Source organism: Billgrantia montanilacus (assembly GCF_003336675.1).
Taxonomy (GTDB): Bacteria; Pseudomonadota; Gammaproteobacteria; order Pseudomonadales; family Halomonadaceae; genus Halomonas; species Halomonas montanilacus.
Genome location: NZ_QPII01000011.1, coordinates 1 through 112,028, shown reverse-complemented (window position 1 = coordinate 112,028; position 112,028 = coordinate 1). Strand labels below are relative to the sequence as shown.

Genomic DNA, 112,028 nt, shown 5'->3' with positions numbered 1-112,028 from the left:
CCAGGCGCAGTTGGCGAAACAGCTCGCCGAGGCTCAGCACCGGATCGGCCTCGACCCAGCCGGCATCAACCAGCGCATCGAGCGCCACCGCGGCATCATCGATCTCGGCATAGACCAGCTTCGTGGTACGGAAGTGCTCGCCCTTGCGCATGACCATACGCACCAGCAGCGCCTGGGAAGCTCGCGGCAGCGCATCGAGGTCGGCGATGAAGCGCCGCTCGCCGTCATCCAGGAGATCATCGTGGCGCTCGCTCACCCAGCCGAGAACGAAACGAAAGTTCGCCAGGTAGTAGAAGGGATCGTCGAGTGAGGCCGTGACCGGCGCGACAGGCGCGACAGGCGAAATACTGTTCATGCATCCATGATATCAGCCATAAGCCGGATGAGGCAGGTCCAAGATGCCACTCTCCGCATTTGACACTCATCAATAGGCGAACGTACGTTGAAACTTCGGTGTAGCAAAATCTTGTAACAATAATTCCAATACGAGGTCGTGCAAACAATGAACCAATCCTTTCCTCTCAAACTGCTTATCGCCTCGCTTATCGCTAGCGGTTCCCTATCCCTGAGCGCCGCGCAGGCCCAGACACTGGTCGCCGGCATAGAGGCTGCCTTTCCTCCCTGGGCCTATGCCGAAGGGGGGGAATACAAGGGCATCGCCGTCGATGCCATGCGAGCCATCGCGGAAAACCAGGGAATGGAGGTCGAGTTTCGCGACATGCCATGGCCCTCGCTGATTCCTGCATTGGCAAACGAGCGAATCGATCTGCTGGTGACCGGCCTGAACGTGACAGAAGAGCGTAACGAAGTACTGGATTTCACTATCCCTTGGTGGGAAAACGATGACGAGGTAATGGTAAATATCGACTCCGAGCTGAATGTCGTGACCGCACTCTGCTGCGGCGCCACCATTGGCGCTCAGGGTGGATCCACACAGAACAGCTGGGTCGAGGCCAATCTGGTCGAGAACGATGCCATCGATGTAACGCTGAGGAGCTACGAAAATTATGTCACCGCTATCGAAGACATGCGGGTAGGACGAATCGATTCGGTGATTGTGAGTACCGACACCGCCGAAGACTTCATCGACAAGGGTCGCGAGGTACGCATTGCCGGTACCATCACCCAGGGTCAGCCTCAGGCACTGGCCGTGTCCCGCGGCGATCCCAACAATATTCTCGCGGCGCTCAACCGCGGCATCATGGAACTGTATGAATCCGGCCAATGGCAGGAGATCGTTCATTCCTACGCCCCCTATGCAACGATTCGGCAGATCCCCGCCACCATGCCTGACTATGTCAGGACCTACCAGGCACCCATCGCTGGCCTCGACGACTAGCAGGCTCCGCATCACCCCGCCTCAAGCCAGGCGGGGTTCTAGTCAACGCAACCGGAGTCTCTCTGATGGTCTTCGACACGTTGGTGGCCGAATTCCCCTTTCTGTTGAGAGGACTGTGGATCGGGCTACAACTGCTGGCCGCCCTGCTAACGCTTGGCTTCGTACTCGGACTCACGCTGTCGGTGATGAGCGTCTACGGCCACTGGACTCTGCGGCTATTCACGCTGCTTTTCGAGCGAGTCTTCCGTGGCATACCCGAAATCGTGTTACTCCTGCTGTTCTTTTACGGCATCGGCGAGCTGATACCGATGTCCCCGTTCATAGCAGCGGTAATCGCCCTGGGGCTTCGCTCCACGGCTTATCAGGCGCAGATTTTTCGCGGTGCCATGCAGTCGGTTGACGACGGTGAGGTAATGGCGGCGCGCGCACTTGGCTTGTCACGCCTGGCGACCATTCGCCACATCGTGCTGCCCCAGGCATTACGGCGCTCGATCGGGCCCTGGACCAACGAGTACTCCTCTGAGCTGAAGGCGACTTCGCTGGCCTATGTGATCGGGGTGGTCGAGCTGACTCGCCAGGCCAGCTATATCGTATCCAATCTCCAGGGCAATACGCTGACGGTATTTGCCGTAGTCGCGGCAATGTATTTCGTTGTCAACCGCCTGGGTAATGCAGGGCTTTACGCCCTGGAACGCAAGATGGCGATCCCGGGATTTGAAGGCCGTGGGAGGGAGACATGAGCGACACTCCGATTCTCAGCGTTCGCAATATACGCAAGACCTATGGCGGCATCGAGGTGCTCAAGGGTGTGAGCTTCGACCTGGAGCGCGGCCAGTCGAAGATCGTAATCGGCCCTTCAGGAACTGGCAAATCGACCTTATTGCGCTGCATAAATCTACTGAGCCCACCCGATGACGGCAGCGTCATACTCGATGGTGTCACGGTGGAACAAAAGGGCATCAATCAACTCCGGGCCCAGATCGGTTTTGTCTTCCAGGAGTTCAACCTCTTTACCCACCTGTGCGTGCTCGACAATGTCCGCCTGGCACAGCGCAACGTGCTGGGACGCTCTAGACATGAGGCGACCCGTCGAGCGATGGAGGAACTGGAACGGGTTGGTCTTGCCGACAAGCTCGACGCCTACCCGGCCGAACTCTCCGGTGGACAGAAACAGCGCGCCTCCATCGCCCGGGCGTTGGCCATGGACCCCAAGCTGATTCTGTTCGACGAGCCCACCTCGGCGCTCGATCCTGAGCTCACCGGCGAGGTCGTCCAGGTGATGAAGGAGCTGGCCAATGCCGGAATGACCATGCTGGTGGTCAGCCACGAAATGGGTTTTGCCAAGGCCGCCGCTGATGAGGTGATCTTCATGGAGGGCGGGGTAATCGTCGAACAGGGCCCACCTTCGACACTGTTTACCCAGCCTGAGCACGCGCGAACGTCCCAGTTCCTGCAGATGCTGACTCACGAGCACCACGAAACCTGAGGGGAGCCGGACATGACGGATTTCATTGAGTTCGGAAGGACATGGATGCCTTTCCTTCTTGAGGGAGTGGGCGTCACGGTAGGGCTGTGGGCAGTGGCTATGGTATTGGGCTTTTGTCTGGCGCTGGTGTTGGTATGGGCTCGGGTCTACGCCTCCAAGCCGCTCTACCTGCTGGCCACCCTCTACGTCGAAGTCTTTCGCGGCACACCGATGTTGGTTCAGCTGTTCTTCATCTACCTTGGGCTGCCGGAAATTGGCATCGTGCTCGACCCATTCACTGCCGCGGCGGTGGCCATTGGATTGAACAGCGCGGCCTATCAAGCGGAGTACTTCCGCGGTGCGATACAGTCGCTGCCATCGGGTCAGATGATCGCCGCCCGCGCCATGGGCATGAGCCGTTTCCAGGCACTGCGCGACATCATCCTTCCACAGGCAGGTCGACGTGTTATCCCTCAGTGGTCCAATGAAGCCATCGTCGAGCTCAAGTACACATCGATTGCCTACGCCATCGGCCTTACCGAGCTAACCTCCCGCGCCGAGCAGGTTGGTTACCAGACCTTTCAGTTTCTGGAGGCTTTCACCCTGGTGGCAATTATCTACCTCGTATTGACCGGCATCGTCGCCCAGACACTGGACTTCGTGGAAAAGCGAACCCGCGTACCCGGACTGACCAATAGCGGCGGCAAGATGAGCTAGCCACTGCTGACAGGGCTCTCACTACGCGAGCGCTAGCGGAAAGGGCCCGCCATTTCGAACACTCACAGACCAGCCGCCAGCTCCCGCAGCAGTTCGGCGGCCGGTATCTCGCGGCAACCACTGGCGTTCTGGCCGGCCCACAGCGGCGAGAAATCGCCGCTTCCCAGCGCCTCGGCGGCGCTGCGCAGCGGCCCGATGGCCGCCGTGGCCAGCGGGAAAGCCGGCGCCACGGCACTGATCGGGCCAAGCTCGCGCATCAGTCGCGTGACGATGCCACGCGCCGGCCGCCCGCTGTAGAGGTTGGTCAACGCCGTGTGGCGGGCCGCTTCACTCTGCAGCGCCCGGCGATGCAGCGACGAGGTGGTCGCCTCGGGGCAGCAAAGGAACGCGGTACCGACCTGCACCGCATCCGCCCCCAGGGCAAGCGCCGCCGCCACACCACGCGCGTCGGCGATACCCCCGGCGGCGATTACCGGCAGCGTGACGGCTGCCTTCACCTGGGGCAGCAGCGCCAGGGTGCCGACCTGTGTAGTGAGGTCCTCGGTGAGAAACATGCCGCGATGGCCGCCCGCCTCGAGCCCCTGGGCGATCACCGCATCGGCACCATTCGCCTCGAGCCACAGGGCCTCCTCCACCGTGGTGGCCGAGGAGAGTACCGTCGCCCCCCAGGCCTTGACCCGGTCAAGCAATGCCGGCGACGGCAGGCCGAAGTGAAAACTCACCACCTCGGGACGGAACCTCTCCAGCACATCGCAGGCCTCGGCGTCGAAGGGTCGCCTGCCGGCCCTCGACGATACGCTGTCGATGTCGAGGCCCAGCTCCGCATAATAGGGTGCCAGTGCCTGATGCCAGCGCGCATCGCGGGCGGAATCTGGCTCTGGCGGCAGATGGCAGAAGAAATTGACGTTGAGCGGGCTTGTGGTCTGCGCTCGAATCCTCTCGAGCTCATCGCTCATGGCCTGGGGAGTCAGCATGGCACAGGGCAACGCCCCGAGCCCTCCGCCATTGGACACCGCGACGGCCAGTGCCGAGCCCTGGACGCCGGCCATGGGTGCCTGAAGGATGGGAAGGTCAATGCCGAGTCGCTGGGTCAGGCTCATGATTCGTCTCCATGCTGCGTTGGATTGGATTGCCGCCAGGGCTGTTTGGGACCCAGGGTGTCGGCGGCATGGGCACCACGCTCGCCCATGGGCCGGGGTTCGCCGGTTGTGGTGTCCTTGCGGGTCTGTCGCTCCATTTCAGCGTTGATTTCGGCGCCCAGCAATACGACGAAGGCGGAGAGCCAGAACCAGAGCATCAATACCACGACGGTACCCAGCGAACCGTACAATTTGGCCATGTCGACCACGAGGCTGACATAGAGCGAGAGCCCGCCGGAGCCCAGCAGCCACAGCAGCGTCGCGGTGACGGTGCCGACACTGACCCACTCCCAGCGCGGCGCGCTGCGGTAGGGGCCGAAGCGGTATAGCACGGCGATGACCAGCATCATCAGCAGCAGGAGCGCCGGCCAGCGCAGCCAGCCGATCACCCTGACCGTCGTGCTGTCCAGGCCCAGCATCCCGATCACCAGGGGAAAGAATGCCACGAAGAGGGTGGCGGCCAGGGAGATCAGGATCAGCCCCAGGGTAAGAATGGTAACGATCAACGCACGCTGGAAAAAGGGGCGTTGCTCGGCCTCCCCGTAGACGATATTCAGCCCGACCAGCAGCCCACGCACGCCCTTTGAGGCCAGGAACAGCGCCACCGCAAGGCTGAAGATAGCGGTCAGACTGAGCCCGGTATCGGTGCTGTCGCTGACCTCCCGCGCCTGCTCATTGATCAGGCTCGCCCCACCCGGCGGCATGAAGCGGCTTATTTCACCGATCTGGCTAACGATCTCATGGGGGTCGAAGGCCAGCGCCCAGAGGGAAATGACGGCGGCAATGGCGGGAAACAGCGACAACAGGGCGTAGAAGGCGATGCCGGCCGCCAGTATGTTGACGCGGTCGTCGGCCAGCTCCTGCTTGACCCGCCAGATGACGTCGAGCCAGCCCGGGCCCGGTATGTGCTTGGGTCTTTCGGCACGGCGGCCTCTCGGTTGGTCGGTCATGAACGCCTCAAGGTTGCTGGGCTGGGCGAAGGATCATCCGGGCATCGCGAATCTCGATATCGAAGCGATTGAGGAAGCTCATGCCCAGCAGGGCTACCTCGCCGTCCAGTCCCGGGCTGATGGAGCCTCGCACCTGATCCGCCGTGTACCCTCCCAGGCTCACCTCACCGAGCGTCGTCAGGTCCCCACGCACGCGGCCGTTGGCGGTATTAAACCAGGCCGACCCCGTGCGCTCGAGGCCGAGTCGCTCTGCCAGATCCGCGGGTACCGCGACATAGGTGGCACCGGTATCGAGCAGAAACTCCACCGGCTCCCCGTTGATGCGCCCGGTGGCCATGAAATGGCCCGAACGGTTGCGCTCGAGGACAACCGGATCACTGTCCCCGGCCACGGCGTTGACCAGATGGGCATTGGGATTGCGCTGCTGCTCGAGAAAACCGTGGAACCACCAGGAACCGGCACCGATGAACAGTACCCAGAACAGCAGCATCATACCCAGCCCGGTCCGTCGGGCAGCCCCGTCACCACGGCTCATAGCACGTCCCCCTTGGCCATTTCCGAGGCCAATCCCGTTGGCATTGACACCCCTGTGCCTTCCGTCTGTACTCTAGATCGCTCGCCTTGAGGCCATGTAAGGCCTCAGAGCTCGCAGACGACTATCGCGCGAACGACTACAACAAGGATAGCCCCATGCATGACAGCATCGAGTATTCGACACTCACCTCGGTAAAGTATTCCTTTGCCTCGCGGCGCCTTGCCGCCACGGCCCTTTGCGCCGGTGCCCTGCTGCTGGGTAGCACGACGGCCCTGGCCTGGGATGGACTGGTGGAAAAGCAGCACTTCGAAATGGATGAGTACACCACCGTCAGCGGTGCGACCATCGCCCCGGTGAGGATCGGATGGGAGGCGTACGGCACCCTCAACGAGGCGAAGGACAACGTCATTCTGGTCACGCATTTCTTCTCGGGCACCAGCCATGCCGCAGGCCGCTATGCCGAAGACGATGCCGCACCGGGCTATTGGGATGCGATCATCGGCCCAGGCAAGCCGCTGGATACCGACGAGTATTACATCATCTCCTCGGATACCCTGGTCAACCTCAATGCCCATGACCCCAATGTCACCACCACTGGGCCCGCCTCGATCAACCCGGAAACCGACGAACCCTGGGGGCTGGACTTTCCGCTGGTGACCATCCGCGACTTCGTCGAGGTGCAGAAGGCGCTGCTGGAGAGCCAGGGCATCGAACAGCTGCATGCGGTCATAGGCCCCTCCATGGGGGCACTCCAGGCCTATGAGTGGGCCAGCGCCTACCCGGATCGGGTCGAACGGCTGATCCCGGTCATCGGCGGAGGCCAGAGCGACCCCTGGCTGCTCGCCACCCTGAGTGCCTGGGCGGCCCCCATCCGGATCGATGCCAACTGGAACGACGGTGACTACTACGACGGCGAGCCGCCGCTGGACGGCCTGCGTGAAGCGCTCAAGCTGGTGACCCTCAACGCCAACCACTGGCAGTGGGCCAACGAGACCTTCGATCGCAGCTGGGCTGACGAAGACGCCGACCCGACCCGCGATATCCACGCCCGTTACGCCATCGAGCAGACCCTCGACGACATCGCCGCAGCCCGGGCCGAGATCGCCGACGCCAACCACCTGCTCTACCTGGTCAAGGCCAACCAGGCCTTCGTCACCGGCCACGGCGACAGCCTGGAAGCGGGGCTGGCCGACATCGACGCGCCGACACTCATTCTCTACAGCGAGAATGACCTGGTCTTCGCTCCCGAAGGCGTCCGCGATACCGCCGATATGATCGGTGCCGACGGCACCTCGGTGGAACTGGTCACCCTGGACGGCAACCGCGGCCACCTCGACGGCGTCGTCGGTATCGACCAGGCCGGCGACAGGATCCGTGCCTTCCTCGCCGAGTGAGACGCCCGCTCCCTGGCGGCTCAGCCCGCCAGGGAGCGCAGCAGCAGATAACCGCCCATGACCAGCAGGCCGGTGAGAAAGACACGCCGGAAGGTCACCTCAGAGAGTCGCTGGCGCAACCGCTGGCCAAGCTGCATGCCCAGAATCGCCGGTATCACCGCCCCCAGCGACAGTAGCGCCAGCTCGACGCTGAGCAGCCGCTGTTCGCCCATGGAGAAGCCCAGCGCCATTGTCGTGACCACGAACAGCACGCCCATGGCCTGGATCAGCATGTCCCGCGGCAGGCCGAGGGACTGCAGATAGGCCACCCCCGGGAAGACCGACGAGCCTGTCATGCCGGTGATCAACCCGGTCAGCGCGCCATTGACCGGCGCCGCATGTCGACCACGGCTGACCAGCTTGCCGAGGCCGAGGTTGAACAGCCCCGAAAGCGCATAGAAGGCGATCAACACGCCAAGCAGGCCGGAGAGCCAGCGCACGTCGACCCTGGCCAACACGCCGACGCCCAGCCATACAGTAACCACCGAGGCCAGCAGGAAGGGCCACAGTCGCCGCAGGATCTGCTGCAGATAGCCTCCCACCAGTGCCTGCCAGATGTTGGTGATGATGGTCGGCGCCAGCAGCAGGGCCATGGCCGAGGGCAGCCCTACCGTGGCGGTGAGCAAGGCCAGCGACACCGTGGGCATGCCCATGCCGATCACTCCCTTGACGGTGCCGGCCACCAGGAAGACCAGGGCTACCGACACCAGCAGCAGAGGATCGAGCAGCAGCGGCACTAGCCTGTCCCTCCCTGGATCGGGTTGCGCGTCTCCCAGTCGCGTGCCGCCTGCTGGCCACGCGCCTGATTGACCGCAAGGCAGATCAGGATCGCGATGATGAACAGCGCGGCGCATAGCAGGATGGAGGCCTGAAGGCCGACCACCGTCTGCAGCAGCCCCAGGCCGATGATGCCGAAGACGCCGGCGAGCTTGTTGGCCAGCCCCCAGAAGCCGAAGAATTCGGCCGCCTTGCGTGTGGGCGAGAAGAGCCCCACCAGGGCGCGACTGGCCGACTGGCTCGACCCCAGGCTCAGGCCGGCCAGGCAGCCCACCACCAGGAATAGATGTTGCGCCTCCCAGTCCAGTCCCAGGCTTTCATTGAGGAAGGCCGTGACTTCCGGCGTGGCCCAGATGGCGAAGATCGCCGCCACCCATAGCGTCAGGGTGAGCAGGTAGGTGAACTTGGTACCGATGCGGTCCTGAATGAAGCCGAAGCCCAGCGCCCCCGCCGCCGCGGTGATCTGGACGATGATGAACATGATGTTGCGGATCGATTCGTCCCAGCCGATCACCTGGGCCCCGTAGATGAAGGCGAAGGCGATGATGATGTAGACCCCCGCCATGGAGAACAGCAGCGAGACCAGGAAGATGCCCAGATCGCGGAAGCGCCGGAGCTCATGCAGGGTGGTGGCGACCCGTTCCCAGGCGATCTGGTGGTAGGACTTGCCCGGCGGCTGCGGCGTACCCCGCTCCTTGACCCAGAGAAAGGTTGGGATGGCCGTCACCAGGAAGAAGCCCGCCGCGAAGGGACCCACCCAGCGGATACGCTCGAAGTTGTCGGCGGTGGCCTCGCCCAGTACCAGCAGGGTGAAGCCGGCAGCGAAGAGCCCGCCCACATAGCCCAGCGACCAGCCGAAGCCGGAGATCTTGCCCATGTCCTCCGGCGGACCCAGGTCGGGCAGGAAGGCGGCGATGAATGACTCGCCCATGGAGTAGGCGTAGTTGGAAAGCACGATCAGCAGCAAGCCCAGCACCACATAGCCGGGCTCCACGAAATAGAGCATCGCGGTGGCACCCACCGTTGCCAGGTAGCTGACGAACAGGAACCGCTTCTTGGCGGCATGGTAATCCATGACTGCGCCGCACAGCGGCCCCGTGATCACCACCATGAGGTAGCTCACCGCCAGGGCGAGGCTCCACAGCAGGTTGGCCAGCCGATAGCCGTCACCCCGGTCACCGACGATCACCGTGGTGAAGAGCTCACCGAAGACCACGGTAATGATCAGCAGGGTAAAGGCCTGGTTGGCGAAGTCGAACATCGCCCAGCCGAAGATCTCCTTCCTCGACGCCCGCCGCCGGGGCGTGTCACCGACAGCCGCTGGTACCGCGTTCATAGTGTCCATTCCTTGCCGGGGGCGGGGCCCGTTCGGCTCATAGCCTACCAGCTAATGGCACAGCGGTAGCAGTCACTACGCGCCTGACGTTCGACACCCGGCGAGCATGACAGGCTCTACGAGAGGCAACGCTTGCGTTGGCGGCCTGAAGGTGACTTTCCGGGAGGCATCAGCTAGGTTGATGTCGCACAATAACCCCAAGAACACAGGAGGCATCAACAGGCGCATGAAAAAATGGCTACTGTTTGGGGTCTGCCTGCTGTTGCCTGCTCCGGCGTCTGCCAGCCTGGACGGCCTTACCTTCATTACCGAAGAGTATCCGCCCTATAACTTCCAGCGCGGGGAACGACTGGAAGGCATCTCCATCGAGATCCTCGAGCGCATCTTCGAAGAGACCGAGACCCCGCTGTCCCGGGACGACGTCCTCTACTACCCCTGGGCTCGCGGCTACGACACCGCCCTGGCCGACCCCGGCACGGTACTCTTCTCCACCACCCGCACCGAGCAGCGCGAATCGTTGTTCCAGTGGGTCGGGCCCATCGCCACCGACCGGGTTACCCTGATCGCCCGGCGCGACAGCGGCATCCAGCTCGACAGCCTCGACGAGCTGGCAAATGGCAACTATCGAGTCGCCGTCATCCGTGAGGACATCGGCGCCCAGCGCCTGGAAGAGGCCGGGGTGCCCTCCGACCAGCTCCGCCTGGCCATGTCCAATGTCAGCGCCCTGAAGATGCTCGACCGCGGGCGGGTCGACCTGTGGGCCTACAGCGAGGATGTGGCGTTCTGGTTGATGCAGGAGCACGACCTGCCCATCGCCGATTTCATGTCGGTACTGACGATCAGCGAGTCGGACCTCTACTATGCCCTGCATCGCGATACCGACCCGGCACTGGTCGAGCGCATGCAGGCCGCGGTGGACGCTCTCCGCCACCGGGGTGAGCTGGGCGACATCTATAGCGCCGAGATGATCTTCAACACCGAGGAGTACCCGCCCTACAACTACCTGACGGATGATGGTGACATCGACGGCGAGTCGACCCGGCTGCTGCGGGCCGCCCTGGAAGAGGCGGGGCTTTCAGCCAGGTTCCGGCTGCTTCCCTGGGCGCGCGCCTATACCGAAGCCCAGATGAGGGACAACCACTGCGTCTATTCGACGGCGCTCACTCCCGAGCGCGAGCCCCACTTCACCTGGATCGGCCCGATCGCAGCAAACGAGTGGGCAGCCTACAGCCTTGCCGACGCTGACGTGGAGGCTGGATCACTGGATGAGCTGGCATCACTGCGCGTAGGGAGCTTCCGCGGGGACGCGGCGGGTGAGCTCGTGGAACAGCAGGGGATCCCCATCGTCACGGCCTCCGCCGATCACGAAAATATTGCGCGGCTGACGGCCGGCCTGATCGATGCCTGGGTCTCCAATGTAGAGACCGCAACATATCTCGCGAGCGAGGCGGAAGTCGAGCTTCGCCAATTGTTCATCTTCCATGCCGCTCAACTCTATCTCGCCTGTCATCCCTCGGTACCCGTGACCTTTGCGACCCGCCTGCAAACTGCGATCGAGCGGCTACGCACTGCCGAGAGCGGTACGCTCGAGCCCAACGGTGAAGCGGAAGCCGCGCGATGACAGCGCCCACCCCAGCGCGTCCCCGCCGCAGCAGCCTGACCGCCAAGCAGGCTGTCTTGACGCTCTCCATCGCGCTGCTGCTGAGCATCATTGCCGGTGCCATCGAACTCGCTCTTGACGCCCGCAAGATGCGCCATGAAGTCCAGAACCAGACCCAGCATCGGCTGGATCTGGTACACGGTACGGCCGCAGAAGCCGCCTTTCAGCTCAACCCCGAACTGGCGACGCAAGTCGTAGAGGGCCTGTTCAGCGGCGACAGAGTCGCCAATGTCGTCATTCGGGATGACTTCGGACGCAGCATGGCCTCACGCGAAAGGAGCGTGCCGCACGATAACAGCTGGCTGGCCCACGCGCTTTTCGGCGACATCCTTCACTATCAGGAAGTCCTGATATACGACCTGGGGGGCGCCTCACCGACCGAACCAGTCGGCGATATCGAAATGACGCTGGCACTCGACAGCCTGGCCCGGGACTTCCTGGATCGCAGTCTGCTCATCTTCTCGCTGGGCGTCTTCAAGGCACTGGCCATCGCCGCTCTGTTGGTGGTTGTCTTCCACGCCTTCATTACCCGGCCGCTGCTGAAGGTCCACGCGGCCATCATCGATACCGACCCGAGCCAGCCCGGGCGATGGCACAAGCCCGATCTGTCACAGCATGCCGATGATGAGCTGGGGCATCTGGTCGAGAGTCTCGACGAACTGCTCCATGCCTTCCAGCGCGGGCTCGACCAGCGCGATCAGCTGCACCAGATCTCCACCATCGATGGCCTGACCGGCATCGCCAATCGGCGCCATTTCGATAGTTTCCTGGCCGACTCCTGGCAGCGGGCCCGGCGCTCCGGCAAGCCGCTTTCCGTGATCTTCATCGATATCGATCGCTTCAAGGATTTCAACGATCACTATGGCCATGTCGCCGGCGACGACACCCTGCGCGCGGTCGCCGATGCCCTGGCCCGGGTGGTCACACGCTCCACCGATCTGGTGGCGCGCTATGGGGGAGAGGAGTTCGTCTGCGTCCTGCCCGATACCGACCTCCCGGGTGCCCGCAAGGTCGCCCACCTCATCCGGAATGCCATTCGCGCCCTGGCGATTCCCCATGCCTACTCGGACCATGCCGATCAGGTCACTGCCAGCCTGGGTGTCGCCAGCGCCGTTCCGGCCAGTAGCATGCTCACCTCCGAGCAGCTCCTGGAGCAGGCGGACAGCCAGCTCTACCGGGCCAAGCACCAGGGCCGCGACCGGGTGGCATGGGAGGTTTGAACGTCGCGGCTCGCTTGTGGGAAGCCGACTTCTATCTCATGCTCATATCTCGTACTCAAGCGATGAGCGTCTTGCGATAGAGGGATAGGACGAGGGATAGACCATGAGCAAACGCGACGAATTCGTCGAGCAGATGAAGGCCCGGCTGGATGAGTGGAATGCCGAGATCGATGAGCTAACCGCCAGGGCCCGTCAAGCCAGCGACGAGGCACAGGTCAAGTACGAAGAGGATATCGAGCGGCTGAAGCAGCGCCGCGACGAGACGCGTCGCCGGCTCGATGAACTGCAGCACGCCAGCGAAGCGGCCTGGGATTCGCTACGCCAAGGCATGGAGGAGTCCTGGGAGCTGATGCGCAAGGCCTTCCGGGATGCCTGGCGCAATGAGGTCCCACCGGGCAGTCCGCCCGATACTCCCCCCGGCACTCCTCCCGATACCACTCCCGAGGACGACCACGACGAGCGCCCCGACAGGCGATAGTCTCGCCTTCGGGGTGTTGACTAGCTGTCGCCGCGCCGCTCCGAAGGTGTCTTCTTCTCTTCGACCGACTCGGGCTGGGCCTCACTGCCACGCTGGAGTCGGTCGATCGCCTCCCCTCCCTGGCGCGATAGCTTCGCCAACCGACTGATTTGCTCGTCCAGGCGAGGCAAGGCCTCCTGGCGATAGCGGGAGAGGTCGTCGATGGCACCCATGACGTCACCGAACGCCTGTTCCAGGGACGCCATGTCCAACTGAGCCGAGGCCGCCCGGGTCTGGATCTCCACCCCCTGGTGGCGCAGCGCCCTGGCGGTGCCGGCGATCATGTCCGAGGTGGTGGTGTTGAGCGATTCGACACGGTCGAGCACCAGCCGCTGATTGGCCAGCGCCATGGCCACCGCAACCGCTACGGTCAGCGCCGAGACGGTGACGTGGATAGCCCGATCCACCCCCCGGATCAGCTCACGGTTGTTGCGGATGATGACCTCAAGCGCCAGCACCCCTTGCTGGCTGACCGCCAGTTGCTGCTGCAGGTCGACGATGCGCTGGCGCAGTGGAAAGAGCAGCTCCTCCTCGATGAAGGGACGCTGAGGATGATCGGCGACCAGGCCAGACACGGCTTGCTGCAGCCGGCGGTCGATCAAGCGCCCGAGGCTGATCTGACGATGCAGCCGGCCCATCAGCTGACGCAAAGCCTCCTGGTCGTCATTCAGGGTCAGATTGTCGCGGTGCAGCATGTCACGCCCCGACTCCAGGTCGGCGATGATCGCGTCGAGCGCCTGCTGAGCATTCTCGAACTTGCGAAAGTAGCGCTGTACCCGGCTGCCAGCCCCGGGGATACGTGCCAGCAACCGGTCGAGCCGATTGGGCGAGAGCCGATGCTGCTGCGGGTCCAGCTCCTCCATCCTGCCACGCAGGTCGACCAGGGCCCGGGCCACCGGCCCGCCGTCATCGCCCTGATGCGCCAGTTTTTTCAACGGCGTCTGCAGCATCTCGCTCTTGTGCGCCGCCTGTTGCTGCAGTTCCAGACCCATCTCGTCCACCGCACGACGTTGGCGTTCCAACGTCGTGCCGTCGTCACTGCCGGCAAGCACCTCCTCGACGAAGGCATCGGCCATCTCGCTGAGCTCGGGGTCATCTGCTCCGGGGGCAGCCTCCTCATCGACCTCGGGCAGGGTTTCCACCAGCTCGCTGGCGATCTCCTCCACCGGCGGCAAGGAGAGGCGGGATCCACGTTCGGACGGCTCATTCATAGGTCGCTTCCCTTGTCTCAGATGCCTTGTATCTCATCCCTTGTCTCAAATGCCCGGCCGCTTGGCTATAGCCATAAGCTAGCATCCTGCCGAAATCAGCGCTGGCTTCCGCGTCCATAGCGCTCGGCCCTGCCAATGAAGCGCCGCAGCTCCTCCAGGGCCTGGTCGGTGGCCACCGATGCCTGGGGGCGCCCCGTCTCGACCCGGGCCAGGGCGACGGCGGCATCGTCGAGCAGCGTCAACGCCGATTCGTTACGTGCCACCAGGCGACGCAGGCGCAGCTCGGTGTCATCAATCAACTCCAGGCGACGCTTCAGCGCTATCCGCTCCTCCACCGACAGCTTGGCGCCGTCCTTCTCCAGGCGGCGACGCACAAAGTTCCCGTCGAGCCCCATCACCCCACGCGCCTGAGCGGCCATGGAAGTAAAGTTGTCCACCGCACCCAGGCAGACCTCGGTAACCAGCCCCCGGGAGCGCTCAAAGGCCAGCTCGCTCCTGTCGAAGCGGGCCACCAGCACATCCATTACGTTGCAATAGCGGCTATAGAATCGGTCCACCTGGATGGCGAAATCGGGTCGCCGGGTATCGAGCAGGCCTTGCTTGGCACGGCACAGGGACATGATCAATTCATCGGCATCGGCCGGGGGGTGGGACGGGTCGAGTACCGCCACGCCGGCCTCGCGGGCCTCACGCTCCTGTTCTGCGCGCCGGTGGGCCGCCTCGGCTTCGAGGCGCGACTCCAGCCGGCGGCGATGACGCCTGGCCCGCCAGCGGCGCCAGGCCCGTTCCAGGGGGAGCGCCACGGGGACGGCGACCAGGCCCGCCAACCAGCCGCCCAGGCTAGGTCCAAAACCGCCCCACAGCGATGTCAGCCACAGCAGCATGCTGATGAACGGAATCAAGAGGCAGTAGCGAAAGACAACCTGCAGGCGGCTGGGGGCATCGGTGGATACCGCCAGGCGCGGATTGGCCAGCCCGATCAGCAGCCACGGCAGGCAGGTGACGAAGAGTCCATAAGCAAAGCCCTGCAGAAATCCCAGCATAGGTCTCCTTACTCAGCGACCTTGGACAACGCTGTTCCAGTGCCTGCACGAGCGCATCGCTCGACGAGCCGTTCAGCGCCTCCTTGGAGGATGCTACAAGTGTACGGGGGCTTGAGGCCCCGTGCGAACGGAAGCCCGAGGCCGACATCAACGACACAGCCGGTAGCCCCGCATGCCGAAGTGGAAGTGATCGGCGTGGGCAGCGTTATAGTCGGGGCCCAGGACGTTGCCGAACAGGTCACAGCCGCCGTCGCGAATCTCACGCAGGAAGTCGCCTCGCTCGTCCTCCTCGTCCCAGTGCTCCTGAAGGGAGATCCGCTGGCCGTCCGCCAGCCGGAATGCCGCCACATCCAGCGCCTCGGCCGTTGCATGCTCGCTCATGCGGCCATCCTCCCGGCCATAGACCCGTCGACAGGAATAGCTGCCGTAGTGTTCGACGTGAGCCACCCGGCTGCCGAAATGGGTCTCGGCGGCCGGCTGCAGGCGCTGCCGCTCGAAGATCACCCAGGCCAGCGCCAGTGGGCAGGCGGCGACGAAGCTGGCGTTGAAATCGACACCGCTGCCATGCACACGCACCACGTTTTCCAATGGGCAGCCCTCTGCCGGCTCGTGATCCTCCAGCGGCGTCATCCGCAGCGCGCCATCGGGCGCGGTAGCCAGTGCCGCCAGGCAGTCGTCACGGCGGTTGTCGAGTCGATGCAGCTTCCACTTGGTTACCGGGGTCAGGGGGTCGTCCACCGACAGCGGCTTCCAGGGGTGCCACTGGCCAGGGACCTGCTCCTCGAACTGCCACCAGGCAAGGGCCGCTGCCATGCCCAGCAGGACAAGGAACAACAGAAAACGCATGCCACCTCACATCACTGCAACCATCACAGCAAACATCACAACAAAAGGTTCAATAACAGGGCCACACCGCCTACCAGCAGCGCGGTGATCACGGCAACGTCGACTGCACGATCGAGCCAGCGGTCGAACCCGGCGCGACGATGCCGGGTGGGGCTTCGTCGACGGGTAGCGCCACGGCGAGATCTGCCGTGGTTCGATCCGATGAGAGACATGGCTGAAGTCCGGTTTCGCCCTTTTCCTGAGCTTAAGGCCTGGGCCGTCGCCTGACTACTGTATTGCAACAAACAGTGCGGAGTTCGGGCGGCCTGGGGCACCGTCAGACTGGCCTGCCAAGGTAACCGACACGGTTTTCGCGCATCAGGCATTGCATATTCTCGACACAACCCCGATGTTGGTGGAAATAGACAGCAGGCTAACCAATTAGCGGATGAACCCGACCATGCCCCGACTTGCCGATACTCCTCTCTCCGTGCTCGACCTGGCGCCGATTCGCCAGGGCGGCACCATTGCCGACAGCTTTCGGGAAAGCGTGAGCCTTGCACAGCTGACCGAACGGCTCGGCTTCACCCGCTACTGGCTGGCCGAGCACCATAGCCTCGACGGCATCGCCAGTGCCGCCACTGCCGTGCTGATCGGCCATATCGCCGGCGCCACCTCGCATATCCGTGTCGGCAGCGGCGGCATCATGCTGCCCAACCACCCGCCGCTGGTGGTGGCCGAGCAGTTCGGCACCCTGGCGACGCTCTATCCCGGCCGCATCGACCTGGGCCTGGGCCGCGCCCCGGGCTCCGACGCTGCCACCATGCAGGCCATGCGTCGCGACCCCCACGCCGGTGTCGAGGACTTCCCCCAGCGGCTGGCCGAGCTGCAAGGGTTTCTCGGCGAAGTCCAGCCCGGACAGCGGGTCCGAGCGGTACCGGGCCAGGGCACCCACGTGCCACTCTGGCTGCTCGGCTCCAGCGGCTACAGCGCTCAGCTGGCGGCCCGGGAAGGGCTGCCGTTCGCCTTCGCCGCCCAGTTCGCCCCGGGATACCTGCATGAGGCGCTGCACCTGTATCGGGACAATTTCCGCCCCTCCGACACACTCGACAAGCCCCACGCCATGGTCGGCCTGCCGGTGATCGCCGCCGAAAGCGATGAGCGGGCGGAGTACCTGGCCACCACCGCACAGCAGAAGTTCCTCAACCTGGTTCGCGGCGGGCGCACCCGTTCATTGCCACCGGTGGAAGCCCTCGACTGGTCCACCATGGAGCGGGCCCAGGTCCAGCAGTTCCTGGGCGCCGCGATCATCGGCGGGCCCGAAACGGTAAAGGCCGGGCTCGAGCGATTCCTCGAGCAGACCGGCGCCGACGAGCTGATGCTCAATACCGACGTCTTCGAAGCCGAGGATCGGTTGAGAAGCTATGAGATCGTCGCCGAGGCGTGGCGAGGATGAGCCAAGGCCCGAAGGGCGCGCAGCTCGACCTGGCCGGCATTCTCGTCGGTATTCGGCGCATGGCGCCGCTGTCGCTGTTCGTTGTCGTCTTCGGCCTGGCCTTCGGCGTGGCCGCCCTATCCCGCGGACTTTCCGGCCTCGAGGCGATGCTGATGAGCGCCCTGGTCTTTGCCGGCGCCTCGCAGTTCGCCGCCCTGGAGCTGTGGGGGCCGGAGATCCCGCTGCTGCCGCTGATGGCCACTACCTTCGCCATCAATGCCCGCCACCTGCTGATGGGAGCCGCCATCCAGCCCTGGCTCGCCCACCTGCCAACGGCCCAGCGCTACGGCAGCGTGGTCATCATGAGCGACTCCAACTGGGCCATGGCCGCCGCCGATTACCAGAAGGGCGAGACCAATGTGGGCATGCTGGTGGGCGGGGGCATCGCGCTGTGGGTGACCTGGCTGTTTGGCACCCTGCTCGGTGTGCTGTTCGGGAGCGGCATCGAGGAGCCGCAGCGCTTCGGCCTGGACGTGATCATGGGCTGCTTTCTGCTCGCCATGCTGGTGGGCGGCCGCCGCGACCTGTCGATGCTGCTTCCCTGGGCCGCCGCCGCCCTCGCGGCACTGGCGGCCATGGCATGGCTACCCGACCACGCCCATGTCATCATCGGGGCACTGGCAGGCGGGCTCGTGGGTCTCCTGCTGCCGGTGCGCAAGGGAGAGAAACCATGACCCTTCCCGCCTCGCTGGCCGGTGCCATTGCCGCCATCGTCATCATGGCCCTCGTCACCTACCTTACCCGCGCCGGCGGTGTCTTCATCATGTCGCGGGTACCGATCGGCCCCAGGGTGGAGCGCTTCATCAATGCCATGGCCGGCTCCGTGCTGGTGGCGGTGATCACTCCCATGGCCGTGCATGGCGACTGGGGCGCCAGGCTGGCACTGGTCGCTACCCTGGCGGTCATGCTGCTCCTGCAGAAGCCACTGCCCGCGATCACTGCCGGCATCGTTACCGCTGCCCTATGGCGGCTGCTGTAGCGCGTCTGCGTGAGACGTGCCCTGGCAGAAGCGACCGTGGTAGCGTGTCGCACCCCAGGAACGTTTACCCCGTCGTGGCCTCCAAGAGAGAGCCATTCACCTCGTCGTCCCCTTCATGGCGACGCCATGCTCTCGCTGGAGATGTCCATGACCGATCCCAACGACCCACGCCGCAACGCCGCCTGGCAAGCCGCACAGCAGTGGCGTGCCCGCGCTCGCCAGACACCGCGCGGGCCTCTCGGCGGGCTGAAGCTGATCCTGACCTGGCTACTGTTCGGCATGCTGCTGATCGTCGGCACGGTGCTCGGCCTGTTCTTCCTGCTGATCGGCTGGGCCATGCTGCCCATCATGCGCTATCGCATGAAGAAGCGCCTCGAGCAGATGCGCGCCGAGCAGGCGGACGATGTCGGCTCCGGCTTTCACTACCGGGAGACGCACTATCGCACCCGCACTGGCGGTGAGCCCCACCGCGAACAGCAGGTGCTGGAAGGCGACTACGAGGTGAAGCCGGGAGACCGGGACGACCGGTGATCCCGTCAGGTATGTGCCCGAAGTCATGGCCAGGAAGGTGATGATCGAGGCTTCCCGGTGACCTCGGAGAAAAAAGGCCCGTCCTGCGCGAGTCAGGCGGGCCAAGGAGGAAACGGGTAGCGTGGAGGGTGCCGGCGTTACGCTACCGCCTGCTTGCCCTTGGCGAACTCGAAGTCCTTGGTCTCAAAGACGAGCGAGATCATCACGCCGAGCACCAGGGCCCAGAAGGAGGAACCGATCTCCAGTATCTGGATGCCCGAGGCGGCGATCAGGAAGGCGAACAGCGCCCCCATCTCGTGCTTCCTGCCCGAGAAGGCGATGGCCAGCGACGAGGTGATGACGCGAATCAGCGCCAGGCCGGCGATGATGGCGATGAAGTAGCCCGGCGTGGCCTCGATCAGGCTGACCACATAGCCGTAGAAGGGGGCGCAGACCACGAAGATCGCCCCAGCGATCACCGCCGCCACCCACCGCTTGTCGCGCTCGCCAGCCTCCGGTGCGCGCCCTTTTCGATATGCTTCATGGTGGCTCCAGGGGGTTGTTATCGTTGGTATTGTGTTGAGTCATTCGCCAAGTGCTGGTCAGTCCTAGCCCTGATCTCCTCCCGCCACCGGAACCACGGTGCCGGTGCCGCCGGGTACAGCGGGACGGCATCGTCTACGTCTACCTCGCCGACAAGACGCTTACCTCACCGGTGATCTGCAGCCGCCGCAAGGGCGAGCTCCCCTCGCCGGCCATGCAGGACGCCAACGCCATCCTCGAGGTACTGGTGGAGAATCGCCGCAGCGGGCGCTATCCGTGAGTTATCGTGCGCGGGACGAGACGGGGCTCTGTCGGCAGGGCCGGGGCACAGAAAAGGATTTATCGAACAGGCGCTTTTCGCCGGACTCGCTGCCATCCCGGTGTTACCGTGTGCGGGTTGTGTGAGGATGTTCAGCCGCTTACCGTGTCAGCCACTGAACCCAAGGAACGCCGCTCAGGCTCAGCACAGAGTTGCCAAACGAAAGGCATCTGAATGGACTTCATCAATACCCTTTTCCTGCTCAGTGGCTCACTTCTGGCATTGAGCATCCTGGCAAGCCGACTCTCTTCGCTGTTCGGTCTCCCCCTTCTTATCATCTTCCTGGGCCTGGGCATGCTGGCAGGCGAGGAGGGCCTGCTCGGCATCAAGTTCGATAACTACTCCGTGGCGTTCCTGATCGGGCACCTTGCCCTGGCCTTGATCCTGCTTGACGGTGGCCTGCGCACCCGCCTCAAGACGTTTCGCGCTGGTTTTCGCCCGGCGCTTTCACTTGCCACGCTGGGTGTCTTCCTGACCAGCGGCATCACAGGGCTGGTCGCGATGTGGGCCTTCGACCTGACCCTGGTCCAGGGCTTGCTGGTCGGTGCCATCGTCGGCTCCACCGATGCCGCGGCGGTGTTCTCGATGCTGAGCGGTCGTGGCATCAATCTCAACGAGCGGGTTGGTGCCACCCTCGAGATCGAGTCCGGCACCAACGATCCGATGGCGATCTTCCTGACCATCATGTTCATCGAGATCCTGGTGGGCGATATCGGAAGCATCGCCGAGACGGCGCTGTTCCTGATTCAGCAGTTCGGGGTGGGTATCGCTATCGGCCTCGGGGGCGGTTGGCTGACCGGCAAGTTCCTGCGCTGGGTCGACCTGGCGCCCGGTCTCTACTCGCTGCTGGCCCTGGCAATGGGCTTCTGCATCTTCGGTGCCACCAGCGCGCTGGGCGGGAGTGGCTTCCTGGCCATCTATCTGTGCGGCCTGATGATCGGCAACCAGCCCGGGCGACATCTCAACTTCATACTTCCCGTGCATGACGGCCTGGCCTGGCTGAGCCAGATCGGGCTGTTCCTCGTGCTGGGGCTGCTGGTCACCCCGAGCGACCTGCTGGACTACACCCTTCCCGCCTTCCTGGTGGGGCTTGCCTTGATCTTCGTGGCCCGACCACTCGCCGTACTTATTTCCATCAAGCCCTTCTTCAAGTTCCGCTGGCATGAAATCGGCTTCATTTCATGGGTGGGACTGCGCGGGGCGGTTCCCATCGTATTGGCCATCTTTCCCTTGATCAGCGGTGTGGAGAATGCCTCTCTCTATTTCAACGTCGCCTTCGGCGTGGTGTTGCTGTCGCTGCTCCTGCAGGGTGGCACCATCTCACTGATGGCACGCTGGATGAAGGTGCAACTGCCCCGGGCCACGGCACCCAACCATCGCGGGCCGCTAGGCATCCTGCCGGAGAATGACTATGAAATGTTCGTATACCGGGTCGAGAACTCGAGCCTGAATGACGTGCCCATCCGACTGCTTCGCTTTCCTTCCGGTGCGCTGATTTCCGCCCTGTTCCGCGAGCATGCCATGCTGCATCCGAAAGGCAGCACCCACCTCAAGATAGGCGACGTCATCTGTGTCATCGGTCGCAATGAAGACCTGGCCTCCCTCAACAGATTGTTCAACGGCGATGCCAAGCTGAAGAAAGAGAAGGAATTCTTCGGCCCTTTCACGTTGGATGCCGATGCCCGACTTGGGGAAATTGCCAAGGCGTATGGCATCTCCGTCACCCCCGGCGAGGAAGAAATAACACTTGGCGAGTTCATTTCGATGCGGGTTGGCGGCCATCCCGTCATCGGCGATGACGTGGCGTGGCACGGCATTCATTGGGTGGTGAGTGAAGTGAAAGGTGACAAGATCATCAGGGTCGGCATGCGCTTCTACTGACGCCCTGTCGGACCGAGAACCGAAAGCCCAGCGACTTGCCACTTTGCAGCCGCGCAAGGCTGAATGGCGCAGCCCGAGCCGTGAGCACACACAACCACCGTCACCCCACTCTCAGGCCGAGAATGTCTCGCGCCTGCTGCCAGGTGGCCACGGGGCGCTCGTACTGCTCGCAAAGCGCCACGGTGCGCTCGACAAGAGCCGCATTCGAGGGAGCGAGGGTATCGCGGTCGAGGCGCACGTTGTCCTCGAGGCCGGTGCGAGTGTGGCCGCCTGCGGCGATGGACCACTCGTTCAGCAGGTACTGGTTGGGGCCGATGCCAGCACCGCACCACTGAGCGTCCGGTGCCAGGCGCTTCAGCGTTTCAATGTAGATGTTGAACGTCGCCTTGTCCGCCAGCATGGCGTTCTTCACGCCCATCACGAACTGAACATAGAGCGGCGCCCTGAGCTTGCCCTGCTGCGACAGATTCACCGCCTGGTGGATGTGCGACAGGTCGAACGCCTCGATCTCGGGCTTGATGTCGTACTTCAGCATCTCGTCGGCAAGCCATTCCACCAGCTGCGGTGGGTTCTCGTAGACCCGGTTGGGGAAGTTGTTGGAGCCCACCGAGAGGCTCGCCATGTCGGGCTTGAGCGGCAGCATGCCACCGCGCTCCTCCCCCGCCCCGGAGCGCCCGCCGGTGGAGAGCTGGGTGATCATGCCCGGGCAGTGCCTCTTCAGGCCTTCCATCAGTCTGGCGAATTTCTCCGGATCGGAGCTGGGCGTCTGGTCGTCGTTGCGCACGTGGCAGTGGGCAATGGTCGCCCCGGCCTCGAAGGCCGCCTGGGTGCTCTCGACCTGCTCCTCGATGGTGATGGGAACAGCGGGGTTGTTTTCCTTGCGCGGCAGGCTGCCGGTGATGGCAACGCAGATGATGCAGGGGTGGGACATGGATTCTCTCTTCGTACCGAAACGATACGCGGGCTCTTCGACGGACAGGGTTATCTTTACATTGTTCGCAAAGCGCACAATATTTTGTATTGCGAACAAAATGCTGTGCCACGCGCTTTAGGTCAAATCCTTCGAACCTGCCTGGTTTGCCCCTCGCTCGAAGAGGTAATGAAAACTATTTTTGGGATCAATTGGTTGCATCAGCGATGGCAAAGCAAGCGGTGCGACTAAGGTCTAATCAATGCCGCAATCTTCAATAGCGATAGGATTGCCTGGTCAACAACGTGGGGATCGTCGCGCCGGCGCTGCTCGACGAGACGCGAGTGGAGGACTTCGATCGCCTGATGCACCTCAACGTGCGCTCGGCGCTGGTGTGCACCCAAGCGCCGCTGCCGGGAATGCGCGAAAGGCGCCACGGCCGTATCGTGATCAATGCCAGCCGCGTGGTGCTCGGCAAGGAGGCTCGCAGCCTCTACAGCGCGACCAAGGGTGCGCTGCAGTCCATGGCCCGAACCTGGGCGCTGGAGCTGGCCGGCGATGGCATCACGGTCAACTGCGTCGCCCCCGGCCCCATCGCCACTACGGCCTTCTGGGAGAACAACCCGCCGGACTCCGAGCGTGCGCGGCGCATCATCGACAACATCCCGGCGCAGCGCATGGGTCGGCCCGAGGACGTGGCCCAGGCGGTGAGCTTCTTTTGCGACGCGCGCAGCGGTTTCGTCACCGGCCAGACCCTGTTCGTCTGCGGCGGCGTCAGCGTCGGCTGATTCGCGGTCAGTTGTTACATGATGCCTAGACGATGCCGCGCTGGTGCAGCTCTTCGATCTGCTCCGGCGCCTTGCCGAGCAGTCGTGACAGCACGGCTTCGGTGTCCTCGCCCAGCAAGGGCGGCGCCTTGCGATACTCGATCTGCGTTCGCGAGTACTTGATCGGGTTGGCCACGCCGGGTATCGACCCGCGCCGGGACTCAAGTTCGATCTTCATCTCCCGAGCCTTGACCTGAGGGTCGTCGAATACCTGGGCGATGTTCTGGATCGGCCCGCAGGGCACGGCGATCTCGCTGAGCAGCGTTATCCATTCGTTGCAGGTACGGGTCCGTGTAATCTCGACCATGATCGGCACCAGATCGAGGCGATGCCGGACCCGCTCGGGGGTGGTGGCAAAGCGCGGATCCTGGGCAAGCTCGGGTCGCCCCACCGCCTGGCAGAAGCGCTGGAACTGGCCATCGTTGCCGATGGCGATGATCACCTTCTCGCCGTCGGCGGTGGGGAACGGCTGGTAGGGCACCAGGTTAGGGTGGTACTCGCCGGTGCGGGTGGGCGGCGTGCCGCTGCAGAAGTAGTTCTGCTCCTGGTTGGCCAGCCAGCTCACCTGCACGTCGAGCAGAACCATGTCGATGTACTGTCCTTCGCCGGTCAGGTGGCGATGGTGCAGCGCGCCGAGGATGGCGATGGTCGCGTTCATGCCGGTGGTCAGGTCCGCCACCGCCATGCCGACCCGCTGCGGGCCGGCGCCGGGCTCGCCGTCGGCCGCGCCGGTAATGCTCATCAGGCCGCCCTGGGCCTGGATCAGGTAGTCGTAGCCAGCCATGGCGGCCATCGGCCCGGTCTGGCCGAAACCGGTAATGGAGCAGTAGATCAGCTCCGGATTGATGGCTTCCAGGGTTTCGTAGTCGAGCCCCTTGCGCGCGAGGCCGCCGATCTTGAAGTTCTCAACCAGGATATCGCTCTCGGCGGCGAGTTCACGGATCAGCGCCTGGTCCTCGGGCTTTCCCATGTCCACGGTAACCGAGTGCTTGCCGCGGTTGGCCGAAAGGTAATAGGCCGACTCGGGGGTCTTGTTGCCGTCACGATCCTCGAGCCAGGGCGGCCCCCAGTGGCGCGTGTCGTCGCCGCTCACCGGGCGTTCGATCTTGATCACTTCGGCGCCCATGTCAGCGAGTATCTGGGTGCACCAGGGGCCGGCCATCACGCGGCTCAGGTCGAGCACACGCAGGCCTGTCAGCGGTCCCGCCATGTCATCGTCTCCGCTCGCTTTGGTTCCGCTCTCATGGATTACGCCCGCCATGCATGGTGATCACAGCGTCTCCTGGGTCGTGTCGCTGCGCGCGGACTGATGGCGCGCAACGAAATAGCGGTAGAGCGCCAGCAGGATCGAACCCACTGTCAGGGCGATGAAGAACCAAGTGATCGGGCCGCGCACGAAAATCGCGAGATCGTTGTGGCCAATCAGCAGCGAGCGGCGCAGGTTGTCCTCGAACATCGGCCCGAGGATGAAGCCGATCAGAAACGGCGCCGCCGGAATCGCCGCCCGGTTGAAGATGTAGCCCAGCACGCCGAAGCCCAGCATCAGCCACACGTCGAAGGTGTCGTTGTTCACGGCATAGGCGCCGTAGACGCAGAACATCAGCACGATGGGGAAGAGGATCTCCTTGGGAATGTCGGCGATCAGCGAGAAGTATTTGATGGCGCCCGTGCCCACCACCAGCAACACCAGCGAGCTGAACATGATGCCGACGAACAGCGCGTAGATCAGCGTCAGGTTCTCCTGGAAAATGATCGGGCCCGGTGTCAGGCCGTGGACCATGAAGGCGCCGAGAATGATGGCGGTGATCACGTCGCCGGGGATGCCCAGCGACAGCAGCGGGATCAGGGTCGCCCCCGCCACGCCGTTGTTGCCCGCCTCGGAGGCAGCCACACCTTCCACCTCGCCCTTGCCGAAGTTGTCGCGGTTGGGCGAGCGGCGGCGGGCGTCGCTGTAGGAGATAAAGGCAGCAGCGGTCGCCCCGGTACCGGGAATGGCGCCGATGATCACGCCGATCAGGCTGCCGCGGATGATGCTCTTCATGCAGCGCTTGAGCTCGACGAGGGTCATGCCCACCCCGCTGGCCTTGGCCTTGAGGTGGGGCAGCGCCTTCTTGCGATAGAACTCGATGATCTCGGGAATCGCGAACAGCCCGATCAGCAGCGGGATGAACGAGATCGAGTCCATCAGGTTGTAGTTGCCGAAGGTCAACCGCTGGGAGCCGTAGACCTCGTCCAGCCCCACCAGCGACAGCAGAATGCCCATCAGCGCGGCGAGCAGGCCCTTGATCATCGAGCCGCTGGCCAGCGAGATGATGATGGTCAGAGAGAAACAGATCAGCCAGAAGAATTCCGGGGCACCGAAGTTCAGCGCGATCTTGGCCAGGTAGGCGGCAAAGAAGATCAGTGCGATATTGGAGATGAAGTCCGCTATCACCGACGAATAGAGCGCCGTCTTGAGCGCCTTCTTGGCATGCCCCTGCTGGGCCATGGGGTAGCCGTCGAGCAGGGTGCAGGACGACGCCGGAGAGCCCGGCGTGCGGATCAGGATGGCGGTGATGGAGCCGCCGTACATGCCACCCTTGTAGATCCCCACCAGCAGCAGGATGGCCGCCACCGGCTGCATGGTGAAGGTGAACGGCAGCGCCAGGGCTACCGCCATGGTAGCGGTCAGGCCCGGAATCGAGCCCACCACGACGCCGATGACGACGCCCAGCGCAATGGCGATGAAGTTGTCCAGGCTGAGGAAGAGATGCAGGACTTCCGACAACATTTCCATAGGTCACCGAGGGCGGGGGTGAGAGCGAGCGCCTGCCATCAGAACGGCATCAGCGGCAGCGGCACGTTCATGACCTTCACGAAGAGGAAGGTGACGGCAGCGGGAAACACGAACGCCAGGCCATAGACCCACCAGGTCCTGACCGGATGCGCGGCAAACAGGATCAGCGTGGCCAAGATGCCGCTGATCACCGCACCCATCGCCTCGAACAGGCCCACATAGACGATCAGGGCCACCGCCATCATGGCGAAGCGCAGCCGAGGCCCCTTCTCGATGCGCCTACCGTCCTCCTCGCCGGTATTGTCGACCAGCAGCCCCTGCACGATCAGCAGGCAGGAGAAGCCGAGCATCAGCCCGCCCACGATGCGTGGCAGCCAGCGCGGCGACATCATCGGGCTCTGCATGATCGGCGGCTCGCTGATGTAGTTGGGTATCAGAAAGAACAGCAGAAAGACGGAAGCGGCCAGCAGCACGCATCCCGAAAGAACGTCTCCGGGGTCACGAAGTGCCAGGACACGCTTGGGCAACGAGGTCGACATGACACCCTCCAGGAACGGGCAGGTGAGGCGAGGACGCTGCCCTCGCCTCAACGATCGATGGAGCCGGCCCTCTCGCTTACTGGCTGATACCCGCCTGCTCGGCCACTTCCTGCCAGCGCTCGAGCTCCTGCGCGATGAACTGCTTGAACTCCTCGCCGGCCACCTGCCCCGGCTCGGCGCCCAGCTGATCGGCAAAGTTCACGAACTCCTCACGCTGCATCACGGCACCGAGCGCCTCGCGCATGGTGGCCTGCGCCTCCTCGGAGAAGGACTCGTGGGCAATCAGGCCGAACCAGGCGGTGGTCACGAACTGGTCGAGGTTGTAATCGCCAACTTCCGTCAGGGTTGGGACGTCCGGCAGGTGCTCGGAGCGCTCGGCGGAGGTCACCGCCAGCGCCTTGAGGTCACCGGAACGGATATGCGACAGCACGGTCGGCATGTTCTCGAAGGAGACGTCGACGTCACCGCCCAGCAGTGCGGGCAGCGCCGCGCCGCTGCCGGCAAACGGCACGGCGGTCATGTTGGTCTCGGTCAGCGTCTTGAACAGCTCGCCCGACATGTGGATGGAGCTGCCCACGCCGCTGTGGCTGAAGGTCATGTTCTGCTCGCGCGCCGCTTCGACGAACGCCTCGACGCTGTCATAGGGGCTGTCGGCCGGCACCACCATTACGTTGGGAATATCGATCAGGTTCTGCAGGAAGACGAAGTCCTCGATCGGGTCGTAGGTCAAGTCGGGGTAAATGGCCGCGCCGATGGTGTGGCCAGGCGACGCCATCAGGATGGTATGGCCGGCCTCGCGACCGCCACGCGCCAGGCGACCGGTGGCCACGGTGGAGCCCGCACCGGGACGGTTCTCGACCACCACGTTGGCGCCCAGCTCGTCCTGCAGCAGGTCGGCGACGCGGCGCGACAGCACGTCGGTAGTACCACCCGGCGCATAGGGAACGACGAGACGGACATCATCGGTCGGCCACTCGTTGGCGTGGGCCGTCGAGACAGACACTGCGAAAGCCAGGCCGCCGCCGCATACCGCCAGGCATGCCTTCTTGAATAAGCTTGTCATCACGCCACCTTCCTATCGTTGATTAGCATTGTTCGCTAGGCGTACACTTATTCGTCAGGCAATCGAGGTTACTGCGTTACGACTTTGATCCAAAACCCGACCTTAGTCTTATCCGGTACGCCTCCGCGTCCATGAAAAAACCCGGGCCAATCGCTTGGGCCCGGGTCAAGGAGGAAATGCTGGAGGGGGTCGTTATTCGAGGGCTTCGTAAGGCAGGCCCACGTAGTTCTCGGCGATGGTTTTCAGGCCGGCCTCGGATGAAGTGAGGTAGTCGAGCTCGGCCTGCTGCATGCGGGTTTCGAAGCCCTCCTCCTCGGAGAACTTGTGCAGCAGCGAGGTCATCCACCAGGAGAAGCGCTCGGCCTTCCAGATACGCTTCAGGCAGGTCACGGAGTAGCGCGGAAGCAGGTCGGTGCGGCCTTCCTGGTAGACCTTGACCAGCAGACGATAGAGCGTATTGACGTCGCTGGCGGCGAGATTGAGCCCCTTGGCCCCGGTGGGTGGCACGATATGTGCGGCGTCGCCCACCAGGAACAGCTTGCCGTACTGCATGGGCTCGACCACGAAGCTGCGCAGCGGCGCGATGCTTTTCTCGATGGAAGGTCCGGTGACCAGCTGGGCCGCGACCTCCTCGGGCAGGCGGCGCTTGAGCTCTTCCCAGAAGCGCTCGTCGGACCAGTTCTCGACCTTCTCGTCGAGGGGCACCTGCACGTAGTAGCGACTGCGAGTCTCGGAACGCATGCTGCACAGCGCGAAACCACGCTCGTGGCGGGCATAGATCAGCTCATCGGACACTGGTGGTGTGTCGGAGAGGACCCCCAGCCAGCCGAATGGGTAGACCTTCTCGAATTCCTTGATGCGATCCTTGGGAATCGACTGGCGCGAGATGCCATGAAAGCCATCGCAGCCGGCCACGTAGTCGCAGTCGAGCCGCACCGTTTCACCGTTCTTCTCGAAGGTGATGTAGGGCGCTTCGCTTTCGAGGTCATGGGGCTGGACGTTGTCGGCCTCGTAGATCGTCGTGCCGCCGGCGGCCTCGCGAGCCTCCATCAGGTCGCGGGTCACCTCGGTCTGGCCGTAGACCATGACCGTCTTGCCATCGGTCAGCCCGGCCAGGTCGATGCGCACCCGGCGATTGTCGAAGGCCAGCTCGACACCGTCGTGGGGCAGCCCCTCTTCATCCATGCGCGCATCGACGCCTGCTTCACGCAGCAGGTCGACCATGCCCTGCTCCAGCACGCCGGCACGGATGCGGCTGAGCACATAGTCGCCACTCTTGCGCTCGAGAATGACGTTGTCGATGCCTTGGCGGCTCAGCAGTTGGCCGAGCAGCAGCCCGGAGGGACCGGCACCGACGATGGCTACCTGGGTCTTCATGAATAAGCCTCTTGTTGTCAGGGGCATGACACATGAGTTGTATTTTTCAATGAATTCGACCGGCAAATAAGGCATGATCGACACCAATACTTGGACTTTTTACGCATCCGGTGTCGACTTTGGTCGAGCCTGACCCAGGAGGCGCCCATGTCACGCTCAGCGCAGGCTTCCGTCCCCGTTTTCAAGCTCTATGGCGAGACCCACCCCTGGCCAACGCCGGACCTGCTGCACTGCGAGTCGATTCCCGAACGCAGCCGGCTGCACGACTGGTACATACGCCCCCACCGGCATGCCGACCTGGTGCACGTGCTGCATGTCGCCAGCGGGCAGGTCGAGCTGGAACTGGAGGGCTCCCAGCACGCCCTCCAAGGCCCGCTGGTGATCGTGGTACCGGCCATGACGATTCATGGATTTCGCTTCTCTCAGGATATCGAGGGGCACATCGTCACCCTGGCCCAGCCGTTGGCCGAGCAACTTGGCCAACGGCTCGAGGAGCAGGCCAAGGTGCTCAAACACCCTGACTACCACCTGCTGGGGCAAGCGCAGAAGGCGCGGCGCCTGGCCACCCTGGTGTCGCAGATCGATGCCGAGTATCGCCAGCCGGCGCCGGGGCGCGATCGCATGCTGGATGCCCTGATCCAGGCCCTGGCAGTGGAGCTCGCCCGGCTGGCCGAACCGCACGGCCTGGCCGGCAGCGCCCCCGGGCTACGTCAGCGCGACCGTGGGCATGAGCATCTGGCGAGCTTCCAGGCGCTCATCGAGGCGCAATACCGCCAACAACCCAGCGTCGAACGCTTTGCCGAACAGCTCGGCATGAGCAGCGCCCACCTCAACGCCCTGTGCCGCCGCCTGGCAGACCGCAGCGCGCTGCAACTGCTCCACGAACGCCTGCTGCTGGAGGCCAAGCGCCAGCTCACCTACACAAATATGACCATCAGCCAAGTCGCCGACAGCCTCGGCTTCTCCGAACCGGCCTATTTCACTCGCTTCTTCAAGCGCAACACCGGCCTTTCGCCGCGGGATTTCCGGCTACGCCAGCACGCAACCGATGTCCCGAAAAGGGACGCCCCCGATCAGGCAAGCTGACCGGGGGCGCAGCCCTGCCGAAGCAGGGCACTCACATGGGCAAAGGCCTCCTGCTACAGCATCCATAGCGACAGCACGGGGAAGGCGATCAGCAGTGCCAGGCGCAGCAGGTCCGCCACGATGAACGGCGCCACACCGCGGTAGATCTCGCCCAGCCCCACGTGGGGCGCCATCGCCTTTATGACGAAGACATTCATCCCCACCGGTGGCGTCACCAGCCCCAACTCCACGGTCAGCACGGTGAGGATGCCGAACCACACCGGATCAATACCCAGCATCGTGATGATCGGGAACACCACCGGCACCGTTATCACCAGCATGGCGATGGAATCCATGAACATGCCGAGCACGAAGTAGAGCAGCAGGATCAGCAGCAGGACCACCATGGTCGGCACGTCCAGGCCACCGAGGAAGGTACTGATGGTGAAGGAGATCCGCGACACCGAGATGAAGTATCCCAGCGTCTCGGCCCCCACCAGCATGAAGAATACCACCGCCGAGAGCGCCAGGGTCTCCCGCACGCTTTGCCACAATCCAGCCAGCCGCATGCCCTTGTAGAAGGCATAGAGCAGGGTGGCGAAGGCGCCCACGCTGGCCCCCTCGGTGGGTGTGAAGAAGCCTTGGTAGATGCCCGCAATGATGATCACGAACACGGTGAAGAAGGGCAGCAGTCCGGCCAGCGAACGGAACTTCTCAGCGAAGCTGGTGGCTTCGCCGGGCACCGCCAAATGGGGCCAGATTCGCATCACCACGCTCACCGTCAGAGCATAGAACACCAGGCCTATCAGGCCGGGAATGATGCCCGCGGCGAACATGTCGCCCACCGACTGTTCGGTGATAATGGCGTAGATCAACAGTGCGATGCTGGGCGGGATCATGATGCCCAGAGTGCCACCCGCCGCCAGCGTGCCGGTGGCCAGCGAGCGCGCATAGCCGTGCTTCTCCATTTCCGGCAGCGCCACGCGTGTCATCGTACTGGCGGTGGCCAGTGACGAACCGGAGATCGCCGAGAACACCCCGCAGGAGCCTACCGTGGCGATCGCCATGCCACCCTTCCAGCCACCGCAGATGGTGCGCGTCGAGTTGAACAGCATACCGGCCATGCCCGAGTGGGCGGCCAGCACCCCCATCAGGATGAACATCGGTATCGCACTGAAGCTGTAGCTCGAGAGCACATCCACCGGCACCGACTTGACCATGGCGAGCGCGGCATCCAGGGAGATCACCTGGGCAAAGCCCAGCACGCCGACGATCAGCATCGACAGCGCCACCGGCACACGCAGCACCAGCAATACCAGCAGGCCGACCAGGCCAATGCCACCGATCATTTCGCTACTCATGATGGACACCCCCGCCAGCGGTGGCGAAGAAGGCTCCCAGGAGCGCATGCACCAGGCTACGCAGCGCCAGCAGCGCGCACAGCACGGCACCGAACTGGTAGATGGGCGCCATGGGAATCCTCAGGTCCTGAGTCACCTGGCCGCGCTGGGAGGCAATGCCCGCCTCCTGCCACAGGCCGACGGCCATCACCGTACCCAGCACCACGAAACCGATCAGAAAGATGCCCCCCAGGCGCTCCTTGAGCGTTGGCGAAAGGCCATGCGAAAAGGCCTCCACCACCACCTGGCTACGCTCCACGCTGGCGGCCATGGCGGCAAGCAACGAGAACATCAGCAGGTAGCGCACCAGCTCGACGCTGCCGATCACGCTCCAGTTCAGCGCTCCACCTGAGAGGCGAAACACCAGGCGCAGCAATACATCGAGAATGGTCACGCTCATCAGCGCCAGCAGCGCTAGACCTGCCACCAACAGGCACAGGCGAGCCAATTGGCGGCTGACGAACAACAAGGCTTGCATCAGCAGCTCCTGGGTCAGCTCTGTTCGACCGGGCAGGCGTCGCGTGCCGCCATGGCGGCTTCGTACACGTCACGAGCGTTGTCCAGACCACGAGCCTCGAGTTCGCTGAGGTAGTTTTCGATACCCGCCTCGAGTGGGCCTGCCCACTCGTCGTGTTCCAGCGGATTGTCGATAACGCGAATGGTGTGCCCGGCCTCCTCGGCTTCCTGCTTGCCCGCCTCATCCAGGCCGTCGAACACCCGTCCGGCCACTTCGCTCCACTGCATGCCCATGTTGGCCTCGATGGCCGCCTGCTGCTCGTCGCTCAAGCGGTCGAAGCTGCGCTGGTTCATGGTGGCGACGAAGATCAGCGAGTAGAACGGCACCTGGGTGTGGTAGTTGGCCAGCTCGTTCAAGCGGAAGACCTTCATGCCCTCCCAAGGAAAGCTCAGGCCATCGATCACGCCGCGCTGCAAAGAGGTATAGATGTCCGGCGCCGGCATGCCGACCGGCTGGGCGCCGAGCTGTTCGAGCATCTCGCCGGCCACGGCGGTGGGGCGACGGATGCGCATGCCCGAGAGATCAGAGGGTGACTGAATGTCATTGTCCACGGTGTGCAGGTAGCCCGGCCCGGTGGTGAACATGAACAGCACCTTGGTGTCGTCATATTCATCGGCGATATGGCCATCGTCATAGAGGGTCTGCAGGATGCACGCACCCTGACTGGCGGTATCGGCTACGCCCGGCAGCTCGACGATCTGCGACAGCGGAAAGCGCCCGGCGGTGTACCCCTGGGCAGTGATGGCGATGTCGGAAATGCCGCTAACCGCCCCCTGGTAGGCTTGGTCGGCACGGGTCAGGGTCTGCGAGGGGTAGTTCTCGACCTGCAGCTCACCGCCGGCGGCTTCTTGTACCGTGTCGGCCCAGGCTTGGAAGATCTCCTGATTGATACCTGAGCCATCCGGCCAGAAGTGGGACATGCGCAGGGTGTTTGAAGCCTGGGCGGCGGACGCCGCAGTGAAACCAGCGATGGAAGCGGCCAGCAGGCATTGCGTCAGGATACGGTTCATGGGGGTGCCTCCAAGGATCGTTATAATGATCAGCGCATTTTGTTCGCCATCCGAATATACGTTCGGATCTATGGGTAAGCTACCCCACCAATACGCATTCCGATAATCGACATTAGTCTAGGATGCTTGGATTTTTCACTACTCAACTAGTTGATTCAAACCACAATGTTTGCCTCAACAAGGATTATTGCCGACCTTTTCTTGGACTTTTCCTGCACCACCTCGACGGGAAGAGTTTACCCACCCAGGCCCAACAGCTCCCCATAGCGCAAACCAATGAAGGCGTGCTCGCGCATCAGCATCTCGGCCCGGGCGCCCTCGCCATGGCGGAGCGCCTGTACCACCAGCTCGTGCTGTACCTGGGCCAGCTGCAGCTTGCGGTACTCGCGGTCCAGCGCCTCGCTATCGATGACGATGGAGTCGGCGGCGGCAAAGGGCAGGTGGTTGTTGCGGGCGATGGCGTCGCCGATCACCGGGCTGCCGGACGAACCGACGATGGTCTGATGGAAATGGCGGTTGAGCTCGCTCCAGACATCGACGTCGCGCTCCTCGAGATACCCCTTGGCCAGCAGCTCCCGCCCCCTTTGGATCCAAACCTCCAGTTCGCCATCAAGCTCTCGCGAGATTCCCTGCTCGGCCAGGCGCCGGGCTGCCAGTCCCTCCAGCACCCCGCGAACCTCCACGGCACAGAGCACATCGGCCTCGGTAAATTCCCGCACCATGAAGCCCCGCTTCCCCGCCCGCTGTAGCAGCCCTTCCTGCTCCAGGGTACGGAAGGCCAGGCGTACCGGGGTCCGCGAGACGCCCAGTTGTTCCGACACCGCCACCTCACCGAGGCGCTCACCCGGCCGATAGGTTCCCTCACCGATCAGCTTGCGCAGCCGGCTCACAACACTCTTGTCGCTGTTAGTCACTCGATCTCCTTGATGCTTTTACACATTTTCGACACCTCACGACTGGATCCAACTAAAGCATAAGTTGACCAATTATACCTCCTGCAGCTCTACTTTGGATCCAAACATAATTTTTTGACCGAGACAGAGCGCTGCTGCACGCAATGAACAAGCGCAGACGCAGCCAAGGAGAGAACCATGCCGCATCAGGCCCCCTTCCCCAAAAACACCTGGTACGTCGCCTGCACCCCGGACGAGCTGGCAGACAAACCGCTGGGGCGCACCATCTGCAACGAACCGATCGTCTTCTTCCGCGGCGACGAGGGCCGCGTGGCTGCGGTGGAGGACTTCTGTCCCCACCGCGGTGCCCCGCTGTCGCTGGGCTTCGTGCGCGACGGCAAGCTGGTCTGCGGTTACCACGGCCTGGAGATGGGCTGTAACGGCAAGTGCGCCAGCATGCCCGGCCAACGGGTGCGCGGCTTCCCCAGCATTCGCGCCTACCCGGTGGAGGAGCGCCATGGCTTCGTGTGGCTCTGGCCGGGCGATCCGGAGAAGGCCGACCCGAGCCTGATCCCCGAACTGCACTGGGCCGACAATCCCGACTGGGCCTACGGCGGCGGGCTCTATCATGTCCGCTGCGAATATCGCCTGATGATAGACAACCTCATGGACCTGACCCATGAGACCTACGTGCACGCCTCCAGCATCGGCCAGCCGGAGATCGAGGAAGCCCCTCCCGAGACCACCGTAAACGGCGACGAAGTGATCACCAGCCGGCACATGGAAAACATCCCGGCCCCGCCCTTCTGGCAGGCCGCTCTTCGCGGCTGCGGCCTGGCCGACGACGTGCCGGTGGACCGCTGGCAGATCTGCCGTTTCACGCCGCCGAGCCATGTGCACATCGAAGTGGGCGTGGCCCATGCCGGGAACGACGGCTACGACGCCCCTGCCGAGGTCAAGGCCGCTAGCATCGTGGTCGATTTCATCACCCCCGAAACCGACACCTCGATCTGGTACTTCTGGGGCATGGCGCGCAACTTCAAGCCGGAGGACGCCGAACTCACCGCAAAGATCCGCGAAGGCCAGGGCAAGATCTTCTCCGAGGATCTGGAGATGCTCGAGGCCCAGCAGCGCAATCTGCTGCGCTACCCGGAGCGCCAGCTACTCAAGCTCAACATCGACGGCGGCGGCGTCCAGGCACGGCGTATCATCGACCGGCTCCTCACCGAAGAACAGGAAGCCATCCGAGAGGGGGCCACGGCATGAGCGGCACGCCCCTCTCGCTGTTCGTCGAGGTCAAGGCGCGTCACGATGAAGCGCAAGATATCGTCACCTTCGAGCTGGCCGATCCCCACGGTCGGCCGCTACCGGCATTCAGCGCCGGGGCGCATATCGACGTGAGGGTGAAGGACGGGGTCATCCGTCAGTACTCGCTGTGCAACCACCCCGAGGAGCGTGACCGCTACCTGATCGGGGTGCTGCGCGACCCCACCTCCCGGGGCGGCTCGGTGTACATGCACGAGGAGATCAAGGTGGGCGATCTGGTTCAGGTCAGCGCGCCCAAGAACCACTTCCCGCTCAAGCCGGCCGGCCGCACCCTGCTACTGGCCGGCGGCATCGGTATCACACCGCTGCTGTGCATGGCCGAACGCCTGGCCCACACCGACGCCGACTTCGCGCTGCACTACTGCACCCGCTCCGCCGAACGCACCGCCTTTCGCCAGCGCATCGCTGACTCCGGCTTCGCCGAGCGGGTGCACTTCCACTTCGACGACGGCGCAGCGGAACAGAAGCTGGACCTGGAAGCCCTGCTGGCCACAGCGGACCCAGACGCCCGGGTCTACGTATGCGGCCCGACCGGCTTCATCGAAGCGGTGCTGTCGACCGCCAAGGCCAGCGGCTGGCCCAGCGAGCGGCTGCACAGCGAGTATTTTGCCGGCGCCGTGGCCGATACCAGCGACGACGGCAGCTTCGAGGTCAAGATCGCCAGCAGTGGAGCCCGCTTCACCGTGCCGGCCGACAAGACGGTGTACCAGGTGCTGGCCGAGAACGGCATCGAGATCATGGTTTCCTGCGAGCAAGGAGTTTGCGGCACCTGCCTGACCCGCGTACTGGAGGGCGAGCCCGATCACCGCGACCTCTACCTCGACGACGACGAGCATGCCGCCAACGACCAGTTCACGCCCTGCTGCTCTCGGGCCAAGAGCAAGGTCCTGGTGCTGGATCTGTAAGCGCAACACCCCATAACGACAAGAGGAATATCCCCATGACACCCAGCAAGACCGTGAACCCCATCACCTCCAGCAACACCTTGAAAAGCACCCTGACCGGCGCCTTGGCCGCCGTCCTGCTGGCCACGCCGGCCCTGGCCGAGGCCACCACCCTGCGCATCGCCCACGTCTGGCCCGGCGGTTCGCTGATCGACCGCGAGCTGTTCCAGGCCTGGGCGGAGAGCGTCGAGGAAGCCTCCGATGGGCGACTCCAGGTACAGATCTTCCCCGGCGCCACCCTGACCGGGGCCGACAGTGCCTACCAGGGCGTGGTCAACGGCATCGCCGATATCGGCGCCACCGCACAGGGCTACAACGCCGGGCGCTTCCCACTGACCCAGGTGGTCGAGCTGCCCGGTGTCTCGGCCAGCAGCCGCCAGGGCTCCTGCATCCTGCAGTCGCTCTACGATCAGGGGCACTTCGAGGAGGAGTACTCCGATACCCGGCCGCTGTTCATGTTCACCACCGGCCCCGGCTACCTGCACACCAAGGAGCGCCTGATCGAGACGCCGGCGGATCTTGAAGGCCTGCGCCTGCGTCGCCCCACGCCGGTGGTCGGCGACATGTTCACCCGGCTCGGCGCCCAGGCCGTGGGGATGCCGGCACCGGAGGTCTTCACCTCCATGCAGCGCGGCGTGGTCGATGGGCTGAGCTTCAACTGGGAGGGCATGAAGACCTTCCGCCTCAACGAGCTGGCCAGCTATCACACCGAAGTACCGCTCTACGACCTGTCGCTGTTTGCCACCATGAACCAGCGCACTTACGACAGCCTGCCCGATGACCTGCAGCAAGTGATCGACGATCACAGCGGCATGGAGTGGTCGCTGCGCGCGGCAGAGGTCTACGACGAACTGATCCGCCAGGGCCGCCAGGATGCCGAGGAGGCCGGCCACGAATTCCTGGTCATCGAGGACGCCCTCGACCATACCGACTGGGGCCCCGTGCTGCAGGAAACCATCGACCGCTACCTGGAGGAGATCGGCGAGGAAGGCAGGACGGTCTACGAGGCAGCGACTGCTCTGCAGGCCGAATGTCCCGACTGATCATTCTCTCCTTCCTTCCGTACGGCAGCCTTTGGGCTGCCGTTTTCGTTTCTCGTCCGAACGCACCCACAGCCGATACAAGACTAAAGTCGTGGGCCAGTAAGAATGACCCGGCAGGAGAACTGTTGTAGCCTCTATATTGTTTATGTTTACAACAGTATTTTCTCGCAACAAGCGCTCAGCCTGACGAACCACTGCCGAGGCCCACATGACCGAAACTCTCGTCAAGACGACTCTGGACGACAGCATCTACACCATCACGCTGGCACGACCGGAGAAGCGCAATGCCGTCAGTGATCGCCTGCTCAGCGCTCTGGAAGAGGCACTCGTTGCCACACCGGAAGACACTCGGGTCATTATTCTTGCTGCCGAAGGCAAGCATTTCTGTTCCGGCTTGGACCTGGCCGAACACCAGCATCGCGAGCCCTTCGGCGTGGTGCAGCATTCTCGCGGCTGGCACCGGATCTTCGATCGCCTGCAGAACGGCGGCATCCCGGTGGTCAGCGCCATGCAGGGAGCCGTGATCGGCGGCGGCCTGGAAATGGCCACCGCCACCCACGTGCGGGTGGCCGAATCCAGCACCCTCTACCAGTTGCCGGAAGGGCGCCACGGCATTTTCGTCGGCGGCGGCGCCTCGGTGCGGGTAGCCAATATCATCGGCCCCGGCCGCATGTGCGAAATGATGCTCACCGGCCGCGTCATGGATGCCGACGAGGGGCATCGTTTGGGCCTCTCCCACTATGTGGTCGGTGAAGGGGAGAGCCTCGACAAGGCCCGCCAGTTGGCCTCCCGCATTGCCGAGAATGCGCCCATGGCCAACTGGGCCATGGTGTCCGCCATCTCGCGTATCGACAACATGTCCAGCGACGACGGTCTGTTCGTCGAGTCACTCACCGCCGCCCTGACCCAGACCAGCCCCGAGGTTGCCGAGCGCATCGGGGATTTCTTCAAGAGCAAGGGCCAGGGCCCGCGCACCTGAGGAAAGGCTGATTTATTGCTGCGCTCGATAGCTTGGCCGCCGGCGGTGCTCACAATCCTCATTGAGCACCCAGTCAACTCCGGTTGCTGCGCGCTGGCGGCAGCCAACCTCTCATCGCTCGCGACATAAATCAGCGCTTTCCTAAAAACTCAGAGCTTCGGAGAATAGCCATGAAGTTTCAGGACAATACGTTCATCGTTTCCGGTGGGGCCTCAGGGCTTGGCGAAGCCACCGCGCGTGCCCTGCACGAGGCGGGCGGCAATGTCGTGATCGCCGATCTCAATGCCGAGCGCGGCGAGGCGCTGGTAGCCGAGCTGAACGCCAGGAGCGCCACCGACCGTGCCCTCTTCCAGCGTACCGACGTGACCAGCGAAACCGATGCCCAGGCCGTGGTTGACCTGGCCGTTGGGACCTTCGGCAGCCTGCAGGGGCTGATCAACTGCGCCGGGGTCGGCGACCCCGCCAAAGTGGTCGATCGCCACGGCGAGCCCCTGCCCCTGGAAGCCTTCTCGCGCATCGTCAATATCAACCTGCTGGGCAGCTTCAACATGCTGCGCCTGGCCGCTGCAGCCATGGCCAAGGGCGAGCCTCAGGCCGACGGCGAGCGCGGGGTGATCATCAACACCGCCTCGGTGGCCGCCTTCGACGGCCAGATCGGCCAGCCCGCCTATGCGGCCTCCAAGGGAGGCATCGTCGCCATGACCCTGCCCATCGCCCGGGAGCTGGCCCGCCACGGCATTCGCGTCATGACCATCGCCCCGGGGCTGTTCAAGACCCCGCTGATGGATGCCCTGCCTGAGGAAGCCCAGCAGTCGCTGGCGGCGTCCATCCCTTTCCCCAACCGTTTGGGCGACCCGAACGAATTCGCACGCCTGGCCTGTCACATCGTCGACAACGCCATGCTCAACGGCGAGACGATTCGCCTGGATGGTTCAATACGCATGGCCCCACGGTAAGGAAACCTGATTTATTGCTGCGCTCGATATCCTGGCCGCTAGCGGTGCTCGCAATCCTCATTGAGCAGCCAGTCAACTCCGGATGCTGCGCTCCGGCAGCGGCCAGCCTCTCTTCGCTCGCGACATAAATCAGCGTTCCCTTTTTGACAAAGCAAGATACGGAAGCGCCGCATTGATCGACTACCAAGCGCCGCTGCGCGATATGCAGTTCATCCTCGAGGAGCTGGCCGGTCTCGAGCGGATCGGCGAGTTGCCCGGCTGCGAAGACGCCTCGCAGGATCTGGTCAGCGCCGTGCTGGAAGAAGCCGGCAAGTTCGCCGCCGGCGTGCTCGCCCCGCTCAACCCGGTCGGCGACCGCCAGGGCTGCCGCCTGGAGGGCGGGCGGGTGATCGTTCCCGACGGCTGGCAGGCGGCCTACGACCAGTTCCGCGATGCCGGCTGGATCGGCCTGTCGCTGCCCCCGGAACATGGCGGCCAGGGCCTGCCCAAGCTGGTTTCCACACCCGTGTGGGAGATGTGGTTCTCGGCCAATATGGCCTTCGCCATGCTGCCGCAGCTCAACGTGGGCCAGACCGAGGCGCTGACGATCGCCGCCAGCGAGGCGCAGAAAGCCACCTGGCTTGCAAAGATCGTCAGCGGCGAGTGGGCCGCCACCATGAACCTCACCGAGCCCCAGGCAGGCTCCGACCTGGCCGCCACCCGCATGCGCGCCGAGCCCACGGGCGACGGGGCCTACCGCCTGTTCGGCCAGAAGATCTTCATCTCCTACGGCGAGCACGAACTCACCCCCAATATCGTGCACCTGGTGCTGGCTCGGCTGCCCGACGCCCCGCCCGGGGTCAAGGGGCTGTCACTGTTCCTGGTGCCCAAGTGCCTGCTCGATGAACGGGGCGAGCCGGGGCAGCAGAACGACATCCGCTGCATCGCCATCGAGCACAAGATGGGCATCCACGGCAGCCCCACCTGCACCCTGAGCTACGGCGACGATGGCGGCGCCCTGGGCTATCGGGTCGGCGAGCCGCACACCGGCCTGGCCACCATGTTCATAATGATGAACGAGGCCCGCTTCAACGTGGGGGTACAGGGCGTGGCGCTCGGCGAGCGCGCCTACCAGGCCGCCCTCGCCTACGTCCGGGAGCGGGTTCAGGGGCGCGACATTGTCACTGGTACAAGCGGCAAAGCCATCCTCGCCCACCCCGACGTCAAGCGCATGCTGGTGTCGATGCGTTCCCGGCTGATGGCCATGCGCGGCTTGCTCTACACCGCCGCCGGCTGGTTCGATCTCGCCCGCCATCACCCCGATGCCGAGGTCGCCGACAAGTACCGCCGCTACGTCGACCTGCTAATGCCGGTGGCCAAGGGCTGGTGCACCGAGGTGGGTAACGACCTCTGCGACGAGGCCATCCAGGTGTTCGGCGGCATGGGGTTCGTCGAGGAGACAGGGGTCGCCCAGCTGTTCCGCGATGCCCGCGTCATCACCATCTACGAGGGCACCACCGGCATCCAGGCCAACGACCTGCTGGGCCGCAAGATCTTGCGCGAGGACGGCGTCACCCTGCGCGAGCTGGTCGCCGATTTCCGTGAGACCGCCTCTCAGCTCGGCAACCAGACAACGCTCGGCGACCTGGCAGAGGCGCTGCACGGACAGGCCAACCTGCTCGACGACACCATCGACTGGCTTCTCGCCCATAAGGCCGACACCGCCGAGCTCTACGCCGGTGCCGTACCTCTGTTGCACCTGCTAGGCACCGCCTGCGGCGCCTGGCAGATGGCGCGGCTGGCGCTGGCCGCCGATACCCGCATCGGGAATGGGCAAGGCGACACCGAGTATCTACGGGGGCTGGTGGAGCTTGCCCGCTTCTACATGGCCACCCAAGCCCCCCAGGCCTTCGCCCATGGCCATACTCTGCGACATGCCGGGACGGTGCTGAGCCGGTTTCCCGAGGGCGGGCTGTAAACACCCCACGATAGAAACAAGATAAAAAGCGAACTGAAAACGAAAAAAGGCGAACCATCAAAACACCTTGATGGTTCGCCTGATGTGTTACGAGCGATCGAAACAGAGGCCAAGTAATGACTTGGCCAAGCTTGTGTTAGAACTTATACATCGCCATCAACTCCACCTGCTGCCCACCCGGACGCAGCGGCATAGTCGTCGCATTGCGGTCACGCCATTCGATGCCGAAGTCCAGGTTGGGCAAGTACGTATAGATCAGATTGACGTTCATCATCGTGAGCGTGTCGTCATCGACGGTCGGCGCCACCTCATCCGCTTCCACCTGGGCGTAGCGGATATTGCCGCGGAATTGCTCATTGAAGCGGTGGCTCACGCCTGCCGTATAGCCTGTGGTACTCACCAGGTCGCCATCGGCATTGACCTCACCGCTCGCGGCCATGCTGGCAGGGTTCGTCGGGCCGTTGTATCCCCAGCCGGAGTAGACGTTGTTACCCTTGCCCGTGTAGCCGCTCAGGGCAAGCGAGGTATTGCCGAAGTTGAGCTTGGCAGCGAGGGAGAACGCAGCGCCGAATTCCGAATCGTCGATGCCGGTCTCGACCTCCCGCCCGGTAACCGCAGCATTGAAGGCGTGTCCCGACTCGGTGCGATGCGTGTAGGATGCCACCATGTCCGGGTAGTCGGCAACTTGGTAGACCGGGTCCTGCAGGCTGAAGCGGAATCCACCCGGCGTATAGTGCAGGACCACATCGGGGCGTACGACCGCGCCGCTACCGGAAACACTGCCGACCCCCGTGCCATAGAAATCGAGAATCTCGACATCGAATGGCGCGTTGGCAAAGAACTGGCCGGACCAGGTCTGACCGAGGGTAAAGTTGTCGACCTGGATGTAGGCATGGCGCAGTCGCATGGCGTAACTGGTATCCGACGTATCCGTCGCATTGTCCCAGAAGTCACCCTCTATGAAGCCCGTCACGTTATGGCCCTGAACGTCCTTATCGATCTTGAAATTGATGCGTGACTGGCGAGCGCTGGCATCGAAGTTCCTGTCACCCTCATCGGGGTCGGTAAAGATTCCCTCCGCCTTGACGTAGCCACCAATACTGAGATTCGCGCCACCGACTTCTCCCAGATCCAGGGCATAAGCCTGTGCAGTAACGGCTGAAAGGGCGACCGCCATGGCCAGTCTTTTTTTATTTAGCTTCATTGTTTATCTCCGTGTTGTTCTAGTTCGTTAACTTTCGATAACTACGCTGTGCTATCCCGTGTCCCTTGCTCTCTTGCTTACACACCCGCCCAATCCCTCGGCGGGCGCTCCCGGCTGAAATGACCGAAAGAACTCAGCCCACCTTGACGATCAGCGCCGCGGCGGAGTCGCCGGCCGCACAGCCGGTGATCAGTGCGTAGCCGCCACCCTTCAGCGCGGTTTCCTCGATGGCCTCGATCAGCAGGCGTGCCAGCGTCGGCGCCTGGGGGTGGCCGTAGACCAGCGAGGTGCCGTAGTTGTTGAAGGTGTTGGCGTCGAGCCCCAGCGCCTTGGCCAGATGCAGGTCGTTGGCGATGAACGGCGAGTGGTTCTTGATCGTCTTGATCTGGTCGAGGGTCAGGCCGGCCCGCTCAAGTGCGCGTTTTACCGACTCCGCCGGCGCCATGGGCATATGCGCCGGCTTGGTACGGGCATGGCCGTAGGCCACCACCTGAACGGACAGTTGGGGATCGGTGCTGAGCTCGACGGCACGCTCGCGGGTGGTGACGACGATGCCGGCGTTGGCGTCGGCCGGATGGGTCTGGGCACCGTAGGTATGAATGCCGTCGGGCTGCACGCTGCGCAGGCGGGCGAGGCCCTCGGCGCTGGTCGCGGTTACGCCCTCGTCGGTCTCGACGAGCTTGGTCTCCTTGCGCGAGACCGGTACTTCGACGGGAAACATGTAGCGCTTCTGGAAGGCGCGATCATTGGCCAGGGCATCGGCGTACTGCTCGTAGCGGCGCAGGGTCAGCTCGTCGGCCTGCTCGCGGGTGAAGCCATGCTCACGCGCCACGTTCTCGGCGGTGGTCAGCATGTCCTTGCCGGTGGCCGGGTCGGCGGCGATGTTGTCCATGTTCCAGTTCTCGGCGACCACCTCGCCGCCCGGCCCGTTGGGGTTGGGCCAGATGGTGTGGGGGCCGTTGGAGGGCCGGTCGGCGAGCAGGCAGTAGGTGGTGTCGAAGCTGCCGGAGTCCACCGCCAGGGCGGCATTGAATACCGCCGTGGTGGCGGTGGCGCAGGCCTGGGTGATGTTCTGGCCAGGGGCCTGAGGGGCGCCCATCATGGCCGCGGCCCAGGGCGCCCCGTAGAAGATCGATTTCTGCCCCACCGACACCCCCAGGTAGAGGTAGTCGATGAGCGTGGGGTCGATGTCGCGGCTGGCGAACCAGCGCTTGCTGGTGGCCGCACCCAGTTCGATGGAGTTGACGTTGGCCAGGCTGCCCATCCACTTGCAGAAGGGGCTGGAGTAGTAACCGCCGTAGGGGATGTAGGCGTTCTTGAACATGTCTGATCTCCTGATGTTCAGTCGCGTGCCAGGTGCTCGCGCAGGCCGCCCCAGCGGGGCTGGAAGAGCACCGCCGGCATCTCGCGCAGTTCACTGGCGATGCGCGGCACGAAGTCCATGGCCGCCAGGATGTCGCGCTCGATATCGATGCCCGGGGCGATGTCGGTGAGGGTGATTTCGCCGTCGATCAGCTCGAAGACACAGCGCTCGGTGACGAACAGCACCGGCTTGCCGGTCTCCTGGGCATAGCGGCCGCTGAAGGTGATCTGGTCGACGCGCTGGACGAACTTGCGGCGCTGTCCCTCCTGGCGAATGGCGAGACGGCCGTCCTCGATCGCCAGCTCGCCGCCGTTGGTGAAGGTGCCGCAGAACACCACCTTGCGAGCGTTCTGGCTGATGTTGATGAAGCCGCCCGGTCCCACCACCTTGTCGCCGAACTTGCTGACGTTGAGGTTGCCTTCGTGATCGGTCTGGGCCAGGCCGAGGAAGCAGACGTCTAGGCCGCCGCCGTCGTAGAAGTCGAACTGATAGCCGTGGTCGATGATCGCTTCGGCGTTGTAGGAGGTGGCGAAGTCGCCGCCGCTGGCGGGCACGCCGCCGTAGGTGCCGAGCTCGGTGGTCAGGGTCATCAGGTCGCTGACGCCCTCTTCGGCGGCCACGCTGGAAACCCCTTCGGGCATGCCGATGCCGAGGTTGACGATACCCCCCGGCACCAGCTCCATGGCGGCACGCCGGGCGATCACCTTGCGCGGATCGAGCGGCAGCGGCTTGATGCCGCCCAGCGGCATCCTGAGGTCGCCGGACAGCGCCGGGTTGTAGGTGGTGGTAATGGTCTGCATATGATGCTCGGGCTCGGCCACCACCACGTAGTCAACCAGGTCGCCCGGCACCTTGACCTGCTTGGGGTGCAGGCTGCCCTGGGTGGCCAGGTACTCCACCTGGGCGATGACGATACCGCCGCTGTTCTTTGCCGCCTGAGCCATGGAGAGCTGCTCGAGGAGCAGCGCCTCGCGCTCCATGCTCAGGTTGCCGCGCTCGTCGGCGGTGGTAGCACGAATCACCGCCACATCCACCGGGAAGATGCGATAGAGCAGCCACTCCTCGCCTTCGAGCTCGACCAGCTTGACCAGGTCCTCCTCGGCGGCGGCGTTGGCCTTGCCGCCTTCGAGGCGTGGGTCGACGAAGGTGCCCAGCCCTACCTTGCTGAGCACACCGGGCTTCTTGCCGGCGATGTGGCGCCATAAATGCGCCAGCACGCCCTGGGGCAGCAGGTAACCCTCGACGCGGTTCTCGCGAATCAGCTCGCCCATGCGCGGCGCCTGGCCGGTGTGGCCGCTGATCAGCCGCTTGACCAGGCCGGCATGGCCCAGGTGGTTCATGCCGCGGCTCTTGCCGTCGCCGCAGCCACAGCTGTGCGCCACGGTGAGATTGCGGGGGGTACCGCTCTCCAGGAAGCGCGCCTCCAATGCGGTGGCCACGGCTTCGGCGAACCCGCTCAGGCCGGCGGTGGTCCAGATGACGGTGTCGTCATCCCGAATCAGGCCCGCCGCGGTGCTGCTGTCGATGATCTTGTTCACTCTCTCGGCCCTCCTTGGGGAGGCATTTACATTGAAGTATCAATATATTGTTGATTAAACAAACTAATTAGCTCGGACTTGAGCCGCCAATGGCGAGCATCAGCACGCCCTCTTTCGTATCAGCCGCCGGTCAGCACCAGCACGATCTGGGGGAAGAAGATCACCAGCGCGACGACCACGATGTCGGCCACCAGGAAGGTCGTCACGCCACGGAAGATGTCCATCAAGGAGGCGTACTGACCCGCCACGCCCTTGATCACGAAGATGTTCATGCCCACGGGCGGGGTGATCATGCCGATTTCGAGCAGCTTCACCAGCAGCACGCCGAACCAGATCAGGCTCACGTCGTAGAGTTCGAATACCGGCAGCAGCACAGGCAAGGTCACCAACATGGCGCCGAAGGGCTCCATGAACAGCCCGAGGAAGAGGTAGATCAGCACCACCACCAGCATCAGCTCGAGATAGGAGAGCTCCCAGCCGGTCACCGCGCCGGTGACGAAGCCGGCCAGACCGCTCAGACTCAGGAAGAGAGTGAACATGCTGGCCCCGACGCCGATGATCAACAGCGCCGAGGTAGTGGAAAGGGTCTCGAGCAGCGCGGCCTTCATGGCCTGGCCATTCAGGCGCCCCAGCACCAGGCCGATGAGGATCGCCCCGGCGGCCCCCACGGCACCGGCCTCGGTGGCGGTAAAGAAGCCGGAGAACAGGCCGCCGAACACCAGTACACCCAGCACCAGCACCGGCCAGATCTCAAGCAACGCCTGGCGGGCGCTGATATCACGCGCATCAACCGCTCGACGCGGTACGATGTCCGGCCGCAGCCAGCTGACCATCAGTATCACGATGCTGTAGCTGACCGCCGTCAGCAGCCCGATGGTGATCCCCCCCAGGAACACCTGGGTGATCGACACCTGGGCGAAGACGCCATACACGATCATCAGGATGCTGGGCGGAATCAGCGCGCCGATGGTGCCGCCGGCCGCGATGGTGCCGCAGGCGAAACTCGGCTTGTAGCCGCCGCGCACCATCTCGGGAATGGCGATGCGCCCCATGGCCGCCGAACAGGCCACGCTGGAGCCACTCACCGCGGCGAAGCCGGAGCTGGCTACGATGCTCGATATCGCCACCCCGCCGGGCAGCCAGCGAAACACCACCTTGGCGGCGCTGAAGAGCCCGTTGGTGAGGCCGGTGTGATAGCAGACGAAGCCCATCAGCAGGAACATCGGCACCGCGCTGAGCGTCCACTTGGCGATGAATTCATAAGGCGTAGAGGAGAGCATGCCGATGGCCGTGTTCCAGCCGAACATCATCGTCATGCCGCCCAGTGCAACCACGATCAGCGAGAGCGCCACCGGCACCCGCAGCGCCAGCAGCAGCATCAGGATGGCGAGGCCATAGAAGCCAACGTCAACGGACATGGAGATCACCTTTCATCTGGCGTGCCGGAAGGAGGGGCCGTATCTCTGAGCAGGAACGGCAGCCGCACCACACAGACCACCGCCGCCAGGGCGAAGGCAGCGGGCAAGGCGAAGTAGGTCGGCCAGACCGGCATGGGGAAGTTCAGCGACATGACGTAGGCGCCGATGTCGTACTGCTCCATCGCCTTGCCCCAGGTGGCCACGGCCAGGACGGCATAGACCGCAGCCGAGAGTAGCGACACCAGCACGTCGGAAAGGCGCACCAGCCAGGGCTTCATCAGCCCCTCCAGGGCCTCTACGGCAATCATCTCCCGGCGCCACTCCACCCAGCCCAACGGCAGCAGCGCCAGGGTGATCAGGTAGTAGCGGGTCACCAGTTCCACCGTGGCGGGGATCGACACGGACAGCGTGGCGCGCAGCACCACATCCAGGGTGATGTGTATCACCATCAGCAGGATGCCGAGCGTACCCAGCAGCGCTAGGCCGACGGCGGCCCGATTGGTGAGGCGATAGAGAGCGTCCATGACGAATCTCCGAGAGGCGGCGATAACGAAGGCCGGCGTGCCGGCCTTCAGCTGCGTGATATCAGGTTCCGTAAGTGGAGAAATCCACTTCGTCCCAGATCTCGCGATTCATGGCCTCGGCAACCGCCTCGGGATCCGCGCCGACCTCCTCGACGATGGCGGTCCACTTCTCCACCAGCGACTGGAAACGCTCGATCTTGGCCGCCGCATCTTCCACACCGTGGCGGCTCTCCGCCTGCTCCGCGGCATAGACCAGGTCTTCCTCGAGGAAAGCCTCGACGGCTTCCAACAGCTCGGGCTCGGGTTCCAGAATCTCGATACCGTTTTCGAGTGCGACCTCGCGGGCCTCGTCGGCCATCTCGTAGCCCCAGCGCTGGGTAATGGCGGCGGATGCCTCGACGGAGGCATGCACGAGTGCCTCACGCTGCTCGGCAGAAAGCGAGCTCCACGCTTGCTGGCCGACCGCATGGGAAATGGTGCTATGGAATGTGCCCAGCTCGACATCGGTGACATAGTTCAGCACGTCATCCAGCCGGAAGGAGATGATGTCGGCAATGGAAGCGATGGTGCCCTCGATCACCCCCTGGGAGAGCGATTCGTAAGTCTCCCCTACCGGGATGGAGGCCGGCGATACCCCCACCGATTCGGCCCAGCGGGAATACTGGGGACCACCCACGCGCATGCGCAGCCCCTGGAGGTCGTCGAGCGACCGTACCGGCTCGGTACTCAGTATCCGATAGAGATCCGAAGCATGAGAGCTGGTATAGACGATGCCCAGTTGCTTGAGCTCCTGCTGACATTCGTCACAAGTGACGATGTACTCGGTCACCGCCGCTCCCATGGCGTGGGGATTGGTGCCCAGGAAAGCCAGGTCGCCGACCAGGTTGATCTCGGGCAGGTCGGCCGGGAAATAGGCCGGCAGGAAGAGACCGACTTCGACTAGGCCGCTGCGGATGGCGTTACGCATGTTGCCGATGTTGGCCACCTCGGTCCCAAGCAGGTTGCCCGTCAGGTCGCCGTCGGTCTTCTCGGCCAGACGCTCGGCGAACTCGGTGAACATCGGATCATAGGCGGGATGCGCCGGCGGCACCCCGGGCGCCATGCGCAGATCGCGGGCCTGGGCTTGGCCGGCGAGCGCCAGGCTCCCGACGGTGGCGGCGACGGCAAGGGTCTTGAACAGCGTGCGACGTGTCATGGGTTACCTCGGCGGTTTATATTTGTTTGTGTATAAAACAATGGTCATCACCATCTATTTGAAAGCCGATTATAGTCCAGACAGCAACCCCTCTCGATACCCGACTTTGGTATAGGCCTAGCCACTTGCTTGTCTGCGCGTTTTTTCAGGCACAGGAGTGCCGCCCCGGTATGGGGTAGGAGAAGCATTTCGGATAGAAGATTGAGGAGCGGACGAGCTGCGGGGCGAAGCGTGAGAGTGGTTAGACCACCAAACGAGAGATCATGTCGCTTTTGCCATCTTCAGCGATGACGTGAACTGAAGACGAAGCGGCCTTGGTTAGCAGCTCTTCCAGCGAGACCCTAGCGGAAGAAAGATCGATCGTCTGCTGCGCAAGATCGCTCGTGTCGATGGGTTGGCGCTTTGGGGCTCGGATGCGATTCGTCTAACTGCCAGCATTGGACCAGCTCAGATCCAGACCTCGTTCTCGGCGGTCCGCTCGCCCCCGGCCTGACCCGTATTCAGGACCCCGCGCGGCTCGATCAGCATCACTTCCGCCTCCTGCTCGGCGAAAGGCTTGTGCTCGACGCCCTTCGGGACCACAAACATCTCACCGGCGGCCAGATTGACCGCGCCATCACGGAAGTCGATGCGCAGGTTGCCCTTGATCACCAGGAACACCTCATCCGTCTCGGGATGATCGTGCCAGACGAAATCTCCCTCGAGCTTGACCACCTTGAGCTGGTAGTCGTTCATCTCGGCGATCACCCCGGGGTGACCACTGCTCGTTGAGCAGGCCAAGCTTCTGTTGGATATCGATTGCCTTGTAGTCCATCTTCCCCTCCCCTCGTCGGATACCGTTCGAGTCGCCGAATCGCCATGGCGCCGCTGCTGTCGAGCTGCGATATAGCAACGTTAGGCTTCGTCTGAAAAATCGGCGAGCAAAGGCCAGACAAGGCAAAAACCAGCGAAAAGACGGAGTTTACGTGGTGGAAATGAGTACTTTGAGCTGGTTTTTAACGCAGTATGGGCAAGCGTAGCCAGTTTTCAGATAAAGCCTAGCATCAACGAGGCGAGACAAAACAGAGACAGTTATGCGCCATTCCGCGCATGACAGTTCCACCGAGTCACAGCCTCCAGTTCAAAGGGTATTCAATCGAGCCGCAACACACTCGGCGGCGGCGAATCGCGATAAAGCTCGTCGATGATGTCGGCCCGGTTCTCGAGCACGGCGCGTTGGTTGATCGAGCCCTTGTCGGTGATCTCGTGAGCATCCAGTCGCGGCGGTTCACTGAGCAGCACCGCCCGACGCACCCGGGTGGAGCTGCCGGTGCTGTGGGCGTCCAGATCGCGCAGCATCTGCAGGAATCGCACGCGTACCGGTTCGCTGGCCAGCACCGTGGCGGCATCGGCCGCGCCGCCCAGCCCCGCCAGTTCACGGCACTTCTCAAGGTCCGGGAACACCATGACCGAGACATAGGGCTTGTCGAGCCCGGCGATCACCACGTCCTTCACATGGGGGGCGCCGGCTTCGATGATACGCGCCCGCAGCGGCCCGACACTGACCCAGGTGCCGGTATCCAGCTTGAAGTCCTCGGAGATGCGTCCGTCGAAGCGCATGCCGCGCTGGGGGTCGTCCGGGTCGATGAACTTGACCGCATCGCCCAGGCAGTAAAAGCCTTCCTCGTCGAAGCTCTTCGCGGTGACCTCGGGCTGGCGCCAGTAGCCCGGCATCACGTTGGGCCCCTTCACCCGACACTCGAGCTTGCCGCCGTTGGGCACCAGCTTGATCGTCACCCCGCAGGCGGGCAGGCCCACCACGCCGGACCTGGACTCCTCCAGCGAGGCGAACATCGCCGAGGGAGCGGTCTCGGTGGCCCCCAGGCCGGTCAGCATGCCCACCTTGCAGCCCAGGGTCTGGATGGCCAGGCGGTCGAGTTCGTCCCAGATGTGCTGGGAGAGCCCCGCCGCGGCGAAGAACATCAGGTTGAGGCGGGAGAAGAAGGTCTCGCGCAAGCTATCCTCGCGCTTCAGGTAATCCACCAGGATCTCGAAGCCCTTGGGCACGTTGAAGTAGACCGTCGGGGCGATCTCGCGCAGGTTGGCGATGGTGGTCTCGAACTCGCCCGGCACCGGGCGGCCGTCGTCGATATAGAGGCTGCCACCGTTGTAGAGCACGATGCCGATGTTGTGGTTGCCGCCGAAGGTGTGATTCCACGGCAGCCAGTCCACCAGCACCGGGGGCTCGTCGCGCATGAAAGGCATCAGGGAGGCCAACATCTCCTGATTGGCGCAGAGCATGCGGTGGGTATTGATGACCCCCTTGGGCATGCCGGTGGAGCCGGAGGTGAACAGGAACTTGACGATGGTGTCGGGGGTGACGGTCCCGCGGGCTTCATCCACCGCCGCGGTCACGGGCGTATCCAGTAGCTCATCAAAGACGGACACACCGGTATAGCCTGCCGGGTCGATGGCGAGACACTCACAGTCGGCCGGCTGCACCGCCGCCAGGGCCGGGGCAAAATCCTTGGCCCTGTCGACCATCAGCAGGCCCGGCGTGAGCAGCTCGACGATATGGCGCAGCTTGCCGAAGTCGCGGCTGACCAGCGAATAGGCCGGCGATACGGGGGCAAAAGGAACACCAACGTACATCGCCGCCAGCGCCAGCAGCAGGTGCTCGATGGAGTTGCCGCTGAGGATGGCCAGGGGCCGCTCGGCACTCAGCTCCCGGTTCAGCAGCCCCTGCGCCAGGCTACGTACTCGCGTCAGGGTCTCGGCATAGCTCAGGCGCTGCCATTCACCCTTGGCATCGCGCCGCGCCACGAAGGTACGGTCCGGCGCCTCGTGAGCCCAGCGCTCCAGGCAATCGAGCAGGGTGTCAGGATAAGCGCCGAGGGGTTCCTCGACGCTGAGAAGTCGGGTTCCGTCATCGCGCAGAGTCAGCTTGGCAGTGGCGGTGCCCAGGTGGACATCGCGAAAGGAGTGAGACATGGGCGCTCCGGCTGTTTGTGTTCGTTATCAGCATCGAAAGGGGCATCTCGCTACCCTCGGCATGGGAGCCTTGGTAACATGGAGTCCAGTATTTTTTTAAATTGTTGGTGTGTCAAACATTTCGCCAGCATAACATTATTGTTTGATGAGCCGAAGGCAGACAACGAAAGATTTTCAATCAAGGGGATAGGCGAGAAAAGGCGTATATCGGCGACGGTTGTCCTGGCTGAGCTGCGACTAAAGTTGATGCCCTAGCGGGCCTCACCGACCGGTATCCGATAGGCTATTCGCTGCTTGCCGCCTCATGGCTCACCCAACGTCAGGGCCGACCAACCTATGAGCAACGACGACCAGAACGGTATCGACTACTCCATGCTGCAATCGCGTCTCGGCTACAAGCTACGCCGAGCGCAGCTCGTCTACTTCGACGTGTTCTTCGAGGCCTGTGCCCAGGAAGGCATCACCCCGGGGCTGTTCAGCATCCTCGCCATCATCTATCACAACCCGGGGCTTACCCAGTCGGCGGTTTCCACGGCCCTGGACGTGGACCGCTCGGCCATGGTCGCAGCCATCGACAAGCTGGAGAGCATGGAGGTTGTGGAACGGCGCAAGTCGAAGAACGATCGTCGCTCCTATGCCCTCTACCTGACCGACAAGGGCAAGACCTTCACCGAGCGGCTCAACCGCAAGGTCGCCGCGGGTGAAGACAACTTCGACAGCTTCATGAAAGAGGGTGAGCGCGAGTGGCTGCTCGATATTCTCGACCGCATCATCGAGGCCAGGAAGGGAGGCTGATTTCAGCCCCCCTTCACCGCCTATCTGCATGAGCTAGAACGAATACAGCCGGATCATCGTCTAGATGGGATAGTGCCGCGGCCCCAACTGAACCGTGATCCAGCGCAGCTCGGTGAATGACTCGATGCCCGCCTTGCCGCCGAAGCGACCGTAGCCGCTCGACTTAGTGCCACCGAAGGGCATCTGCGGCTCGTCGTGCACCGTCGGCGCATTGATATGGCAAATGCCCGAGCGGATCTTCCCGGCCACCTTGATTCCGCGAGCCGTATCGCGACTGAACACCGCCGCCGAGAGGCCGTATTCGCTGTCGTTGGCGATACGGATGGCCTCCTCCTCGCCTTCCACCCGAATCACTGCCACCACCGGCCCGAAGGACTCCTCGCTGTAGAGCCGCATTGATGGCGTCACGCCATCCACCACCGTGGCCGGCATGACCACGCCTTCGGCCTTGCCGCCGCTGGCCAGCCGCGCCCCGTGGCTCACGGCATCGTCGAGCAGGCCGTTGAGCTTCTCGCCCGACTCGGCGTTGATCAGCGTGCCCAGCGCGTTGCCCTCCCCGCGCGGATCGCCGGCCTTCAGCCCCGCGGCCCGCGTGGCCAGCTTGTCGACGAAGGCATCGGCTACCGAGGCATCGACGATCAGCCGCTCGGTGGACATGCAGATCTGCCCCTGGTTGAAGAAGGCGCCGAAGATCGCCGCGTCCACGGCGGCGTCCAGATCGGCGTCGTCCAGCACCAGGAACGGCGCCTTGCCGCCCAGCTCCAGCAGTACCGGTTTGAGGTGGCGGGCCGCCTTCTCGGCAATGATCCGCCCCACCCCGGTGGAACCGGTGAAATTGATACGCGCCACCTCGGGATGAGCGATCAACGCCTCCACCACCTCGGCAGCCTCGGCCGGCGCGTTGCTGATCACATTGACCACCCCCTCGCCGAGCCCCGCCTCCATCAGCACCTCACCGATCAGATGGTGGGTCGCCGGGCACTGCTCCGAGGCCTTGAGGATCACCGTGTTACCGCACGCCAGCGGCGTGGCCACGGCCCGGGTGCCGAGGATGATCGGCGCGTTCCACGGCGCGATGCCGACCACCACGCCGCAAGGCACCCGTACGCCCATGGCCAGGTTGTCGGGCACGTTGGAGGGAATCACGTCGCCCTGGATCTGGGTGGTCAGCGACGCCGCCTCGCGCAGCATGCCAGCGGCCACCATCACGTTGAAGCCGGCCCAGGCCGGCGTGGCGCCGGTCTCGTCCACCATGCGTTCGATGAACTCGGCCTGGCGGGCCTCCATCAGCTCTGCCGCCTTGAGCAGCTTGCCCCGGCGTTCGCCGGGGCCGGTTTGCGACCAGGTGGCAAATGCTCGCCCCGCGGCATCCGCCGCCGCCTTGGCATCCTCCACCGAGGCGGCCGCCGCCGTGGTCGCCACCTGCCCAGTGAAGGGGTTATGGCGCTCGAAAGTTCCTTTCCTGGAGGCGGCCTTGGCCTGGCCGCCGATCAGCAATCCGAGGGTCGTCATGGGTCTCTCCTTGGCGTTATTTTTGGCATCAGCTGTTCTCATTTTCCCCTAAGGAAGCCGCCGCATAAGGCAAAATCAGCGGGAATGCTTGGACTTTTCCCGTATCGGGGCCTGGACTTTAGTCGTACCCCCGCCGACGTGGCTAGCGATCTCCACCGCCTTTCAGCTGGGATCCACGGGGCACTCGTCCCGCAGCTCCAGCGCCCGCTCGTAGACCGCACGCGCGTTGTCGATGCCGCGCTCTTCCAGGCGAACCAGATAGGCCTCGGTGCCCTCGCTGAGCGGACCCGACCAGTCCGGATCATTCAGCGGGTCTTCCACCGTGTTGATGGTGCCGCCCTGGGCCTGGGCCTCCTCGCGCCCTTCGCCATCCAGCCGCGCATATACCTCACCGGCCCGTTGAGTCCAGGCCATACCGCTGACCTCGTCGATGGCGGCCTGCTGCTCCGGCGAAAGGCGCTCGTAGCTAGCATGATTCATGACCGCCACCGCCACCCCGGTGTAATACGGCACCTCGAGGTGATGATCGGCCAGCTCGTTGATGCCGAACGTCTTCATCGCCTGCCAAGGGAAGCTCAGGCCATCCATCACGCCTCGCTGCAGCGAGGTGTAGATGTCCGGCGCCGGCATGCCCACGGGGTTGGCCCCCAGGCGCTCGAGGATCTCGCCGGCCACGTCGCTGGGGCGGCGGATACGCAGGCCGCGCAGGTCGTCAGGGGTTTCGATCGCATGGCCCCGGGTGTGCAGATAGGCGGGCCCGGTGGTGAACAGGTAGAGCACCTTCACATCGTCGTACTCGTCGGCGATGTGGCCCTCGTCGTACAGCGTCTGCAGGATGCAACCACCCTGGGGAGCGCTGCCGGAAACGCCCGGCAGCTGGACGATCTCCGACAGCGGAAAGCGGCCGGCGGTGTAACCCTGCATGGTGATGGCGATGTCGGAGATGCCGTTCACCGTGCCCTGGTAGGCCTGCTCGGAGCGGCTCAGGGTCTGGGAGGGGTAGTTCTCGACGGTCAGCTCGCCGCCGGTGGCTTCCTCGATATGCTTGGCCCAGGCCTCGAAGATCTCCTTGTTGACGTCGGAATTGGCCGGCCAGAAGTGCGACATGCGCAGGGTATCGGCGTGGGCGCTGAAGACGAACCCCGCCGCGCAGGCGGCGAGCAGGCTCCGGGAGATGGCGTGTTTCATGGCGTGTCCTCTCTTATCGTTGTAGTGGTGTAGTCATGCGGGCTCAGGTGGGCAGGGTCGGCACCTCGATCAGTAGCGGCCGGTCCATCGCGAACCCCTCCTGCAAGGCAGCCTCCAAGGCCTCGCCGGAATTGGCCAGGCGCGCCTCGACCCCGTAGCCGCGGGCCAGCGCGCAGAAGTCGATGCCCGGCACATCGAGCCCGGGGGCGTCGTCGACTTTCATGTGCCGAGCGAAGCCGCGCAGGGCGCCGTAGGTATCGTTCCTGAGGATGATCAGCACCGCCGGAATGCGGTACTGGGCGGCGCTCCACAGCGCGGTAATGGCGTAGCTGGCCGAACCGTCGCCGATCACGCCGATCACCTGGCGATGCGGCTGGGCGAGCTGCACGCCGAGCGCCGCCGGCAGGCCGAAACCGAGCCCGCCCGCGGCGGGAAAGAAGTAGCTGCCGGGCTCACGCATCTCGACGCGCTCCCAGAAGATCTCCACCGTCGAGGTCGACTCCTTGACGTAGATGGCATCCTCCGGCGCCAGCGCATCGAGGGTATCGAACACGTTGGCCGGGGCCAGGCGCCCTTCGCCATCCTCTACCACTGCCGGCTTGGGCAGCGGCTCGGGCATGGCCCGCTCGCTCTGGGCGATGTGCGGCAACAGCGCCTCGAGGCTGGCGTAAACGTCGCCCACCAGGGCATCGCCCATGGGCGCTCGGGCCGCCTCGTTGGCGTCGCCGGTGACATGCACCAGCTGCGCCCCTTCGGGCAGATAACGCCCCGGTGCGTACTTGTGATAACGAAAAACCGGAGCGCCCACGACCACGATCAGGTCGTGCCCTTCAAGGTAAGCGCTAATGCCGGCAATGGCCGCCGGCAGCACGCCGCGAAAACAGGGATGGCGATTGGGGAACGGACAGCGCGACGCGGAAGGCGCCACCCACACCGGCAGGCGCAGGCGTTCGGCCAGCTCCACGGCCAGCCCGTTGGCCTGGCGGGCGTCGACCTCGGGCCCCAGCACCAGCACCGGGTTCTCGGCGGCATTGAGCCGCTGTGCCAGGCGCTCGAGCTGCGTGGGCGACGGTACGCCGGCATGCTCTATCTCGCGCTCCACCACCAGCGCGGCATCGTCGCCGGCTTCCCGATCCCAGTCGTCGTGGGGAATCGAGACATACACCGGACCCCGCGGCGGCAGCGAGGCGCTGTGAATCGCCTGGCTCAGCGCCCGGGGCACGTCCTCCGGGCAGGCCGGTTCGTAGCTCCACTTCACCAGCGGCTTGGGCAGCTGTGGGGCATCCACATTGGCCAGCATCGACTCCACGCCGATCATCGAGCGCGCCTGCTGCCCGGCGGTGATCACCAGCGGCGAGTGGGAGTACCAGGCGTTGGTCAGCGCGCCCATGGCGTTGCCGGTACCCGCGGCCGCGTGCAGGTTGATGAACGCCGGCCGCCCGCTGGCCAGCGCATAGCCGTCGGCCATCCCCGCCACCACGCCTTCATGCAGCCCCAGCACGTAGCGAAAATCCTCGGGAAATCCCTTGAGAAATGGCAGTTCGTTGGAACCGGGGTTGCCGAAAACGGTGGTGATGCCCTGACGACGCAGGAGCGAATAGGTGACGGCGTGAACGCTCGGCATGCTTGATTCCTTATCCTTGTGCGGTGCGTTCTTACACGCTAGAGACTGCAACCAACATCAAGCAAATCGATACTTTTTCTACGATAAATAGATATTCTCTATTTGGCTGGAGCGGGTTATGGTGGCCGATAATCCTCGATGACAAAACGCCAACAAACGAGAGCGCTCATGTCGTTACCAGACCTGAACCTGATCCGGGTATTCGTCATCCTTTACGAGGCGGGTAGCGTCACCCACACGGCGGAGCGGCTGCACGTCACGCAGCCTTCCGTGAGCTATGCACTGTCGCGCCTGCGCGAACTCTTCGATGACCGTCTGTTCATTCGCACGCATCAGGCCATGGAACCGACCATGACGGCCCGGCAGCTCTATCCCACTCTCAAGGAGTCGCTGCAGCAGCTGGAAAATACCATCGAGAGCCGTCAGCATTTCACGCCCGAGCAGTGTCGCCTAAGATTCCGGCTGGCGTTGACCGACCTGGGCGAGGCCTCCTTCCTGCCCATCATCCTGCAGCATCTGCACGCCCAGGCCCCGGAGGTGGAGCTTGAAGTGATCCCCTTGCGGATCGACCGCGCCGACGAATGGCTCATCAATGGCAAGGTCAATGCCGTGATCTGCAGCCGGCCGATCAAGTCGTCGAGTATCGAGCGCCATGTCATCGCTCAGGATCGCTACGTCTGCCTGGGGCGGCCTTCCGCCTTCCATGCCGGGCCACTCGACCTGGAAACCTTCACTTCGTCTCGCCATGTGGTGGTGGCCAGCACCTCGGGGCACAGCCTGGCGGAAGAGAAGATGCAGGAGCTGGGCATCGAAAGAAAGGTCAGCCTGGAAGTTCCTCACTTCCTCATACTGCCCAAGATACTTCGTCAGAGCGATTTGCTCGGCATCGTTCCGGTCCATATCGCCCGGCAGTTCGCCGCCGATGGGGAGCTATGCATTCATCCATTGCCGTTCCACGTGCCCGATTTCGACATATCCCTTTATTGGCGGTCTCAAGCATTCCATTCGCCGGCGCAGCGCTGGTTCTGCAATACGATTGCGCAAGCCATCGCATCTCTCGATCTCACCCTCACCGAAGAAACCGGGCCATGATAAGCCGGAAAAACCGGCAATCAGCATCCCGATAAAAGTGGCTTATATGCTCTATATGAACTTTCGATATAGGGCGATTCTTCGGATTAACCTCTTTTAACAGAAGCGTTTTTTTCGCGACCTCCTCGCTGTTATTCCCACGTTACAACTTTGGCATGGTTGCCTGTCGTCTCTGCTGTCCACTAGCGTGAATTTCGTAATGCGCATTTATGTTCGTATTGCGAACGACGAGTGCCTCACACGCCCGTACAACAACGACTCGCACACCAGTGGGAACACACAATGACAATGCTCAAACGACTGACCCTCACACCTCTCGCTTTCGCCCTGGCCGCTGCCGTTTCCGCCCAGACCCTGGCCGAATCGCGACATAACGGCCCCACCTTTTCCGGCAACGTGACCGGCGGCGTGCTCGACGTCCGCGACCGGGATCTCGATCTATGGACCTTCAAGGCCGAGGCCGGCCTGGGAGGCGTCTACACCGTTAACGACGGATTGCGTATCCGCTACGACCTGGTGGCCGATTTCGCCAATGCCATCAATTCCGTGGACGAGCAGACCTGGACGCCCGGCGCCCATCGCCAGGACGACGGCGAGATCTATCTGCGCACCGCCCGCGTCCTGCTGATGACCGATTACGGTACGTTCGGCCTGCAGCCCCGAGTACCTTCCGGTTTCTGGGGGCAGATTTATCGCAACGTCGATGTCTTCGAGTACAACCGCTTCCATGGCCAGACCGGCCAGAACGCCATCTTCGGCCAGGCCGAGCAGGCCAGCGACGTGCTCTCCTACGGCACGCCCCGGTTCGGCGGCTTCCAGTTCATCGGTGCCGTACTGACCACCAACGCCCAGAACGACCAGGATTTCGATGTGGTGACGGGGCGCCTGGTCTACGATCAGGGGCCGCTGAACTTCGGGCTTGGCCATACCCAGGTACGCCGCCCGGGCATCGATAACCTGCACCGCACCTCCTTCGGCTTCGGCTACGACTTCGGCATGGTGCAGCTGGGTGGGGTCTACGAGCACAACGACGATCGCGAGGACAGCAGCGGCGCCGCCGATTTCGACGCCTGGGGCGTTAACGTCTCGGCCAATCTCAGCGACGCCTGGTCGGTCTCCATCGGCTACGCCGAGAACGACAGGAACCTCGATCTCGACAACGACGTCCTGGTCGGCATCGTTCGTCACCACTTCAACCAGGACGTCTACGCCTTCCTCGAAGCGGGCCGCTACGACAACACCGACAACAACGTGGCGGCGGGCATCAGCGTCAGTTTCTGAGGTAACGCGTTCTGTGTCCGACTAGCTTGCTTTCGGCCCGGTGGGTGGCAGTCCCACCGGGCCTTTTTTCATGCGTTAGCCGAGCGTGATGAAGCTTTTTGCAGGCACGACAAAGCCCGGCAAGCGCTGTGCTTGCCGAGCCGCGGGAACGCCCCTCTTGCTACCCTCTCGCTCAGGCGCTCCTGGCAAGCCCGAGATAGGCCTGCTGTACGGCATCATCGGCGCGCAGCGCCTCGGCCGTTCCCTCGCCCACCACGGTGCCGTTCTCGATCAGATAGCCGCGGTCGGCAATGGCCAGACTCTTGCGGGCGTTCTGCTCGACGAACAGCACGCTCACTTCGATCTCGCGGATCCGTTCCAGCGCCTTGAACAGCTCGCCGGCCATCAACGGCGACAGGCCCAGCGAAGGCTCGTCGAGCAGCAGCAGCCTGGGCGCCGACATCAACGCACGACCGATCGCCACCATCTGCTGTTCACCACCGCTCATGGTGCCGGCCATCTGGCCCAGACGCTCCTCGAGCTTGGGGAATAGCGTCATCACGCGCTCCAGGCTGCGCCGCTCCTCGGCTCTCGCCCGCTTGGGATAGGCGCCCAGCAGCAGGTTCTCGCGCACCGTCATGGCGCCAAAAATTCCCCGCCCTTCCGGCACCAGGGCGATGCCGGCCTCCACCACCTGATGAGGTTGCAGCCCCAGCAGGTCGACACCGGCCAGATTCGCCTCGCTGCCCGGGCGCGCCGGCACCTGGCCGGCAATCACCGAGAGCAGGGTCGACTTGCCGGCCCCATTGGCCCCCAGCATCACGACCATTTTTCCCTCGCGTACCTCAAGGTCGATACCCTGGAGCGCGAGATGCTGCCCGTAGGCGGCGGACACATTGCGTAGTTCAAGCATCGGCATCGTCTCCCAGGTAGGCACGGACCACTTCCGGCTCGGCCAGGGCCTCTGCCGGCATGCCCTCGGCGATCTTGGCCCCGGCGTTCATGATCACGCAGCGGTCGCACAGCGATCGAATGGCATCCATGACATGCTCGACCATCACCATGGTGACGCCTTCTCCGCGAACCTTGCGCAGCAGCTCAATGGCTTCGACCAGTTCGGACGGGTTGAGCCCCGCCAGCCACTCGTCCAGCAGCAGCAGGCGCGGCTGCAGCGCCAGCGCCCGAGCCAGCTCGAGGCGCTTCTGATCCATGTAGGTAAGGTCCTTGCCCAGCGTCAGGCGGCGGTGCGCCATGCCGACCCGCTCCAGCAGCCCCTCGGCCTTTGAGTCGGCGGTTGCCCCCCAGGTCGGCTGGGCGCCGAACCCCAGGCCGGCCTTGACGTTGTCCAGGCAATTCATCGAGGGCAGCACCCTGACCAGTTGGAAGGTCCGTGCGATGCCCTGACGGGCGATGCGGTTCGGCGGCAGGCCGGCGATGTCGCTACCCGCCAGGCGAATCGTGCCGGCATCGGGCTTCAAGGCCCCCGATACCAGGTTCATCATGGTCGTCTTGCCCGAGCCGTTGGGCCCCAGCAGCCCGACGATTTCCCCTTCGGCGATGTCGAAGCTCAAGCCGTCCACCGCCCGCAGGCTACCGAAGCGGCGCGTGACGTCGCACACGGAGAGCAGCGCTGTCGATGTCGTCATAGTGCGCTCTCCTTCTGCTGGTTTTTTCCGACACGCCGGCCCGGGAAACGCTCACGATAGCGCTGCACATAGCTGTCGATCAGGCCCGCCACACCGTGAGGCACCATATAGACGATGGCCAGGAAGGTGATGCCCAGCAGGATGCTGAACAGATGCGGGAAGTTGGAGGAGAGATACTCAAACAGCAGCACCATGGGAATCACTCCCAGCAGGGGCCCATAGAGTCGTCGGGCGCCGCCCAGCAGCGCCATGATCAGCACCTGGAACGAGATGTTGGGGTTGAAGGCGATGCTCGGGTCGAGATAGGTCCAGCGAGGCGCCACGATGGCGCCCACCAGCGCCATGAAGGCGGCGCTGAGCGAGAACACCAGCACCTTGATCAGGGTGATGTTGACACCGCAGTGCAGCGCCACCGTCTCGTCATCGCCGATCATGCGCAGCGCAAAACCGACCCGGGAACGCTCGATCAGCCAGCCGACGATGAACAGCAGGGCCAGCACCGCCGTGAGCTGCCAGACGATCTGCTCCTGGGTGATGTCGAGGAACACATAGCGGCCCACGCTGCCCGCCTGGGTCGACTCGTACCAGTTCACCACCTGGCGAATCAGCTCCGCCAGCCCGAAGCTGAAGATGACGAAATAGACTCCGCGCAGGCGCAGCGTGGAGAGCCCGACCAGCAGCGCCACCACAAAGGCGATGCCCGCGGCGAGCAGCAGCACCGCGCCCCAGGGTAGCTGCTCGCCGAGTACCGCCACGGTATAAGCGCCGATACCGAAGAAGGCTACGGTGGCCAGCGAGACATAGCCGCTCGGCCCGGAGAACATCGCCCAGGAAGTGGCCAGGATGGCGAACATCAGGAAGTTGATAGCCATGGAGAGCCCGTAGCCGCCCACGAAGCCGGGCAGCAGGGCGAGGCCGACGACACCGGCCAGCAGCAGGACGGCGCCGAGCAGCGTCGAACGTGAATTCATGGTCATGCTCCGGCCCTCCCCATCATCCCGGTCGGCCGTATCAGCAGCACGATCAGAAACAGCGCGAAGGTTGCCGCCAGCGTCAGCCCCGGCGCCACATACACCGCCACGAAACTCTCCACCAGGCCCAGGGTAAGCCCTGCCGCCAGGGCCCCCAGCAGATGACCGGCACCGCCCATGATCACCACGATGAGCGCCTTCATGGTGAAGACGACCCCCATCGAGGCATTGAAGGTAGTGAACATGCTGACCAGCACGCCGCTGGCGGCCACCATGCCGCCCCCCAGCGCAAATGCCATGGCCGAGGCCGCACGCACGTCGATACCGGCCAGCTGCGCCGCCCTGGGGTCGACGGATACCGCCCGCAGAGCAGTGCCGGGGCGGGTGCGTACCAGCAGCAAATAAAGTGCCGTGCCCAGCACCACCGCGACGCCCACCGCCAGGAGGCGATCCGCAGCAATCGGTGAGCCGGCAATCATGAATACGTTGCTGATGTAGGTGTAGCTGAAGTAATTGCTGCCGAAAATCAGCAGCACCAGCCCCTGGATCACGAACAGCAGGCCGAAGGTGGCCAGAATGCTGTTGACCTCCAGCTCGCCGCGATCCCGCGAGCGCCTCACCAGTGGGTGCAGCATGATCTGATAGATCAGCCAGTTGGCGCCGAACGCCACCGGCACCACCAGCAATAGCGCCAGCAGCGGATTGATCGCCTGCACCTGGAATAGCCAGTAGGCGGAGAAAGCGGCGGCGATCAGGAACTCCCCGTAGGAGAGGTTCATGATCCTGGCGACGCCGTACTGCAGCGTCAGCCCCATGGCCACCAGGGCGTACATGCCGCCCAGGGTGAGGCCATTGAGCAAGGCATCGAGAAAAGCCATGGTTTACCCCTGTGTTCTAGACTGGCAGCGGCAGGCGAGGCGCCTGCCGCTGGGTTAGCTCAACGCCAATCGGGCTTGGGCAGCACGATCTCCGCCGCGCCTTCGCGGTCGCTGGGGCCGATGGCGCGGAACACGCCGTTCTGCCACTGGCCGACCTGCCACCCTTCCCAGTAGGCGCGTCCATCCAGGGTGATCTCCCCCAGCACCGTGTCGAAGGTGCCGTTCTCCATCTCGGCCACAACCTGCTCGTGATCGAGGCTGCTGGCCCGCTCGATGGCCTGCTGCAACACCTGCAGGCTGGCGTAGGTCGGCGCACTGGCCCAAAGGTCCGGCGCCTGGCCGGTCATGTCGGTATGGCGTTCGATGTAATCCACCATCACCTCGCTGTCGGTATCCACACCGCCGATGCCCAGCACCCCTTCGACGTTGTCGTCGAAGCGGTTCTTGAACAGCGGGAACGCCGTCCCCACGGCGGTGTAGAACAGCGGCGGATTGAAGCCAAGGGTCTGTGCCTGATCGGTGATGGCGATGGTTTCAGGCGGGTAGCTGAAGGCCAGGAACGCCTCAGGGTCGCGCTGGCGGGCGCTGTTGATGATGCCCTGCATGTCCTGGGTGCCCGGCGGATACGACTGGCTGTAGACGACATCGAAATCGGCCTCCTGCAGCAGCACCCGGGCTGCGTTGGCCAGCTCGATGCCGAACTGATCCGCCACGTTGACCATGGCCACCCGGCCTTCGATCTCGCCGCTCTCGCGCAGCTCCTCAAGCATGGTCACGATGCCCTCGGCGTAGTGGCTGGAGGTGCTGAGGAAGAAGAAGAGTCGCGGCCAGCGGTCCATCAGATCCTGCTGGCGGTCGGACACCGCCGTTACCGCCAGGTGCGGATAGCCGGCGCGATGCAGCACCGGCGCCACCGCCAGGTTGAGCGCCGTGCCCCAGGGCGGCAGCACGAAGTGCACCTCATCCTGGTTGAGCAGCCGCTCGACGGCGCGAACCGCCTCCTCGGAGCTGCTGCGGTCGTCGTAGGCCACCACCTCGATGGGAAGATGGCGATCCCCCACGCGGATACCGCCGGCCTGGTTCACCTCCTCCACCCACAGCTTGTAGTTTGGGGTGATGGTGGTGCCGGCACCCCCGGCGTAGGGCCCCGTATCGGAGACGGCATAGCCGATGCGAATGCTCTCCGGCAAGTCATCAGCCATGGCGGGAAGGCTCAGGGCGACACAGGCTCCGATTCCCAGTAACGCCCGGGCAAGTGGGTTCGATGGCATGATTGCGGCTCCGTTCTTGTTGTGGCTGGATAGCTTTCGTATACACACGTTCGAATAACGAACAAATATACGCATTGCATATCGAGCCTAGAATCGCCGCGAGTCGAGGTACAGTCATGCCAAAGTTGTAGCATTGGAAAAGTTAAAAAAATCTCTTTTATTACAAAGCTATACAGCTATTTTGACGATCATCTAACAGGCTTATATCGTTTATCGAAACGATCTATTTATTACCGTTCTTATGCGGGCGGAGCGAGGCAAGCGGCAGGCACCGCTAAACTTCTTGGCAAAGAATTCAGCGCGCAACCGGGCATTGCGCCGCTCGATGTCACGCATTTCCGGATCCGGGTTATGGAAGACCATCAGTCGTCTCGTCCGCTGTCGTTCTGCCAGCGTAGCAAAATAGGGCGCTGGCACCCGTCAGGCAGCTAACATAAAATCACCACGCTTTGCGACTCCCCCTTAAGCAGCTTGTTAAGAAATCTTCTTGGAATGTAGCCCCCTACCCTCGTAAAGGCTGAAGTCTCCTTTAAACTCAACCAGTCTGAGGATATATTCGGTAACCATATCTCTACAACTTCCATAGATAGAAAATTGGTCCTCAAACGACAACTGACTTAAGCCAGAGTGTATAATTTCATTCCGAAGATTTTTGATTTTTTTAAGACTAACGCTCATGCCAACAGAATAAAACATTTCAACAAGCAATGATTGAAAAGAATACCTCTTGCCATCTTTTGACCAATAATAACCACCCTTATATACATAGCCTCTCGATCTTGCATATGAGGATTTTAGATTCTCAAGCAATATGAATAGAGTTGCCAACTTAAGCTCTATTTGTAAATTGCTCACCTCAGGGGTATTGAAGAGATCAATAACTACATTTAAATCTCTTTTATCAAAAACCTTAGAGTAGGAGTCAAAACAATCCTCCACTAAATCTTTAATGCGAGATGTATCAACACAGCAGAATGGCGGCCTAAAATAACAGTACTTTCCGCGCGCGCTCCAAAACTTAGAGCGATGCGCGCCCTCAAGGCTCCACCCATAAAAAATCACTTCTGAACAAATAGCAAAAGAAAGTAAATAGCTGATCTTCCTAACCACCTCAACAACATATTCGACGTCGCTTCCACTAACGTTTTTTACTATAAGCCTTGAGGATTCAACAAACTGTCCACTCAACTCGCTTTTCTTAGCATTTATAAACTCTGGCTCTTGATATATCTCAATACTAAGCCCTGCCACAGATAAAGGAATTTTGTTCCTTATCCAACCACCGCCTTTAGTATCAGTAGCTTCAGTACCTATAACTAAAAAATTAGACAAATAGCAGACTAATTCCAACCTTACCCCCAGTGCCTATCAACATTAAGCAACACATTCCGTAAAGACCAAGAAGTGGGGCCAAAAATCCAGTCCAAAGCGCCCACCACCGATAAGCTAACAAACTAATACACACAACCAGCCTAGACGCTCGCTCAGCCCCACACCAGACACCTACGTCAACGCAAAGCCAAAAAGCCGAGAGCCAGCGCAAAGGCTGGCTCTCGGCGCTGACGACCGCTTCATGATCTCTCCGGGGAGCAGCTAGTCTTCCATCGCCGCGAACGCTACGGCAATGGTGGGCGGTGCCGTGGGGCGGGCGTACATCGTCTTCAGGTACTCTCTCAGCCGCGGTGCGTTGCCGAGCAAGTTCTCCTCGTTCACCCAATCCAGGGTATAGGCGGCGTTGAAGTCGGCCACGCTGAGCCGGTCGCCGACCAGGTACTCGCGCTCCTGCATGTGGCGCTCGAGTACCGCCACCATCTCCACGCACTCCTCCCTGGCCTGGTCGACATCCTGAGGCAGGCGCTTCTCGTCCGGGTAAAGGAAGGTGTGGCGAGCGATACGCCACAGCAGCGGCTCGATCTCGGTCATCAGGAAGAATATCCAGCGGTACATCTGGGCTCTTTCTTCCACAGCTTCCGGAACGAAACCCGCCTGTGGATATTTCTCGGCCAGATAGAGCTGTATCGCGGCCGATTCGGTGATGACCTGGTTGCCGTCGACCAGCACCGGGACTCTGGCGGCGGGGTTGATCGCAAGGAAATCGGGTTGAAGATGCTCCCCTTGCATGAGGGCTACCGGAACCTGCTCGTACTCCAGGCCCAGCTCATTGAGCAACCAGATGACCCGCAGGACGCGGGTCGGGGGCGTTCCATATAGTTTCAGCATTTCCGGCTCCATCGATTGGCAGACATCCGCTGTTTCTCATGACTCCTGATCCCGTCGAGCGGGTGCAGGTGAAATCGACACTACCAAGTGGAAGGCCTCACCCCCTTGAGCCCGAAATACCGTCGAGTGCCCCTCCCGGAACGAGAAGAGCCAGCGCAAAAAATGCGCTGGCTCTTCTCATCGTGTCATGTTGCCGTCCCGTCCTGGGCCAAGCACGGCCTTAGCCGTTAGAGATAAAAATTGTTGCGCAAGCAGGGCTTGTGCTGATGGTAGGCGCGCTCGGTCATCCGCTCTAGCAGACGATAGGCAACCCGGCCGATACGCTTGATCAGGGAAGCACGGGGTTTAGTGGCGGTCGCACTGTCGGAAAGCATCTGGCTGGTCATGGCTTTGGGTTCTCGGTCATTTCATGAGGATGCTAACAGAATAGCCGATTACTAGACTTTAGTCTAATTTATTCGACTTTGGTCGTACGCACCCCATCCCGCCGCTCCTCCGCGCGTTTACTTCAAAGGCCAATCTCCACCTGCTCGCCCATGGGGACCGCGCAGCAGGTCAGCACATGGCCATCGGCCGGGCTGACCAGCGGCTTGCGCGTGTAATGCACGCTTCCCGAGAGCAGCCGCGTGGCGCAAGTACCGCATTTGCCCGAGCGGCAGTTGTGGGTAGGTTTCAGCCCGGCCGCCTCGGCGGTTTCCAGCAGCGTGCCGCTCTGCGCGGTCCATTCGGCCTGGGTCTCCGAGTGGGCGAAGGTAATCGTTGCGCGCGCAGGCAACTCCACGACCGGGCCTATCTCTTTCGGCTCATCGAGTTCGCCCGCGCCAAAAAATTCGTAGTGGATATGCGAGCGGTCGATGCCCATGTCACGCAAGCCCGTATAAAGCGCTCGCATGAAACTCTCTGGGCCGCACAAATAGAACTGATAACCGCCGAAAGGGAGAAGCTCAGCGAGCTCCTTCATGCTCAGCCGCGCCTCGGTATCGTGGGTGTGGCCCAACCTGTCGCCCGCCCCCGGCGCCGAATACGCAGTGAATAGATGCAGCCAATCGTACCGGCGGGCAATGGCCTCGAGCTCGCCGCGAAACGCCCGGCTGGCACCGTTCCGGGTAGCATGGATGAAGTACACCTCGCGCCGAGGTGCACCGCCACGCAGCGCGCTCACAAGCCCGTCGAGCATTGCCATCATCGGCGTGATGCCGACGCCGCCGGAGAGCAGGACGATGGGCCGGGTGCCGTCGTCCAGCACGAAATCGCCCGCAGGCGAGGCGACTTCGATCATATCCCCGCTCTGAAGCCGGTCGTGCAGCAGGCGGGACGCCCGGCCGCGCGCCTCACGCTTGATGGAGAGGCGATAGTCGAGCCCGTTTGGCCCTTGCGAGATCGTGTAGCTGCGCAGAATCGGTCCGTCATCGTCCTGAAGCCGGATCGGCAGGAACTGCCCTGCGACATGCGGCTCGATCGGGCCGCCATCCGCGGGTGTCAGATAGAAAGAGGTGATGGTGTTGCTTTCCATGCGTTTCGATACGATCTGGAAGCGGCGATAACCGTCGGTCTTGAGCGCGGCCAAGCGCACCTCATCCCAGGTGCCTGTGGCATCGAGTGCGGGCCACTGTTCGGCAAGTGTCGCGGTCACCGGCAGGGTAGCGGTCGCGTGCCAGACCTCCTCCGGCACCATATCGACAATACGCTCGGCGCCCGTGAACGCGCCGACGCGCCCCGCGCTCCAGTCGATGGTGGCACGGCCGGTCAGCACTACTGCCTCCCCGGTTTCGAAGTCCGGCACGAACAGGGCTACCCGGCCATCGCTTTCGATGTTGCCGAGCGTATTGAAAAAACGATTGCCGGAAAAATCGGGAAAGGAGAGCGACCCATCATCGTTGATGCCGAGAAAACCCGCTCGCCCTCCGCGGTGTGATGCGTCGATCCCGGCGTTTCCCCCTTCGAGCGGACTGGCGGCACGGGAAGCGATGAAGAAGGTGTCGGCGGTTTCGACAATGCGACGAACCGCTGGGTCATCCAGGCCGCTGCAACGGCCGGATGCGTCTGAGGGCTCGCCACTGGCGGGGGCCAGGGAGCGAGTCTGAATGTATTGCGGGCAGTTCCCGAAGCTCTGGTCGACCGCAATGGTAATAGCGCCTTCTGAAGCGCGCTGCACCCGGCCATTCATCCGATTGCGGCGCCGGTTGGTGAGATCGACTCCAACAAAGCCGATGCTCGCACCAGGCGTCATCACCAGCCCGAGCTCGTCTGAGAGAACCGGGGCACGTTGCAACACCAGCGTATTCGGGGAAGGAGAGGTCGAGTACCCAGGTGGCCCGAAGACGGGAACGCACCATGGCCGACCCGCCGGGTCGAGCAGCCCGAGAAACAGCATCGGCAAGTTCTCGAAGAAATCGCGATGCTGTTGCGGCATCTCTGGGCGCACGAAACCTGCCGCACTCTCGAGCCAGTCGTTGGAAACCTCGGCACGCGCCTGGACGGCACGCTCGCCGGCGTGAAAGACATTGTCCTGTGCCATGGCGGTGTCCCTCTCGGTCAGGCGGTTTCGGGAAGCGGCGTACGAACCATACCCACAAAGCCTTCCTGCGCCTCGATCCTGGCCAGCCAAGCCCGAATCGATGGGTAAGCATCGAGACTGACGCCGCCTTCGGGCGCATGGGCGATATAGCTGTAGCCGGCCACATCGGCGATCGTGATCGTCGGCCCGGCCAGGAAATCGCGGCGTTCCAGAATCGGCTCCATTTGGGTAAACAGTCGATGCGCCGCCGCCTTGGCGCCTTCGTGATCCAGCGATGCGCCGAATACCGTCACCAGCCGTGCCGCACAAGGGCCACGCGCGATCTCTCCGGCGGCCACCGACAGCCAGCGCTGCACTTCAGCCGCAGCCGCGGGATTTTCAGGCAGCCAGTCGTAGCCGGTGGGAAAGGACTTCACCAGGTAGACCAGAATGGCGTTGGAGTCCGACAGCGTCACGCCGTTGTCATCGATGGCCGGGACCTGGCCGAAGGAGCTGATAGCGAGAAACTCGGGCGCCTTGTGCGCACCGTTCGCGACATCGATATCGACCGTTTCATAGGGAAGGTCGAGCAGCGCCATCATGAGTTCGACGCGATGGCTGTGACCGGATTTCGGGTGCCGGTACAGTTTGATCGGGACGGCATGAGTGGGGAAGTTCGGGTTCATACTTGGGCTCCTGAGAACGAGACATGGCGACTTTCGCGCTCAATGTGGTGAACTGTTCAGAGGATATTTCTTTCCAAAAACCCGCAGTAGCTGGCAAAGTTGAAACCCAGGTTTCCATTATGTGGAAACCACAGGCTCGATGGATCGGTGACCATGCCCGACAGACTCCAGACCATGGCCATGCTCCTCAGAGTCGTCGACGAAGGCAGCATCACCTCGGGCGCCCGGGCCCTGCGAATGCCCATCGCAACCGTTAGCCGCAGGATTTCCGAGCTGGAAGCCGACTTGAACGCCGAGCTGGTCCTGCGTTCGCCCCGTGGGCTGACGTTGACCGATGCGGGCACGGCCTACGTGGCGGCTTGCCGACGAATTCTGGAAGAGGTGGCCGAAGCGGAACGTGGCGCTTCTGGCGAATTCTCGGCACCTCGCGGGACGCTGACACTGACCGCTCCGATCGTCTTCGGACGCCTGTATGTTTTGCCGGTGGTCACGGCTTTCCTGCAGTGCCACCCGGACGTGAACATTCAGCTGCAACTCACCGACCGCCCGATGAGTATCGGTGAGGAGCACATCGATATGGCCGTGCGTATCGGCCCGCTGCCGGATAGCGGCCTGATCGCCCGCAAGGTCGGCGAAGTACGCCAAGTCGTCTGTGCCAGCCGCGCCTATCTCGACGAGCACGGAAGGCCCTCTGCGCCGAGCGATCTCGAAGGCGCCTCCTGCATTACCTTCGATCAGTTGCTGGCCACCCAGGCCTGGCGCTTCGAAGCGGAGGGAACGTCGCTGCGGATTCCTGTTCAAGCACGTCTAACCGTGAACACGGCCGAAGCGGCGCTTGATGCGGCAGAGGCAGGGCTCGGCTTTACCCGCGTTCTCTCTTATCAGGCCGCACCCAGGATACAGGCCGGGCGCCTTGAAACGGTGTTGCAAGGGTGGGAACCAGCGCCCTGGCCGATCCACCTGGTTTACGAACGCCGACCGCTGCTCCCGCAGAAGTTGCGCGCCTTCATCGATTTCGCGGTACCGCGTATCGCGCAAAGCGTGAAGGCAGGGTTTGGACGAGGCTGACAGCTGGCCACCCATGAACTGCCCTTTCACGTACCCGAGTTCGAGGTCGCGCTGCACTGGCAGGCGCAGGCCAGCCGCTCCGCCTTACAGCGGAGGTTCTGCTAGAGCGTTATCGGGGCGATTGGGGATCGGGAGGGGTGAGGTTGGGCCAATGTCGAACTAGCTACAGCATCTGTGGCAAGAACTGCTCGCGCCGATCGATGATCTCGCCGGCCACCATAAAGACACCATCGCCGGTGTAGTGGAGGGTCTCGGGGTACTCGGGCGATACCGCCGCGCGGGCCGACACGACTTCCCAGATGAAGAAGTTGTAGCGCTCCACCAGGGAGTCGTCGAACAGCCGGCATTCGAAGTGCGCATGGCACTCACCAATCAGCGGGGCGCCTACCCGCTCCGCCGGCTGGGCGGTCAGCCCAAAATGCTCGAACTTGTCGACCTCAGCGCCGCTGCTGTTGCCGACGCCCACCACCTGATCGGTCAGAGCCGTCGCCGGCAGGTTGATGACACATTCACGGCTACGGCGGATCATCTCGAAACTGTGGTTGCCGGCCGAAATGATGCAACCCACCAGCGACGGCGAGAACGCCATCACCGTATGCCAGCCCATGGTCATGATGTTCCGCCGCCCATCACAGGCCGACGAGACCAGCACGATGGGCCCCGGCTCGAGGTAGCGGCGTACCTTTTCCAGCGGCACGGGTGCTTTCTCGACGTGTTCGAACATGATTGCGCGTCCAGTTAGCAGCTATCGATACCGACAGCAGTGTAGCCGGAGGGAAGGCAGGCTTGCACCAGTGACCCAGATCACCGCAACCCCAAAAAGACGAGAGCCAGCGCAATCCGCTGGCTCTCTTGCTACCGGCCTCCTAACCGGGCCGAATTCTCTGCCGTGACGATAAATCAGAAATCGAAAAACACCGTCTCGCCTTCGCCTTGCAGTTTGATGTCCAGGCGGTAGCACACCTTGCCGTCGATCTCTTCGCGCTTGGCGATTAGGGTCTGGCGGCGGGTCGGCGATTCGATGCGTGAGAGCACAGGGCACTCGGCGTTGGCGTCGGCTTCGTCCTCGAAGTAGAGGCGGGTCTGCAGGTGGACGTTCACGCCGCGTGCGAAGATCGCCAGATTGATGTGCGGCGCCATGGGCTGACCGTTGGGGTGGGCCACCTGGCCCGGCTTGACGGTTTTCAGCGACCATTCACTGCCGTGGTCGAAGGTGGTGGCGGTGCGCCCGAAGCTGTTGAACGGCTTCTTCAGGTCGTACTCGGGCTGGTAGGCGCCGTTGGCGTCGGCCTGCCAGGCTTCGAGGAAGGCGTCGCGCACCAGATCGCCGTTGCCGTCGATAACGGTACCCACGACTTCGATGTGCTCGCCCTCGGCCTCGGGTTTGGCCATCTCGTTCCAGATCTCTTCGTCGCGGGTCGGGTTGCCGGCGGCGGCCAGGGCCAGGCCGATGTGCACGTAGGGCCCGGCGGTCTGGGAGGCGGTCTCGCGCAGCATCAGTTCGCTCGCGGGAACGGTATTCGGTTGTTTCATGTCATTTCCCCTCACTGATTTTCGAACCCGTTTATTGGTTTTCGAAATAGGTCTGCAGCTCGCCGCGTACCACCAAGTCGAAGCGGTAAGCCAGGCAGTCCATGGGCTTGCTGCGCGCCATGTCGAGGCGTCCGATCATGGTCTCGACCGCATCCGCGTCCTTGAGGGTGTGGACAATGGGGCACAGCGGAATCAGCGGATCGCCCTCGAAGTACATCTGGGTGATCAGGCGGGTGGAGATCGAGGGACCCATCACCGAGACGTGAATGTGCGAGGGGCGCCAGCTGTTGGGGTCGTTGGGCCAGGGGTACGGGCCGGGCTTGATGGTACGGAAATGGTACCAGCCCTGCTCGTCGGTCAGGGTGCGGCCCACGCCACCGAAGTTCGGGTCCAGCGGGGCGAGGTATCGGTCGTTCTTGTGGCGGTAGCGCCCGCCGGCGTTGGCCTGCCACATCTCCACCAGGGTGTGCGGCACCGGTTTGCCGAACTGATCGACCACGCGGCCGAACATGATGATGCGTTCGCCCACCGGAAGCCCCTGGCCCTGGGCCGGGTCCTGACGGAAGTTCAGCAGCAGGTCGTTGTCGTGAGAGCCCATGCGCAGGTGGCGGAAGTCGGGGCCGGTGAGCTCGGAGGTGCTGGCTTGCTGCATGCTGACCAGCGCCTGCTGCGGCGAACGGGCCACGGTGGTCTTGTAGCCGGGGGCGTAGGCCGGGGGGTGCCAGTTACGGTCGCGCTCTACGAAGCGCTTGTTGTGATCTTGCATGATGTCGCCTCTTGGGAGCGTGGTCTTGTCTCGCCCAGTGTGGCGTCTTGCCGCAGGCCCGCCAATTGACGACTCGGGCACCCCTCATAACCATTGGGTTATGTTGCAGCGCCACTTTGATGGCGGGACGGACCATTCCCCGAGCTGCGGCCCGCGCTCACCTCGCGCAGCACTTCGCAGAAGGCCTCCACCGCCAGCGAGGGCTGCATGCTGGCGTTGTAGCACAGCCCCACGGAGCCGCCGCGGGGCTCCAGCTCGATGCCGAGGCGACTCAGCCGCCCCGCCGCCAGGTCCTCGGCCACCGCCTCTTCGGGCACGACCCAGATCGCATCGCTCTCCAGGGTGTAGGCACGGCTGATGGGCAGCGAAAGCGTTTCCAGCCGCTGGCTCATCAGTGTCAACGAATGACGCACGCAGAAGCTGTCAACCTGTTGGCGCAGGGTGGTCTGGGGCGGCGGCAGCACCCAGGGGAACTCGGCCAGGCATTCGGCTGCGAGCGACGCGATGCCGGCCAGCGGATGGCCACTGCGCACGCACAGCAGCAGCGGTTCGTAGTAGAGGTGCTCGAAGGCCAGATCGCGGATCTCGCGGGCCTCGGTCATGCGCCCCACCACCAGGTCCAGCTCGCCGCGGCGCAGGCGCGAGAGCAGGAAGGCGCTGGAGCCGGTTACCACGTTGACGCCCACCGCGTTCTGCCCGCCGGGCGCGGCGTGCCAGCGGCGTATGGCCTCGGGCAGCAGCCGGCTCTCCACCGTGGAGAGCGCGCCCACACGCAGCCAACAGTCGCCGCGGTGGGTATCGCCGACCGCGGCCACGCCCTCTTCCAATGCACGGATGGCCGGCCCGGCATGGCGCAGCAGGGTCAGGCCCGCCTGGGTCAGCGCCACGCCCTGGGGCGTGCGCTCGAACAGCGACGCACCGAGGCTCTCTTCAAGTTCGCGAATGGTCTTGGAAATGCCCGGCTGGGTGATCGCCAGGCGCTCGGCGGCCCGGGCGAAGCTGCGCTGGCGGGCCACTTCGAGGAAGGCCTGCAGATGGCGCAGCTTGATACGGGCGTTGAGCATGGGGGTTTCCTCATCATCACGATGCCGGTCATCGCCGAATTTCGCTCAGACGATACACCAGCACCACGTAAGCGACGAGCCGCCCGGTTCAGGCGTCCACAGACCAGCGCTGAGTGGCATCGCGAGCAAAACAGCTAGTCAGTTCTCCCCGCCCCAACCCAACTGCTTGGCCAACGCAAACGCATGGTTCGCCGCCGGCACCCCGGCGTAGATCGCCACGTGCATCAGCACCTGGCGCAGCTCGGCTTCGGAGAGACCGATGCGCTTGGCGGTCTTGAGGTGCAGCGTGAGCTCCTCACGGCCCAGGGCGGCGAGGATGCCGGTGGTGATCAGGCTGCGCTCGCGGCGGGTCAGGTCGTCGTTGCTCCACAGCTCACCCCAGGCCAGCCGGGTGATCATCTGCTGGAACGGTGCATCAAGGCTGTTGGCGTTTTCGGTGGAGCGGGCCACGTGCTCCTCGCCGAGTACCTCCTTGCGGGTCTCGAGCCCCTCGGCATAACTCACGCCATGCTCGCCGACGCTTTCACGATCGGCGGTCATCCATAGCAGCAGTCGCTTGGCCATGATGGCCGGGCTCTCCACCGAGGGCACATGGGCGAAGCCTTCGAGTATTTTCAGGGGCGCGCCGCCACACTCGGCCGCCAGCGCCTGCAGGGTCTCGGGCGGCGTGGCCACGTCATCGCTGCCGCCGAGCAGGTGCATGCTAACGTTCGGATGCTGCGCCAGCGGCCCCTTCAGCTTGCCGCGGAAGTCGGTGCGGCCGAGCATCTCGCACAGCCGGGCATAGGATTCACCGTCGGTACGTGTCATCTGGGTGCGCCAGCCAGCCTCTAGGGCGGGCTCGTCTTCTAGCCGTTGGGCCGAGAACCAGCGCGGCACGATCTCGCCGGACATGACCGAAAGGCCCTCATCGCGCACGCGACCGGCGCGAGTGGTCCACAGCTCGGCGTTGCCGATCACCGCGCCGGTGTTGGTCAACGTGGCAGAATAGAGCCGCTCGGCGTGCTCGGCGATCAGCTGCTGCCCTACCACGCCGCCGATGGAGGTGCCGACGAAGTGAAAGCGCTGGCTGCCGGCATGATCGGCCAGGGCCAGGGCCTCTGCGGCCAGGTCAGCCGGTGATATCTCGCCACTCGCTTCGGGCCAGGCCTGGCTGGCACCGTGGCCGGGCAAGTCCCAGGTCAGCACGCGGTAGCGCGGCAGCAGCGCCGGCAGCAGGTCGTCCCATACCGCCTGGGTCATGCCCAGCGGATGCGCCAGCACCACCAGCGGCAGCGCCTCGGGGCCAAGCAAGCGATAGGCGACACTGCGGCCGTTGATGTTCAGAAATGCCATGCGACTCTCTCCGTTATACGCGTTCGATCAGCGTAGCGATCCCCTGCCCCACGCCCACGCACATGGTGCACAGCGCGTAGCGCTTGCCGGTGCGCTGCAGTTCAAAGGCCGCGGTCATCAGCAGGCGGGCGCCGGACATGCCCAGCGGGTGGCCCAGGGCGATGGCGCCGCCGTTGGGGTTGACCCGCGGGTCGTCGTCGGCGAGCCCCAGGTCGCGCGTACAGGCCAGGGCCTGGGCGGCAAAAGCCTCGTTGAACTCGAAAATGTCGATCTCGTCCATCGTCACGCCGGTACGCTCGAGCAGCTTGCGCACCGCCGGCACCGGGCCGTAGCCCATGATGCGCGGCTCGACGCCGGCGGTAGCCATACCGATGATCCTGGCCATGGGCTTGAGGCCATGCTGCTCCACCGCGGCCTGGCTTGCCACCAGCATGGCGGCGGCACCGTCGTTGACGCCCGAGGCGTTGCCGGCGGTGATGCTGCCGCCCTCGCGGAACGGCGTCGGCAGCCCGGCCAGCTTCTCCAGGGTGGTCTCGCGCGGATGCTCGTCGGTGTCGAAGACCAGCGGCTCCTGCTTGCGCCGCGGGATCTCGATCGGCGTGATCTCGATGGCGAAGCGGCCCGACTTCTGAGCGGCGGCGGCCTTCTGCTGGGAGCGCAGGGCAAAGGCGTCCTGGTCCTCGCGGGAGATGTTGAACTGCTCGGCGACGTTCTCGGCGGTCTCCGGCATGGAGTCGATACCGTAGGCCTTCTTCATCAGCGGATTGACGAAGCGCCAGCCGATGGTGGTGTCCTCGATCTTCTGACCGCGGGAGAAGGCGCCGTCGGCCTTGCCCAGCACATAGGGCGCGCGGGACATGGACTCCACGCCGCCGGCCAGGGCCAGCTCCATCTCACCGGCCTTGATGGCGCGAAAGGCGGTGCCCACCGCGTCCATGCCGGAGCCGCACAGGCGGTTCATGGTGGTGCCGGGCACCGAGGTGGGCAGGCCCGCCAGCAGCGCCGACATACGCGCCACGTTGCGGTTGTCCTCGCCGGCCTGGTTGGCGCAGCCCATGAAGACCTCTTCGATGGCGGCCGGGTCGAGATCGGGCGCCTCGGCCAGCACCGCCTTGAAGATGGTGGCGGCGAAGTCGTCGGGGCGCACGCTGGTCAGGGTGCCGCCGAAGCGGCCGATGGCGCTGCGCCGCGGATGGCAGAGGAAGACGTCAGTCATAAAAAATCTCCTGAAATTCGCTGTAGAACGTGACGAATGCAGACCGTTTTAGAGCGAATTTACTCGCCGGCGTGCTTGCGCTCGGTGCGCGCCTTCAATTCGCGCAGTATCTCAAGTTCGTGGGCGCTGGGCTCGGGCGTGGTCTCGAGCGACTCGGCGAAGCGGATCTCCCAGCCGGTGGCCTCGATCACGTCCTCGCGGGTCACGTTCGGATGCAGCGAAACGACCACCAGTTCCTTGGTCTCGGGGTCGGGCTTCATCACGCACAGGTCGGTGATCACCCGGGTCGGGCCCTTGCCGATGTTGGGTACGCCGTCGCGGCCCTTGCCGTCGCGGCCGAAGCCCAGGGTGGTGATGAAATCGACGTCTTTGACGAAGGCGCGTTTGGAGTGCTTCAGAGTGATGAAGACTTCGCCGGCGTTGGTGGCGATCTCCGGCGCCCCACCGCCCCCCGGCAAACGCACCTTGGGCTCGCGGTAGTCGCCTATCAGGGTGGTGTTGAGGTTGGCAAAGCGGTCGATCTGGGCGGTGCCCAGGAAGCCGACGCTGACCTTGCCGCCCTGCAGCCAGTAGCGGAACATCTCCGGCACAGAGACGGTAGTCAACGCCGTCTCGCACAGTTCGCCGTCACCGATGGAGAGCGGCAGCACGTCGGGCTTGGTCTGCAGGGTGCCGGATTCGTAGATCAGCACCACCTCGGGGGCGTGGGTCAGGCGCGCCAGGTTGGCCGCCTCCGAGGGCAGGCCGATGCCGACGAAGCAGGTCATACCGTTCTTGAGCGCGCGCGCGGCGGTGACGCTCATCATTTCCGCTGAGGTGTACTCGAGGCTCATCAGGCGTTTCCCCCTGCATTCATGACGTTCTCTTCGATCCACCGTGTGAAGGTGTCGCGGTCGCGGGCGATGGCGTCCCACTCCTTGTAGAAGGCGTTGTTGCGCGGGTAGTAGCCATGGGCATAGGAGGGCAGCGAGCCCTTCTTGGCCACGGCGACAGCGCTGATCGCCCAGCCCGGGATGATGCAGGCATTGGGGTGATAGTCCGGCTCGGTGCGCAGGTCCTCGACGATCTCCTCGACGGTGACGATGCTCTGCTTCGCCGCCAGCACGGCTTCCTTCTGCACGCCGACGATGCCCTCCACCAACACGTTGCCGGCACGGTCGGCCTTCTGAGCATGCACGATGGAGACGTCGGGACGCACCGAAGGCACCGCGGCCAGGCGCTCGTCGGTGAAGGGGCACTCGATGAACTTGATCTGGTCGTTGACGCTGGGCAGCTCGCTGCCCACGTAGCCGCGCAGCACGGCCAGCGGCAGCCCGGCAGCGCCGGCCTCGAAGGCGCAGGCCATGGCGGCGTGGCTGTGCTCGAGGATCTCGACCTTGTGCGGCCAGCCCTTCTCCACCGCGTCGCGCAGGCGGTGCAGCGAACCCACGCCGGGGTTGCCGCCCCAGGAGAAGATCACCTTCCTGGCGCAGCCGGCACCGATCATCTGGTCGTAGACCAGGTCCGGCGTCATGCGGATCAGGGTGAGGTCGCGCTTGCGCTGACGGATGACTTCGTGACCGGCGGCGAAGGGAATCAGGTGGGTAAAGCCCTCCATGGCCACGGTGGCGCCGTCTTCGACGTAGCGTGCCACCGCGTCATGCAGGCTCAGGAACTCGGCCATGGTCGTCCTCCTGGCGGGTATTCTCAAATAAGTTCGAATGGCGAACTTTGTTTTGTGATGCGAACAAGTTACCCCTAAGCCAGCTGATCGTCAAACACGCCAGAGACGCAAAAGCGCAAGGGGAGGCCAGGCCTCCCCTTGCTCGGGATATGCAATACAGTGATTTTTCAGCGAATCATTCCCGCTGAAGCCAGGCCATGGCGCGCTGCACCTGCGCCTGGCTGCTACCAAGGTATAAAGCGGGATCCGTCGCCTGGCGCAGCGCCTCGACCTCGAGCTTGCCCCCTACTTCGGCTTTCACCTCGGCATGCGTTTCGAGTGCCTCGGCATAGGGAATGCCTTGAAGGCGCGCCGTCTCGGCGGCTTCGGCGCTGATGCGCTTGGCAGCGTCCTGCCCCAGCACCGGCGCCAGCACCGGCGCCAGCAGGCGCGATACCGGCTCCGCCATGATGCCGCCACCGGTGGCCGCCAGGTTGCGGCGCATCGCCTCGGGGTTCACCTCGAGCCCTTCGAGCAGCGTGGCGGCCTGCTCCAGCGCCCCCTCCAGCAGCAGGGCGCTGTCGACCAGCGGCGACCACTCGGCATGCCACTCGCCCAACCCCCGCTCCAACGGCTGGGCAGCGGCATTGAGCAGCACCGTGGTGTAGCCATGCACCTGCCGCATTGCGCCGCGGATCATGGCGCAGCGTACCGGGTTGCGCTTGTGCGGCATGGAGGAGGATTCGCCCATGCCCGGGGCGGAGGGCTCGGCCACCTCGCCCACTTCGGTCTGGGTCAGCAGTGAGATATCGAGGGCCAGTTTTTCCGCTGCCCCGGCCGTGGCGTCCAGCGCCGTGCCCAGGGCATGGATCGGCTGACGGTTTGTGTGCCAAGGCAGTACCGGGGCAGCGAGCTCCAGCCGCTCGGCGAGAGCGCCCATAAAGTCGAGGCCCTGCTCATCCCAACCAGAGTGCACGCCCACCGCGCCGCCGAACTGCACCGGCAGCTCGACCTGCGCCAGGCGGCGGCGTGCCTGCTCCAGGCCGATGGCCCAGTGCGCCACCTTGACGCCGAACGTCATCGGCAGCGCCTGCTGCATCAGGGTGCGCCCCACCATGACCGTGCGCTCATGGGCGGTCATCAGCTCGATCGCGGCGGCACGACAGCGCAGCAGCAGTGCATCCAGTGAGGCCAGGCGCGGCTTTAGCAGCAGCATCAGCGCCGAGTCGATCACGTCCTGGCTGGTCGCGCCCATGTGCCAGTAGCGCTTGAGTTCGTCCGGCAGTGCAGCGCGCGCCTGCTTGACGAAGGGGATCGCCGCGTTGCCGCCGCTGGCGATTCCCGCGGCGATGGCCGCCGAGTCGAAGGGGTGACTTTCCAGGCAGCGGCGCATCTCCGCACTCGCGCCCTGGGGCACGGCGCCATGTGCCTCCTGCACTTCGGCCAGCGCCAGCTCGAAAGCGAGCATGGCCTGGACCATGGCCTGGTCATGACACTCTGCCAATGCCGTTTGGCTCATGAAGGGGTGCCGAAGCAGGGCGTCAGGCATATCATGCTCTCCTCAGGAAGGGCTGGCTCATGCTCAGTCTCAAACTCGATCTCGAAATTCAGGCTCAAGGCCAGACTCAGGCCCAGCTTAGCCCATAGTCGTACATATGTTCGCAATTCGAACATTATGCTAGATTGAAAGGCTTCTGAAGAGCAAATCATCCAAGATAGCGACGGAGCAATAATGGCATCAGAGGAAGAGGTTCTCAGCCCGGATGACCGGGACTTCGTCACTGCACTGGCCAGCGGCCTGGAAGTCATCCTGGCCTTCGACGAAACCCATGCACGCATGACGCTGAGCGAGGTCGCCAGCCGTACCGGCATGAACCGTGCCCGCGCCCGGCGCTTCCTGCTCACGCTGCATGCCCTTGGCTACGTACGCAAGCAAGGCCGCAACTTCGAGCTGGCCCCGCGGGTGCTGCAGCTCGGCTACGCGTTTCTCTCCGCCAACAACTATCGTAGCGTGATCCAGCAGGTGCTGGAGGACATCACTGCCGAGAGCGGCGAATCCTCTTCCCTGGGCGTGCTCGACGGCGACGAGGTCACCTACGTGGCGCGCTCCTCGGCCCGTCACCGGCTGATGGCGATTACTCTTTCGGTCGGCACCCGGCTGCCCGCCGCCCATACCTCGATGGGGCGAGCACTGCTGGCCCAGCTTCCCGATGCCGAGCTGGATGCCTTCCTGGAGCGGGTCACGCTGACGCGCTACACCGACAAGACCGTGACCGACAAGGCCGCGCTCAAGAAGTGCATCCTCAAGGTGCGCCAGCAGGGCTACGCCATTGCCGATCAGGAGCTCGATTCGGGACTGCGCTCGCTCGCCGTGCCGGCCTTCGACGCCAACGGCAAGCTGCTCGGCGCCATCAACATCAGCACCAACGCCGCGCGGGTGGATCTCGACACCCTGATGAAGGAGTACCTGCCACTGTTGCAGCAGAAGGCTCAGGATATACACGCCACTGTTAGTTGAGCGTCGTCTAACCAACCCCATGCCGGGAAGGGTGCATGCTGGAGATACTCGCCATTACCACCCCGATCTTCCTGCTGATCGGTGCCGGCTACCTGGCCATGGGCACCCGGCTGGTGAACCGGGAGCAGCTGCAAGGCGTGGCCACCTTCGTGCTCTACTTCGCCCTCCCTGCCCTGGTGATACGGGCCCTGACTCACAACCCCCTCGACGAAGTCTTCCAGCCCCACTACCTGCTGGCCTATGGCCTCGGCTCACTGGCGGTATTCACCTTCGCCCTGCTGCTGACCCTGAAGCTGCAAGGCAAGCCGCTCAGCGAGGGCGCCATGCATGCCCTGGGCATGTCCGCCTCCAATAGCGGCTTCATCGGCTATCCCGTCGCCGCCATGGTACTCGGCGCCTCGCCGGCGGCCGTGCTCATGGCCCTTAACATGGTGATCGAGAACCTGTTGATCATACCGGCAGCACTGATCCTGGCCGAGGCGGGTCGCCAGAGCGGCGCCGGCATCGTCACCGTGGCTCGCAAGACCGTGGTACGCCTGGTGCGCAACCCCGTCCTGGTCGGCCTGGCGGCAGGCCTGGTGCTGGCCGTGACGGAAACCTCCCTGCCAGGCCCCCTGGCCCAGGTCGTCGAGATGCTGGCCAATGCCGCCGGCCCGGCGGCGCTGTTCGTCATCGGCGGCACCCTGTTCGGGCTCCAGGTGCGTGGCATGGTCAACGACGTCGGCCAGATCGTCGTCGGCAAGCTGATCCTGCATCCCCTGGCAGTGCTTGTCCTGTTCCTGCTGATGCCGGCGGCAGACCCGACCCTGCTGGTCGGTGCCCTGCTGTTCGCCAGTGCGCCGATGATCAGCATCTATCCGCTGCTCGGCCAGCGTTATGGCATGGCCGGCATCAGCGCCGCCGCGCTGATGGTGGGCACCCTGGCCGCGTTCGTGACCCTGAGCCTGGGTATCTGGCTGATGACGCTGGCCAACCTTCTACCCATTCGCTGATATCGTCAGGCCAGGAGCCGGCGGCTCGTCACCTCACCCATCCCGCTCCAGGTGCGCAACCCAGGATTCGATGTCGGGCAGCCGGGTGGCGGTATCGTGGTAGTCGCTCATGTCCGGTAGCTCGTGGGCGATCCCCTTGTGGCAGTCGATACAGGTCGCCTCGCCGCTGGCCAGCGAGGTGGAGTGAGCGCGGGCCGCACGGGAACTCTGCGCCGTGAAGTCCATGGATTCGAACTCGTGACAGTTGCGGCACTCCAGTGAATCGTTGGCCTCCAGCCGTGCCCACTCCCGCTCGGCCAGCTCACGCCGCTTGCCCTCGAACTTCTCCGGCGTGTTGATGGTGCCGAAGATCCAGCCCCAGACCTCCTTGGAGGCTTCCATCTTGCGTCCCATCTTGTGGGTCCAGCCGTGGGGGACGTGGCAGTCGGCACACTCCGCCCCTACCCCGGAGCGGTTGACGTCGTGGATCGTGCCCTGCAATTCCCGGTAGGGGTTGCGCTCCATCTCATGACACGAGATGCAGAACTGCTGGGTATTGGTCGCCTCCAACGCGGTGTTGAAGCCACCCCAGAAGAAGACCCCGGCGATGAACCCGCCAAGCGTCAGGAACCCCAGGCTGAAGTGCATGCTGGGACGGGACAGGATGCGCCAGTAACTGGCCAGCCAGCGCTTCATTGGCCACCTCCCTCACGCTGCTCCTGAAGCATGTCGCCCAGCACCTCGTCGACGGTGAGGAAGGTGTTGGGGACGATGGGGCTGGCATCGGTCTGGGGCACATGGCACTGGGTGCAGAAGTAGCGGTCGGGCGATACCGCCGCCAGGACCTGCTGGTGCCGGTCGCGGAAGTGGCTGATGCTGACCATGGGAGCACCGGCCTGTACCGCCTCGCTGCGGCTATGGCAAGTCAGGCAGCGGTTGGTCCTTACATCGACCTGATAGTCGCGGATACCGTGGGGAATGACCGGCGGCTGTTCGGGATAGTTGAGCACTTCACGCCCCGCATCCCGGGGCTCGCCGGCCAGCGGCGGTGCCGGCAGGGACTGGCTGAGGGTACCGCCCGGCCGCAGGCCGTCCGGTGCCGAATCGTCGCGGTGCTCTTCGGCAACCACGAGGCCGGCGACGACCAGCGCCAGCGAGAGACTGAGCATAGTGAGCCATTTCATTGCATTTCTCCTTCTCTCTCGGCTTCAGGCCAGGCTGACCAGTTCGAGACGAACGGCGCATTTCTTGAAGTCCGTCTGCTTGGAGATCGGGTCCGTGGCGTCCAGCACCACGTTGTTGATCAACCGGTTGGCATCGAAGAAGGGCACATAGACCAGCCCCCGCGGTGGCCTCACTCGGCCGCGGGTCTCGACCCGCAGGCGCACCTCGCCCCGGCGACTGATCACCTTCATCTCGCTGCCGCGCCGCACGCCTTCCGCACGGGCATCCTCCGGGTGCATATAAAGCAGCGCCGCCGGCACCGCCCGGTGCAGTTCCGGCACGCGGCGGGTCATGGAGCCGGTGTGCCAGTGCTCGAGCACCCGCCCGGTCGAGAGCCAGTAAGGAAATTCATCGTCCGGCGATTCGGGGGGCGGCTCGTCGGGTACGGCAAAGATCAGCGCGCGGTCGTCGGGCTTGGCGTAGAACTGTACGCCCCGGCCCGCTTCCACGTAGGGGTCGTAGCCCTCGCGATAGCGCCACAGGGTTTCCTTGCCATCCACCACCGGCCAGCGCTTGCCGCGGTTCTGGTGGTAGTTGTCGAAGTCGTCCAGGTCCTTGCCCTTGCCGCGACCGAAGCGGGCGTACTCCTCGAACAAGCCCTTCTGGATATAGAAACCGAACGCCTCGGCCTCCTGGTTGGCATAGCCTTCCTCCATGTCGGAAAGCGCGTAGCGATCCACCTGGCCGTTGGCGTAGAGCAGGTCGAACAGGGTGCTGTCGCGGTGCTCCGGTGCCTTGTCGAGCTGATCCGCCGGCCACACCTCGTCGACCCGAATGCGCTTGGAGAACTCCACCAGCTGCCAGAGGTCAGAGCGCGCCTCACCCGGGGCAGTGACCAGCTGATGGAAGAACTGGGTGCGCCGCTCGGAGTTGCCGAAGGCGCCCTCCTTCTCGACCCAGGAGGCGGCCGGCAGGATCAGGTCGGCGGCCTGGGCCGACGCGGTGGGATAGATATCGGAGACGATGACGAAGGCCTCTTCGTTACGCCAGCCCGGCAGGGTCTCCTGCTGGGTGTTGGGTCCGGCCTGCATGTTGTTGTTGACCTGGGTCCAGTAGACCTTGATCTCGCCATCCTTCAACTTGCGGCTCTGCTCCACGGCATGGAAGCCCACCCTTTCGGGAATGGTGCCCTCTGGTAGTTTCCAGACCTCTTCGGCGAAGGCGCGATGCTCGGGGTTGGTGACCACCCGGTCCGCCGGCAGGCGGTGGGCGAAGGTACCGACCTCCCGTGCCGTGCCGCAGGCAGAGGGCTGGCCGGTCAGCGAGAAGGGGCTGTTGCCGGGTGCCGATATCTTGCCGGTGAGCAGGTGCAGGTTATAGATCAGGTTATTCACCCACACGCCGCGGGTGTGCTGGTTGACCCCCATGGTCCAGAAGGTCATCACCTTGATGTCGGGGTCGGCGTAGAGTTCGGCAAGCTGCTCCAGTCGGCCCTCGGATACCCCGGACTCCCGCGCCGCCCGCTCCAGGGTGAAGTCGGAAACGTGCTCGGCGAACTCGTCGAAGCTCATCGACGTCCAGCGGTTGGGATCGTCGGCGTTGGCGGCCGCCTGCTGCAGCGGATGCTCGTCGCGCAGGCCGTAGCCGATGTCGTCCACCGCACGCACGAAGTTGGTGTGGCTATCGACGAAGTCGCGATCGACCCGATCGGTCTGGATGATGTGATTGGCGATGTAGTTGAGGATCACCACGTCGGCATTCGGCGTCATCACCATGGGGATGTCGGCCAGGTCGAAGCTGCGGTGTTCGAAGGTTGAGAGCACCGCCACCTGGGTATCGGGGAAGGAGAGCCGTCGATCGGTGACCCGGGTCCAGAGGATCGGGTGCATCTCCGCCATGTTCGAGCCCCACAGCACGAACGCATTGGCATGTTCGATATCGTCGTAGACGCCCATGGGTTCGTCGGAGCCGAAGGTGCGCATGAAGCCGAATACCGCCGAGGCCATGCAGTGACGCGCATTGGGATCGATGTTGTTCGTTCGCAGCCCGGCCTTGAACAGCTTGCTGGCGGCATAGCCTTCCCAGATCGTCCACTGGCCGGAACCGAACATGGCCACGCTGTCGGGTCCGTGGTCGCGAATGGCGGTCTTGAACTTGTCGGCCATCAGGTCGAAGGCCTCGTCCCAGGAGACCGGTTCGAAGTCGCCGCGCTTGTCATAGACCCCGTTGCGCTTGCGCAGCATCGGCTGCTGCAGCCGATCCTGGCCGTAGAGAATCTTGGACAAGAAGTAGCCCTTGACGCAGTTGAGCCCTCGGTTGACCTCCGAATGAACGTCGCCATGGGTGGCAACGATACGGTCGTTCTGGGTGCCCACCATCACGCTGCAGCCCACCCCGCAGAATCGGCATGGCGCCTTGTTCCAGTTGAGCTGCGTCAGCTCGGCATTGGTGATGAGGTTAGTGGCGCCAATCGGCATGGCCATGCCGGCGGTGGCAGCCGCCACTGCCGCTGCATTGGCCTTGGCGAATTCACGACGAGTCAGCTTCATGTCGGCATCCCTTCTGCTGAGGCTTGTTGTTGGACGGTGTCGGCGCATTCATCGGCGGTAGCAGGGTCGAGCATCTGGTGATACACCAGCGCCGCCCCCAGTACGCCGGGCCTCATCTGGACGGAATCGATCAGCTCGAGAATCCGTGCCTCGCGCTCGCTTTCCACCACCACCACGAGCTTGCCGGACGGATCGTCGGCGCTGACCTCGCTGTCGGGTTGGTCATCCAGCCATTGCGCCACTTCCCGGCGGTGCTCGGGCCGGGCATGGACCAGCAGGCTGGCGATATGCAGGGCTTCATTCGGCATGGGCCATCTCCTCGATTGTCATTGTGATGGCATGATTGGGGCACTGGGCCTGGCAGGCACCGCAGCCGGTACAGGCCTCGGTGTCCAGTCGCGGTCTTGGCGCGCGGCCGATTTCAGGCGCAAAGGTGATGGCTCGCCACTCGCAGGCGTCCTGGCAGCTCTGGCAGTGAACGTTTCCCAGCGCAAGGCAGTTGGCCTCGATCCGGGCCCGCCAGGGGAAGGCGACGCGCCGAGTGTCGAAGACTGGTTCGCCGCAGGCCTCTACGCAGGCGCCGCACAGGGAGCAGCCCTCTTCGTCGAAGCGGATTTCGGGGTAGCCGCCACCGCCATGGAACAGCACCTGCTCGGGGCAGGCTTCGATACAGGCCGCACAGCGCACGCAGCGCTCAGTGAAGTCATCGTCGGTCCAGGGAGGCCGCCGGATGGGGCCATGTCCGCCAAGGGAGCGAAAGAACTGACGACGCCTGTTATTGTTGTTCGTCTTTGCCATACGGCCCTCAGCCCGGGGGGCCGGGCGGGCCGGTGAAGGTCTGGAAAATCCAGACGGAAAAGCCGAAGCTGCCCACCACGGCGATCGCCAGTATGGGAAACAGCAGGACGGCGATGAACAGGAACAGCTTGAGTTCCTTTCGTTTTCGGACCGCCGGCGCCATGGTGTCCGGGTCTTCCATACCACTCTCCCTCATTACTAAGCAGCAAGTTCTTGGTCACCCTGACTTCAAAGGTAGCTAATATTCCGACCCTGTCACGCCTTGTCATAAGCAATTCATGAAACGAGCCCGCCGGATGGCGGGCCCGCAGGGCAACGGCAAAGATATCTCTCTCAGGGCTGTCTTCTACCCCCGCTCAGGGCTGTCTGGCGCCCCTGATCAACGCATCCAGCGCGGCCTGGTAGCCCTGGCTGCCGAGCCCGGCGATGACGCCGTCGGCACGCAGCGAGACATAGGAGTGATGACGGAAACTCTCGCGTTTGTGCACGTTGGAGAGATGCACTTCGATGACCATGCCGTCGAAGGCGTTGAGCGCATCGAGGATCGCCACCGAGGTGTGGGTATAGGCGGCGGGGTTGATGATGATCGCCGCGGTGCCGTCGACGCGGGCGGCATGGATCGCATCGATCAGCTCGCCCTCGTGGTTGCTCTGGCGACAGGTGACGTCCCAGCCGTTCATCGCCGCCTTCTCATAGAGGGCGTTGTTGATGTCGTTGAGGGTCTCGCTGCCGTAGATCTCCGGCTGGCGGGTACCCAGCAGGTTGAGATTAGGGCCGTGCAGTACCAGTACCTTGTTCATCTCGATTTCTCGTTCGTGTTAGCGCTTTCGTGATAGCACTGTCGTGATGGCGGAAGGAACCGCGCCCCGACAAGGCCGGTTCTGATTTCATGTCGACGGTTCGAGCAATCGCTGCCAGGCATCGATCACGACCTGCCGGTGCGCCTGGAAGTCACTGTCATCACCACGAGACGCTTCGCGAGTCAGCGAGGTACGGTGAACGGCGCTACGGTAGGCCAGGTAGGCTTCACGCAGGCGCCGACAGTCGTCAGCCGGCAGGCGCTCGCTGCTCTCCAGGGTCTCGAGGATGCGCATGTTGTCGCTCCACTGGAGCAACTCGGGCGTGTCGTGCCCCATGGAGAGCACCGCGAACTGGCAGATGAACTCGATATCGATCATGCCGCCGGCGTCCTGCTTCAGGTCGAAGGCACTGGATTCGCCCTTGCTGCCCAGGTGGTCGCGCATCTTGCGGCGCATCGCCACCACCTCCTGGCGCAGCGCCTCGACGTCGCGGCTGCGGCCGAGGATCTCCTGGCGTACCGCATGGAAACCCTCTGCCAACTGTGGGTTGCCGGCTACCACCCGGGCACGAACCAGCGCCTGGTGCTCCCAAGTCCAGGCCTGGTTGCGCTGATAGTCGGCAAAGGCGTTCAGCGATGTCACCAGCAGGCCGGAATTGCCCGAGGGCCTCAGGCGCATGTCCACTTCATAGAGCGTGCCGGCCGGGGTCACCGCCGTCAGCAGGTGGATGATGCGCTGCCCCAGGCGGGTGAAGAAGACCGGCGCATCGACGGGGCGTGCACCGTCGGTGCTGGCGTTGGCATCGGCATCATGAACGAACACCAGGTCCAGGTCCGAACCGTAGCCCAGCTCGATGCCGCCCAGCTTGCCGTAGCCGATGATCAGGAACTCCGGCTCGGCACCGGCCCGGGAGCCATCCCCGCGCACCGGGTAGCCGTGCTTGCGCACCAGGTGCCGCCAGGCCATGCCCAGCACCGCCTCGAGCAGCACCTCGGCGATATAGGTGAGGTAGTCGCTGACCTTCATCAGGTGGCGGGTGCCGGCGATATCCGAAGCGGCGACCCGCAGCACGTGGGCGTGCTTGAAGACCCGCAGCGCCTCGAGCTGGGCCTCCTCGTCGTCTTCGGGAATACGGCCCAGTGCCTGGCGCAGCTCATCGGCCAGGCGAGCCTTGTCGGCGGGGGTATAGAGGGTTTCGGGGGTCAGCAGCTCATCGAGCAGTAGCGGGAAGCGGGCCAGCTGCTCGGCGATCCACGGGCTGGCACCACACAGGTGCATCAGGTGGCTCAGAGCCTCGGGATTCTCGCGCAGCAGCGCCAGGTAGGCGGTCCGCCGCAGCACCGACTCGACCAGCGGCAGGACACGCTCCAGCGCGGTATCCGGGTTCTCGCTCTCGGCGACGGCGTTGAGCAGCATCGGCATCAGGGCATCCAGGCGCTGGTAGCCAATGCGCTGCATCGCCTGCACCTGGCGCGACTCGCGCAGCGACACGAGCCGGCGCAAGGCCGTGTCGGGCGCGGAGAAATCCGTCTGGGTCAGCAGTTCCAGGCTCTCCTCCTGGTTGAACTCGCCCTGCCACAGCGAACGCCATGCCTCGAGCGAGCCGGCGCTGTCATCCTCCGCCTCGTCGCTCTCTCCGTTCTCACTCCCCCCGTTTTCCCCCTCCGGATCGGCGATCACCGCATCGAAGTGCTGACGCACCCGCTCCCGCACCTCGTCGAGGCGAGCGATCACCCCGGGCCAGTCTTCCATGTCCAGCGCCAGCGCCACCCGCTCGCGATCCTGGTCGTCGCCGGGCAAGCTCTGGGTCTGACGATCCTCCAGCGCCTGCAGGGCATGTTCCAGATCGCGCAGGAAGACATAGTCCGGCAGCAGTTCGTCGACCACCTCCTGGGGCAGCAGTCCCACGTCGGGGAGCCGCTCCAGCGCGGTCTTGAGCGAGGTCACCTGGAGCTCCGTGTCGCGCCCCCCGCGAATCAGCTGGAAGGCCTGGACCACGAACTCCACCTCGCGGATGCCGCCGGGGCCGAGCTTGATATTGGCCTGCATGCCCTTGCGCTTCACCTCGCGGTTGATGAGCCCCTTCATCTCGCGCAGCGACTCGATGGCGCCGAAGTCGAGGTACTTGCGATAGACGAAGGGCCGCAGGTTGGCCAGCAGCTCGCCGCCCGCCTCCAGGTCGCCGGCGACAGGGCGCGCCTTGAGCAGGGCGTAGCGCTCCCATTCGCGCCCCTGATCCTGGTAGTAGGAGGCCAGCGAGGCGAAGTTGCCCACCAGGGGCCCACCGTCGCCCAGGGGACGCAGGCGCATGTCGACGCGAAAAGCGAAGCCATCGGCGGTCACCGCGTCCAGGGCGGTGATCAGCCGCTGACCCAGCTTGGTGAAATATTCCTGGTGCTCGAGCGCCTTGCGCCCGCCCTGGGTCTCGCCTGTCTCGGCATAGGCGAAGATCAGGTCGATATCCGAGGAGAGATTCAGCTCGCCGGCGCCGAGTTTGCCCATGCCCAGCACCACCAGGCGCTGCTCCCTGCCATCGTCACGAGGGGCGGGGCGCCCCCAGCGGGGCTCGAGATGCGCTTCAAGCCAGCCCAGGGCGCCATCCAGGCACACCTCCGCGAGGCGGGAAACCGCCGCGCTGGTATACCACATGTCCACGCCGGAAGGCCGTGTCAGGTCACGCCACACGATGCCCAGCATGCGAGCACGCCGAAACCGACGGATGGCCGCATGCAGGCCGGCCTCGTCCTCGGCCGCTTCCAGCCGCTCGTCCAGCGTATCGCGCAGCGTCGCCTCGTCGGGGGCCGCCTCCAGCTCGCCGCCGGCATCCAGATGCAACAGCCAGTCGGGATGGCGCACCAGGGTATCGAGCACGAAGTCGGAGATGACCAGCACACGGGCCAGCTGGCGGCGGCGCTGTTCATCGAGCGCCTCCCAGCTCTCCGAGGGTCGCTCCTGCCCCGTCATCTCGGCGACATTATCGGCCTGGGCCAGGCTGTCGCTCAGGCGCTGCCAGGCCTTGCCCAGGGCGGACCTGAGCGGCACGGGAACGTCGTCATCGGGGAGGAAGTCATCGGGAAGGGCCATATGCAGCTCGCCTTGTCGCAGCTCGAATACCTCCAGCATAACGAAGGCGAGGCCTTACCGGCACCCCGCAGGTGCCCATCGCGTCACTCAGCTCAGGAATTTCTGCCAGCTCAGCAGCCCCCAGGCCAGGCCCGCCAGCAGCAGCGACAGCATCACCGCCGCCGAGCCGATGTCCTTGGCCCGTCCTGAAAGCTCATGATGCTCGGTGCCGATGCGGTCCACCACGCTCTCGATGGCGCTGTTCAGCAGCTCGACGATCAGTACCAGCAGGCAGCTGCCCAACAGCAGTATCCACTCCACCGGCCCCTCGCCGATCCACCAGGCCAGTGGCAGCAAAATCACGCAAAGGGCCAGTTCCTGGCGAAACGCCGCTTCATGGCGGAAAGCGAGCTTCAGCCCCTTGAGCGAGTAACCGGTGGAGTTGATCAGGTGGCGCCAGCCGGTGTGTTCACGCTTCATGATGCGGTGCTTCCTGTCTCGCGCCCTAGCGGGCTGGGTGAAGGGCCTACGGCCAGGTCAGTGGGCCTCGATCATGCGTTCCAGATCATCGGCCAGGGGGTCGAGCACCTGGGCCCAGTTGAGCCATGGCGTCGTGGCGGTACCATTGACCAGTACGGTGAAGGCGCCCCAGCGGCCGGAGAGAGTACGGAAGTAACCGTTCACGGAGCGCACGGCGATCGGCTGATTGAGGGTCCCGGTCTTGAGCATGACGTGGTTCTGGAAGGTGGACGACCCCCGCCGAATGAAGCGCGATACGCCGTTGGCCGGCGACTGGAAGCTGGCAACGAAGCTTGGAAACAGCGCCGTCCGATGGAACATGCTCTCCAGCAGGATGTTGGAGCCATGGGCCGAGGTGCGATTCTCGGTCGTCAGCCCGCTGCCGCTCTGCATGATCAACGGTCCATGGTCGGGCATCCCCGTGGTGTAGTGCTCGATGGCGTCGCCGGCCTGCAGCAGGCTGCTGCGCGGCGTATCGACCAGGTTGAGCGCCAGCACATCGGCCATGAAGTTGTTGGAGTAGTTCATGGTCCGCAGCAACAGTTCCTGCAGCGGCTTGCCATCCACTGCCGCCAGGGTGCGGGCCGCGGCGGGGGGCTCCCCGACGCTGGTGGCATAGCCCTGGCGCACCGCGATCCCGGCCTGCTCGAGCATGGCCGTCATGGTCCGCGCCGTCTGCTGCGCAGGGTCGCTGCTGGCACGGTAGACCTCGCGGGGGGAGGCGTTCAGCGATATCTGGCCACGCAGGACCATGACATCGCCCTCCTCACCGGTGACCCGTTCGGCACTGAACTCGGTGCCGCTGTTGGGGGGATGGGTTTCGACATGGTTATCGATGCCGACGATGGTGGTCTGGCTGTCACAGCTGGTGATCTGAGCCGGCTGGCCGGCTGCAGCGCCAGGCGCCACGCTGACACACCAGCTGCCGTAGTTGACCCCCGCCGACGAGAGCAGCGCGCTGTAGGCATTGGCCGTGCGCGTATGGGCCTGACAGCGATCGGTGGTGATGCACTCCACGGGCCCGAATCGCCACTGGCTGACCACCAGGCGTCCCTCCACCTCTCGCACGCCGCGCTGGTGGAGGCGCTGCGCCAGACGCCACAGGTCTTCGGTGGTCAGCGCCGGATCGCCGCCCCCGTCGAGTATCAGGTCACCGGCCACGACGCCGGTGCCATTGAGCTCGGCATCGCTCACCAGCCGCGTGGTGAAGCGGTGCTGGGGCCCCCACCGATCCAGTGCCGCCGCGGCCAGATAGGCCTTGGTCACCGAGGCGGGCGACAGCTGACGCTGGGGCTCGATGGCACCGAGGACTTCGCCGGTGTCGAGCAGCCTGGCCTCGGCACTGACCAGAAACCCTCTTTCGACCATGCGCTCCAGTTCCGTGAAGCCGGCTCCCGACGCCACCAACGGCAACAGCAACCCTAACGTCAATCCCAACAGCCGGACAAGCCAACGCGACATGAACAGAAACCTCGTAGTGAAAAAATGTCGAACCCCTGTGGCCGGCCCGAAGCATGCCTCAGTGCACGGATATCCGGGAGAACAGCTGGATCACCACGACCCCAGCGATGATCAGCGCGATCCCCAGCACAGCCGGCAGGTCGGGCCGCTGACCGAACACCAGCGCACCGACCAGGGCCACCAGCACGATCCCCATGCCGGCCCATATCGCGTAGGCGACGCCAACAGGGATGGAGCGCAGCACCAGCGACAGCATGTAGAAGGCCAGCACGTAGCCGACTACCACTATCAGGCTGGGCCACAGCCGGGTAAAGCCCTCGGTGGCCTTGAGCGCACTGGTGGCAACCACTTCGGCCACGATGGCCAGTGCCAGGTAGACGAACGCCATCTCAACCCTCCTCGTTCGATGCGACGGGCACCAGGCCGGGCGCATGGGACAGTGTGACAGCGAGTCGCCATAAAGACTGACCGCTGGCATGGTACTTCTGTTCAAAGGGAGTCAGACAGTCCGTACCGGGGTCGTGAGCTTCCACGACGGCCTTCTCCCCGGTGGCCTGCTCCAGCGCCAGTGCAAATTCCTCGACGTAGAGCCGCCAGTTGGAGCGCAGCTCCAGGCGTCCGCCCAGCGCCACGATCACCGGGAAGATGGCGTGACCGTGCCAACGGGTCTTGAGGTGGGCCGACTTGGGGTAAGGGTTGGGGTAGAGCAGGTAGTGACGCGCCGGCTGCCAGCCGGCTGCCAGCGCCAGGCGCCAGAAATCCACCAGGTCGGCACGCACCAGCAGGGCATTGCCAGGAAGCTCGCCATGATCGCGGGAGAGGCGGTCGGCGCTGCGATCCACGCCGATGACCCGATGATCGGGGAAGCGGCTCGCCAGGCGCCGAGTGGAAAGCCCCACGCCGCAGCCGGCATCCAGGATCAGTGGTGCCCCGGCAGCGCCCTGCAGCCAAGCGTCGGCCTGCTCGAAGGCCACGCGGGTATGGTCGGCGATGGGCTTGCGCAGCGGATGGCGCAGGGCACGCTCGACGCGGCGGGCCAGGTCCTGATGGGGCCCCGGCTGGTTGGTCACGATGTTACGGGAAGTGGCATGCATGCGGCATCGGCTTTGACGATTGCGAAACCAAGCATTCTACCAGCCATGGCGCCGCACGCGAGGTGGGATGCGGCTCGGCGGCGAATGAAAAAAAATGGCGCGCTCCGAAGAAACGCGCCCACATACCCACTCGTATGACTCAAACAGCAGGCCAATGGTAGCGCGCCAGTCACCATATATCAAACGTTCGTTTCATTTATTCCCTTTAAATGGCCCCCGGGCGCCCCATGACGGGGTCCCGAACCGGGTGCTATGATCGCCAGTCTCATAATCATTACAGCCACTCGCACCAACAGCAGAACGAGGAAAGCGGCTTGTCACACTTACCGGTGATCGTCGGCATGGGCGGCGTCAACGCCGCCGGTCGTACGTCTGGCCATCAAGCGTTTCGTCGTACCGTGATCGATGCCTTGACCGACGACGACCAGCAGAATCTCCTGCTGGGCCTGGCCGCCTTGATGGGGCTGGGTAGCCATCGGGATGGCAGCTGGTATGACACCAGAGGACAGGCCGTGAGCGCATCCCAGCTGTCTGCCCAGTGCCGCGAGCGGATCCTCGACCACACGCTCATCCGGCGCATCGAGGATCCCCGCTTCAACGATGACGGCCTGCCGGCCAACCGGCGCGCCAGCCTGGAGCTGGGCACCGAGCTGGTTTTCCGTATTCGTCGTCGCCAGTTGCCGGAGCGGCTGCCTGGCACCTGGCAGATTCGCGAGATCGATCGTCATACTCTGGAGGTCACGGTTCCCCCCGGCGATATGGACGTGATGCTGCCGGAAACCCGGCCGGCCCTGGTACGCGCCGCCGGGCAGCTGCCCAGCGGCTTCGAACCCAGCCGCTACTATCGCAGCGTGCACCACCCCCGCGGCCTGTCGATGTCGATCTTCGCCGCCAGCGATTGCCTGGGCAGCAGCGGGCTGACCTGGGAGACACTGCGCGATCGTCTCGACCCGGACGACGTTGCCGTCTATGCCGGCAATTCAATCGGCCAGCTCGACGATGAGGGCTGGGGCGGGCTGCTCAAGAGCTTCGTCTCGGGCAACCGCGCCACCTCCAAGCAGATGCCGCTGGGCTATGGCCAGATGCCCGCCGACTTCCTCAACGCCTACGTACTGGGCAGTGTCGGTGGAACCGGCGCCGTGCTCGGCGCCTGCGCCAGCTTCCTCTACAACCTGCGCCTGGGTGTCGAAGATATCCGCAGCGGCCAACGCCGTGCGGTGATGGTCGGCACCTCCGATGCGCCGGTGACGCCGGAGATCATCGAAGGCTTTCGCGCCATGGGCGCCCTGGCCGACGACGACAGCCTCAAGGCGCTGGACGCCCTGGAGCTGCTGACCGATCCCGACTATCAGCGCGCCTGCCGCCCCTTCGCCCGCAACTGCGGCTTCACCATTGCCGAGGCCAGCCAGTTCATCCTGTTGCTGGACGACGCCCTGGCACTGGAAGTTGGCGCCGAGATACTCGGCAGCGTGCCGGGGGTCTTCGTCAACGCGGACGGCTGGAAGCGCTCGATCTCTGCCCCAGGCATCGGCAACTACATCACACTGGGCAAGGCCACCTCGCTGGTACGCGACATGCTCGGCGAGAAGGCCCTTCGAGAGCGCACCTTCCTGCATGCCCATGGCACCAGCACGCCCAAGAACCGCGTCACCGAGTCGCATGTCTTCCACCTCGTCGCCCAGGCCCACGGCATCGAGAGCTGGCCCGTGGTGGCGGTGAAGGCCTTCGTCGGCCACTCCCAGGGCAGCGCCGCCGGCGACCAGTTGACCAGCGCCCTGGGCAGCTTCGCCCATGGCCTGCTGCCGGGCATCCCCACCCTGAACGCGGTGGCCGACGATGTGCATGCGGATCGGCTGCGCTTCTCCCAGGACGCCCAGGCCTTCGACGCCGACGCCGCCTTCATCAATGCCAAGGGCTTCGGCGGCAACAACGCCACCGGTGTGGTGCTGTCGCCGGCCGTGACCGAGCGGCTGCTGACTCAGCGCCATGGTGAAGCCGCGCTGGCGGCCTGGCGTGAGCGCCGCGAAGCGATACGCGAGGCGAGCAGGGTCTATCTCGACAGGGCCGACCACGGCCACTACCAGGCCCGCTATCGCTTCGGCGAGGGCGTGCTGGAGGGGCCGGAACTCGACGTCAACGCCGACAGCATCCGGATTCCCGGCTACGCGCGCCCTGTCTCGCTGGCGGTGGACAATCCCTTCGGCCGGCTGGAGGAGTGACCCGACGGCCGAGTCGCCATTGTCGGCCTGGCCGCAGCCGGTTACCCTGATCCCCTTGAGAGTGGCAACTGAGCGAAGCGCCATGAAAATCGCGGTCTATCCCGGCACCTTCGATCCCATCACCCACGGCCACTACGATCTGATCGAGCGCGCCTCGCGCCTCTTCGACAAGGTCGTGGTGGCGATCTCCGCCAGCCCCGGCAAGGGGCCGGCCCTCGACCTGGGCACGCGCATCGCCCTGGCTCAAGAGGTGGTGGGAAAGCTCGACAATGTCGAGGTCATCGGCTTTTCGGGCCTGCTGACCGACATGATGGTCGAACAGAAGGCACGCATCATCCTGCGCGGCCTGCGTGCGGTATCGGACTTCGAGTACGAGCTGCAGCTGGCCAACATGTACCGTGCCCAGGCACCCGAGCTGGAAAGCGTCTTCCTGACCCCCGCGGTGGAGAATTCCTACATCTCTTCCACCATTGTGCGGGAAATCGCCAAGCTCGGTGGCGATATCACCCGGCTGGTGCACCCCAGGGTCGCCGAAGCGCTGCGCAGCCATTACAATACCTGACTACAACACTCGGCTTTATCCCCGAGTCGCATCACCCGGGCGGGGCCAGCACATCTGGCCGCGCCTTATCGCGAGGTAGCCCCATGGCCCTGATGATCACCGACGAGTGCATCAACTGCGACGTCTGCGAACCCGAATGCCCCAACGGCGCCATCTCGGCGGGGGAAGAGATCTACATCATCGACCCCAACCTGTGCACCGAATGCGTCGGTCACTACGACGAGCCCCAGTGCCAGCAGGTCTGTCCGGTGGACTGCATCCCGCTGGACCCAGAGCGCGAAGAGAGCCGCGAGCAGTTGATGGAGAAGTACCACGTCATCACCGCGGCCTGAACGCGCTACGACGCCAGGACTTCCAGAACCGAGCCCAGCGCCCCGCTTATGAGCGGGGCGCTGGCATTCCCCCCTTATCGTCTCGATCGAAAATGCTCGCCCTGAGTTCTACCAGGCTATAAAGGTCCCACAGCCCGCGGCCAGCATCCAGTCATTCGCCTGAGGGACAGTTGCGTTCTCTCCTACTGCCCGCCATGCTTCACGGTTTCGCCTCTCATCGGAAGACCCTGTGGCACCCCAGGAACTGGCTACTCCCTCCGCCGCCCGCCATCGCATCTGGATGCTGGCCTGGCCCATCATCCTGTCGAACATCACCGTGCCGCTGCTGGGGCTGGTGGACACTGCCGTGGTCGGTCACCTTCCGGATTCGCGCTACCTGGCAGGCGTCACCCTCGGCGCCACCCTGTTCAGCTTCCTCTACTGGGGCTTCGGTTTCCTGCGCATGGGCACCACGGGGCTGACCTCCCAGGCGGTGGGGCGCGAAAGCGACAGTGACGTACGCAACCTGCTGGGCCAGTCGCTGCTGATGGCCGCCGCCATCGGTACCCTGTTGATCCTGCTCTCGCGGCCGCTGATATCTCTCGGCCTCTGGCTGCTGAACGGCAGCGAAGTGGCCACCGAACTGGCGGCCGAGTACGCGCAGATCCGCATTCTCTCGGCGCCGGCGGTGCTGGCCAACTATGCGATCCTCGGCTGGTTCCTCGGCCAGCAGAATTCACGGGTTACCCTGCTTATCCTGGTCCTGACCAACAGCGTCAATATCGCCCTCGACCTGCTCTTCGTGGTGGGGCTCGGCATGACCAGCGACGGGGTGGCCTGGGCCACGGTCATCGCCGACTACACGGCGCTGGCCTTCGGACTATGGCTGGTGACCCGCCAGCTGAAACTGCTGGAGGGCAGCTTCCTACGCAACCGCCTGCTGAAAGTGGCCGCTTACGTCGAGCTCTTCCACGTCAATGCCAATCTCTTCGTGCGCACCCTGGGGCTGCTGTTCGCCATGGCCTTCTTCACCTCGCGCGGCGCCGTGCAGGGCGACACCGTGCTGGCGGCCAATGCCGTGCTGCTGCAGTTCATCATGCTGACCAGCTATGCCCTTGACGGCTTCGCCCATGCCACCGAGGCGATTGTCGGCCGCTCGGTGGGTCGCCGCCGCTGGGACGAGTTTGCCACCACCGTGCGCACCGCAGCCTGGTTTTCGCTGACCACTGCAGGCATCGCCTCGCTGGTTTTCGCCCTCGGCGGACATTACCTCATCGCCCTGCTGACGGGGCTACCGGAAGTGCGTGCCACGGCAGGCAGCTACCTGCCATGGATGGTGGCCATGCCGCTGATCGCCGTGTGGAGTTACCTGCTGGACGGGGTCTTCATCGGTGCCACGGCGATACGCGAGATGCGCAACAGCATCTTCATTGGCCTGGCCGCCTATCTGCCGGTCTGGTGGGCGACCCAGGGGTGGGGTAACCATGGCCTGTGGCTGGCCTTCCTGACGTTCAGCCTGGTGCGTTCGGCCGTGCTTGGCGCCTATTACCTTCATCACCGTCGTACCCGCTGGCGCCCGGCGCGCCCTTCCCTTTGACAAAACCTGGCATTCGTCCCACCGTTGATGAGTCGAACCGTGCAACCTTCTGAGCTTGCGCTACTTTTCTCAGACGACATGAGTGCCATTCCATAACACATTTCATAACATTAGAAGAAGCGAAACTGCCATGCTCAAGTTCCTCTCCAAGCCCGCCGTGAGGCTGGTCGATCGCTATCTGCCCGATCCATTCATTTTCGTGCTACTGCTAACGATCATCGCGGCCGCCGCGGCCATTGGCGTCGAACGCCAGACACCGCTGGCGGTGTTGCGCTTCTGGGGCGATGGCTTCTGGAACCTGCTGACGTTCTCGATGCAGATGCTACTGATTCTGGTCACCGGCTTCATGCTGGCCAGCTCACCGCCGGTGAAGCGCCTGCTGCAACAGCTGGCAGGCAAGGCCAAGAACGCCGGTAGCGCCATCATCCTGGTCACCCTGGTGTCGCTGATGGCCAGCTGGATCAACTGGGGCTTCGGGCTGGTGGTGGGCGCCCTGTTCGCCAAGGAACTGGCACGGCTGGTACGGGTCGACTATCGCCTGCTGGTGGCCAGCGCCTACTCCGGCTTCGTGGTCTGGCACGGCGGGCTGGCCGGCTCCATTCCGCTGACCATCGCAACCGACGGGCACTTCACCGCCGACCAGATCGGCGTGATCGGCACCGGTTCCACCATCTTCTCCTTCTTCAATCTGGCGATCGTAGCCTGCCTGTTCATCAGCATTCCCCTGGTCAACCGCCTGATGCTGCCCGACGAGAAGGATAGCGTCTACGTGGACCCCAAGGTGCTTGGGGAGGCGCCTGATGCCCGGGCACGCATCACCCGCCCGGCCGATCGACTGGAGAACAGCGTGACCCTGGCCTGGCTGGTGGGCATCCCTGGGGTGATCTTCCTGCTCGACCACTTCCTCCTGCGCGGCGGCGGCCTCAACCTGAACATCGTCAACTTCATGTTCCTGTTCCTGGCCATTGTGCTGCATCGCACCCCCCGCAGCCTGCTCGAGAGCCTCAACGAGGCGATCAAGGGCGGCGCCGGCATCGTGATCCAGTTTCCGTTCTACGCCGGGATCATGGCGATCATGGTGCAATCGGGCCTGGCCGAGACCATGTCCCAGAGCCTGATTTCGTTTGCCACCGAGACCTCGCTGCCGTTCTGGTCCTTTATCAGTGCCGGCATCGTCAACCTCTTCGTCCCCTCCGGCGGCGGCCAGTGGGCGGTGCAGGCACCGGTGATGCTGCCGGCGGCCGAAGCCCTGGGGGTGGATGTCTCGCGCGTAGCCATGGCCGTTGCCTGGGGCGACGCCTGGACCAACCTGCTGCAGCCTTTCTGGGCCCTGCCGGTACTCGCCATTGCAGGCTTGAAGGCCAAGGACATCATGGGCTTCTGCCTGATCCAGCTTTTCATTACTGGCATCATCATTGCCGCGGGCCTGACCTGGTTCTGAGCCCAGCGACATGTCTTAGCGCGGTTCCCGGGCCTACCTGGAACCGCTGTCATTTATCCACTCCTTGAGCCTTATGCGAATGCTCGTTGAAGTCATCGATACAATTGCACTGCTCATCGAAGTGCTGGGTGTCGTCGTCATCGTTGGCGGATTCGCCATTACCTCCTGGCGCTTCCTCCACCACGGCATGTTTCATGACCAGCGGGCCTTCATGCACTATCGCCACGGTATTGCGCGATCGCTCATACTCGGGCTGGATTTTCTGATTGCCGGCGACGTCATCAAGACTGTCATTATTTCCAACACCGGACAGCAGGTCGCCACACTGGGTCTCATCGTTCTGATACGCGCGTTTTTGGGCTTTACCCTGCATGTCGAAGTGGAAGGCCACTGGCCGTGGCAGGATAGCCGCTACAAGGAAGCGAAGGACAGCGACCGGGGGGACGACCATGGCTGACGAGGTACCTACAGATGACCGATTCCGGCAACCTGCCCCATGATTTGCCCGGCCAGCATGAATTGAGCATGACCGTGCTGATGACTCCCGACATGGCCAACTTCAGCGGCAAGGTCCATGGCGGCGCCATCCTGAAGAAACTCGATGAAGTGGCATATGCCTGCGCCAGTCGCTACTCGGGCCACTATGTCGTGACGCTCTCCGTCGACCAGGTGCTGTTCAAGCAGCCGATCCACGTCGGCGAACTGGTGACGTTCCTTGCCTGCGTCAACCACGTCGGCCGCTCCTCGATGGAGATCGGCGTGAAAGTCGTCGCCGAGGACATACGCAACAAGGTGATCCGGCATACCAACAGCTGCTACCTTACCATGGTGGCAGTGGACGCCAGCGGACACCCGGCACCGGTGCCGCCGCTCAAGCTGACCACGTCGCTGCAGAAACTGCGCTTCGAGAAGGCCGCGCTGCGCAAGAAACTGCGCAAGAAGGCCGAAGAGGAGGAGCATCAAGCCCAGAAGAATCACTTCGCCAGCCAGGCGAACCAGCGGCAGGATAGTTGACGCACCCCCAGCCCGATAGCGCACAAGGAGTGGCCATGTCCCGTACCCCAGCCGACCGCGGCAGACCCTCCGGGTTCATCGAGCGCATCCATCTGGCCTGGGATCTGGTCATCATCGTGCTGGTCGTGGCCAACCTGTTGCTGCTGCTGGTCGATGGCCTGTTCCTGCTGGCACCACTAAACGACGCCTTCGAAGCCATCGCCCCGGGGCTGCATGGCGCCTACGACCGGCATATCCATGACAACTTCCTCGCCATTGACCTGGTCTTCGTTGCGATCTTCGTGCTCGACGTCCTTCTGGGCTGGGCGGTGGCGATCGCCGAGCGCCGCTATCACCGCTGGTTCTTCTATCCTTTCGTGCACTGGTACGACGTGCTGGGGTGCATTCCGGTGGGGGGCTTCCGGCTGCTGAGGATATTGCGCGTCATTTCACTGCTCCACCGCCTGCAACGGCTGGAAATGATCGACATCCGCCAATGGCGGCTGTACGGCGTCTACGCCAAGTACTACGACATACTGATCGAGGAGCTGTCGGACCGGACCGCCCTGCGCCAGTTGGGCAGTATCCAGGAGCAGGTGCGCAGCAGCGATTCTCTGTCGCAGCGAATCGTCGACGAGGTGATCATGCCGCGTAAGCAGCAGCTGATCCACGAAATTTGCCGACGCCTTGAGGATATGTCTGACAGCGCCTACCGGGCCAATCGCGATGACCTGATGCGCTTCATCAACGCCCTGGTCAGGCGAACCCTGGCGGAGAGCCCCGAGATCAAGCGGCTAAGACGCCTGCCATTGGGTGGCCAGGTCGCCAGTGCCCTCGACGAAGCGCTCAGCGATATTGCGCAACGCCTGGTGCACGAGGCCATCGAGGGTCTGCACTCGCCCGAATTCGACTCATTGGTGGAACACATCGCCGACAGCAGCTTCGACGCCTGGCTGAGGGTCGATGCACATACCGACCGAGTGACCGAGCAGGTGCTGCTCGACATCCTGGAGCTGCTCAAGGAGCAGGTCGCCCGCCAGCGCTGGAAGCAGCGCTATGACTGATGCGTAGGGAAACGACTGAAGCGCACGGAAACCGGCTTCAGCCGCAGCCGATGTCGGTGATCACCCCGTTCTCATCGATGCGCACGTTGAGACGATCCTCGCGGTACTCGAGGGTATAGGCGTGGCCGGGGCGCATCACTCGCAGCGTACCGGCACCGCTCTGTTCGCGTATCGACTCGCCCAGTGCCTCGTCATAGCGGCGCCCGACACGGTCCTGGACACGGCTCGCGCCACAGGCATTCTCTCCACTGCTGACGCGGGGAGGCTCCGGCGCAGGCTCGCGGGGTGGGTTGTTCTGGTTCATGGGAGCACAAGCGGTTAGCAGCAGCAGGCTGGTAAACGACAGACACAGCTTCATGGACATGGCCATCGGTTCGCCTCAATGGCTGACGGGAATAACAGCGAAGACCGGCCGAAGGGAGGCGCACACGGACATGCCGCCTGGCACGCCCGTGTGTCGGCCGAACCGAACATAGCGTTAGAGCACGGGCTTATTCGGCGGCATCCTGTACTGCCTGTCCGCCGCGCTCCACATCCTCTCCGGCACCTTGCATGGTGTTGCAGCCTGCAAGGGCGCCGGCGGTCATCAGCAGGGCAAAGCTAAGAGCAATGGCTTTCTTCATGGTCGTTTCTCCTTGAAAATGACAGGGACATCCATTCCTTTCCGTGAAGCAATGGCCTCGTTCAGCGTAACAGGCCTCGCCAAGCCTTGCCTAATTCTGCCGCTTCAATCTGCCTGGCGCTGAATCGCCTCACCGCCTCTCTCGATATCCTCGCCTGCGCCACGCATGGTGTTGCAACCACTCAGCAGTGACAGGGCAAAGAGCGAAACCAGCAACATGGGTAGTATCCGTTTCATTTTGCCTTCTCCGTTGGGCAGGATGTCTGCCTCTATAATCTAGCATCGACGGCACCCCCCTGCGCTAATTAAGACAACAATGCCTCGCTCCACTGTCGTGAAGCCATTCCCGTCATGGCTGTGTCATGATGGAGCCGGTGGGTAGCCAAGGTGGACAGTCAACGCGGCGATAACGACGAGGGGGAGCCATGACAGTCATTGAACTCGACAAGCGCTTGGTACAGGACAGCTACCCGGTAACCGAACTGTCGCTGTGTCAGCTCCGCTTGATGGACGACTCCCGCTTCCCGTGGCTGGTACTGATTCCACGCCGCAACGGCGTAAGCGAGATATTCGATCTGGACGAGGCGGACCAGCAGCGGCTGTGGCACGAAGCCACGCAGGTCGGCCGGATGTTGAAGACCCTGGCCAAGGGAGACAAGCTCAACATTGCCAGCCTCGGCAACGTCGTGTCCCAACTCCATGTCCATGTTGTCGTCAGGCGCAGGGACGATGCCGCCTGGCCCGCGCCCGTATGGGGCCATGGCGAGGCCGAACCCTACGACCTGGACGGCCTGGCCAGCATGCGGGACCACCTGCTGGCCCAGCTCGAGGCCCTCAAGCTACGCTAGGCGGACTCAGCCTCCACCGAAGGGGTTGGTCCGGGCGGGCGACTCGGCATCGGCACTGCGCGAAGGCGGCTCCCCCAGCAGTGGCGCCGATGCGGGCTGGGACACCCCGGTCACGGAAAGCGAGATTCCCAGTGTCATGATGGCCAGCCCGCCCCCCAGGGATGCCCACCCCAGCATCCGACCGGCGCGCTCCATGCTGCTCTGCCGGGCCAGCCGACGCTCGGCCCAGCCACGCGCCACGACGCTGGCCAACGCCAGGCCGGAGACGGTCAATGCCGTGCCCAGCGCCATGACCATGACGGCCGCCACCCCGACCGAAAACTGGCCCAGCAGCGTCGCCGCACCCAACAGCAATACCCCGCCGCTGCAAGGGCGAATACCGATGGCAACGACGGTGGCCAGCGCGGTGCGCCAGTCGGCGGCCTGCCGGGGGTCCACATGATGATGCCCCCCGCAGCAGTGTTCATGGCCATGCTCATGGCCATGATGTGGGTCCACTACGTGGTCTGATGAGTTGCCTGATGCCTGGTCCGCTGCAGCGCCTGGCGACGAATGAGCGTGACTGAGGAGCACTGGGCGTCGCAGCTGGCGAATGGCACGCAGGCAGAGCCAGGCACCGAGCAGGGCCACCATCAGGAAGCTGGCCTGCTCGACCCAGGCCACACTACCCATGGCCTGGCGGGTGACCCAGCCCAGGCCATGCACCAGCACCACGACCAGGCTGATGGCGACGACGCCCTGCAACAACGAAGCGGCGAAGGAGAGCGCCAGGGCACGGCGAACCGCTCCGCCCTGGGTGAGCAGATAGGTGGTCAGTACCGCCTTGCCGTGACCAGGCCCTGCGGCATGGAAGACCCCATAACCGAAGCTGATGCCCAGCAAAGCCATCCAGGTGGACGGCGAAGGTGTTCCGGAGAGCTCGGTGATCGCCAGGGTAAGGGCGCGATGAAAATCCCGCTGCCAGGAGACCAGCTGAAAGCTCAGCGACTGGAAGCTCCCTTGGACAACCAGCAGGACCACGGCGGCGGCCAGCAGTAGGCCCACCCCGGCCAGCCACCCTCTGCCATGCAGACGCAGACCCCTCATTCGCATGTCACCTCCCCGGTTTCGGCGAAGTGGCGGCCTAGCCCGGGCTCGGCTTCATCGGTGATATCCAGCATCGATGCCTCCATGACCAGCTCGGGATCCGGGTCGGCAGGCATGATCCGTGTTGTGCAGGCCAACTCGCCATTGACCGTCAGGGCATCGTCCAGGGGAGTGTTGCCTTCGGCTTCGTGCACCACCTCGAGGTAGTAGGTGGGATCGAACACCTTGTAGTGCAGTGTCTTACCGCTCAGCGGCAGCGGCGTCTCCAGCGGCAGCATGAAGATGAACTCGACTCGCCCTCCGCGCTCCATGACGGTGTATTCGGCCACCTCTCCCACGGCAAGCTTCTCGCCCCCCACCTGCAGTTCGGTGAAATAGTCATGGGGCGCCAGGTTTTGCCGTATTTCGCCACCCAGCTTGTCCAGCCCCGCCTCGAGCCCGCCCTCGCCCTCGGCCAGCCCCAGCTCCTCGAGGATGATCAGGCTATAGAAGGGATCCATGCGCCAGGCCTGATGCAGCCCTTCCAGGCGGCCCTGGTCGTCGAGGACCAATCGCATGCGCATGTCGATCCAGCCATGGGGGTGCGCCTGGACCAGGCTCGGCAGCACCAACAGGGCCGTCAGCCAAATCAGCCAGAAGCGAGCACGGCTCGGCATAGCAGGGCGTAAAAGCGTCATAGTCTTTGGGTATCTCGAACAGGTGGAACAGGGTGCGCAATACCAGGCGGCGTTACACAGAGACATCAGGGTGCCAGCCCGAGCCGGGTCTGCAGTGCCGCGAGCAGGCGGTCGAGCAGGTAGGGCGACAAGGGGCGCCCACCCCGTGTGGCCGTCAGCGAGATGCGTGCCGCCTCGCCCTCCGGCGTGACCTCCGCCCTGACCCGATAGCCGGGCCAGCGGGCCAGCGCCGCTTCCACCCTGCCCAGTTCGACATCCGCATGGCGAATCACGTAGCCCTCCTCCATCAACAGGTCGACGGTTTCCTGCAGCACGTCGTCTGGCGTAGCGGCCAGGGAGAGTTCGCGAGGCTCGGGGGCCGGGGCAGTGGCAGCACAGCCGGCCAGCAGCAGCGCTAGCAAAAGGGTGACGAAACGGGACATCAGGCGCCTCCCCGGGAGTCGGTCGCGGTCATGGCATTGCGCAGCGAAAGGCAGAAGTCGGTGTCGCTGGCACTGCGGCTCTCGCGGATCTCGCCCTGCCAGTCGATGATCTGGATATCCCGGGTGACCCGCACCCAGTCACCATCAGCCACCAGCGAGACACGCTCCAGGCGCGTGGCATCACGCGTAAAGCTGCCTCCCCCACCGCCGAAGCCGATCATCACACCGGTGGATAGACCGCCGCGCCCACCGCCTACGCCATAGCCACCGAATACACCGACACGCTCACGGTCGTAGAAGTCGCCGTAGCCGGGCACTGTACGGGTGCGCTCGGCATTGACCAGCCCCAGCGCCGTCTCGGTGTGCCGAATCACGAAACCGTCCCGCTCGAGTATCGTGAGGGAGCGACGCAGCCACTCGTCAGCATCGATATCGCCGGCTTCCCAACGGCACTCCGCAGCCGGTCGAGGCTCCGCCGTAGGCAGTGCCGTGGGGGCCGTCTGGCAGCCGGCCAGTATCAGCAGGCAGGGCATCCACCACCATGAACGCATTGGGTATCTCCCGATCGATTTGGCTCGCAGTCTACTCGGCACAGGGCACCATACAACCACCAGGTGAGCGGCATGCCACGCCAACGCCGTCTATCAGAGTCTCGCCATGACCCAGGGTTCCCGCAAGGTCGTCGATGGTGCGGCAAAACTTCGCACATCCTTGAAAAACGATACGCTCGGCGACACATCATGAAGGAACGCTATGGAGGCGATGATCAGATTTTGCTTATCGCCCGGCGCCGGGGCTTTTACACTGGCTATCCAACCATGGCGATGCAAATCGCTCCCGGAACGGCGATTTGCCCAACGGATCTGCTTTTTACCAGGAGGCGCGCTCTCAAGGGACCACTCTCAAGAACTACTCTCAAGAACTACTCTCAAGGGCCCATTCTCAAGAGAAGCATCCTCCCGGGAGAAGCACCCAGCACAAGGAGCACTGCACATGAGCGACACCAATGCCATCGGCCTGCACGAAGACAGCGCCAGCCAGCTTGCCGAAAAACTCAACGCCCTGCTGGCCAACTACCAGATTTTCTACATGAACGTGCGCGGCTACCACTGGAACGTAAAGGGCCCTCAGTTCTTCGAGCTACACACCAAGTTCGAGGAGCTCTATACCGACCTGCTGACCAAGGTCGACGAAGTGGCCGAGCGCATCCTGACGCTGGGGCATCAGCCAGCCCACGCCTACAGCGACTATGTGTCCATGGCGGTGATCGGCGAAGACAAGGATGTACGAGATGGCGAAGCCTGCGTACGAGGCGTGCTCAAGGGCTACCAGACGCTGATCGAGCTGCAGCGAGAGGTTCTCGCCCTGGCGTCCGATGCCGATGACGAAGGCACCGCCGCCCAGGCCGGTGACTACATTCGCGAGCAGGAAAAGACCGTCTGGATGCTCAACGCCTACCTGGGTTGACTCTCGGACCCGGTTGTTCTCTATACCGGCTCACCGCTCCTACGGCACCGCCCTTCGGCCGGTGCCGTTTTTCGCACCCGGTTTCTCCTGACGCCACGTCAGGCCACCCGACTCTCGGCGAGATCCTCGATCAGTCCCCGCAGCAACGCCCAGAACTCCTCGACGGACGCCAGTTCCACGCGCTCGTCGGGAGAGTGGGCGCCGCGAATCAGCGGGCCGAAGGAGATCATGTCGAGGTGGGGATACTTGCCAGCCAGGATGCCGCACTCCAGCCCGGCATGGATCACCTTGACCGCCGGGTCGCTACCCAGCTGCCGTTGATGCAGCCGGCGAAAGCGTGCCAGTAGAGGGCTGTCGGGGTCGGGTGTCCAGCCGGGATAACCGTTCTCGACCCGGGTGCGGGCACCGATCAGGTCGAAGAGCCCGGCAAAGCGGTCGGCCATGTCCGCCGCGGCAGAGTCGTGCAGCGAGCGAACCAGGGCGCAAAGATGAAAGCGCCCCTCTTCCAGGCTGACCACACCCAGGTTGTTGGAGGTCTCGACCACGCCGGGCACGCCCAGGCTCATCCGCTCCACGCCACAGGGGGCCACGTGCAGCGCCGCCACCAGCATCCGGCTGGCATGGGCATTGAGTGCCTTGGCCGGTGGCGACATCAGCGGCTGCAGCGCCAGCGTCACCCCTTCATCGACGCCTGCAAGCTCGGTACGTAGCTCCTGCTGGAGCGCAGCGATCCGCTCGCGGGCAGCCGTTTCCTCGTCTGCCGGCAGGGCCAGGGTGGCAAACGCCTCACGGGGCAAGGCATTGCGCAGGGTGCCGCCGTGGTAGTCCACCAGGCGCGCATCGAAGGCCTCCAGCGCCCGCAAGGCCCGCACCAGCAGCCGGTTGGCGTTGCCACGGCCCCGGTGAATGTCGATGCCGGAGTGCCCCCCGACCAGGCCGGTCAGGGAGAGCCGTAGTGCCATTTCGTCGTCGCCAAGCTCGCCGGTGGGCAGCTGCGCCTCGACCACGATATCGGCACCACCGGCACAACCGATGAAGACCTCGCCGCGATCCTCGGAGTCGAGGTTGAGCAAGACCTGGCCGTCGAGCCACTCCTCTGCCAGGTTCAGGGCGCCGCCCATGGAGGACTCCTCCTCCAGAGTGAACAGCGCCTCGAGCGGGCCGTGCTTCAGGCTCACATCCTCGAACACGGCAAGCGCCGCCGCCACCCCCAGCCCGTTATCCGCCCCCAGCGTGGTATGGCGGGCATGCAGCCAGCCCTCCGCCACGTAGGTCGCGATGGGGTCCCTGGTGAAGTCATGTGGGTGGTCGAGGTTGGCCTGAGCCACCATATCCAGGTGCCCCTGCAAGATGACACCCGGCGCCTCTTCATGGCCCGGCGTGGCAGGCTTGCGAATGCGCAGGTTGCCGAAGGCATCGCGGTCATGGGCCAGGCCGCGGGCATCGGCCCAGGCCTCGATAACGGCCACCAGTGCGGCCTCGTGCCCGGAGGGGCGCGGCGTATTGCACAGGGTCCGGAAATGCCGCCACAGTGGCTGCGGTGAAAGCTGCTCGAGATGTTCGTTCATCATTGATTCTTCATGTGGATAACCGAGCTACCTTACCGGGACGGTGACGCCGGGGAAAGTCCACTTAACTCTCCACCCAACCTTGCGCGACCTGTCCCTCGATGAGCCGTGCCACTGACTTGCGCAGCTGCTCCATGACGCCGCGCCGACCCGCCACCTTCATGTTAGTCGCCAACCAGCGTATGTCACGGCCCTGAAAAGCCCAGGCCACCAAGCTGGCCAGCGTCGGGTCGTCCCGCCGCTCGACTGCCGCCTGGCGCAGCAGGGCCTGCAGGGCCGGGCGTGCCAGGGCCGGCTCACGGTAGCCGAAGGCCACGTCGGCGATATCGCGGCGATCGGTGGCATCCAGAGAGGGGCTCGGGCCTTCGGCCAGCAGCATCAACGCCACTGTTGGGTCCAGGGTCTTGAGCTCGAAGGCGAGCAACGTCGGCAGCAGTCGCTGAAAACCCATGGCCAGCTCTTCGACCAGGGCCTCGCCCCGCCCACTGCTCGGCGCAAGCACCATCAATGCATGCTCGCCAGTGGACGTCTCCCGGGATAGCCCCAGCCTGACCGCCCGAAAGCCCTGCGCCTGCCAGAAAGCAATCAGTCCCGGCTCGGCGCCGAAGCTTGCACCCAGCAGGTCAACGCCGTCCCTGCGGGCCGCTGCCAGTGCCGCGGCGAGCAGCCGTCGCCCCAACCCCTCGCGCCGGCGCCCTGGGTGCACGGCGATGCGCTGCACGCGGCGCAGCCGAGCCTTGAGGGCCTCGCGGGAGCCGGCGTGTGCAGCCAGGGATTGCGCCAACAGATGTCCCGGTGGGCGACGCTCGCCCCTCGCCACCCGCTCGGCCAGCTCGTTATCGAAACCCCCTTCGTCTCCCTGGACGATCACCCCCTGGGCATGCCCTTCGGCATCGAGCGTCGAGACCTGCAGCCCCGGCTCATCAAGCAGGCGTCGCAGGTCTCCCGGAGTGGTGCGGTAATGGGCCTGGACCAGCAGCCCAAAGACTTCTCGAAGTGCCGCTTCATCGGTGACGAGCCGATCGCGCGGCCACGCCTTCTCGACCAGCGCGGTTGTCGTGGGCGCAGCGCGAGAAGGCTCGGCATCGAGCAGCAACAAATCGCTGACCAGATGCTCCAACGGGTCGCCCTCCGCCCAACGTACCGGTGCCCCAAGATGGAATTCATGCCAGTCAGGCGCCTGGCGCTGCAGCCGCTCCCGAAAGCGCAGGGCAAAGCCGCGCCCGGAGCCTTCGTAGCCATGAACCGTTGTGGCGAAGGCGATCCGCGGGAAGGCCTCGAGCCACTGGCCCAGCAGGCTGGCGGGAATCGCCGCCGCCTCGTCCACCAGCAGCCGGCTGCCACTGCCGCCCGCATCCCCCCGCTCCGCCATGGCGGCCAGCGCATCCGGCGCGACGAACGCCACGCGCCCACCGCTGCCGTCGACGAAGTCATTGCCATGACGCTCCCCTTGCGGGCACAGCGCCGCCAGCCGCTCGAACAGTGCCGACACCGCAGTGGGCCGGGGAGCCGTGACCAGTATTTCACGCTCCCCCGCAGCCAGCAGCCGGGCGCAGGCGATTCCCAGGGCCGCCGTCTTGCCGCGCCCGCGGTCCGCCGTGAGCACCAGCGGCCGGCGGCGCTTCAACCTGACCAGCCGCGACACCGCCTCGGCCTGGTCGGCCGTCAGGCAGTCCGGGTCTTCGACGGAACTGGTCCTGGCAGACTCCTCGCCGGACCATTGGGGCAGCATCGGCATCTCCCCGGACCGCCAGCGTGCCACGCTGCCGTCCATTTCCAGCCGGTGGCGTAGACGTGAGAGGTAGGGGCCCTTCGCCGGGCGTCCCGCTCGCGGCCTTCCCCAGCCTTCCGCAGTGAGCAACAGCAACAGCCCCCCGGCGCGGAGGGTGCCGCTCAAGGCGCCGAAGGCGTCGGGATCGAAGTCGGCGCCCGCCGTCAGCGTATCGAACACGACCAGATCATGCTCGCCGCCCAGGTGGCTGCGCGCCCTCGCCGGAGAAAGCCAGTGAGCGGCCTCGCATTCGGGGGGATGCTCGGCCCCCACCCAGCACGGCGCCTGCCAGCTACGCTGCTGCCAGATGCTGGCGGCACGCGCGCGGGCCTCGCCCGCATCACCGCTGATCCAGACCAGTCCTCGCCAGCGGGACCTCGCCATTTGGTCTGACCAATTCAGCAATAAAGCGACATTTGACTCTCTCAAAACCCCTCCTTTGTCAGCAACCGTCACTTCCCTGGCAGCCGTTAAGCGTCTTCTACCTTAGCAATTGGTCGAAACACGACGCTGACGCCCAGCCGTTAGTTCGCTAATTTAAAATGCACTTTCGAGGATTTTAGCAGCGTATTTTTTTATTTTCATAACATAATTAGCGAAGTTTCCGACATCATCCCGAAATTCAGCGCAGTGTCGCATGATCCGAAATTGGTATTACCAATTTTCCAACTTGAGCCCAATCAGACCCCTCTATAATCTCGTCCTCGGAATAGGCCTTTCCTAAAACAATACCCGTCGCAACAAGTGGAGTCGCGTCTATGCAAGCCATTACTGGCCCCAGAATACCTGTACGCTTTAAACTGATCGGCACAACAGCTGCCGTGATGCTGGCAAGTGCCACCCTGGCAAGTGCCGCCAATGCTCAGGAGAGCGTTCGCTGGCAGGTGCCCATCGCCTTCCCGTCACACCTCGTCGGCCTGAGTACGCCGGTGGTACACCTCTCCGAAACTCTGGAAGCCATCTCCGACGGCAATATCAACCTGCGCTACTACGAGCCGGGCGAACTGATCCCGCCGTTCGAGATTCTCGATGCCGTCTCCGAGGGCCGCTACCCGGCCGGCTTCACCTGGATCGGCTACGACCAGGGCAGCATTCCGGTGCTGCCGCTGCTCTCGGGCCCTCCCTTCGGCATGGAGCCGCCCGCCTTCATGGCCTGGCACTACTTCGGCGACGGCGACGAGCTGCTGCAGGAAGTGTATGAGCCCTATGGCGTCAAGGCACTGCTGTGCGGCGTCATTGGTCCCGAAGCCGCCGGCTGGTTCGCCGAGCCGCTGGAGTCCCTCGACCAGATCGACGGCCTGCGCATTCGCTTCGCCGGTATCGGCGGTCGTGTCATGGAAAACCTGGGCGCCTCGGTCACCATGCTGCCCGGCGGCGAGCTCTACCAGGCCATGGAGCGCGGCACCATCGACGCCACGGAATTCTCCGCCCCGGCGGTCGACCGTATCCTGGGCATGCAGGAGATCGTCCAGAACTACATCATGCCGGGCTGGCACCAGACCTATACCACCTCTCATCTGCTGGTAAACCAGGAGACCTGGGACGACCTGACCGACCTGAGCCGCGCCCAGATCGAGACCGGCTGTCGCTCCGCAACCCTGTTCGGCTTCTCCGAGAGCGAGTGGGAGAACCCCCAGGCGCTGGCGGAATTCGAGGCAGAGGGCGTGAACGCCCAGACCCTGTCGCCGGAGATTCTCGCCGAGCTAGAGGCGGTCACCATGCAGGTACTGGAAGAGATGTCCAGCGAGGATGAGCTGTTCGCCCGTGTCCTGGAGAGCCAGCGTGAGTGGATGGACGTCCACGGCAACTGGCACTCGAAAGGCTACTTGCCGCGTTCCTACTACGCGCCCAAGTCCGACTGATCATCACCAGCCGAGCATCAGGGGGCCGCAAGGCCCTCTGATGCGTATGGCACTGCTTCCGGTAATATGAGGCCGCTCCTCGATGTCTACACCCAATCCCGATCACGCATCGGCCAATTCGCCTCACCCACAGCCACAGGATCTCCCCACCAACCGGCTGAGCCACGTTCTCGACTCCGCCATCGCGGTGATCGGCAAGACGCTCTCCTGGCTGTGGATCGCCACCCTCGCCGTCGTGCTGACCAATGTCTTCAGCCGTTTCATCCTCGGCCGCGGTTCCATCGCCCTGGAGGAGATGTCCTGGCACCTCTTCGGCGCCACCATGATTCTTACCCTGGCCTATGCCGTGGTCACCGATGATCACGTGCGCGTCGACGTGCTGCGCGAGCGGTTCTCGCTGCGCTTCCAGGCCTGGGTCGAACTGCTCGGCATCGTCCTGCTGGTGCTGCCGGTCCTCTATTTCATGATCGACGGCCTCACCGAGTACGCCTATCGCGCCTTTGCCCGGGGCGAGCGCTCCCAGGCGCCCAGCGGCCTGCCCTATCGCTTCATCATCAAGAGCACGCTGCCCATCGGCATGGCCCTCATCGCCATCGCGCTCTCGTCGCGGGCGCTGCGCTGCTGCACCT

Annotated in this window: 112 protein-coding genes (1 of these 112 running past the window's edge); 40 read left to right on the top strand and 72 right to left on the bottom strand. The window is 63.9% G+C overall.

Features of this window, described 5'->3' with window-relative positions; translation table 11 throughout:
- Positions 1–355, bottom strand: the 5' portion of a protein-coding gene (locus DU505_RS14900) for a VRR-NUC domain-containing protein (RefSeq protein WP_114479778.1). 1,448 nt of this gene lie to the left of the window's left edge; the window shows 355 of its 1,803 coding nt (coding positions 1–355); its start codon is at positions 353–355; its stop codon lies beyond the left edge, outside the window.
- 147 nt (positions 356–502) lie between these two features.
- Here DU505_RS14900 and DU505_RS14895 point away from each other — a divergent pair, with 147 nt between their 5' ends.
- The 4 genes from DU505_RS14895 (at position 503) to DU505_RS14880 (ending at position 3,521) form a co-directional block, all read left to right on the top strand.
- Complete coding sequence (locus tag DU505_RS14895) at positions 503–1,339, top strand: transporter substrate-binding domain-containing protein (protein ID WP_114479777.1); 837 nt, start codon at positions 503–505, stop codon at positions 1,337–1,339.
- A gap of 65 nt (positions 1,340–1,404) precedes the next feature.
- Positions 1,405–2,079 carry an amino acid ABC transporter permease gene (locus DU505_RS14890; protein WP_114479776.1) on the top strand — a complete coding sequence of 225 codons (675 nt, stop codon included), beginning with the start codon at positions 1,405–1,407 and terminating at the stop codon, positions 2,077–2,079.
- Positions 2,076–2,825 (top strand): amino acid ABC transporter ATP-binding protein, encoded by a 750-nt coding sequence (locus DU505_RS14885; protein WP_114479775.1) that lies wholly within the window; start codon positions 2,076–2,078, stop codon positions 2,823–2,825. The genes DU505_RS14890 and DU505_RS14885 overlap by 4 nt, the downstream gene beginning before the upstream one ends.
- Positions 2,826–2,837: 12 nt before the next feature.
- Positions 2,838–3,521, top strand: coding sequence for an amino acid ABC transporter permease (locus DU505_RS14880; RefSeq protein ID WP_114479774.1), 684 nt, complete (start codon positions 2,838–2,840; stop codon positions 3,519–3,521).
- A 62-nt stretch (positions 3,522–3,583) separates the two neighbouring features.
- Here DU505_RS14880 and DU505_RS14875 read toward each other — a convergent pair whose 3' ends face one another.
- From DU505_RS14875 to DU505_RS14865, 3 genes are read right to left on the bottom strand one after another with little or no spacing between them, the layout of a single operon-like run.
- The gene (locus DU505_RS14875) at positions 3,584–4,621 is read right to left on the bottom strand and encodes an NAD(P)H-dependent flavin oxidoreductase (protein WP_114479773.1); all 1,038 of its coding nucleotides are present in this window, start codon (positions 4,619–4,621) and stop codon (positions 3,584–3,586) included.
- The gene (locus DU505_RS14870; RefSeq protein WP_114479772.1) at positions 4,618–5,610 is read right to left on the bottom strand and encodes a YihY/virulence factor BrkB family protein; all 993 of its coding nucleotides are present in this window, start codon (positions 5,608–5,610) and stop codon (positions 4,618–4,620) included. The genes DU505_RS14875 and DU505_RS14870 overlap by 4 nt, the downstream gene beginning before the upstream one ends.
- A 7-nt stretch (positions 5,611–5,617) precedes the next feature.
- Positions 5,618–6,145, bottom strand: a complete 528-nt coding sequence (locus tag DU505_RS14865) for a retropepsin-like aspartic protease family protein (protein ID WP_114479771.1) — start codon at positions 6,143–6,145, stop codon at positions 5,618–5,620.
- 155 nt (positions 6,146–6,300) lie between these two features.
- Here DU505_RS14865 and DU505_RS14860 point away from each other — a divergent pair, with 155 nt between their 5' ends.
- The gene (locus DU505_RS14860) at positions 6,301–7,539 is read left to right on the top strand and encodes an E22 family MetX-like putative esterase (protein ID WP_114479770.1); all 1,239 of its coding nucleotides are present in this window, start codon (positions 6,301–6,303) and stop codon (positions 7,537–7,539) included.
- Between the two features lie 20 nt (positions 7,540–7,559).
- On the opposite strand, the gene DU505_RS14855 is transcribed toward DU505_RS14860, so the two are convergent.
- Positions 7,560–8,315: a sulfite exporter TauE/SafE family protein gene (locus DU505_RS14855; protein ID WP_245947978.1), complete on the bottom strand. Its 756-nt coding sequence runs from the start codon at positions 8,313–8,315 to the stop codon at positions 7,560–7,562.
- On the bottom strand, positions 8,315–9,691 hold the full coding sequence (locus tag DU505_RS14850) for an MFS transporter (protein WP_245947977.1): 1,377 nt from the start codon (positions 9,689–9,691) through the stop codon (positions 8,315–8,317). The genes DU505_RS14855 and DU505_RS14850 overlap by 1 nt, the downstream gene beginning before the upstream one ends.
- A gap of 226 nt (positions 9,692–9,917) precedes the next feature.
- On the opposite strand from DU505_RS14850, the gene DU505_RS14845 reads away from it, so the two are divergent.
- The 3 genes from DU505_RS14845 to DU505_RS14835 all read left to right on the top strand — a co-directional run bounded on the left by DU505_RS14845 (position 9,918) and on the right by DU505_RS14835 (position 13,049).
- Positions 9,918–11,312, top strand: a complete 1,395-nt coding sequence (locus DU505_RS14845; protein WP_114479768.1) for a substrate-binding periplasmic protein — start codon at positions 9,918–9,920, stop codon at positions 11,310–11,312.
- The gene (locus tag DU505_RS14840) at positions 11,309–12,571 is read left to right on the top strand and encodes a GGDEF domain-containing protein (protein WP_114479767.1); all 1,263 of its coding nucleotides are present in this window, start codon (positions 11,309–11,311) and stop codon (positions 12,569–12,571) included. The genes DU505_RS14845 and DU505_RS14840 overlap by 4 nt, the downstream gene beginning before the upstream one ends.
- A 103-nt stretch (positions 12,572–12,674) precedes the next feature.
- Complete coding sequence (locus DU505_RS14835) at positions 12,675–13,049, top strand: sll1863 family stress response protein (RefSeq protein WP_245947976.1); 375 nt, start codon at positions 12,675–12,677, stop codon at positions 13,047–13,049.
- A gap of 20 nt (positions 13,050–13,069) precedes the next feature.
- Here the strand turns inward: DU505_RS14835 and DU505_RS14830 are convergent, their stop codons facing one another.
- From DU505_RS14830 to DU505_RS22615, 4 genes are all read right to left on the bottom strand, one after another.
- On the bottom strand, positions 13,070–14,299 hold the full coding sequence (locus DU505_RS14830; protein ID WP_114479766.1) for a toxic anion resistance protein: 1,230 nt from the start codon (positions 14,297–14,299) through the stop codon (positions 13,070–13,072).
- A gap of 95 nt (positions 14,300–14,394) precedes the next feature.
- Positions 14,395–15,342 (bottom strand): cobyrinic acid a,c-diamide synthase, encoded by a 948-nt coding sequence (locus tag DU505_RS14825; RefSeq protein WP_114479765.1) that lies wholly within the window; start codon positions 15,340–15,342, stop codon positions 14,395–14,397.
- Positions 15,343–15,489: 147 nt separating this feature from the next.
- Positions 15,490–16,188 (bottom strand): extensin-like domain-containing protein, encoded by a 699-nt coding sequence (locus DU505_RS14820; RefSeq protein ID WP_114479764.1) that lies wholly within the window; start codon positions 16,186–16,188, stop codon positions 15,490–15,492.
- 35 nt (positions 16,189–16,223) lie between these two features.
- Positions 16,224–16,400, bottom strand: coding sequence for a hypothetical protein (locus tag DU505_RS22615; protein ID WP_181872838.1), 177 nt, complete (start codon positions 16,398–16,400; stop codon positions 16,224–16,226).
- Between the two features lie 227 nt (positions 16,401–16,627).
- Here DU505_RS22615 and DU505_RS14815 point away from each other — a divergent pair, with 227 nt between their 5' ends.
- The 4 genes from DU505_RS14815 (at position 16,628) to DU505_RS14800 (ending at position 19,172) form a co-directional block, all read left to right on the top strand.
- A complete protein-coding gene (locus DU505_RS14815) occupies positions 16,628–17,623 on the top strand; it encodes an LLM class flavin-dependent oxidoreductase (RefSeq protein ID WP_114479763.1) in 996 nt (331 codons plus the stop codon).
- Positions 17,620–18,336, top strand: coding sequence for an AzlC family ABC transporter permease (locus DU505_RS14810; RefSeq protein ID WP_114479762.1), 717 nt, complete (start codon positions 17,620–17,622; stop codon positions 18,334–18,336). Before DU505_RS14815 ends, DU505_RS14810 begins: the two co-directional genes overlap by 4 nt.
- Positions 18,333–18,641 carry an AzlD family protein gene (locus tag DU505_RS14805; RefSeq protein ID WP_114479761.1) on the top strand — a complete coding sequence of 103 codons (309 nt, stop codon included), beginning with the start codon at positions 18,333–18,335 and terminating at the stop codon, positions 18,639–18,641. Before DU505_RS14810 ends, DU505_RS14805 begins: the two co-directional genes overlap by 4 nt.
- Before the next feature lie 147 nt (positions 18,642–18,788).
- Positions 18,789–19,172, top strand: a complete 384-nt coding sequence (locus tag DU505_RS14800; protein ID WP_245947975.1) for a hypothetical protein — start codon at positions 18,789–18,791, stop codon at positions 19,170–19,172.
- A 137-nt stretch (positions 19,173–19,309) separates the two neighbouring features.
- On the opposite strand, the gene DU505_RS14795 is transcribed toward DU505_RS14800, so the two are convergent.
- Positions 19,310–19,717 carry a benzoate/H(+) symporter BenE family transporter gene (locus tag DU505_RS14795; protein ID WP_281271462.1) on the bottom strand — a complete coding sequence of 136 codons (408 nt, stop codon included), beginning with the start codon at positions 19,715–19,717 and terminating at the stop codon, positions 19,310–19,312.
- Between the two features lie 29 nt (positions 19,718–19,746).
- On the opposite strand from DU505_RS14795, the gene DU505_RS14790 reads away from it, so the two are divergent.
- Both DU505_RS14790 and DU505_RS14785 read left to right on the top strand, forming a co-directional pair.
- A complete protein-coding gene (locus DU505_RS14790; protein WP_245947971.1) occupies positions 19,747–19,974 on the top strand; it encodes a type 2 periplasmic-binding domain-containing protein in 228 nt (75 codons plus the stop codon).
- A 213-nt stretch (positions 19,975–20,187) separates the two neighbouring features.
- Positions 20,188–21,894 carry a potassium/proton antiporter gene (locus DU505_RS14785; RefSeq protein WP_114479760.1) on the top strand — a complete coding sequence of 569 codons (1,707 nt, stop codon included), beginning with the start codon at positions 20,188–20,190 and terminating at the stop codon, positions 21,892–21,894.
- A 100-nt stretch (positions 21,895–21,994) separates the two neighbouring features.
- Here the strand turns inward: DU505_RS14785 and DU505_RS14780 are convergent, their stop codons facing one another.
- Complete coding sequence (locus DU505_RS14780; protein WP_114479759.1) at positions 21,995–22,825, bottom strand: 3-oxoadipate:acetyl-CoA acetyltransferase; 831 nt, start codon at positions 22,823–22,825, stop codon at positions 21,995–21,997.
- 272 nt (positions 22,826–23,097) lie between these two features.
- Here DU505_RS14780 and DU505_RS14775 point away from each other — a divergent pair, with 272 nt between their 5' ends.
- Positions 23,098–23,592, top strand: a complete 495-nt coding sequence (locus DU505_RS14775) for an SDR family NAD(P)-dependent oxidoreductase (protein ID WP_281271461.1) — start codon at positions 23,098–23,100, stop codon at positions 23,590–23,592.
- 25 nt (positions 23,593–23,617) lie between these two features.
- Here DU505_RS14775 and DU505_RS14770 read toward each other — a convergent pair whose 3' ends face one another.
- The 5 genes from DU505_RS14770 to pobA all read right to left on the bottom strand — a co-directional run bounded on the left by DU505_RS14770 (position 23,618) and on the right by pobA (position 29,386).
- Positions 23,618–24,841 (bottom strand): CaiB/BaiF CoA transferase family protein, encoded by a 1,224-nt coding sequence (locus DU505_RS14770; RefSeq protein WP_114479758.1) that lies wholly within the window; start codon positions 24,839–24,841, stop codon positions 23,618–23,620.
- A 60-nt stretch (positions 24,842–24,901) separates the two neighbouring features.
- A complete protein-coding gene (locus DU505_RS14765; protein WP_114479757.1) occupies positions 24,902–26,407 on the bottom strand; it encodes a tripartite tricarboxylate transporter permease in 1,506 nt (501 codons plus the stop codon).
- A gap of 38 nt (positions 26,408–26,445) precedes the next feature.
- Positions 26,446–26,946, bottom strand: coding sequence for a tripartite tricarboxylate transporter TctB family protein (locus DU505_RS14760; RefSeq protein ID WP_114479756.1), 501 nt, complete (start codon positions 26,944–26,946; stop codon positions 26,446–26,448).
- A 76-nt stretch (positions 26,947–27,022) separates the two neighbouring features.
- A complete protein-coding gene (locus DU505_RS14755) occupies positions 27,023–28,009 on the bottom strand; it encodes a Bug family tripartite tricarboxylate transporter substrate binding protein (RefSeq protein WP_114479755.1) in 987 nt (328 codons plus the stop codon).
- A 192-nt stretch (positions 28,010–28,201) separates the two neighbouring features.
- On the bottom strand, positions 28,202–29,386 hold the full coding sequence (gene pobA / locus DU505_RS14750; RefSeq protein ID WP_114479754.1) for a 4-hydroxybenzoate 3-monooxygenase: 1,185 nt from the start codon (positions 29,384–29,386) through the stop codon (positions 28,202–28,204).
- Between the two features lie 147 nt (positions 29,387–29,533).
- Between pobA and DU505_RS14745 the strand changes: the two genes are divergently transcribed.
- The gene (locus tag DU505_RS14745) at positions 29,534–30,472 is read left to right on the top strand and encodes a helix-turn-helix domain-containing protein (protein WP_114479753.1); all 939 of its coding nucleotides are present in this window, start codon (positions 29,534–29,536) and stop codon (positions 30,470–30,472) included.
- Between the two features lie 53 nt (positions 30,473–30,525).
- Here the strand turns inward: DU505_RS14745 and DU505_RS14740 are convergent, their stop codons facing one another.
- From DU505_RS14740 to DU505_RS14725, 4 genes are all read right to left on the bottom strand, one after another.
- Complete coding sequence (locus DU505_RS14740; RefSeq protein ID WP_114479752.1) at positions 30,526–31,812, bottom strand: TRAP transporter large permease; 1,287 nt, start codon at positions 31,810–31,812, stop codon at positions 30,526–30,528.
- Positions 31,805–32,329 (bottom strand): TRAP transporter small permease, encoded by a 525-nt coding sequence (locus DU505_RS14735; protein ID WP_114479751.1) that lies wholly within the window; start codon positions 32,327–32,329, stop codon positions 31,805–31,807. Before DU505_RS14735 ends, DU505_RS14740 begins: the two co-directional genes overlap by 8 nt.
- A 14-nt stretch (positions 32,330–32,343) precedes the next feature.
- On the bottom strand, positions 32,344–33,378 hold the full coding sequence (locus tag DU505_RS14730) for a TRAP transporter substrate-binding protein (protein ID WP_114479750.1): 1,035 nt from the start codon (positions 33,376–33,378) through the stop codon (positions 32,344–32,346).
- A 236-nt stretch (positions 33,379–33,614) separates the two neighbouring features.
- The gene (locus DU505_RS14725; RefSeq protein ID WP_114479749.1) at positions 33,615–34,292 is read right to left on the bottom strand and encodes a GntR family transcriptional regulator; all 678 of its coding nucleotides are present in this window, start codon (positions 34,290–34,292) and stop codon (positions 33,615–33,617) included.
- 177 nt (positions 34,293–34,469) lie between these two features.
- Here DU505_RS14725 and DU505_RS14720 point away from each other — a divergent pair, with 177 nt between their 5' ends.
- From DU505_RS14720 to DU505_RS14695, 6 genes are all read left to right on the top strand, one after another.
- Positions 34,470–35,537: an aromatic ring-hydroxylating dioxygenase subunit alpha gene (locus DU505_RS14720; RefSeq protein ID WP_114479748.1), complete on the top strand. Its 1,068-nt coding sequence runs from the start codon at positions 34,470–34,472 to the stop codon at positions 35,535–35,537.
- Positions 35,534–36,502 carry a PDR/VanB family oxidoreductase gene (locus DU505_RS14715; RefSeq protein ID WP_114479747.1) on the top strand — a complete coding sequence of 323 codons (969 nt, stop codon included), beginning with the start codon at positions 35,534–35,536 and terminating at the stop codon, positions 36,500–36,502. Before DU505_RS14720 ends, DU505_RS14715 begins: the two co-directional genes overlap by 4 nt.
- Positions 36,503–36,537: 35 nt before the next feature.
- Positions 36,538–37,584, top strand: a complete 1,047-nt coding sequence (locus DU505_RS14710) for a TRAP transporter substrate-binding protein (protein ID WP_245947968.1) — start codon at positions 36,538–36,540, stop codon at positions 37,582–37,584.
- 208 nt (positions 37,585–37,792) lie between these two features.
- Positions 37,793–38,563 (top strand): crotonase/enoyl-CoA hydratase family protein, encoded by a 771-nt coding sequence (locus DU505_RS14705; RefSeq protein WP_114479746.1) that lies wholly within the window; start codon positions 37,793–37,795, stop codon positions 38,561–38,563.
- A gap of 170 nt (positions 38,564–38,733) precedes the next feature.
- A complete protein-coding gene (locus DU505_RS14700) occupies positions 38,734–39,519 on the top strand; it encodes a 3-hydroxyacyl-CoA dehydrogenase (RefSeq protein WP_114479745.1) in 786 nt (261 codons plus the stop codon).
- 172 nt (positions 39,520–39,691) lie between these two features.
- Positions 39,692–41,476: an acyl-CoA dehydrogenase gene (locus tag DU505_RS14695; protein ID WP_114479744.1), complete on the top strand. Its 1,785-nt coding sequence runs from the start codon at positions 39,692–39,694 to the stop codon at positions 41,474–41,476.
- A 136-nt stretch (positions 41,477–41,612) separates the two neighbouring features.
- Here the strand turns inward: DU505_RS14695 and DU505_RS14690 are convergent, their stop codons facing one another.
- From DU505_RS14690 to DU505_RS14655, 8 genes are all read right to left on the bottom strand, one after another.
- A complete protein-coding gene (locus tag DU505_RS14690; RefSeq protein WP_114479743.1) occupies positions 41,613–42,680 on the bottom strand; it encodes a DcaP family trimeric outer membrane transporter in 1,068 nt (355 codons plus the stop codon).
- Positions 42,681–42,813: 133 nt separating this feature from the next.
- The gene (locus DU505_RS14685) at positions 42,814–44,004 is read right to left on the bottom strand and encodes a thiolase family protein (RefSeq protein WP_114479742.1); all 1,191 of its coding nucleotides are present in this window, start codon (positions 44,002–44,004) and stop codon (positions 42,814–42,816) included.
- 17 nt (positions 44,005–44,021) lie between these two features.
- Positions 44,022–45,581 (bottom strand): acyl CoA:acetate/3-ketoacid CoA transferase, encoded by a 1,560-nt coding sequence (locus tag DU505_RS14680; protein WP_114479741.1) that lies wholly within the window; start codon positions 45,579–45,581, stop codon positions 44,022–44,024.
- Between the two features lie 119 nt (positions 45,582–45,700).
- Positions 45,701–46,999: a TRAP transporter large permease gene (locus DU505_RS14675; protein WP_114479740.1), complete on the bottom strand. Its 1,299-nt coding sequence runs from the start codon at positions 46,997–46,999 to the stop codon at positions 45,701–45,703.
- Positions 47,000–47,004: 5 nt separating this feature from the next.
- Positions 47,005–47,523, bottom strand: a complete 519-nt coding sequence (locus DU505_RS14670) for a TRAP transporter small permease (RefSeq protein WP_114479739.1) — start codon at positions 47,521–47,523, stop codon at positions 47,005–47,007.
- 61 nt (positions 47,524–47,584) lie between these two features.
- Positions 47,585–48,718, bottom strand: a complete 1,134-nt coding sequence (gene dctP / locus DU505_RS14665) for a TRAP transporter substrate-binding protein DctP (protein ID WP_114479738.1) — start codon at positions 48,716–48,718, stop codon at positions 47,585–47,587.
- A gap of 447 nt (positions 48,719–49,165) precedes the next feature.
- Positions 49,166–49,453, bottom strand: coding sequence for a cupin domain-containing protein (locus DU505_RS14660; protein WP_340148278.1), 288 nt, complete (start codon positions 49,451–49,453; stop codon positions 49,166–49,168).
- 396 nt (positions 49,454–49,849) lie between these two features.
- On the bottom strand, positions 49,850–51,688 hold the full coding sequence (locus DU505_RS14655) for a feruloyl-CoA synthase (RefSeq protein ID WP_114479737.1): 1,839 nt from the start codon (positions 51,686–51,688) through the stop codon (positions 49,850–49,852).
- Between the two features lie 336 nt (positions 51,689–52,024).
- Between DU505_RS14655 and DU505_RS14650 the strand changes: the two genes are divergently transcribed.
- Entirely contained in the window at positions 52,025–52,483 is a 459-nt protein-coding gene (locus DU505_RS14650) for a MarR family winged helix-turn-helix transcriptional regulator (protein ID WP_114479736.1), read from the top strand.
- Positions 52,484–52,543: 60 nt separating this feature from the next.
- Here DU505_RS14650 and DU505_RS14645 read toward each other — a convergent pair whose 3' ends face one another.
- From DU505_RS14645 to mdlC, 3 genes are all read right to left on the bottom strand, one after another.
- Positions 52,544–53,995 carry an aldehyde dehydrogenase gene (locus DU505_RS14645; protein WP_114479735.1) on the bottom strand — a complete coding sequence of 484 codons (1,452 nt, stop codon included), beginning with the start codon at positions 53,993–53,995 and terminating at the stop codon, positions 52,544–52,546.
- A 162-nt stretch (positions 53,996–54,157) separates the two neighbouring features.
- The gene (locus DU505_RS14640) at positions 54,158–55,183 is read right to left on the bottom strand and encodes a TRAP transporter substrate-binding protein (RefSeq protein ID WP_114479734.1); all 1,026 of its coding nucleotides are present in this window, start codon (positions 55,181–55,183) and stop codon (positions 54,158–54,160) included.
- Positions 55,184–55,226: 43 nt separating this feature from the next.
- Positions 55,227–56,807, bottom strand: a complete 1,581-nt coding sequence (gene mdlC / locus DU505_RS14635) for a benzoylformate decarboxylase (RefSeq protein ID WP_114479733.1) — start codon at positions 56,805–56,807, stop codon at positions 55,227–55,229.
- Between the two features lie 168 nt (positions 56,808–56,975).
- Between mdlC and DU505_RS14630 the strand changes: the two genes are divergently transcribed.
- Together DU505_RS14630 and DU505_RS14625 are read left to right on the top strand one after the other, a co-directional pair.
- Complete coding sequence (locus DU505_RS14630) at positions 56,976–57,899, top strand: LysR family transcriptional regulator (RefSeq protein WP_114479732.1); 924 nt, start codon at positions 56,976–56,978, stop codon at positions 57,897–57,899.
- Positions 57,900–58,181: 282 nt separating this feature from the next.
- Positions 58,182–59,180 (top strand): porin, encoded by a 999-nt coding sequence (locus DU505_RS14625; protein ID WP_114479731.1) that lies wholly within the window; start codon positions 58,182–58,184, stop codon positions 59,178–59,180.
- Between the two features lie 172 nt (positions 59,181–59,352).
- Here the strand turns inward: DU505_RS14625 and DU505_RS14620 are convergent, their stop codons facing one another.
- The 10 genes from DU505_RS14620 to DU505_RS14585 all read right to left on the bottom strand — a co-directional run bounded on the left by DU505_RS14620 (position 59,353) and on the right by DU505_RS14585 (position 69,328).
- A complete protein-coding gene (locus DU505_RS14620; RefSeq protein ID WP_114479730.1) occupies positions 59,353–60,072 on the bottom strand; it encodes an ABC transporter ATP-binding protein in 720 nt (239 codons plus the stop codon).
- Positions 60,065–60,805 carry an ABC transporter ATP-binding protein gene (locus tag DU505_RS14615; RefSeq protein ID WP_114479729.1) on the bottom strand — a complete coding sequence of 247 codons (741 nt, stop codon included), beginning with the start codon at positions 60,803–60,805 and terminating at the stop codon, positions 60,065–60,067. Before DU505_RS14615 ends, DU505_RS14620 begins: the two co-directional genes overlap by 8 nt.
- Positions 60,802–61,776 carry a branched-chain amino acid ABC transporter permease gene (locus DU505_RS14610; RefSeq protein WP_114479728.1) on the bottom strand — a complete coding sequence of 325 codons (975 nt, stop codon included), beginning with the start codon at positions 61,774–61,776 and terminating at the stop codon, positions 60,802–60,804. The genes DU505_RS14615 and DU505_RS14610 overlap by 4 nt, the downstream gene beginning before the upstream one ends.
- A gap of 2 nt (positions 61,777–61,778) precedes the next feature.
- A complete protein-coding gene (locus tag DU505_RS14605) occupies positions 61,779–62,654 on the bottom strand; it encodes a branched-chain amino acid ABC transporter permease (protein WP_114479727.1) in 876 nt (291 codons plus the stop codon).
- A 59-nt stretch (positions 62,655–62,713) separates the two neighbouring features.
- Positions 62,714–63,925, bottom strand: coding sequence for an amino acid ABC transporter substrate-binding protein (locus tag DU505_RS14600; RefSeq protein ID WP_114479726.1), 1,212 nt, complete (start codon positions 63,923–63,925; stop codon positions 62,714–62,716).
- Between the two features lie 474 nt (positions 63,926–64,399).
- Positions 64,400–65,275 (bottom strand): hypothetical protein, encoded by an 876-nt coding sequence (locus DU505_RS22390; RefSeq protein ID WP_181872837.1) that lies wholly within the window; start codon positions 65,273–65,275, stop codon positions 64,400–64,402.
- A gap of 243 nt (positions 65,276–65,518) precedes the next feature.
- A complete protein-coding gene (locus DU505_RS14595; RefSeq protein WP_114479725.1) occupies positions 65,519–66,145 on the bottom strand; it encodes a glutathione S-transferase family protein in 627 nt (208 codons plus the stop codon).
- Positions 66,146–66,372: 227 nt separating this feature from the next.
- The gene (locus tag DU505_RS22610; protein WP_181872839.1) at positions 66,373–66,531 is read right to left on the bottom strand and encodes a hypothetical protein; all 159 of its coding nucleotides are present in this window, start codon (positions 66,529–66,531) and stop codon (positions 66,373–66,375) included.
- 122 nt (positions 66,532–66,653) lie between these two features.
- The gene (locus DU505_RS14590) at positions 66,654–68,663 is read right to left on the bottom strand and encodes a 2Fe-2S iron-sulfur cluster-binding protein (RefSeq protein ID WP_114479724.1); all 2,010 of its coding nucleotides are present in this window, start codon (positions 68,661–68,663) and stop codon (positions 66,654–66,656) included.
- 17 nt (positions 68,664–68,680) lie between these two features.
- Entirely contained in the window at positions 68,681–69,328 is a 648-nt protein-coding gene (locus tag DU505_RS14585; protein WP_114479723.1) for a glutathione S-transferase family protein, read from the bottom strand.
- Between the two features lie 153 nt (positions 69,329–69,481).
- Here DU505_RS14585 and DU505_RS14580 point away from each other — a divergent pair, with 153 nt between their 5' ends.
- Positions 69,482–70,396, top strand: coding sequence for a LysR family transcriptional regulator (locus DU505_RS14580; RefSeq protein ID WP_114479722.1), 915 nt, complete (start codon positions 69,482–69,484; stop codon positions 70,394–70,396).
- A 163-nt stretch (positions 70,397–70,559) separates the two neighbouring features.
- Here DU505_RS14580 and DU505_RS14570 read toward each other — a convergent pair whose 3' ends face one another.
- The 9 genes from DU505_RS14570 to DU505_RS14530 all read right to left on the bottom strand — a co-directional run bounded on the left by DU505_RS14570 (position 70,560) and on the right by DU505_RS14530 (position 79,501).
- The gene (locus tag DU505_RS14570; protein ID WP_114479721.1) at positions 70,560–71,120 is read right to left on the bottom strand and encodes a flavin reductase family protein; all 561 of its coding nucleotides are present in this window, start codon (positions 71,118–71,120) and stop codon (positions 70,560–70,562) included.
- Between the two features lie 176 nt (positions 71,121–71,296).
- Positions 71,297–71,929, bottom strand: coding sequence for a protocatechuate 3,4-dioxygenase subunit alpha (gene pcaG, locus DU505_RS14565; protein WP_181872836.1), 633 nt, complete (start codon positions 71,927–71,929; stop codon positions 71,297–71,299).
- A 31-nt stretch (positions 71,930–71,960) separates the two neighbouring features.
- The gene (pcaH, locus tag DU505_RS14560; protein WP_114479720.1) at positions 71,961–72,695 is read right to left on the bottom strand and encodes a protocatechuate 3,4-dioxygenase subunit beta; all 735 of its coding nucleotides are present in this window, start codon (positions 72,693–72,695) and stop codon (positions 71,961–71,963) included.
- Between the two features lie 98 nt (positions 72,696–72,793).
- Positions 72,794–73,759, bottom strand: coding sequence for a pca operon transcription factor PcaQ (gene pcaQ, locus DU505_RS14555; protein ID WP_114479719.1), 966 nt, complete (start codon positions 73,757–73,759; stop codon positions 72,794–72,796).
- 138 nt (positions 73,760–73,897) lie between these two features.
- Entirely contained in the window at positions 73,898–75,094 is a 1,197-nt protein-coding gene (locus DU505_RS14550) for an alpha/beta fold hydrolase (protein ID WP_114479718.1), read from the bottom strand.
- 13 nt (positions 75,095–75,107) lie between these two features.
- Positions 75,108–76,310: a 3-oxoadipyl-CoA thiolase gene (gene pcaF, locus DU505_RS14545; protein ID WP_114479717.1), complete on the bottom strand. Its 1,203-nt coding sequence runs from the start codon at positions 76,308–76,310 to the stop codon at positions 75,108–75,110.
- Positions 76,311–76,369: 59 nt separating this feature from the next.
- The gene (locus DU505_RS14540) at positions 76,370–77,143 is read right to left on the bottom strand and encodes a CoA-transferase subunit beta (RefSeq protein WP_114479716.1); all 774 of its coding nucleotides are present in this window, start codon (positions 77,141–77,143) and stop codon (positions 76,370–76,372) included.
- Entirely contained in the window at positions 77,143–77,973 is an 831-nt protein-coding gene (locus tag DU505_RS14535) for a CoA transferase subunit A (RefSeq protein WP_114479715.1), read from the bottom strand. The genes DU505_RS14540 and DU505_RS14535 overlap by 1 nt, the downstream gene beginning before the upstream one ends.
- A gap of 175 nt (positions 77,974–78,148) precedes the next feature.
- Positions 78,149–79,501: a class-II fumarase/aspartase family protein gene (locus DU505_RS14530; protein WP_114479714.1), complete on the bottom strand. Its 1,353-nt coding sequence runs from the start codon at positions 79,499–79,501 to the stop codon at positions 78,149–78,151.
- Positions 79,502–79,684: 183 nt separating this feature from the next.
- Between DU505_RS14530 and DU505_RS14525 the strand changes: the two genes are divergently transcribed.
- Together DU505_RS14525 and DU505_RS14520 are read left to right on the top strand one after the other, a co-directional pair.
- Positions 79,685–80,470: an IclR family transcriptional regulator domain-containing protein gene (locus DU505_RS14525; RefSeq protein WP_114479713.1), complete on the top strand. Its 786-nt coding sequence runs from the start codon at positions 79,685–79,687 to the stop codon at positions 80,468–80,470.
- A 35-nt stretch (positions 80,471–80,505) separates the two neighbouring features.
- Positions 80,506–81,462, top strand: a complete 957-nt coding sequence (locus tag DU505_RS14520; RefSeq protein WP_114479712.1) for an AEC family transporter — start codon at positions 80,506–80,508, stop codon at positions 81,460–81,462.
- A 33-nt stretch (positions 81,463–81,495) separates the two neighbouring features.
- On the opposite strand, the gene DU505_RS14515 is transcribed toward DU505_RS14520, so the two are convergent.
- The 12 genes from DU505_RS14515 to trmB form a co-directional block, all read right to left on the bottom strand.
- A complete protein-coding gene (locus DU505_RS14515; RefSeq protein ID WP_114479711.1) occupies positions 81,496–82,137 on the bottom strand; it encodes a NapC/NirT family cytochrome c in 642 nt (213 codons plus the stop codon).
- Positions 82,134–82,625 carry a nitrate reductase cytochrome c-type subunit gene (locus tag DU505_RS14510; protein ID WP_114479710.1) on the bottom strand — a complete coding sequence of 164 codons (492 nt, stop codon included), beginning with the start codon at positions 82,623–82,625 and terminating at the stop codon, positions 82,134–82,136. The genes DU505_RS14515 and DU505_RS14510 overlap by 4 nt, the downstream gene beginning before the upstream one ends.
- Before the next feature lie 24 nt (positions 82,626–82,649).
- Positions 82,650–85,154: a nitrate reductase catalytic subunit NapA gene (gene napA / locus DU505_RS14505; RefSeq protein WP_114479709.1), complete on the bottom strand. Its 2,505-nt coding sequence runs from the start codon at positions 85,152–85,154 to the stop codon at positions 82,650–82,652.
- Positions 85,151–85,462: a chaperone NapD gene (locus DU505_RS14500; RefSeq protein WP_114479708.1), complete on the bottom strand. Its 312-nt coding sequence runs from the start codon at positions 85,460–85,462 to the stop codon at positions 85,151–85,153. The genes napA and DU505_RS14500 overlap by 4 nt, the downstream gene beginning before the upstream one ends.
- On the bottom strand, positions 85,452–85,952 hold the full coding sequence (gene napF / locus DU505_RS14495) for a ferredoxin-type protein NapF (RefSeq protein WP_114479707.1): 501 nt from the start codon (positions 85,950–85,952) through the stop codon (positions 85,452–85,454). The genes DU505_RS14500 and napF overlap by 11 nt, the downstream gene beginning before the upstream one ends.
- 7 nt (positions 85,953–85,959) lie before the next feature.
- Complete coding sequence (locus DU505_RS14490; protein WP_114479706.1) at positions 85,960–86,133, bottom strand: periplasmic nitrate reductase, NapE protein; 174 nt, start codon at positions 86,131–86,133, stop codon at positions 85,960–85,962.
- A 175-nt stretch (positions 86,134–86,308) separates the two neighbouring features.
- A complete protein-coding gene (aroQ, locus tag DU505_RS14485) occupies positions 86,309–86,752 on the bottom strand; it encodes a type II 3-dehydroquinate dehydratase (RefSeq protein WP_181872835.1) in 444 nt (147 codons plus the stop codon).
- Positions 86,753–86,839: 87 nt separating this feature from the next.
- On the bottom strand, positions 86,840–89,836 hold the full coding sequence (glnE, locus tag DU505_RS14480) for a bifunctional [glutamate--ammonia ligase]-adenylyl-L-tyrosine phosphorylase/[glutamate--ammonia-ligase] adenylyltransferase (protein ID WP_114479797.1): 2,997 nt from the start codon (positions 89,834–89,836) through the stop codon (positions 86,840–86,842).
- A gap of 87 nt (positions 89,837–89,923) precedes the next feature.
- Positions 89,924–90,295, bottom strand: coding sequence for a diacylglycerol kinase (locus DU505_RS14475; protein ID WP_114479704.1), 372 nt, complete (start codon positions 90,293–90,295; stop codon positions 89,924–89,926).
- Positions 90,296–90,352: 57 nt separating this feature from the next.
- The gene (gene dacB / locus DU505_RS14470; RefSeq protein ID WP_114479703.1) at positions 90,353–91,795 is read right to left on the bottom strand and encodes a D-alanyl-D-alanine carboxypeptidase/D-alanyl-D-alanine endopeptidase; all 1,443 of its coding nucleotides are present in this window, start codon (positions 91,793–91,795) and stop codon (positions 90,353–90,355) included.
- A gap of 58 nt (positions 91,796–91,853) precedes the next feature.
- Complete coding sequence (locus tag DU505_RS14465; RefSeq protein WP_114479702.1) at positions 91,854–92,183, bottom strand: DMT family transporter; 330 nt, start codon at positions 92,181–92,183, stop codon at positions 91,854–91,856.
- Position 92,184: 1 nt separating this feature from the next.
- Positions 92,185–92,889, bottom strand: coding sequence for a tRNA (guanine(46)-N(7))-methyltransferase TrmB (gene trmB / locus DU505_RS14460; RefSeq protein ID WP_114479701.1), 705 nt, complete (start codon positions 92,887–92,889; stop codon positions 92,185–92,187).
- 341 nt (positions 92,890–93,230) lie between these two features.
- Between trmB and DU505_RS14455 the strand changes: the two genes are divergently transcribed.
- The 8 genes from DU505_RS14455 to DU505_RS14420 all read left to right on the top strand — a co-directional run bounded on the left by DU505_RS14455 (position 93,231) and on the right by DU505_RS14420 (position 101,076).
- Positions 93,231–95,108: a beta-ketoacyl synthase gene (locus tag DU505_RS14455; RefSeq protein ID WP_114479700.1), complete on the top strand. Its 1,878-nt coding sequence runs from the start codon at positions 93,231–93,233 to the stop codon at positions 95,106–95,108.
- Positions 95,109–95,190: 82 nt separating this feature from the next.
- The gene (coaD, locus tag DU505_RS14450; protein WP_114479699.1) at positions 95,191–95,670 is read left to right on the top strand and encodes a pantetheine-phosphate adenylyltransferase; all 480 of its coding nucleotides are present in this window, start codon (positions 95,191–95,193) and stop codon (positions 95,668–95,670) included.
- A gap of 83 nt (positions 95,671–95,753) precedes the next feature.
- On the top strand, positions 95,754–96,002 hold the full coding sequence (locus tag DU505_RS14445; RefSeq protein WP_066451434.1) for a YfhL family 4Fe-4S dicluster ferredoxin: 249 nt from the start codon (positions 95,754–95,756) through the stop codon (positions 96,000–96,002).
- 280 nt (positions 96,003–96,282) lie between these two features.
- Positions 96,283–97,578 (top strand): MATE family efflux transporter, encoded by a 1,296-nt coding sequence (locus DU505_RS14440; RefSeq protein WP_114479796.1) that lies wholly within the window; start codon positions 96,283–96,285, stop codon positions 97,576–97,578.
- Between the two features lie 130 nt (positions 97,579–97,708).
- Positions 97,709–99,019 (top strand): short-chain fatty acid transporter, encoded by a 1,311-nt coding sequence (locus DU505_RS14435; RefSeq protein WP_114479698.1) that lies wholly within the window; start codon positions 97,709–97,711, stop codon positions 99,017–99,019.
- A gap of 79 nt (positions 99,020–99,098) precedes the next feature.
- Positions 99,099–99,476 (top strand): DUF1622 domain-containing protein, encoded by a 378-nt coding sequence (locus DU505_RS14430; protein ID WP_181872834.1) that lies wholly within the window; start codon positions 99,099–99,101, stop codon positions 99,474–99,476.
- Positions 99,477–99,490: 14 nt separating this feature from the next.
- Positions 99,491–100,033, top strand: a complete 543-nt coding sequence (locus DU505_RS14425; protein ID WP_114479696.1) for an acyl-CoA thioesterase — start codon at positions 99,491–99,493, stop codon at positions 100,031–100,033.
- 35 nt (positions 100,034–100,068) lie between these two features.
- Positions 100,069–101,076 carry an ion transporter gene (locus DU505_RS14420; protein WP_114479695.1) on the top strand — a complete coding sequence of 336 codons (1,008 nt, stop codon included), beginning with the start codon at positions 100,069–100,071 and terminating at the stop codon, positions 101,074–101,076.
- A gap of 37 nt (positions 101,077–101,113) precedes the next feature.
- On the opposite strand, the gene DU505_RS14415 is transcribed toward DU505_RS14420, so the two are convergent.
- The 3 genes from DU505_RS14415 to DU505_RS14405 all read right to left on the bottom strand — a co-directional run bounded on the left by DU505_RS14415 (position 101,114) and on the right by DU505_RS14405 (position 101,935).
- The gene (locus tag DU505_RS14415) at positions 101,114–101,440 is read right to left on the bottom strand and encodes an I78 family peptidase inhibitor (RefSeq protein ID WP_245947966.1); all 327 of its coding nucleotides are present in this window, start codon (positions 101,438–101,440) and stop codon (positions 101,114–101,116) included.
- A 127-nt stretch (positions 101,441–101,567) separates the two neighbouring features.
- The gene (locus DU505_RS14410; protein ID WP_114479694.1) at positions 101,568–101,699 is read right to left on the bottom strand and encodes an entericidin A/B family lipoprotein; all 132 of its coding nucleotides are present in this window, start codon (positions 101,697–101,699) and stop codon (positions 101,568–101,570) included.
- A 104-nt stretch (positions 101,700–101,803) separates the two neighbouring features.
- Positions 101,804–101,935: an entericidin A/B family lipoprotein gene (locus DU505_RS14405; RefSeq protein ID WP_114479693.1), complete on the bottom strand. Its 132-nt coding sequence runs from the start codon at positions 101,933–101,935 to the stop codon at positions 101,804–101,806.
- A gap of 188 nt (positions 101,936–102,123) precedes the next feature.
- Here DU505_RS14405 and DU505_RS14400 point away from each other — a divergent pair, with 188 nt between their 5' ends.
- Entirely contained in the window at positions 102,124–102,546 is a 423-nt protein-coding gene (locus DU505_RS14400) for an HIT domain-containing protein (protein ID WP_114479692.1), read from the top strand.
- Positions 102,547–102,552: 6 nt separating this feature from the next.
- On the opposite strand, the gene DU505_RS14395 is transcribed toward DU505_RS14400, so the two are convergent.
- From DU505_RS14395 to DU505_RS14380, 4 genes are all read right to left on the bottom strand, one after another.
- On the bottom strand, positions 102,553–103,638 hold the full coding sequence (locus tag DU505_RS14395; protein WP_422667042.1) for a nickel/cobalt transporter: 1,086 nt from the start codon (positions 103,636–103,638) through the stop codon (positions 102,553–102,555).
- Positions 103,629–104,309, bottom strand: a complete 681-nt coding sequence (locus DU505_RS14390) for a DUF1007 family protein (RefSeq protein ID WP_245947965.1) — start codon at positions 104,307–104,309, stop codon at positions 103,629–103,631. Before DU505_RS14390 ends, DU505_RS14395 begins: the two co-directional genes overlap by 10 nt.
- 65 nt (positions 104,310–104,374) lie before the next feature.
- On the bottom strand, positions 104,375–104,731 hold the full coding sequence (locus DU505_RS14385) for a hypothetical protein (protein WP_114479689.1): 357 nt from the start codon (positions 104,729–104,731) through the stop codon (positions 104,375–104,377).
- A complete protein-coding gene (locus DU505_RS14380; protein ID WP_114479688.1) occupies positions 104,731–105,282 on the bottom strand; it encodes a hypothetical protein in 552 nt (183 codons plus the stop codon). Before DU505_RS14380 ends, DU505_RS14385 begins: the two co-directional genes overlap by 1 nt.
- Before the next feature lie 442 nt (positions 105,283–105,724).
- Here DU505_RS14380 and DU505_RS14375 point away from each other — a divergent pair, with 442 nt between their 5' ends.
- On the top strand, positions 105,725–106,198 hold the full coding sequence (locus tag DU505_RS14375; protein WP_114479687.1) for a Dps family protein: 474 nt from the start codon (positions 105,725–105,727) through the stop codon (positions 106,196–106,198).
- Positions 106,199–106,296: 98 nt separating this feature from the next.
- Here the strand turns inward: DU505_RS14375 and DU505_RS14370 are convergent, their stop codons facing one another.
- Positions 106,297–107,766 (bottom strand): aminoacyl-histidine dipeptidase, encoded by a 1,470-nt coding sequence (locus tag DU505_RS14370; protein ID WP_114479794.1) that lies wholly within the window; start codon positions 107,764–107,766, stop codon positions 106,297–106,299.
- 64 nt (positions 107,767–107,830) lie between these two features.
- Positions 107,831–109,993 (bottom strand): tRNA(Met) cytidine acetyltransferase TmcA, encoded by a 2,163-nt coding sequence (locus tag DU505_RS14365; protein ID WP_479688575.1) that lies wholly within the window; start codon positions 109,991–109,993, stop codon positions 107,831–107,833.
- A 302-nt stretch (positions 109,994–110,295) separates the two neighbouring features.
- Between DU505_RS14365 and DU505_RS14360 the strand changes: the two genes are divergently transcribed.
- Positions 110,296–111,399: a TRAP transporter substrate-binding protein gene (locus DU505_RS14360; protein ID WP_220250796.1), complete on the top strand. Its 1,104-nt coding sequence runs from the start codon at positions 110,296–110,298 to the stop codon at positions 111,397–111,399.
- An 82-nt stretch (positions 111,400–111,481) separates the two neighbouring features.
- A partial coding sequence (locus DU505_RS14355) for a TRAP transporter small permease subunit (protein WP_114479684.1) occupies positions 111,482–112,028 on the top strand: 547 nt, incomplete at its 3' end.

Coding starts and splice junctions, on each gene's coding strand:
- DU505_RS14895 (WP_114479777.1), top strand. CDS start 503: ATGAACCAATCCTTTCCTCTCAAACTGCTTATCGCCTCGCTTATCGCT.
- DU505_RS14890 (WP_114479776.1), top strand. CDS start 1,405: ATGGTCTTCGACACGTTGGTGGCCGAATTCCCCTTTCTGTTGAGAGGA.
- DU505_RS14885 (WP_114479775.1), top strand. CDS start 2,076: ATGAGCGACACTCCGATTCTCAGCGTTCGCAATATACGCAAGACCTAT.
- DU505_RS14880 (WP_114479774.1), top strand. CDS start 2,838: ATGACGGATTTCATTGAGTTCGGAAGGACATGGATGCCTTTCCTTCTT.
- DU505_RS14875 (WP_114479773.1), bottom strand. CDS start 4,621: ATGAGCCTGACCCAGCGACTCGGCATTGACCTTCCCATCCTTCAGGCA.
- DU505_RS14870 (WP_114479772.1), bottom strand. CDS start 5,610: ATGACCGACCAACCGAGAGGCCGCCGTGCCGAAAGACCCAAGCACATA.
- DU505_RS14865 (WP_114479771.1), bottom strand. CDS start 6,145: ATGAGCCGTGGTGACGGGGCTGCCCGACGGACCGGGCTGGGTATGATG.
- DU505_RS14860 (WP_114479770.1), top strand. CDS start 6,301: ATGCATGACAGCATCGAGTATTCGACACTCACCTCGGTAAAGTATTCC.
- DU505_RS14850 (WP_245947977.1), bottom strand. CDS start 9,691: ATGAACGCGGTACCAGCGGCTGTCGGTGACACGCCCCGGCGGCGGGCG.
- DU505_RS14845 (WP_114479768.1), top strand. CDS start 9,918: ATGAAAAAATGGCTACTGTTTGGGGTCTGCCTGCTGTTGCCTGCTCCG.
- DU505_RS14840 (WP_114479767.1), top strand. CDS start 11,309: ATGACAGCGCCCACCCCAGCGCGTCCCCGCCGCAGCAGCCTGACCGCC.
- DU505_RS14835 (WP_245947976.1), top strand. CDS start 12,675: ATGAGCAAACGCGACGAATTCGTCGAGCAGATGAAGGCCCGGCTGGAT.
- DU505_RS14830 (WP_114479766.1), bottom strand. CDS start 14,299: ATGAATGAGCCGTCCGAACGTGGATCCCGCCTCTCCTTGCCGCCGGTG.
- DU505_RS14825 (WP_114479765.1), bottom strand. CDS start 15,342: ATGCTGGGATTTCTGCAGGGCTTTGCTTATGGACTCTTCGTCACCTGC.
- DU505_RS14820 (WP_114479764.1), bottom strand. CDS start 16,188: ATGCGTTTTCTGTTGTTCCTTGTCCTGCTGGGCATGGCAGCGGCCCTT.
- DU505_RS22615 (WP_181872838.1), bottom strand. CDS start 16,400: ATGTCTCTCATCGGATCGAACCACGGCAGATCTCGCCGTGGCGCTACC.
- DU505_RS14815 (WP_114479763.1), top strand. CDS start 16,628: ATGCCCCGACTTGCCGATACTCCTCTCTCCGTGCTCGACCTGGCGCCG.
- DU505_RS14810 (WP_114479762.1), top strand. CDS start 17,620: ATGAGCCAAGGCCCGAAGGGCGCGCAGCTCGACCTGGCCGGCATTCTC.
- DU505_RS14805 (WP_114479761.1), top strand. CDS start 18,333: ATGACCCTTCCCGCCTCGCTGGCCGGTGCCATTGCCGCCATCGTCATC.
- DU505_RS14800 (WP_245947975.1), top strand. CDS start 18,789: ATGACCGATCCCAACGACCCACGCCGCAACGCCGCCTGGCAAGCCGCA.
- DU505_RS14785 (WP_114479760.1), top strand. CDS start 20,188: ATGGACTTCATCAATACCCTTTTCCTGCTCAGTGGCTCACTTCTGGCA.
- DU505_RS14780 (WP_114479759.1), bottom strand. CDS start 22,825: ATGTCCCACCCCTGCATCATCTGCGTTGCCATCACCGGCAGCCTGCCG.
- DU505_RS14770 (WP_114479758.1), bottom strand. CDS start 24,841: ATGGCGGGACCGCTGACAGGCCTGCGTGTGCTCGACCTGAGCCGCGTG.
- DU505_RS14765 (WP_114479757.1), bottom strand. CDS start 26,407: ATGGAAATGTTGTCGGAAGTCCTGCATCTCTTCCTCAGCCTGGACAAC.
- DU505_RS14760 (WP_114479756.1), bottom strand. CDS start 26,946: ATGTCGACCTCGTTGCCCAAGCGTGTCCTGGCACTTCGTGACCCCGGA.
- DU505_RS14755 (WP_114479755.1), bottom strand. CDS start 28,009: ATGACAAGCTTATTCAAGAAGGCATGCCTGGCGGTATGCGGCGGCGGC.
- pobA (WP_114479754.1), bottom strand. CDS start 29,386: ATGAAGACCCAGGTAGCCATCGTCGGTGCCGGTCCCTCCGGGCTGCTG.
- DU505_RS14745 (WP_114479753.1), top strand. CDS start 29,534: ATGTCACGCTCAGCGCAGGCTTCCGTCCCCGTTTTCAAGCTCTATGGC.
- DU505_RS14740 (WP_114479752.1), bottom strand. CDS start 31,812: ATGAGTAGCGAAATGATCGGTGGCATTGGCCTGGTCGGCCTGCTGGTA.
- DU505_RS14735 (WP_114479751.1), bottom strand. CDS start 32,329: ATGCAAGCCTTGTTGTTCGTCAGCCGCCAATTGGCTCGCCTGTGCCTG.
- DU505_RS14730 (WP_114479750.1), bottom strand. CDS start 33,378: ATGAACCGTATCCTGACGCAATGCCTGCTGGCCGCTTCCATCGCTGGT.
- DU505_RS14720 (WP_114479748.1), top strand. CDS start 34,470: ATGCCGCATCAGGCCCCCTTCCCCAAAAACACCTGGTACGTCGCCTGC.
- DU505_RS14715 (WP_114479747.1), top strand. CDS start 35,534: ATGAGCGGCACGCCCCTCTCGCTGTTCGTCGAGGTCAAGGCGCGTCAC.
- DU505_RS14710 (WP_245947968.1), top strand. CDS start 36,538: ATGACACCCAGCAAGACCGTGAACCCCATCACCTCCAGCAACACCTTG.
- DU505_RS14705 (WP_114479746.1), top strand. CDS start 37,793: ATGACCGAAACTCTCGTCAAGACGACTCTGGACGACAGCATCTACACC.
- DU505_RS14700 (WP_114479745.1), top strand. CDS start 38,734: ATGAAGTTTCAGGACAATACGTTCATCGTTTCCGGTGGGGCCTCAGGG.
- DU505_RS14690 (WP_114479743.1), bottom strand. CDS start 42,680: ATGAAGCTAAATAAAAAAAGACTGGCCATGGCGGTCGCCCTTTCAGCC.
- DU505_RS14685 (WP_114479742.1), bottom strand. CDS start 44,004: ATGTTCAAGAACGCCTACATCCCCTACGGCGGTTACTACTCCAGCCCC.
- DU505_RS14675 (WP_114479740.1), bottom strand. CDS start 46,999: ATGTCCGTTGACGTTGGCTTCTATGGCCTCGCCATCCTGATGCTGCTG.
- DU505_RS14670 (WP_114479739.1), bottom strand. CDS start 47,523: ATGGACGCTCTCTATCGCCTCACCAATCGGGCCGCCGTCGGCCTAGCG.
- dctP (WP_114479738.1), bottom strand. CDS start 48,718: ATGACACGTCGCACGCTGTTCAAGACCCTTGCCGTCGCCGCCACCGTC.
- DU505_RS14660 (WP_340148278.1), bottom strand. CDS start 49,453: ATGAACGACTACCAGCTCAAGGTGGTCAAGCTCGAGGGAGATTTCGTC.
- DU505_RS14655 (WP_114479737.1), bottom strand. CDS start 51,688: ATGTCTCACTCCTTTCGCGATGTCCACCTGGGCACCGCCACTGCCAAG.
- DU505_RS14650 (WP_114479736.1), top strand. CDS start 52,025: ATGAGCAACGACGACCAGAACGGTATCGACTACTCCATGCTGCAATCG.
- DU505_RS14645 (WP_114479735.1), bottom strand. CDS start 53,995: ATGACGACCCTCGGATTGCTGATCGGCGGCCAGGCCAAGGCCGCCTCC.
- DU505_RS14640 (WP_114479734.1), bottom strand. CDS start 55,183: ATGAAACACGCCATCTCCCGGAGCCTGCTCGCCGCCTGCGCGGCGGGG.
- mdlC (WP_114479733.1), bottom strand. CDS start 56,807: ATGCCGAGCGTTCACGCCGTCACCTATTCGCTCCTGCGTCGTCAGGGC.
- DU505_RS14630 (WP_114479732.1), top strand. CDS start 56,976: ATGTCGTTACCAGACCTGAACCTGATCCGGGTATTCGTCATCCTTTAC.
- DU505_RS14625 (WP_114479731.1), top strand. CDS start 58,182: ATGACAATGCTCAAACGACTGACCCTCACACCTCTCGCTTTCGCCCTG.
- DU505_RS14620 (WP_114479730.1), bottom strand. CDS start 60,072: ATGCTTGAACTACGCAATGTGTCCGCCGCCTACGGGCAGCATCTCGCG.
- DU505_RS14615 (WP_114479729.1), bottom strand. CDS start 60,805: ATGACGACATCGACAGCGCTGCTCTCCGTGTGCGACGTCACGCGCCGC.
- DU505_RS14610 (WP_114479728.1), bottom strand. CDS start 61,776: ATGAATTCACGTTCGACGCTGCTCGGCGCCGTCCTGCTGCTGGCCGGT.
- DU505_RS14605 (WP_114479727.1), bottom strand. CDS start 62,654: ATGGCTTTTCTCGATGCCTTGCTCAATGGCCTCACCCTGGGCGGCATG.
- DU505_RS14600 (WP_114479726.1), bottom strand. CDS start 63,925: ATGCCATCGAACCCACTTGCCCGGGCGTTACTGGGAATCGGAGCCTGT.
- DU505_RS14595 (WP_114479725.1), bottom strand. CDS start 66,145: ATGCTGAAACTATATGGAACGCCCCCGACCCGCGTCCTGCGGGTCATC.
- DU505_RS22610 (WP_181872839.1), bottom strand. CDS start 66,531: ATGACCAGCCAGATGCTTTCCGACAGTGCGACCGCCACTAAACCCCGT.
- DU505_RS14590 (WP_114479724.1), bottom strand. CDS start 68,663: ATGGCACAGGACAATGTCTTTCACGCCGGCGAGCGTGCCGTCCAGGCG.
- DU505_RS14585 (WP_114479723.1), bottom strand. CDS start 69,328: ATGAACCCGAACTTCCCCACTCATGCCGTCCCGATCAAACTGTACCGG.
- DU505_RS14580 (WP_114479722.1), top strand. CDS start 69,482: ATGCCCGACAGACTCCAGACCATGGCCATGCTCCTCAGAGTCGTCGAC.
- DU505_RS14570 (WP_114479721.1), bottom strand. CDS start 71,120: ATGTTCGAACACGTCGAGAAAGCACCCGTGCCGCTGGAAAAGGTACGC.
- pcaG (WP_181872836.1), bottom strand. CDS start 71,929: ATGAAACAACCGAATACCGTTCCCGCGAGCGAACTGATGCTGCGCGAG.
- pcaH (WP_114479720.1), bottom strand. CDS start 72,695: ATGCAAGATCACAACAAGCGCTTCGTAGAGCGCGACCGTAACTGGCAC.
- pcaQ (WP_114479719.1), bottom strand. CDS start 73,759: ATGCTCAACGCCCGTATCAAGCTGCGCCATCTGCAGGCCTTCCTCGAA.
- DU505_RS14550 (WP_114479718.1), bottom strand. CDS start 75,094: ATGGCATTTCTGAACATCAACGGCCGCAGTGTCGCCTATCGCTTGCTT.
- pcaF (WP_114479717.1), bottom strand. CDS start 76,310: ATGACTGACGTCTTCCTCTGCCATCCGCGGCGCAGCGCCATCGGCCGC.
- DU505_RS14540 (WP_114479716.1), bottom strand. CDS start 77,143: ATGAGCCTCGAGTACACCTCAGCGGAAATGATGAGCGTCACCGCCGCG.
- DU505_RS14535 (WP_114479715.1), bottom strand. CDS start 77,973: ATGGCCGAGTTCCTGAGCCTGCATGACGCGGTGGCACGCTACGTCGAA.
- DU505_RS14530 (WP_114479714.1), bottom strand. CDS start 79,501: ATGCCTGACGCCCTGCTTCGGCACCCCTTCATGAGCCAAACGGCATTG.
- DU505_RS14525 (WP_114479713.1), top strand. CDS start 79,685: ATGGCATCAGAGGAAGAGGTTCTCAGCCCGGATGACCGGGACTTCGTC.
- DU505_RS14520 (WP_114479712.1), top strand. CDS start 80,506: ATGCTGGAGATACTCGCCATTACCACCCCGATCTTCCTGCTGATCGGT.
- DU505_RS14515 (WP_114479711.1), bottom strand. CDS start 82,137: ATGAAGCGCTGGCTGGCCAGTTACTGGCGCATCCTGTCCCGTCCCAGC.
- DU505_RS14510 (WP_114479710.1), bottom strand. CDS start 82,625: ATGAAATGGCTCACTATGCTCAGTCTCTCGCTGGCGCTGGTCGTCGCC.
- napA (WP_114479709.1), bottom strand. CDS start 85,154: ATGAAGCTGACTCGTCGTGAATTCGCCAAGGCCAATGCAGCGGCAGTG.
- DU505_RS14500 (WP_114479708.1), bottom strand. CDS start 85,462: ATGCCGAATGAAGCCCTGCATATCGCCAGCCTGCTGGTCCATGCCCGG.
- napF (WP_114479707.1), bottom strand. CDS start 85,952: ATGGCAAAGACGAACAACAATAACAGGCGTCGTCAGTTCTTTCGCTCC.
- DU505_RS14490 (WP_114479706.1), bottom strand. CDS start 86,133: ATGGAAGACCCGGACACCATGGCGCCGGCGGTCCGAAAACGAAAGGAA.
- aroQ (WP_181872835.1), bottom strand. CDS start 86,752: ATGAACAAGGTACTGGTACTGCACGGCCCTAATCTCAACCTGCTGGGT.
- glnE (WP_114479797.1), bottom strand. CDS start 89,836: ATGGCCCTTCCCGATGACTTCCTCCCCGATGACGACGTTCCCGTGCCG.
- DU505_RS14475 (WP_114479704.1), bottom strand. CDS start 90,295: ATGAAGCGTGAACACACCGGCTGGCGCCACCTGATCAACTCCACCGGT.
- dacB (WP_114479703.1), bottom strand. CDS start 91,795: ATGTCGCGTTGGCTTGTCCGGCTGTTGGGATTGACGTTAGGGTTGCTG.
- DU505_RS14465 (WP_114479702.1), bottom strand. CDS start 92,183: ATGGCGTTCGTCTACCTGGCACTGGCCATCGTGGCCGAAGTGGTTGCC.
- trmB (WP_114479701.1), bottom strand. CDS start 92,889: ATGCATGCCACTTCCCGTAACATCGTGACCAACCAGCCGGGGCCCCAT.
- DU505_RS14455 (WP_114479700.1), top strand. CDS start 93,231: ATGGGCGGCGTCAACGCCGCCGGTCGTACGTCTGGCCATCAAGCGTTT.
- coaD (WP_114479699.1), top strand. CDS start 95,191: ATGAAAATCGCGGTCTATCCCGGCACCTTCGATCCCATCACCCACGGC.
- DU505_RS14445 (WP_066451434.1), top strand. CDS start 95,754: ATGGCCCTGATGATCACCGACGAGTGCATCAACTGCGACGTCTGCGAA.
- DU505_RS14440 (WP_114479796.1), top strand. CDS start 96,283: ATGCTGGCCTGGCCCATCATCCTGTCGAACATCACCGTGCCGCTGCTG.
- DU505_RS14435 (WP_114479698.1), top strand. CDS start 97,709: ATGCTCAAGTTCCTCTCCAAGCCCGCCGTGAGGCTGGTCGATCGCTAT.
- DU505_RS14430 (WP_181872834.1), top strand. CDS start 99,099: ATGCTCGTTGAAGTCATCGATACAATTGCACTGCTCATCGAAGTGCTG.
- DU505_RS14425 (WP_114479696.1), top strand. CDS start 99,491: ATGACCGATTCCGGCAACCTGCCCCATGATTTGCCCGGCCAGCATGAA.
- DU505_RS14420 (WP_114479695.1), top strand. CDS start 100,069: ATGTCCCGTACCCCAGCCGACCGCGGCAGACCCTCCGGGTTCATCGAG.
- DU505_RS14415 (WP_245947966.1), bottom strand. CDS start 101,440: ATGTCCATGAAGCTGTGTCTGTCGTTTACCAGCCTGCTGCTGCTAACC.
- DU505_RS14410 (WP_114479694.1), bottom strand. CDS start 101,699: ATGAAGAAAGCCATTGCTCTTAGCTTTGCCCTGCTGATGACCGCCGGC.
- DU505_RS14405 (WP_114479693.1), bottom strand. CDS start 101,935: ATGAAACGGATACTACCCATGTTGCTGGTTTCGCTCTTTGCCCTGTCA.
- DU505_RS14400 (WP_114479692.1), top strand. CDS start 102,124: ATGACAGTCATTGAACTCGACAAGCGCTTGGTACAGGACAGCTACCCG.
- DU505_RS14395 (WP_422667042.1), bottom strand. CDS start 103,638: ATGCGAATGAGGGGTCTGCGTCTGCATGGCAGAGGGTGGCTGGCCGGG.
- DU505_RS14390 (WP_245947965.1), bottom strand. CDS start 104,309: ATGACGCTTTTACGCCCTGCTATGCCGAGCCGTGCTCGCTTCTGGCTG.
- DU505_RS14385 (WP_114479689.1), bottom strand. CDS start 104,731: ATGTCCCGTTTCGTCACCCTTTTGCTAGCGCTGCTGCTGGCCGGCTGT.
- DU505_RS14380 (WP_114479688.1), bottom strand. CDS start 105,282: ATGCGTTCATGGTGGTGGATGCCCTGCCTGCTGATACTGGCCGGCTGC.
- DU505_RS14375 (WP_114479687.1), top strand. CDS start 105,725: ATGAGCGACACCAATGCCATCGGCCTGCACGAAGACAGCGCCAGCCAG.
- DU505_RS14370 (WP_114479794.1), bottom strand. CDS start 107,766: ATGAACGAACATCTCGAGCAGCTTTCACCGCAGCCACTGTGGCGGCAT.
- DU505_RS14360 (WP_220250796.1), top strand. CDS start 110,296: ATGCAAGCCATTACTGGCCCCAGAATACCTGTACGCTTTAAACTGATC.